This is a genomic window from Bacillus sp. SKDU12 (genome assembly GCF_010093085.1).
Lineage (GTDB): Bacteria > Bacillota > Bacilli > Bacillales > Bacillaceae > Bacillus > Bacillus mexicanus.
Map to the genome: position 1 here is coordinate 115,344 of NZ_MSRC01000001.1, position 96,331 is coordinate 211,674.

At 44.0% G+C, this 96,331-nt stretch carries 97 protein-coding genes, 21 tRNA genes, 1 pseudogene, 1 riboswitch and 2 other annotated features (1 of these 122 running past the window's edge); of the genes and pseudogenes, 30 read left to right on the plus strand and 89 right to left on the minus strand.

Annotated features, from left to right (window positions below; genetic code table 11):
* On the minus strand, positions 1-1,253 hold the 5' portion of the coding sequence (locus BTW01_RS00550; protein WP_162101122.1) for a diguanylate cyclase domain-containing protein. The gene continues 481 nt to the left of window position 1, outside the view; only the first 1,253 of its 1,734 coding nucleotides appear in the window; the start codon lies at positions 1,251-1,253; the stop codon falls past the left edge of the window.
* Between the two features lie 294 nt (positions 1,254-1,547).
* Here BTW01_RS00550 and rpsD point away from each other — a divergent pair, with 294 nt between their 5' ends.
* Positions 1,548-2,150, plus strand: a complete 603-nt coding sequence (rpsD, locus tag BTW01_RS00560) for a 30S ribosomal protein S4 (protein ID WP_162101124.1) — start codon at positions 1,548-1,550, stop codon at positions 2,148-2,150.
* Between the two features lie 19 nt (positions 2,151-2,169).
* Here rpsD and sr7p read toward each other — a convergent pair whose 3' ends face one another.
* From sr7p to acsA, 3 genes are all read right to left on the minus strand, one after another.
* On the minus strand, positions 2,170-2,298 hold the full coding sequence (gene sr7p / locus BTW01_RS18600) for a small protein SR7P (RefSeq protein WP_258894762.1): 129 nt from the start codon (positions 2,296-2,298) through the stop codon (positions 2,170-2,172).
* A 124-nt stretch (positions 2,299-2,422) separates the two neighbouring features.
* On the minus strand, positions 2,423-3,691 hold the full coding sequence (tyrS, locus tag BTW01_RS00565; protein ID WP_162101125.1) for a tyrosine--tRNA ligase: 1,269 nt from the start codon (positions 3,689-3,691) through the stop codon (positions 2,423-2,425).
* Positions 3,692-3,741: 50 nt separating this feature from the next.
* Positions 3,742-3,979, minus strand: a binding site (T-box leader).
* A 55-nt stretch (positions 3,980-4,034) separates the two neighbouring features.
* Positions 4,035-5,753, minus strand: coding sequence for an acetate--CoA ligase (gene acsA / locus BTW01_RS00570; protein ID WP_162101126.1), 1,719 nt, complete (start codon positions 5,751-5,753; stop codon positions 4,035-4,037).
* Positions 5,754-5,912: 159 nt separating this feature from the next.
* On the opposite strand from acsA, the gene acuA reads away from it, so the two are divergent.
* The 3 genes from acuA to BTW01_RS00585 are packed head-to-tail and all read left to right on the plus strand — an operon-like array spanning position 5,913 to position 8,370.
* The gene (gene acuA, locus BTW01_RS00575) at positions 5,913-6,545 is read left to right on the plus strand and encodes an acetoin utilization protein acetyltransferase AcuA (RefSeq protein ID WP_162101127.1); all 633 of its coding nucleotides are present in this window, start codon (positions 5,913-5,915) and stop codon (positions 6,543-6,545) included.
* Positions 6,546-6,565: 20 nt separating this feature from the next.
* Positions 6,566-7,210, plus strand: coding sequence for an acetoin utilization AcuB family protein (locus BTW01_RS00580; protein ID WP_162101128.1), 645 nt, complete (start codon positions 6,566-6,568; stop codon positions 7,208-7,210).
* Positions 7,207-8,370 carry an acetoin utilization protein AcuC gene (locus BTW01_RS00585; protein WP_162101129.1) on the plus strand — a complete coding sequence of 388 codons (1,164 nt, stop codon included), beginning with the start codon at positions 7,207-7,209 and terminating at the stop codon, positions 8,368-8,370. Before BTW01_RS00580 ends, BTW01_RS00585 begins: the two co-directional genes overlap by 4 nt.
* Positions 8,371-8,379: 9 nt before the next feature.
* On the opposite strand, the gene motS is transcribed toward BTW01_RS00585, so the two are convergent.
* From motS to BTW01_RS00650, 13 genes are all read right to left on the minus strand, one after another.
* Positions 8,380-9,099, minus strand: coding sequence for a flagellar motor protein MotS (gene motS / locus BTW01_RS00590; protein WP_162101130.1), 720 nt, complete (start codon positions 9,097-9,099; stop codon positions 8,380-8,382).
* Positions 9,089-9,907, minus strand: a complete 819-nt coding sequence (gene motP, locus BTW01_RS00595; protein WP_162101131.1) for a flagellar motor protein MotP — start codon at positions 9,905-9,907, stop codon at positions 9,089-9,091. Before motP ends, motS begins: the two co-directional genes overlap by 11 nt.
* Before the next feature lie 64 nt (positions 9,908-9,971).
* Positions 9,972-10,976: a catabolite control protein A gene (gene ccpA, locus BTW01_RS00600; RefSeq protein ID WP_162101132.1), complete on the minus strand. Its 1,005-nt coding sequence runs from the start codon at positions 10,974-10,976 to the stop codon at positions 9,972-9,974.
* 273 nt (positions 10,977-11,249) lie between these two features.
* Positions 11,250-12,326, minus strand: a complete 1,077-nt coding sequence (locus BTW01_RS00605) for a bifunctional 3-deoxy-7-phosphoheptulonate synthase/chorismate mutase (RefSeq protein ID WP_162101133.1) — start codon at positions 12,324-12,326, stop codon at positions 11,250-11,252.
* A gap of 236 nt (positions 12,327-12,562) precedes the next feature.
* On the minus strand, positions 12,563-12,889 hold the full coding sequence (gene ytxJ / locus BTW01_RS00610; protein WP_162101134.1) for a bacillithiol system redox-active protein YtxJ: 327 nt from the start codon (positions 12,887-12,889) through the stop codon (positions 12,563-12,565).
* A 22-nt stretch (positions 12,890-12,911) separates the two neighbouring features.
* Entirely contained in the window at positions 12,912-13,367 is a 456-nt protein-coding gene (locus BTW01_RS00615; protein WP_162101135.1) for a YtxH domain-containing protein, read from the minus strand.
* 28 nt (positions 13,368-13,395) lie between these two features.
* The gene (locus BTW01_RS00620) at positions 13,396-13,818 is read right to left on the minus strand and encodes a DUF948 domain-containing protein (RefSeq protein WP_162101136.1); all 423 of its coding nucleotides are present in this window, start codon (positions 13,816-13,818) and stop codon (positions 13,396-13,398) included.
* Between the two features lie 160 nt (positions 13,819-13,978).
* A complete protein-coding gene (murC, locus tag BTW01_RS00625) occupies positions 13,979-15,277 on the minus strand; it encodes a UDP-N-acetylmuramate--L-alanine ligase (RefSeq protein ID WP_162101137.1) in 1,299 nt (432 codons plus the stop codon).
* Between the two features lie 256 nt (positions 15,278-15,533).
* Complete coding sequence (locus BTW01_RS00630) at positions 15,534-18,287, minus strand: DNA translocase FtsK (protein WP_162101138.1); 2,754 nt, start codon at positions 18,285-18,287, stop codon at positions 15,534-15,536.
* Between the two features lie 158 nt (positions 18,288-18,445).
* Positions 18,446-19,051: a YtpR family tRNA-binding protein gene (gene ytpR / locus BTW01_RS00635; protein ID WP_162101139.1), complete on the minus strand. Its 606-nt coding sequence runs from the start codon at positions 19,049-19,051 to the stop codon at positions 18,446-18,448.
* 15 nt (positions 19,052-19,066) lie between these two features.
* Complete coding sequence (locus tag BTW01_RS00640) at positions 19,067-19,876, minus strand: DUF1444 domain-containing protein (RefSeq protein ID WP_162101140.1); 810 nt, start codon at positions 19,874-19,876, stop codon at positions 19,067-19,069.
* A 15-nt stretch (positions 19,877-19,891) separates the two neighbouring features.
* On the minus strand, positions 19,892-20,215 hold the full coding sequence (locus tag BTW01_RS00645; protein WP_162101141.1) for a thioredoxin family protein: 324 nt from the start codon (positions 20,213-20,215) through the stop codon (positions 19,892-19,894).
* A gap of 71 nt (positions 20,216-20,286) precedes the next feature.
* Positions 20,287-20,370, minus strand: a complete 84-nt coding sequence (locus BTW01_RS00650) for a hypothetical protein (RefSeq protein WP_162101211.1) — start codon at positions 20,368-20,370, stop codon at positions 20,287-20,289.
* Between the two features lie 79 nt (positions 20,371-20,449).
* Between BTW01_RS00650 and BTW01_RS00655 the strand changes: the two genes are divergently transcribed.
* Positions 20,450-20,896, plus strand: a complete 447-nt coding sequence (locus BTW01_RS00655; protein WP_162101142.1) for a YtoQ family protein — start codon at positions 20,450-20,452, stop codon at positions 20,894-20,896.
* 56 nt (positions 20,897-20,952) lie between these two features.
* On the opposite strand, the gene BTW01_RS00660 is transcribed toward BTW01_RS00655, so the two are convergent.
* A complete protein-coding gene (locus tag BTW01_RS00660; protein WP_162101143.1) occupies positions 20,953-22,026 on the minus strand; it encodes a M42 family metallopeptidase in 1,074 nt (357 codons plus the stop codon).
* 157 nt (positions 22,027-22,183) lie between these two features.
* On the opposite strand from BTW01_RS00660, the gene BTW01_RS00665 reads away from it, so the two are divergent.
* Complete coding sequence (locus BTW01_RS00665) at positions 22,184-22,501, plus strand: PepSY domain-containing protein (protein WP_162101144.1); 318 nt, start codon at positions 22,184-22,186, stop codon at positions 22,499-22,501.
* A 50-nt stretch (positions 22,502-22,551) separates the two neighbouring features.
* Here the strand turns inward: BTW01_RS00665 and BTW01_RS00670 are convergent, their stop codons facing one another.
* The 3 genes from BTW01_RS00670 to trmB all read right to left on the minus strand — a co-directional run bounded on the left by BTW01_RS00670 (position 22,552) and on the right by trmB (position 25,891).
* Positions 22,552-24,252: an NAD-dependent malic enzyme gene (locus BTW01_RS00670; protein ID WP_162101145.1), complete on the minus strand. Its 1,701-nt coding sequence runs from the start codon at positions 24,250-24,252 to the stop codon at positions 22,552-22,554.
* An 85-nt stretch (positions 24,253-24,337) separates the two neighbouring features.
* Complete coding sequence (locus BTW01_RS00675) at positions 24,338-25,180, minus strand: YtnP family quorum-quenching lactonase (RefSeq protein WP_202923580.1); 843 nt, start codon at positions 25,178-25,180, stop codon at positions 24,338-24,340.
* A gap of 69 nt (positions 25,181-25,249) precedes the next feature.
* A complete protein-coding gene (gene trmB / locus BTW01_RS00680; RefSeq protein WP_162101146.1) occupies positions 25,250-25,891 on the minus strand; it encodes a tRNA (guanosine(46)-N7)-methyltransferase TrmB in 642 nt (213 codons plus the stop codon).
* 204 nt (positions 25,892-26,095) lie between these two features.
* On the opposite strand from trmB, the gene BTW01_RS00685 reads away from it, so the two are divergent.
* Positions 26,096-26,374 carry a YtzH-like family protein gene (locus BTW01_RS00685; protein ID WP_162101147.1) on the plus strand — a complete coding sequence of 93 codons (279 nt, stop codon included), beginning with the start codon at positions 26,096-26,098 and terminating at the stop codon, positions 26,372-26,374.
* Here the strand turns inward: BTW01_RS00685 and BTW01_RS00690 are convergent, their stop codons facing one another.
* From BTW01_RS00690 to thpR, 4 genes are all read right to left on the minus strand, one after another.
* Positions 26,375-27,172, minus strand: a complete 798-nt coding sequence (locus tag BTW01_RS00690) for a phosphotransferase family protein (protein WP_162101148.1) — start codon at positions 27,170-27,172, stop codon at positions 26,375-26,377.
* Between the two features lie 647 nt (positions 27,173-27,819).
* A complete protein-coding gene (locus BTW01_RS00695; RefSeq protein ID WP_162101149.1) occupies positions 27,820-28,749 on the minus strand; it encodes a YegS/Rv2252/BmrU family lipid kinase in 930 nt (309 codons plus the stop codon).
* A 48-nt stretch (positions 28,750-28,797) separates the two neighbouring features.
* Positions 28,798-29,712, minus strand: a complete 915-nt coding sequence (locus BTW01_RS00700; protein WP_162101150.1) for a hypothetical protein — start codon at positions 29,710-29,712, stop codon at positions 28,798-28,800.
* Positions 29,713-29,737: 25 nt separating this feature from the next.
* Positions 29,738-30,289 carry an RNA 2',3'-cyclic phosphodiesterase gene (thpR, locus tag BTW01_RS00705; RefSeq protein WP_162101151.1) on the minus strand — a complete coding sequence of 184 codons (552 nt, stop codon included), beginning with the start codon at positions 30,287-30,289 and terminating at the stop codon, positions 29,738-29,740.
* Positions 30,290-30,437: 148 nt separating this feature from the next.
* Between thpR and cysK the strand changes: the two genes are divergently transcribed.
* Positions 30,438-31,373 (plus strand): cysteine synthase A, encoded by a 936-nt coding sequence (gene cysK, locus BTW01_RS00710; protein WP_162101152.1) that lies wholly within the window; start codon positions 30,438-30,440, stop codon positions 31,371-31,373.
* Positions 31,374-31,405: 32 nt separating this feature from the next.
* Here cysK and pepV read toward each other — a convergent pair whose 3' ends face one another.
* A complete protein-coding gene (gene pepV / locus BTW01_RS00715) occupies positions 31,406-32,797 on the minus strand; it encodes a dipeptidase PepV (RefSeq protein WP_162101153.1) in 1,392 nt (463 codons plus the stop codon).
* A 96-nt stretch (positions 32,798-32,893) separates the two neighbouring features.
* Here pepV and pbuO point away from each other — a divergent pair, with 96 nt between their 5' ends.
* The gene (pbuO, locus tag BTW01_RS00720; protein ID WP_162101154.1) at positions 32,894-34,192 is read left to right on the plus strand and encodes a hypoxanthine/guanine permease PbuO; all 1,299 of its coding nucleotides are present in this window, start codon (positions 32,894-32,896) and stop codon (positions 34,190-34,192) included.
* 37 nt (positions 34,193-34,229) lie between these two features.
* Here the strand turns inward: pbuO and BTW01_RS00725 are convergent, their stop codons facing one another.
* Positions 34,230-35,387 carry an ABC transporter permease gene (locus BTW01_RS00725; RefSeq protein WP_162101155.1) on the minus strand — a complete coding sequence of 386 codons (1,158 nt, stop codon included), beginning with the start codon at positions 35,385-35,387 and terminating at the stop codon, positions 34,230-34,232.
* Positions 35,384-36,091 carry an ABC transporter ATP-binding protein gene (locus BTW01_RS00730; protein WP_162101156.1) on the minus strand — a complete coding sequence of 236 codons (708 nt, stop codon included), beginning with the start codon at positions 36,089-36,091 and terminating at the stop codon, positions 35,384-35,386. The genes BTW01_RS00725 and BTW01_RS00730 overlap by 4 nt, the downstream gene beginning before the upstream one ends.
* 289 nt (positions 36,092-36,380) lie before the next feature.
* Between BTW01_RS00730 and BTW01_RS00735 the strand changes: the two genes are divergently transcribed.
* Positions 36,381-36,602, plus strand: a complete 222-nt coding sequence (locus BTW01_RS00735; protein ID WP_003152337.1) for a DeoR family transcriptional regulator — start codon at positions 36,381-36,383, stop codon at positions 36,600-36,602.
* Positions 36,603-36,940: 338 nt separating this feature from the next.
* Here BTW01_RS00735 and BTW01_RS00740 read toward each other — a convergent pair whose 3' ends face one another.
* Both BTW01_RS00740 and murJ read right to left on the minus strand, forming a co-directional pair.
* A complete protein-coding gene (locus tag BTW01_RS00740; RefSeq protein ID WP_162101157.1) occupies positions 36,941-37,660 on the minus strand; it encodes a pseudouridine synthase in 720 nt (239 codons plus the stop codon).
* A 64-nt stretch (positions 37,661-37,724) separates the two neighbouring features.
* Positions 37,725-39,362, minus strand: a complete 1,638-nt coding sequence (gene murJ / locus BTW01_RS00745; RefSeq protein WP_162101158.1) for a lipid II flippase MurJ — start codon at positions 39,360-39,362, stop codon at positions 37,725-37,727.
* Positions 39,363-39,567: 205 nt separating this feature from the next.
* On the opposite strand from murJ, the gene BTW01_RS00750 reads away from it, so the two are divergent.
* Both BTW01_RS00750 and opuD read left to right on the plus strand, forming a co-directional pair.
* A complete protein-coding gene (locus BTW01_RS00750; protein ID WP_162101213.1) occupies positions 39,568-40,830 on the plus strand; it encodes an NAD(P)/FAD-dependent oxidoreductase in 1,263 nt (420 codons plus the stop codon).
* Between the two features lie 188 nt (positions 40,831-41,018).
* Positions 41,019-42,554, plus strand: a complete 1,536-nt coding sequence (gene opuD, locus BTW01_RS00755) for a glycine betaine transporter OpuD (protein WP_162101159.1) — start codon at positions 41,019-41,021, stop codon at positions 42,552-42,554.
* A 38-nt stretch (positions 42,555-42,592) separates the two neighbouring features.
* Here the strand turns inward: opuD and BTW01_RS00760 are convergent, their stop codons facing one another.
* The 3 genes and pseudogenes from BTW01_RS00760 to BTW01_RS00770 all read right to left on the minus strand — a co-directional run.
* Positions 42,593-42,775 (minus strand): sporulation protein Cse60, encoded by a 183-nt coding sequence (locus BTW01_RS00760; RefSeq protein WP_162101160.1) that lies wholly within the window; start codon positions 42,773-42,775, stop codon positions 42,593-42,595.
* Between the two features lie 198 nt (positions 42,776-42,973).
* Positions 42,974-43,972, minus strand: a complete 999-nt coding sequence (gene bioB / locus BTW01_RS00765; RefSeq protein ID WP_162101161.1) for a biotin synthase BioB — start codon at positions 43,970-43,972, stop codon at positions 42,974-42,976.
* Between the two features lie 88 nt (positions 43,973-44,060).
* Positions 44,061-44,160 (minus strand): annotated as a pseudogene (locus tag BTW01_RS00770) (6-carboxyhexanoate--CoA ligase); the annotation flags it as partial.
* Positions 44,161-44,340: 180 nt separating this feature from the next.
* Here BTW01_RS00770 and BTW01_RS00775 point away from each other — a divergent pair.
* On the plus strand, positions 44,341-44,511 hold the full coding sequence (locus tag BTW01_RS00775; protein WP_202923581.1) for a hypothetical protein: 171 nt from the start codon (positions 44,341-44,343) through the stop codon (positions 44,509-44,511).
* 149 nt (positions 44,512-44,660) lie between these two features.
* Positions 44,661-45,959, plus strand: a complete 1,299-nt coding sequence (gene melA, locus BTW01_RS00780) for an alpha-galactosidase MelA (protein ID WP_162101162.1) — start codon at positions 44,661-44,663, stop codon at positions 45,957-45,959.
* Positions 45,960-45,980: 21 nt separating this feature from the next.
* Here the strand turns inward: melA and BTW01_RS00785 are convergent, their stop codons facing one another.
* The 3 genes from BTW01_RS00785 to BTW01_RS00795 all read right to left on the minus strand — a co-directional run bounded on the left by BTW01_RS00785 (position 45,981) and on the right by BTW01_RS00795 (position 49,585).
* Positions 45,981-46,292: a rhodanese-like domain-containing protein gene (locus BTW01_RS00785; protein WP_162101163.1), complete on the minus strand. Its 312-nt coding sequence runs from the start codon at positions 46,290-46,292 to the stop codon at positions 45,981-45,983.
* A gap of 116 nt (positions 46,293-46,408) precedes the next feature.
* Entirely contained in the window at positions 46,409-48,823 is a 2,415-nt protein-coding gene (gene leuS / locus BTW01_RS00790; protein ID WP_162101164.1) for a leucine--tRNA ligase, read from the minus strand.
* 109 nt (positions 48,824-48,932) lie between these two features.
* Positions 48,933-49,147, minus strand: a binding site (T-box leader).
* 102 nt (positions 49,148-49,249) lie between these two features.
* Entirely contained in the window at positions 49,250-49,585 is a 336-nt protein-coding gene (locus BTW01_RS00795) for a DUF4257 domain-containing protein (protein WP_162101214.1), read from the minus strand.
* Positions 49,586-49,997: 412 nt separating this feature from the next.
* On the opposite strand from BTW01_RS00795, the gene BTW01_RS00800 reads away from it, so the two are divergent.
* Positions 49,998-50,783: a blue-light photoreceptor gene (locus BTW01_RS00800; RefSeq protein ID WP_162101165.1), complete on the plus strand. Its 786-nt coding sequence runs from the start codon at positions 49,998-50,000 to the stop codon at positions 50,781-50,783.
* Between the two features lie 30 nt (positions 50,784-50,813).
* Here the strand turns inward: BTW01_RS00800 and BTW01_RS00805 are convergent, their stop codons facing one another.
* Complete coding sequence (locus tag BTW01_RS00805; protein ID WP_162101166.1) at positions 50,814-52,007, minus strand: MDR family MFS transporter; 1,194 nt, start codon at positions 52,005-52,007, stop codon at positions 50,814-50,816.
* A 188-nt stretch (positions 52,008-52,195) separates the two neighbouring features.
* On the opposite strand from BTW01_RS00805, the gene BTW01_RS00810 reads away from it, so the two are divergent.
* Entirely contained in the window at positions 52,196-52,900 is a 705-nt protein-coding gene (locus BTW01_RS00810) for a hypothetical protein (protein WP_162101167.1), read from the plus strand.
* Positions 52,901-52,933: 33 nt separating this feature from the next.
* Here BTW01_RS00810 and BTW01_RS00815 read toward each other — a convergent pair whose 3' ends face one another.
* The 12 genes from BTW01_RS00815 to BTW01_RS00870 form a co-directional block, all read right to left on the minus strand.
* Entirely contained in the window at positions 52,934-54,874 is a 1,941-nt protein-coding gene (locus tag BTW01_RS00815) for an ABC transporter permease (protein WP_162101168.1), read from the minus strand.
* Positions 54,864-55,625: a bacitracin ABC transporter ATP-binding protein BceA gene (gene bceA / locus BTW01_RS00820; RefSeq protein WP_162101169.1), complete on the minus strand. Its 762-nt coding sequence runs from the start codon at positions 55,623-55,625 to the stop codon at positions 54,864-54,866. The genes BTW01_RS00815 and bceA overlap by 11 nt, the downstream gene beginning before the upstream one ends.
* 101 nt (positions 55,626-55,726) lie before the next feature.
* A complete protein-coding gene (locus tag BTW01_RS00825) occupies positions 55,727-56,731 on the minus strand; it encodes a HAMP domain-containing histidine kinase (protein WP_162101170.1) in 1,005 nt (334 codons plus the stop codon).
* Positions 56,724-57,419, minus strand: a complete 696-nt coding sequence (bceR, locus tag BTW01_RS00830) for a two-component response regulator BceR (protein ID WP_162101215.1) — start codon at positions 57,417-57,419, stop codon at positions 56,724-56,726. The genes BTW01_RS00825 and bceR overlap by 8 nt, the downstream gene beginning before the upstream one ends.
* 98 nt (positions 57,420-57,517) lie before the next feature.
* Positions 57,518-58,834, minus strand: a complete 1,317-nt coding sequence (locus tag BTW01_RS00835; protein ID WP_162101171.1) for an ABC transporter permease — start codon at positions 58,832-58,834, stop codon at positions 57,518-57,520.
* On the minus strand, positions 58,824-59,519 hold the full coding sequence (ytrE, locus tag BTW01_RS00840; protein ID WP_162101172.1) for an ABC transporter ATP-binding protein YtrE: 696 nt from the start codon (positions 59,517-59,519) through the stop codon (positions 58,824-58,826). Before ytrE ends, BTW01_RS00835 begins: the two co-directional genes overlap by 11 nt.
* A gap of 15 nt (positions 59,520-59,534) precedes the next feature.
* The gene (locus tag BTW01_RS00845) at positions 59,535-60,512 is read right to left on the minus strand and encodes an ABC-2 transporter permease (RefSeq protein ID WP_162101173.1); all 978 of its coding nucleotides are present in this window, start codon (positions 60,510-60,512) and stop codon (positions 59,535-59,537) included.
* 31 nt (positions 60,513-60,543) lie between these two features.
* Positions 60,544-61,530: an ABC transporter permease gene (locus BTW01_RS00850; RefSeq protein ID WP_162101174.1), complete on the minus strand. Its 987-nt coding sequence runs from the start codon at positions 61,528-61,530 to the stop codon at positions 60,544-60,546.
* Positions 61,524-62,402, minus strand: a complete 879-nt coding sequence (ytrB, locus tag BTW01_RS00855) for an ABC transporter ATP-binding protein YtrB (protein ID WP_162101175.1) — start codon at positions 62,400-62,402, stop codon at positions 61,524-61,526. Before ytrB ends, BTW01_RS00850 begins: the two co-directional genes overlap by 7 nt.
* Positions 62,395-62,787 (minus strand): GntR family transcriptional regulator YtrA, encoded by a 393-nt coding sequence (ytrA, locus tag BTW01_RS00860; RefSeq protein ID WP_162101176.1) that lies wholly within the window; start codon positions 62,785-62,787, stop codon positions 62,395-62,397. The genes ytrB and ytrA overlap by 8 nt, the downstream gene beginning before the upstream one ends.
* A gap of 34 nt (positions 62,788-62,821) precedes the next feature.
* The gene (locus BTW01_RS00865) at positions 62,822-62,959 is read right to left on the minus strand and encodes a hypothetical protein (RefSeq protein WP_162101177.1); all 138 of its coding nucleotides are present in this window, start codon (positions 62,957-62,959) and stop codon (positions 62,822-62,824) included.
* 155 nt (positions 62,960-63,114) lie between these two features.
* Positions 63,115-63,387 (minus strand): YtzC family protein, encoded by a 273-nt coding sequence (locus tag BTW01_RS00870; RefSeq protein ID WP_162101178.1) that lies wholly within the window; start codon positions 63,385-63,387, stop codon positions 63,115-63,117.
* A 161-nt stretch (positions 63,388-63,548) separates the two neighbouring features.
* On the opposite strand from BTW01_RS00870, the gene BTW01_RS00875 reads away from it, so the two are divergent.
* Both BTW01_RS00875 and BTW01_RS00880 read left to right on the plus strand, forming a co-directional pair.
* The gene (locus tag BTW01_RS00875) at positions 63,549-64,517 is read left to right on the plus strand and encodes a TIGR01212 family radical SAM protein (RefSeq protein ID WP_162101179.1); all 969 of its coding nucleotides are present in this window, start codon (positions 63,549-63,551) and stop codon (positions 64,515-64,517) included.
* Positions 64,514-65,098, plus strand: coding sequence for a class I SAM-dependent methyltransferase (locus BTW01_RS00880; protein ID WP_162101180.1), 585 nt, complete (start codon positions 64,514-64,516; stop codon positions 65,096-65,098). The genes BTW01_RS00875 and BTW01_RS00880 overlap by 4 nt, the downstream gene beginning before the upstream one ends.
* Here BTW01_RS00880 and tbcS read toward each other — a convergent pair.
* Both tbcS and ytpA read right to left on the minus strand, forming a co-directional pair.
* Complete coding sequence (tbcS, locus tag BTW01_RS00885; RefSeq protein ID WP_162101181.1) at positions 65,088-66,191, minus strand: tetraprenyl-beta-curcumene synthase; 1,104 nt, start codon at positions 66,189-66,191, stop codon at positions 65,088-65,090. The genes BTW01_RS00880 and tbcS overlap by 11 nt on opposite strands.
* A gap of 20 nt (positions 66,192-66,211) precedes the next feature.
* Positions 66,212-66,991, minus strand: a complete 780-nt coding sequence (ytpA, locus tag BTW01_RS00890) for a phospholipase YtpA (protein ID WP_162101182.1) — start codon at positions 66,989-66,991, stop codon at positions 66,212-66,214.
* Between the two features lie 49 nt (positions 66,992-67,040).
* Here ytpA and BTW01_RS00895 point away from each other — a divergent pair, with 49 nt between their 5' ends.
* Complete coding sequence (locus tag BTW01_RS00895) at positions 67,041-67,556, plus strand: gamma carbonic anhydrase family protein (RefSeq protein ID WP_162101183.1); 516 nt, start codon at positions 67,041-67,043, stop codon at positions 67,554-67,556.
* Between the two features lie 630 nt (positions 67,557-68,186).
* Here the strand turns inward: BTW01_RS00895 and asnB are convergent.
* Both asnB and metK read right to left on the minus strand, forming a co-directional pair.
* Positions 68,187-70,085: an asparagine synthase (glutamine-hydrolyzing) gene (asnB, locus tag BTW01_RS00900; RefSeq protein ID WP_162101184.1), complete on the minus strand. Its 1,899-nt coding sequence runs from the start codon at positions 70,083-70,085 to the stop codon at positions 68,187-68,189.
* A gap of 146 nt (positions 70,086-70,231) precedes the next feature.
* Positions 70,232-71,434, minus strand: a complete 1,203-nt coding sequence (gene metK / locus BTW01_RS00905; RefSeq protein WP_162101185.1) for a methionine adenosyltransferase — start codon at positions 71,432-71,434, stop codon at positions 70,232-70,234.
* Positions 71,435-71,601: 167 nt separating this feature from the next.
* Positions 71,602-71,740, minus strand: a riboswitch (SAM riboswitch).
* Positions 71,741-71,939: 199 nt separating this feature from the next.
* On the opposite strand from metK, the gene pckA reads away from it, so the two are divergent.
* On the plus strand, positions 71,940-73,523 hold the full coding sequence (gene pckA, locus BTW01_RS00910; protein WP_162101186.1) for a phosphoenolpyruvate carboxykinase (ATP): 1,584 nt from the start codon (positions 71,940-71,942) through the stop codon (positions 73,521-73,523).
* A 38-nt stretch (positions 73,524-73,561) separates the two neighbouring features.
* Here pckA and BTW01_RS00915 read toward each other — a convergent pair whose 3' ends face one another.
* Together BTW01_RS00915 and BTW01_RS00920 are read right to left on the minus strand one after the other, a co-directional pair.
* Positions 73,562-73,804, minus strand: a complete 243-nt coding sequence (locus tag BTW01_RS00915; RefSeq protein WP_162101187.1) for a DUF2584 domain-containing protein — start codon at positions 73,802-73,804, stop codon at positions 73,562-73,564.
* 51 nt (positions 73,805-73,855) lie between these two features.
* Positions 73,856-74,629 carry an alpha/beta hydrolase family protein gene (locus tag BTW01_RS00920; protein ID WP_162101188.1) on the minus strand — a complete coding sequence of 258 codons (774 nt, stop codon included), beginning with the start codon at positions 74,627-74,629 and terminating at the stop codon, positions 73,856-73,858.
* Positions 74,630-74,779: 150 nt separating this feature from the next.
* Here BTW01_RS00920 and BTW01_RS00925 point away from each other — a divergent pair, with 150 nt between their 5' ends.
* From BTW01_RS00925 to BTW01_RS00935, 3 genes are read left to right on the plus strand one after another with little or no spacing between them, the layout of a single operon-like run.
* A complete protein-coding gene (locus BTW01_RS00925) occupies positions 74,780-75,784 on the plus strand; it encodes an ABC transporter substrate-binding protein (RefSeq protein ID WP_162101189.1) in 1,005 nt (334 codons plus the stop codon).
* A gap of 12 nt (positions 75,785-75,796) precedes the next feature.
* Positions 75,797-76,579 carry an ABC transporter ATP-binding protein gene (locus tag BTW01_RS00930; protein WP_162101190.1) on the plus strand — a complete coding sequence of 261 codons (783 nt, stop codon included), beginning with the start codon at positions 75,797-75,799 and terminating at the stop codon, positions 76,577-76,579.
* Positions 76,554-77,366: an ABC transporter permease gene (locus BTW01_RS00935; RefSeq protein WP_162101191.1), complete on the plus strand. Its 813-nt coding sequence runs from the start codon at positions 76,554-76,556 to the stop codon at positions 77,364-77,366. Before BTW01_RS00930 ends, BTW01_RS00935 begins: the two co-directional genes overlap by 26 nt.
* A 25-nt stretch (positions 77,367-77,391) precedes the next feature.
* On the opposite strand, the gene ytkD is transcribed toward BTW01_RS00935, so the two are convergent.
* The 3 genes from ytkD to BTW01_RS00950 form a co-directional block, all read right to left on the minus strand.
* The gene (gene ytkD / locus BTW01_RS00940) at positions 77,392-77,868 is read right to left on the minus strand and encodes an RNA deprotection pyrophosphohydrolase (RefSeq protein WP_162101192.1); all 477 of its coding nucleotides are present in this window, start codon (positions 77,866-77,868) and stop codon (positions 77,392-77,394) included.
* Between the two features lie 211 nt (positions 77,869-78,079).
* On the minus strand, positions 78,080-78,484 hold the full coding sequence (locus tag BTW01_RS00945) for a phage holin family protein (protein WP_162101193.1): 405 nt from the start codon (positions 78,482-78,484) through the stop codon (positions 78,080-78,082).
* 168 nt (positions 78,485-78,652) lie between these two features.
* Positions 78,653-79,090 (minus strand): Dps family protein, encoded by a 438-nt coding sequence (locus tag BTW01_RS00950; RefSeq protein WP_162101194.1) that lies wholly within the window; start codon positions 79,088-79,090, stop codon positions 78,653-78,655.
* 131 nt (positions 79,091-79,221) lie between these two features.
* Here BTW01_RS00950 and ytzI point away from each other — a divergent pair, with 131 nt between their 5' ends.
* A complete protein-coding gene (gene ytzI, locus BTW01_RS00955; protein ID WP_202923582.1) occupies positions 79,222-79,362 on the plus strand; it encodes a YtzI protein in 141 nt (46 codons plus the stop codon).
* Here the strand turns inward: ytzI and BTW01_RS00960 are convergent.
* Both BTW01_RS00960 and BTW01_RS00965 read right to left on the minus strand, forming a co-directional pair.
* Positions 79,356-79,793 (minus strand): FixH family protein, encoded by a 438-nt coding sequence (locus tag BTW01_RS00960; protein WP_162101196.1) that lies wholly within the window; start codon positions 79,791-79,793, stop codon positions 79,356-79,358. The two genes, ytzI and BTW01_RS00960, sit on opposite strands and share 7 nt — an antisense overlap.
* 120 nt (positions 79,794-79,913) lie before the next feature.
* Entirely contained in the window at positions 79,914-80,387 is a 474-nt protein-coding gene (locus BTW01_RS00965; RefSeq protein WP_003219361.1) for an S-ribosylhomocysteine lyase, read from the minus strand.
* Positions 80,388-80,514: 127 nt separating this feature from the next.
* On the opposite strand from BTW01_RS00965, the gene yidD reads away from it, so the two are divergent.
* Positions 80,515-80,742, plus strand: coding sequence for a membrane protein insertion efficiency factor YidD (yidD, locus tag BTW01_RS00970; protein ID WP_162101197.1), 228 nt, complete (start codon positions 80,515-80,517; stop codon positions 80,740-80,742).
* Here yidD and BTW01_RS00975 read toward each other — a convergent pair.
* Together BTW01_RS00975 and BTW01_RS00980 are read right to left on the minus strand one after the other, a co-directional pair.
* Positions 80,739-81,302 carry a beta-class carbonic anhydrase gene (locus BTW01_RS00975; protein ID WP_162101198.1) on the minus strand — a complete coding sequence of 188 codons (564 nt, stop codon included), beginning with the start codon at positions 81,300-81,302 and terminating at the stop codon, positions 80,739-80,741. The two genes, yidD and BTW01_RS00975, sit on opposite strands and share 4 nt — an antisense overlap.
* Positions 81,303-81,417: 115 nt before the next feature.
* Positions 81,418-81,666 (minus strand): type B 50S ribosomal protein L31, encoded by a 249-nt coding sequence (locus tag BTW01_RS00980; RefSeq protein ID WP_024714695.1) that lies wholly within the window; start codon positions 81,664-81,666, stop codon positions 81,418-81,420.
* 202 nt (positions 81,667-81,868) lie between these two features.
* Between BTW01_RS00980 and BTW01_RS00985 the strand changes: the two genes are divergently transcribed.
* From BTW01_RS00985 to BTW01_RS00995, 3 genes are read left to right on the plus strand one after another with little or no spacing between them, the layout of a single operon-like run.
* Positions 81,869-83,200 carry a cytochrome ubiquinol oxidase subunit I gene (locus tag BTW01_RS00985; RefSeq protein ID WP_162101199.1) on the plus strand — a complete coding sequence of 444 codons (1,332 nt, stop codon included), beginning with the start codon at positions 81,869-81,871 and terminating at the stop codon, positions 83,198-83,200.
* Positions 83,201-83,241: 41 nt separating this feature from the next.
* Positions 83,242-84,282, plus strand: a complete 1,041-nt coding sequence (locus BTW01_RS00990; protein ID WP_162101200.1) for a cytochrome d ubiquinol oxidase subunit II — start codon at positions 83,242-83,244, stop codon at positions 84,280-84,282.
* Between the two features lie 53 nt (positions 84,283-84,335).
* Complete coding sequence (locus BTW01_RS00995) at positions 84,336-84,494, plus strand: DUF1540 domain-containing protein (protein WP_162101201.1); 159 nt, start codon at positions 84,336-84,338, stop codon at positions 84,492-84,494.
* Positions 84,495-84,825: 331 nt separating this feature from the next.
* On the opposite strand, the gene menC is transcribed toward BTW01_RS00995, so the two are convergent.
* From menC to BTW01_RS01025, 6 genes are all read right to left on the minus strand, one after another.
* Complete coding sequence (menC, locus tag BTW01_RS01000; protein WP_162101202.1) at positions 84,826-85,941, minus strand: o-succinylbenzoate synthase; 1,116 nt, start codon at positions 85,939-85,941, stop codon at positions 84,826-84,828.
* Positions 85,938-87,398, minus strand: coding sequence for an o-succinylbenzoate--CoA ligase (locus BTW01_RS01005; protein ID WP_162101203.1), 1,461 nt, complete (start codon positions 87,396-87,398; stop codon positions 85,938-85,940). Before BTW01_RS01005 ends, menC begins: the two co-directional genes overlap by 4 nt.
* A gap of 90 nt (positions 87,399-87,488) precedes the next feature.
* Positions 87,489-88,307, minus strand: a complete 819-nt coding sequence (gene menB / locus BTW01_RS01010) for a 1,4-dihydroxy-2-naphthoyl-CoA synthase (RefSeq protein WP_003219322.1) — start codon at positions 88,305-88,307, stop codon at positions 87,489-87,491.
* Between the two features lie 34 nt (positions 88,308-88,341).
* On the minus strand, positions 88,342-89,166 hold the full coding sequence (menH, locus tag BTW01_RS01015; RefSeq protein WP_162101204.1) for a 2-succinyl-6-hydroxy-2,4-cyclohexadiene-1-carboxylate synthase: 825 nt from the start codon (positions 89,164-89,166) through the stop codon (positions 88,342-88,344).
* Positions 89,154-90,896 (minus strand): 2-succinyl-5-enolpyruvyl-6-hydroxy-3-cyclohexene-1-carboxylic-acid synthase, encoded by a 1,743-nt coding sequence (menD, locus tag BTW01_RS01020; protein WP_162101205.1) that lies wholly within the window; start codon positions 90,894-90,896, stop codon positions 89,154-89,156. The genes menH and menD overlap by 13 nt, the downstream gene beginning before the upstream one ends.
* Positions 90,893-92,308 carry an isochorismate synthase gene (locus BTW01_RS01025; RefSeq protein ID WP_162101206.1) on the minus strand — a complete coding sequence of 472 codons (1,416 nt, stop codon included), beginning with the start codon at positions 92,306-92,308 and terminating at the stop codon, positions 90,893-90,895. Before BTW01_RS01025 ends, menD begins: the two co-directional genes overlap by 4 nt.
* Positions 92,309-92,599: 291 nt before the next feature.
* On the opposite strand from BTW01_RS01025, the gene BTW01_RS01030 reads away from it, so the two are divergent.
* Complete coding sequence (locus BTW01_RS01030; RefSeq protein ID WP_162101207.1) at positions 92,600-93,319, plus strand: yteA family sporulation protein; 720 nt, start codon at positions 92,600-92,602, stop codon at positions 93,317-93,319.
* Between the two features lie 499 nt (positions 93,320-93,818).
* Positions 93,819-94,286 carry a TspO/MBR family protein gene (locus tag BTW01_RS01035; RefSeq protein ID WP_162101208.1) on the plus strand — a complete coding sequence of 156 codons (468 nt, stop codon included), beginning with the start codon at positions 93,819-93,821 and terminating at the stop codon, positions 94,284-94,286.
* Between the two features lie 102 nt (positions 94,287-94,388).
* Here BTW01_RS01035 and BTW01_RS01040 read toward each other — a convergent pair.
* The 21 genes from BTW01_RS01040 to BTW01_RS01140 form a co-directional block, all read right to left on the minus strand.
* Positions 94,389-94,460, minus strand: a tRNA-Glu gene (locus BTW01_RS01040).
* A 30-nt stretch (positions 94,461-94,490) separates the two neighbouring features.
* Positions 94,491-94,581 (minus strand) — tRNA-Ser (locus tag BTW01_RS01045).
* Between the two features lie 3 nt (positions 94,582-94,584).
* A tRNA-Asn gene (locus BTW01_RS01050) sits at positions 94,585-94,659 on the minus strand.
* 10 nt (positions 94,660-94,669) lie between these two features.
* Positions 94,670-94,746, minus strand: a tRNA-Ile gene (locus BTW01_RS01055).
* A 15-nt stretch (positions 94,747-94,761) separates the two neighbouring features.
* A tRNA-Gly gene (locus BTW01_RS01060) sits at positions 94,762-94,835 on the minus strand.
* Between the two features lie 9 nt (positions 94,836-94,844).
* Positions 94,845-94,920: transfer RNA gene (locus BTW01_RS01065), tRNA-His, on the minus strand.
* A gap of 19 nt (positions 94,921-94,939) precedes the next feature.
* Positions 94,940-95,015 (minus strand) — tRNA-Phe (locus BTW01_RS01070).
* Between the two features lie 12 nt (positions 95,016-95,027).
* A tRNA-Asp gene (locus tag BTW01_RS01075) sits at positions 95,028-95,104 on the minus strand.
* A gap of 8 nt (positions 95,105-95,112) precedes the next feature.
* Positions 95,113-95,189 (minus strand) — tRNA-Met (locus BTW01_RS01080).
* Between the two features lie 17 nt (positions 95,190-95,206).
* Positions 95,207-95,299: transfer RNA gene (locus BTW01_RS01085), tRNA-Ser, on the minus strand.
* Between the two features lie 6 nt (positions 95,300-95,305).
* A tRNA-Ile gene (locus BTW01_RS01090) sits at positions 95,306-95,382 on the minus strand.
* Between the two features lie 2 nt (positions 95,383-95,384).
* Positions 95,385-95,461 (minus strand) — tRNA-Met (locus BTW01_RS01095).
* Between the two features lie 20 nt (positions 95,462-95,481).
* Positions 95,482-95,554: transfer RNA gene (locus BTW01_RS01100), tRNA-Ala, on the minus strand.
* A gap of 5 nt (positions 95,555-95,559) precedes the next feature.
* Positions 95,560-95,636 (minus strand) — tRNA-Pro (locus BTW01_RS01105).
* A gap of 15 nt (positions 95,637-95,651) precedes the next feature.
* Positions 95,652-95,728: transfer RNA gene (locus tag BTW01_RS01110), tRNA-Arg, on the minus strand.
* A 9-nt stretch (positions 95,729-95,737) separates the two neighbouring features.
* Positions 95,738-95,823, minus strand: a tRNA-Leu gene (locus BTW01_RS01115).
* A 14-nt stretch (positions 95,824-95,837) separates the two neighbouring features.
* Positions 95,838-95,912, minus strand: a tRNA-Gly gene (locus tag BTW01_RS01120).
* Between the two features lie 5 nt (positions 95,913-95,917).
* A tRNA-Leu gene (locus BTW01_RS01125) sits at positions 95,918-96,004 on the minus strand.
* A 10-nt stretch (positions 96,005-96,014) separates the two neighbouring features.
* A tRNA-Lys gene (locus tag BTW01_RS01130) sits at positions 96,015-96,090 on the minus strand.
* A 37-nt stretch (positions 96,091-96,127) separates the two neighbouring features.
* Positions 96,128-96,203 (minus strand) — tRNA-Thr (locus BTW01_RS01135).
* A gap of 25 nt (positions 96,204-96,228) precedes the next feature.
* Positions 96,229-96,304, minus strand: a tRNA-Val gene (locus tag BTW01_RS01140).
* Between the last annotated feature and the right edge of the window lie 27 nt (positions 96,305-96,331).

The following is a 96,331-nucleotide window of genomic DNA, read 5'->3' on the forward strand; positions in this document are numbered from 1 at the left end:
TCAAGGCGGTCGCGAAGCATTGAGTTGGTTACAGCCAATGTTGCGTGATGAATCAGCGCTTGAAACAGCTTGTACATTTCAAATGTAAAAGCGTACAATTCCTGTTTCAATAAAACAGCAAAGCCTAAAAGCCTGTCATTCTCAATCATTGGAGCTGCCATCAGCGAGCCGTAGCCGGCCTTTCCAAAAATAGACTGGCCATTCCCGTTGAAAATCCCTTTTTCTTCATACAGCTTCTCTTTCCATTCATCATATAAATCAAATGGCTTTTCTTCAAAAAACGCTGTGCTGCCAGGGAGCAATGCTAACTTTTCAAAATGGTCTATATAAAAAAAACCCACTTCTTCGGCCTGAAACGATTCTGCCATTCTTACAGCTAGATCATTCATCGTATCGGTCAATGTCAGTCCCTGATTCAGGCGGCGTGATGTTTCATTGATCAATTCCAAATTTGTGATGCTTGCTTTGGATTGTTCATAGAGCTGGGCATTTTCAAACGCCTTTCCCGCCGCGTTTGCTATCAGTGACATTTCATTAAGGCAGTCGTCGGTAATAAAACTGCCGTCCGTCCCCTCAGCCATCAGCACCCCATATGTTCCCTGTTGTCCTTTGATCGGAATGTAGGCTGCAGATTCATTTTTTCGCAACATATCCCCGGATAAATACACTTTGAGGGCAAAGGAATCGGATCCTTCTCCTTCCATATACAGCTCTTTTGCAGGAGCGCCTAAACATTGATCTTGATCGTGCGATATATAGAGGGAAAATTCAAAGAGAGAAAACGTGCGGGTCAAGCTTTCTAAAAGCTGCTTCAGCACTTCTGTCTGATCCAGCAGTGAATGGAAGAGCTCTGTCATTTTGTATATCTTTTTTTGATAGATCGTTTGATTATAGAGTTTTTCTTGTTTTATGGACTGGTTTAGAAATGAGGAAATCACGCCAGGAAGCCCTTCAGGCATCTCAATATCCTGCCTGCATTTCAGATGAAAGCGCCTGCCGCCGGTGTCTTCAATCAAATAACACGAGGCATTTACTTTCGAAGCTGAAAATGAAACTAGATCATCCGCCTGTTTTGAAGCAGAGGCGGATGGTGCCGGTGTAAGCGAAACACAAAGGGATGAAAAACAGGTCTGAAGAGCCGAGGTAAGCCATTTGAAAGAGTCGGTGAATGTAACTTTTTCCGATTTCGTTAATAAAAAATCGAGCATATGAGAATGAAAGGCGGATAATTGTTCTTTTGTTTGTTTTACCATATTTTTATCACCTGAAAGTTTACCCCTGATTTTTGTTTATTATATCATAAACGGCGAAGTGATAATGAAGGAATGGTTGACTTCAAAACAAATAAATTATATAATGACCTTTGTGTGAAATATTGCAGCCTTTTTGTTCAGCTTCTATGTTTTCATTTTGTTCCTTATCTATAAGGTGTATCGTGTAACTCTCTGCTGCTGGAGCGAGGATACATGAAAACAAAATGTACATGGTCGAATAGAGCAGACGGTTTTTATTTTCCACAAAAATAAAACCAAAGGAGGAGTCACATTATGGCTCGCTATACAGGTCCATCTTGGAAACTGTCCCGCCGTCTAGGAATCTCTCTTAGCGGTACAGGAAAAGAATTAGAAAAACGCCCTTACGCTCCAGGTCCACACGGCCCAGGACAACGCAAAAAATTATCAGAATACGGTTTGCAATTGCAAGAAAAGCAAAAGCTTCGTCACATGTACGGTGTAAACGAACGCCAATTCCGCACTTTGTTTGACAAAGCTGGCAAACAAGCTGGTAAACACGGTGAAAACTTCATGATTCTTTTAGATGCTCGTCTTGATAATGTTGTGTACAAGCTAGGTTTAGCACGTACTCGCCGTCAAGCTCGCCAATTGGTTAACCACGGTCACATTCTTGTAGACGGAAGCCGCGTTGACATCCCGTCTTACCAAGTAAAACCTGGTCAAACGATCGGTGTTCGTGAAAAATCAAGAAACCTTTCTATCATCAAAGAATCTGTTGAAGTAAACAACTTCGTTCCTGAATACCTTACATTCGATGCTGAAAAGCTTGAAGGTACTTTCACTCGTCTTCCTGAGCGTTCTGAACTTGCTCCGGAAATTAACGAAGCGCTTATCGTTGAGTTCTACTCTCGTTAATCGTTAAAACCCCCTGCCGCTACGCGGTGGGGGTTTTTTTATCGTCTGTTTCGTCTATTGCCTCTTGCTCGCCAACACTATCCCGCGTCTTTTGGTCCCAATAATCCCGCTGAAGCCTCTCTTTTGCAATTGTGCACATGAGATTCATGGTCAGCGCTCCTTTCTAAAAGGTGGTGATGATCATGTTTGCCCTTTCTAATTTACTCTTTTCCTGTTATTCATATGCGCTAAACAAAAAAAATCCTTTGCCTTTAGCGGCAAAGGATTTTTTCTTATTGATACGTCACAAGGAAGTATTTTTTCTTTCCGCGGCGCAGAACAGTAAATTGGTCCTCAATGCGGTCTTCAGCAGATAAAATATAATTCACTTCTGTCTGACGTTCGCCGTTAATGTAAACAGCCCCGTTTTGAATGTCTTCACGCGCTTGTCGTTTAGAAGGAGATAATTTAGATTGCACCAACACATCGACTAGTGAAAGTTCTTGGCTGCTGTCAGCTTCCATTGATGGAACATCTTTAAAGCCGACTTTTACGTCTTGGGCGGAAAGCTCTTTAATATTGCCGCTGAACAACGCTTGGGAAATATTGATAGCTTGCTTCAGCGCCTCATCTCCATGAACGAGCGCTGTCACTTCTTCTGCCAGACGTTTTTGCGCTTCACGCTTTTCAGGCGCCGTTTCTGTTTTCTCAGCATATGCTTCAATATCCTCTTTTGATAGGAATGTGAAGTATTTCAAGTATTTGATAACATCACGGTCATCTGTGTTGATCCAGAATTGATAGAATTCATAAGGCGATGTTTTGTCCTTATCAAGCCAGATCGCGCCGCCTTCCGTTTTTCCGAATTTCGTGCCATCTGCTTTTGTGACAAGCGGAATGGTAAGACCGAACGCTTTCGCTCCCTCTTCTTCTGATTTTCTAATCAATTCAAGCCCCGCTGTGATGTTGCCCCACTGATCGCTTCCGCCGATTTGCAATTTACAGTTTTTATCTCTGTATAAATTTAAGAAATCATAAGATTGAAGAATCATGTAGCTGAATTCCGTGTATGAAATGCCGGATTCAATTCTCGAGCTGACTGTGTCTTTTGCCAGCATGTAATTGATGCCGAAGTTTTTGCCGACATCACGAAGGAAGTCGACTACATTCATTTTGCCGATCCAATCAAAGTTGTTCGCGATGACAGCTGGGTTTTCTGCTGCGTCGAAATCCAGAAATCTGGACAGCTGGTTTTTGATTTTTTGGGACCACTCGGATACGATGTCAGCTGTATTTAATGTACGCTCTGCCTTTTTCCCGCTCGGATCACCGATAAGCCCCGTTGCGCCGCCCACAAGCGCAATTGGATGATGCCCCTCGAGCTGGAAACGGCGAAGTGTTAAAATAGGCAGCAAGTGTCCGATATGCAAGCTGTCTGCTGTCGGATCAAAACCTGAGTACAGGCGGATTTTCTCTTCATTCAGCTGTTTATTTAATCCTTTTTCATCTGTCATTTGCTGAATCAATCCGCGGAAGGATAAGTCTTCAAGTAAGTTTGTCATAAGAAAAAGCTCCTTTTTTGATTAAAATAAAAAACGCCCCTTCGTTTACACGAAGGGACGATTGATTATCGCGGTACCACCCTACTAATAAGAGAACGTAAAACATTCGCCTTATCACTTTGCCTGATAACGGATCAGGTCCGTTCTTTCACTACTGAAAGCCTGGCCGGCTTTGTTTGCAAAAGCGGTTCATGAGTGTATTCGATATATCCGTCTGTACTGATTTTCACCGGCCATCAGCTCTCTGGAACGTAAGGATATCCTACTTGTCTCAATCTTTACCTTTTCATATGAAGCTATATCATTTTTAACATAAATAAAATTCCATGTCAACGCCGCCTTTTTAATCCTCCATCGTCGATAGATCCCCAGCCGGCAGATCGAGCTCCCACGCCTTCAGCACACGTCTCATAATTTTGCCGCTCCGGGTTTTCGGAAGCTTATCTTTAAATTCAATCTCACGCGGAGCCGCATGGGCTGCGAGACCCTGCTTCACAAAGAGGCGGATCTCTTCTTTCAGCTGATCAGACGGCTCAAATCCTTCTCTGAGTGCGATGAAGGCTTTAATGATTTCTCCCCGCACCGGATCGGGCTTTCCGATCACACCTGCTTCTGCAATGGCCGGATGTTCGACAAGCTTGCTTTCCACTTCGAATGGACCAACGCGTTCACCGGAAGTCATGATGACATCATCGACTCTGCCTTGAAACCAGAAATACCCCTCATCATCCATGTAGGCAGAATCGCCAGACACATACCAGCCGCCCGGCATGAAATATGATTCGTACTTTTCAGGGTTATTCCAAATGGTGTGCATCATGGAAGGCCAGCCCTTTTTGATGGCGAGATTGCCCATTTGGTAAGGCGGAAGCTCGTTGCCCTGATTGTCAACAATTGCCGCCTCTACACCGGGAATGGGCTTACCCATTGATCCCGGTTTAATATCCATGCAAGGATAGTTGCAGATGAGCTGGCTGCCCGTTTCTGTCATCCACCATGTATCATGAATTCGTTTGTTAAAGACTTTGTGTCCCCATCTGATGACTTCTGGATTTAACGGCTCCCCAACACTGAGCACATGCCGAAGTGACGTTAAATCATATTTCGCAGCCATCTCATCTCCTGCTCCCATAAGCATTCGAAACGCAGTCGGTGCGCTGTACCAGACGCTGACGCCTAGCTGTTCAATCGTTCCATACCAGCTTTCCGGACTGAAACGGCCGCCGACGATCACATTTGTCGCCCCGTTTAGCCACGGGGCAAAAATGCCGTATACCGTACCTGTCACCCAGCCTGGATCAGCTGTGCACCAGTAAATGTCTTCTTCCTTTAAATCAAGGACCCATTTTCCTGTCTGATATTGCTGTACCATCGCTTCATGGACATGAAGCACACCCTTTGGCGTTCCAGTGGAACCTGATGTATAGTGAAGCAGAAAGCCGTCTTTTTTGTCCATCCATTCGATATCCAGCCTTGTGCTCTCATGTTTTGCCGCTTCGTCATAATGAATGATGTTTGCGCCGCTTTGAGACCCTTCACCGACTACGAATATATGCTGTAAGTGAGGCAGTTTGTCGGCCGGTATTCTCTTCAGCAGTTCAGGCGTTGTGACAACAACCTTCGCTTCGCTGTTTTCAAGCCGGTCCTTTACAGCTCCCTCCATAAATGCTTCAAACAGCGGTCCGGCGATGGCGCCAATTTTGATGGCGCCAAGCATAATAAAATAAAGCTCGGGTGATCTCGGCATAAAAATAAAAACGCGGTCCCCTTTTTCCACATTTCCATACCGTTTCAGCACGTTCCCAGCTTTGTTAGATTCTTCCTTCATTTCTTTAAATGTGTATTTTTCATTCCGGTTTGCGTCTTTATAATAAAGTGCTACTTTGTTTTTTCGAAACGATTCGGCATGGCGGTCAATCGCTTCATAAGCCGCATTCAGTTTTCCTGTCTCATGCCAGGAGAAATGTTTCTCTGCCTCTGCCCAATCAAAATGCCGGTACGTTTCTTCATAATTTTTTAAATGATGATCCCCTTCCACTGCCGGTAACGCTTTCAAAGTCATGCCCAAACATCCCCCTTTGCTGAAGTTGTCACAATTATTATAGTATAAATTCACACTCTTCTCAATTTTTAAAATATAAACCATATTGAAAACGTTTTATATTTTGTTATTCTTAAAGAAGACACATATTTTCACAAGAATTGATGGGACGGTGGATCAGTGGAACATCATAAAACATACCATTCAGCAAACATCAAAACAGCAGCCGGCTCCTTACTGATAGAAGGGCCTGTCTCTCCAAAAGATTTGGCAGGTTACGAGTTTCATCATGATTTAACCGCATTTCGCCCGCCCCGCGAGCAGCATGAAGCGCTAGTCGACATTGCCGGCCTTCCCGAAGGTCGCATTATCATTGCCAGAGACAACCAAACCATTATCGGCTATGTGACGTATTTATATCCCGACCCGCTCGAAAGGTGGTCTGAGGGAAATATGGAGGATTTGCTTGAACTCGGAGCCATTGAAGTGGCGCCGGCTTACCGGGGATGGTCTGTCGGCAAGACGCTTCTGACCGTCAGCATGATGGATGAACAAATGGAAAACTATATCGTCATGACAACAGAATATTATTGGCATTGGGATTTAAAAGGGATGAAAAAAGATGTGTGGGAATACAGGAAGCTGATGGAGAAGATGATGAACGCAGGCGGATTGGTCTGGTTCGCCACAGATGAGCCGGAAATCAGCTCCCACCCTGCAAACTGTCTGATGGCACGCATCGGTAAAAACGTCAGCCAAGAATCAATTGAACAATTTGACAGGCTTCGTTTTTATCATCGTTTTATGTATTAACTGGCAAAGGGGAAAAAACAATGATTGTTGAGCAAATCATGAAAAAGGATGTCATTACATTAACGAAGACCGATACGCTTGAAACAGCCATATGCAAGCTGAAGGAATTTCATATCAGGCATCTGCCTGTTGTTGATAAAGACCGCTGTGTAATCGGAATGGTGACAGACAGAGACATGAAACAGGCCAGTCCCAGCATTTTTGAAGAAAACAAACGAAGCCGATTTCTCACACGAAACGTAGATTCAATTATGAAAACAGATGTCGTCTGTGCCCATCCGCTTGATTTTGTCGAAGAAATATCTGCCCTCTTCTACGAGCATGGCATCGGCTGTCTTCCAGTGGTGCAGCATCAAAAATTAATAGGGATTTTGACGAAAACCGATTTGCTGCGGACATTTGTCAAATTGACAGGTGCTGACCAGCCGGGCTCGCAAATCGAAATAAAAGTAAACGACATCACAAAAAGCCTCTCAGAAATCAGCAGCCTCTGCCAAGATCTCCAAGTGAAGATACTCAGCGTGCTTGTCTATCCCCATGAGGAACCTGAGGTAAAAGTGCTTGTCTTTCGTGTGGAAATGATGAACCCGCTGCCATTTTTGCAGGCATTACAAAGAAAAAGGCATCACGTCTTATGGCCGTCAGAGCAAAGGGACCTGCTATGAGAGACAGTGTGTTTATCTATTCTCCATCTTATCAAACCTATATGTTTCACCAGGAACACCCATTTAACCAACAGCGGGTTCTGTTAACATACGATTTGCTCAAGACGATCAAAGCCTTTGATGATGGAGATATTGTCAGTCCTAGACTAGCAAAAGAAGAGGAGCTTGCCCTTGTCCATACGGAAGATTACATTCAGGCTGTCAAACTTGCGGGCGCAGGAAAACTTCCAGTTGAAGAAGGAGAAAGCTACGGGCTCGGCACAGAGGATACACCTGTCTTTGCCGGCATGCACGAAGCTGCATCACTTTTAGTCGGCGGTACCTTAACGGCCGCAGACTGGGTGATGTCAGGACGAGCCCAGCACGCCGCCAACCTTGGGGGAGGCCTTCATCACGGCTTTCGGGGGAGGGCATCGGGGTTTTGCATATATAACGACAGTGCTGTGGCGATTCAATATATCCAGAAAAAATACAGGGCCAAAGTGCTTTATATTGATACGGACGCCCACCACGGGGACGGTGTGCAATTTACGTTCTACGATAACCCCAATGTATGCACGCTATCCATTCATGAAACAGGAAGGTATTTATTTCCTGGCACCGGTCAGATTCAGGAAAAAGGGAGCGGAAAAGGTTATGGCTATTCCTTTAATATCCCGCTTGATGCTTTTACAGAGGATGATTCCTTTCTTGAGGCTTACGAGACAGCAGCTGCCGAAGTCGCCGCTTATTTTCAGCCCGATGTTATTATCAGCCAAAATGGCGCAGATGCCCATTACTATGACCCGCTGACACATCTATCTGCAACAATCAGCATATACAAAGAAATCCCCCGGCTTGCACACACTTTAGCACATCAATATTGCGGAGGTAAATGGATCGCAGTCGGCGGCGGCGGCTATGATATTTGGCGTGTTGTGCCCCGCGCCTGGGCCAGAATATGGCTTGAAATGAAAGGGATAGATCCGGGAGACGACATCCCAGCGGAATGGACCGCTAAATGGCAAAAACAGTGCCCCGTCACCCTGCCGTCCAGCTGGAGCGATCCTGCCAATTTATATCCTCCGATTCCACGCAAGCCAGAAATCACAGAAAAAAATGCGCAAACCGTTAGCAAAGCATTATATGCGATACGATCTGAGAGGCAAAGAACAACATAAAAACGACCTTCACGAAGAGGTCGTTTTTGATTTCTTGATGACAATTTCCACACGCCGGTTTTCCTTCATATGTTCGTTTGTCTTGTTATCCTTTACAGGTTTTGTATCCGCATAGCCGACAGCGATAAGACGCTTCGAAGGAAGTTTCTCTTTTGACGTGAAATATTGAATAACTCCGCTCGCCCGCGCTGCTGACAGTTCCCAGTTAGACGGATATCGGTATGTTGAAATGTTGCGGCTGTCTGTATGGCCTTCCACTTGGATGTCGTTAGGAAGGGCTTGAAGAAGAACAGCGATTTGGTGAAGAAGTGATTCGGCATTTTTCAGCACTTTTGCCTCGCCTGAATCAAACAGCACAGCCTCCTGGAGCACGAGCACCACCCCGCGTTCATCCCGTTTGGCTGTCATTTGGGCATTCAAATGGTTGTCTTTTATGTATGTATTTACTTTCTTGAATAGCTGATCCTGCTGATCTTCCTTCTTCTTCTCATCAGCTGGCGAGGCATCCTTTTTTACTTTGGAGGTTTGGTCCGGCTGATGCCCGCCGTCTTCCTTTTGGATTGAATGAACTGCCGCTTTAAATTTTTGCAGATCGATTTGGGACATAGAAAAAAGTAAAATAAAGAACACAAGGATCAAGGTGATTAAATCTGAAAAGGTCACAATCCAGCTTGATGAAGATTGGCTGTTTTTCCCGCTTCCATTCCTTCTTTCTCTTCTAAGCTTCATGTATAGATCCCTTTTTTGTTTTTGTTTGATTTGGATTCTTTTTCCATTCTTCCCGAGAGCTGAAAACGACGAGCTGGCTTTCGAGATTGCGCGGGTTTTTTCCGGATTGAATTCCAATAATGCCTTCCACCATTACCTGCTTGATGAAGATTTCACTTTCTGTTTTTTCGTCGAGCTTAGCAGCAATCGGGTTGAATACCATGTTTGCCAGCAATGAACCATACAAGGTTGTCAGAAGCGCAACAGCCATATTCGGTCCAAGCATTTGCGGATCATTTAAATTTTTGAGCATCAGCACCAGTCCGACGAGTGTTCCGATCATTCCCCATGCCGGAGCGAATTCTCCCGCTTTTTCAAACACCCGCCGCCCTTTGCGGTGACGCTCCTCCATTGCTGCGACTTCTGAATCCATAACGAGCCGAATCGTTTCTTCATCCCAGCCGTCAATTGCTAAAAGCAGTCCCTTTTTTAAGAAAGGATCTCTGATTCCCCGAGCCTGATCATCCAATGAGAGAAGCCCGTGCTTACGTGCATGATCAGATAGAGAAACAAAGGTTTTCACAAGGTCTTTCACATCGTCTTCCTTTCGGATAAATGCCTGCTTTAATACAGAGGGCGTTTTTTTCAGCTCTCTCGGCGGAAAGCTGATAAAAATAGCGGCGCATAGTCCTCCTGTTACGATAAAGAAAGAGGTCAGATCAAGAAATGAGCGGAAACCGCTTACTCCCGACCCTGAGATAATCCCGATAACAATCATAATCATTCCTAGTACAAAACCAACAGGTGTAAGATAATCAAATCGTTTCATCATTTCTCCCCATGAAAAAAGCAAGAATTCACCCTTAGAGGTGAAGCTTGCTCTCTTGTTTTTCTTATGACTTGGTTGACTTTCTCAGCTCTATACGGTGCGGCAGTTCGACGATGTGCTCTTCAACAGGCTCTTTATTCATGAGCTTTGTCAGCAATCTCATCGCGACGGCGCCTATATCATACGTCGGCTGAACAACGGTTGTAAGCTGCGGACGAACCATGAGGCTTAATCTCGTATTATCAAAGCCAATAATCTCAAGATCTTCAGGAATAGATAAGCCTTGATCCTGAGCCGCATGGATAATGCCGAGCGCCATTTCATCAGTTGCAGAAAGAATGGCTGTCGGTTTTTTGTCCAGACTCATCAAATGCTGAAGTGCTTCAAGGCCAGAATCATATGTGTAATCCCCTTCAGCGATAAACTGCTCATTAAAAGGAAGGTTTGTTTCTTCAAGCGCACGTTTGTAGCCTTGCAGTTTTTTCGAGCGATTGATCGGTTCTGTCATTGGCCCGGAAACGAATGCGATATCTGTGTGCCCTTTATCAACCAATAGCTTCACAGCATCATAAATCGCCTGTTCGTAATCGATCGCAACCGACGGTGTTTCCCCCTGCTCTTCTACAGAAGCGGCAAGCACAATTGGCACTGGAGAACGCTTGAATTCCGCCACATGCTCGTCCGTAATGTTCCCTCCCATAAACACGATGCCGTCCACTTGCTTGCCGAGCATTGTATTTAAAAGGTGCAGCTCTTTCTCTGTATTTTGGTCAGAGTTGCTCAAAATAATATTGTATTTATACATTGTCGCGATATCTTCAATTCCGCGCGCAAGCTCTGAATAGAAAATGCTTGAGATATCGGGAATGATGACACCTACAGTTGTTGTTTTTTTGCTTGCCAGCCCTCTTGCCACCGCGTTTGGACGGTAGCCGAGACGGTCAATGGCTTCCAAGACTTTTTTCCGCGTTGTCGGTTTTACATTCGGGTTGCCGTTCACGACACGGGAAACAGTTGCCATGCTTACATTCGCTTCTCTCGCTACATCGTAGATCGTAATATTGCTCATCCTAAAACCACTCCTTTTACTGGATACACTTATCCTTATCTATAGCATAAACACTTTATGTAGAGAAATGTCATAACGTCCGAATTTATGTCGTTTATGATTTGTAAGCGTAAGTCAGTAGTTTACATTATTTTTCATTATTCCTCAAATTTAAATACTTCTCATGAAATTATACACGTTTTTATAGATGATGAAAACGTATACGTAGATTTTATAACTAATTAAACAAGAAAGCATAAAAAAAGACCGCAGATGCGGCCTTTTAAAGGTCAATTAAGCATTGACTTTCACCATAGGTTTCAGTTCATCCAACCATTTTTCGAATTCAGGAATCGCCATTTGCTGAGCAGAGTCAGAAAGCGCAACTGATGGATCCGGGTGAACCTCAGCCATTACGCCATCTGCGCCAATCGCTAAAGCAGCTTTAGCTGTCGGAAGCAAGAGGTCGCGGCGGCCAGTTGAATGTGTCACATCAACAAAGACCGGCAAATGTGTTTCTTGTTTCAGAATCGGCACAGCGGAAATATCCAATGTGTTTCTCGTCGCTGTTTCGTATGTTCTGATTCCGCGCTCACAAAGGATAATTTGATCGTTTCCTTGTGACATGATGTATTCAGCAGCATTGACAAATTCAGAGATTGTTGCAGCAAGCCCTCGCTTCAGAAGCACTGGTTTTTTCACTGCGCCGGCTGCTTTCAGCAACTCGAAGTTTTGCATGTTGCGCGCTCCGATTTGAATGACATCAATGTAGTCCAGCGCTTCTTCGATATGAGCCGGCGTTACGATTTCACTGATCACAGCCAAATCAAATTCGTCCGCTACACGTTTTAAGATTTGAAGGCCTTCAACACCAAGCCCTTGGAAATCGTATGGGCTCGTACGAGGCTTAAAGGCTCCTCCGCGCAATATTTTAATTCCTTGTTTTTTCGCAGCTGCCGCCACTTCAGCCACCTGCTCGTAGCTCTCTACCGCACATGGGCCAACAATGAATCTTTGCTGGCCGTCTCCAATTTTTTCACCTTTGATATCTACGATTGTATCTTCCGGTTTTTTCTTACGGGAGACAAGCAGCGCTTTGCTGTGATCTTCTTCCTGAAGCTCTAAACCTGCTTTGAATATTTCTTTAAAAATGTGCTGGATGGTAGAATTTTCGAACGGGCCGTTATTGTTTTCAATGATATTGTTTAACATTGTGCGTTCTCTGACAGGATCAAACCGGTTAACACCCTGCGCTTCCTTCGCTTTACCAATCTCTTTCACAACATTGCCGCGTTCGTTGATTAATTTTAGAATTTGTAGGTTTAATTCGTCTGCTTTCTGCCTTAGTAGGTCTAACTCTGTGTTGCTCATTTTTTTCATCCTCTCCCTGCACATTCAATTTGTATTTTGTGGTTATCATGCATCTTACTATAAGTAATTCCAAATGGAAATACTGAAATACAAAAAATTTTATAAAAACTTCACTTTATTACCCAAACGCTTTTAAGTGATAAAGTAATCTATGAAATTATCCTACATGATGTGAGGGTAATGTTCAAGGTTTTTTTCAAAAAAAAAAGCGCCAGAATATATCTGGACGCTCTTTTCTATGATAAATGCTGCTCAATGGCCGCTTCTGTAATTTGTGAATGTGAGGTATGCCACTTCACTTCACCGTTTTCGATAACAAAAACCTGAGGGCTTTCGTGCTTTACGCCATATGTTTCTGCGATGAAATTTGACAGCGGCCGGGCATTTTGCACTTGCAGATAGTAAGCCCGCACATCCTCATGCTGATTTGCAAAGGCATCGAATTCTTGGAATGCCGCCTGGCTGATCGGACATGTCATACTGTGTTTAAAGAAGACGAAGATGCCTTCCTGTCCTGCAATCCGTTTGAATTCTTCCTCAGATTGAATGAGCTGTTTTGCCATGATTCAAGCTCTTCCTTCCTGCTTAGCGATTGATATGCTCAGCCTGTTTTTTTGCATCTTTCAGTTCGTCTTTTACATCTTCTTTCTTTTGGAGAACTTGGTCTTTTGTTTCGTCGGCAGCCTGCATTGCTTCTTCTCTCATATCTTGCATGGCAGTCGATGAATCCGTTTTTCCTGATTTGGAACGGTCTCTTAAATCCTTGACCTTGTTCATGATCTGCCCTGACTGATCTGCTACAAGCTGTGTGATGTTAGATGTTTTATCTTTTGCAATGCTGACATATTGCGTGCCTTTTTCCTTCGCATCTGCTGTCATTTTGTCAGTTTTGTCACGCAAAGCTACAGCTTGACTGCCAAGATCGTCGCGAAGTTCTTTGCCTGATTTAGGCGCTAGAAAAAGAGCGGTTGCGGCACCGACGATTCCCCCGACTAATGTTCCGATTAAAAAGTCTTTACTATTCATTCCATCTTTACTCATCCTTATTCCTCCTTATCATATTTTTCTCTTACAAAGCTGATTTTTTCTTTTGCTTCCATTTCTCCCAAATTTCCATTGCTGCTTGACTCCATGTGACAACTTGATTGATCTTGTCTTGGTTTTCCCTCACTGATGCTGATACAGACCCTGCCGCCTGTTTCATAGATGTATTGAACTGCTGTACAGAAGTTCCCACCCCTTGAACAGCATGAACGACCGTATTCAGCTTTTCAGATTTTTCTTGGATATCTTCAGCCAAGCGGTTTGTCTTATGTAAAAGCTCAGCTGTTTCAATTGTGATGCCTTTCATTTGTCCCTCCAGCCCTTCGAGAGTGGATGCGACATTTTTCAGAGTCAGCTGCAGTGACTTCAGTGTTTTAGACAAGTAGATCACTAATACTAGAAATGCGACTGCGATAAGTGCAACGCTTAAGTAAAGAATTATAATCATCTCAAACCTCCTTGCTGCAGGATATACTGCTGTTTACCCGTTTGCTTAAATCATAAACATGTGTATTGGGCTGTATACATATTATTCTCCATTATGTAAGAAAATCCTTTATCAAGGTTTTCATCAGATAAATAAAAAGCAGTGAAAACACTGCTTTTTATTATGCCATGACGTTTTCGTAGGCTCTCATATATTTTTGGATATCTCCTGCCCCCATAAAGATGAGAACGGCTTTTTCATGAGCTTTTAAAACAGATGTATCATCTTCTTCAATCAGCTTTGCATGATGGATTTTTCCCTGCAGGTCTCCGATCGTCAGCTTTCCTGCATTTTCCCGTGCTGAACCGAAAATATCGCATAAATACACACAGTCAGCTCCGCTTAGGCTTTCAGCGAATTCGTCAAGGAATTGCTGCGTCCGTGTGAAAGTATGAGGCTGAAATACAGCAACGATTTCACGATCGGGGTATTTCTGTCTTGCCGCCTCAATCGTTACCTTTATTTCTGTCGGGTGATGAGCGTAGTCATCAATTAACACTTGATTTCCGAGCTGTTTCTCATTGAATCTTCGTTGGACGCCGCCAAATGATTTGAGGGCATGTTTAATGATGCTCGAGTCAATCTCTTCATAATGGCATAACGCAATGACCGCCAATGAGTTTAACACATTGTGGCTGCCGTACGCCGGAATATAAAACGTGTCATAGAATGTATTGCGGACAAACACATCGAAAGTTGTCCCTTCCGTGCTTTTTACGATGTTTCTGGCTTGAAAATCATTTTCTTCCCCAGTTCCGTAATACACAACCGGGACGTTCGCATGGATTTTCGGAAGATGCTCATCGTCTCCGCAGGCGATAATGCCTTTGTTGACTTGCAGAGCCATCTCTTGGAAAGCGTCAAACACATCGTCAATGCTTGAGAAGTAATCAGGATGGTCAAAATCAATATTCGTCATGATCGCGTAGTCTGGCTGATAGCTTAAGAAATGGCGGCGGTATTCGCACGCTTCAAACACAAAGTATTCGCTGTTTTCATTTCCTTGGCCTGTTCCGTCCCCGATTAAAAAAGACGTCGGTTTTGCGTTTTGTATCACATGAGCCAGCAAACCCGTAGTCGACGTTTTGCCGTGTGCGCCCGTAACGGCAACACTCGTGAATTTTTTCATGTAGTCGCCTAAAAACTTATGATAACGTATCACCGGAATTCCGTCAGACATAGCTTTTTCAATTTCAGGATGCGTGTCTGGGAATGCGTTTCCAGCGATAACTGTCATGCCAGGTTTGATATTATCTGCGCTAAAAGGAAGGATTGTAATATTTCTTTTTTCAAGCGCTGTTTGCGTAAAAATAAATTTTTCGATATCCGATCCTTGGACAGTATATCCATTATCATGAAGTATTTGGGCAAGCGGACTCATACCGGTCCCTTTTATTCCAACAAAATGATAAACAGTCATAATTGTACCTCCAACAAACGTCTATCTGTTCCCCAGTATATGACGCTCATTTCAATTTGCGACCGCGGCGGCTGAAAAGCACCCCCTAGCGGCGTATTTTTATATGTTTTGTTATGTTCAGTATCCGGTTATTTCTTTCTGATTAAACCTGAATATCAAGATTTGTCTATGCGTATCTGCTGTGAAGCGAAATAGCATAGCAGTTAAATGCTCTAAACACTATCATACCATGTTTAATGTGAAAATGAACCCAATATTATTCGTTTATTAAATCACTTGCTGTGATCAGGACCTCCCGCGGCTTGCTTCCTTTTGCCTCCGAGATCATGCCTTCCGCTTCCATCATATCAATCAGCCTTGCCGCACGATTATACCCGATTCTGAATCTTCTTTGCAGGCTTGAAGTGCTCGCGCTGTTTTGCTCAACAACAAACTCACACGCTTCGTCAAACAGTTCATCCTCTTCTTTCAAGGCTGATCCTTGTCTTACAAGCTCTTCTTGTTCAAATAAATAGGTTGGCGGCATTTGCGCTCTAACATGGGAAACAACCCGGTCGATTTCACGGTCTGACACAAAATTACCTTGCAGACGGACCGGTTTTCCCGAGCCGTTTTCTAAAAAGAGCATGTCTCCTTTTCCGAGAAGCTTTTCCGCACCGGCAATGTCAATAATCGTTCGGGAATCAACCTGACTCGAAACAGAAAATGCAATTCTCGTCGGGATATTCGCCTTAATCAGACCAGTAATGACATCGACTGACGGCCGCTGAGTCGCAACGAGCAGATGGATTCCGCAGGCTCTGGCTTTTTGGGCAATCCTCGCAATGCTCTCTTCGACATCATTCGGAGCCACCATCATCAAATCAGCAAGCTCATCAATTACCACAACTAAATAAGGCAGCTTTTCACCTGTCTGATGATCGGCTGTTAATTGATTAAAGCGGTCAATGTCGCGTACGCCGGAATGGGCAAACAGCTCATAGCGCCGCTCCATTTCCTCAACCGTCCATTTTAAAGCAGCAGTAGCCGCTTTAGCGTCCGTAATAACTGGGCTCACGAGATGAGGAATTTTGTTGTAAGGGGCAAGCTCTACCATTTTCGGATCAATCAGCAGCACCTTTACCTCACTCGGGTCAGCTTTATAAAGCAGGCTGACTAACATTGTATTGATACATACGCTTTTTCCCGAGCCCGTTGCACCGGCAATCAAGCCATGCGGCATTTTCTTTAAGTCGATAACGACAGGGTTTCCCGAGATATCCAGTCCCAGGGCAGCCGTGAGCGGCGACTTGCTTGTCCTGAAAGCTGAACTGCGAATCATCTGACGCAAATCAACCATCTTGCTCGTACGGTTCGGCACTTCTATTCCGATCGTGTTTTTCCCCGGAATCGGCGCTTCAATCCGAATATCTCTTGCAGACAGGCTGAGTTTAATATCATCAGATAAGTTGGTGATTTTATTCACCTTTACGCCTGGTTCAGGATGCACTTCAAATCTCGTGACAGACGGCCCCTGAGTCACATGGACTACTGTGGCGCGGACATTGAAATTTTTCAGCGTCAAGTCAAGAAGCTGACGCTGTTCCTCGATCCACTCTGTATCGTCCTGAACTTGCGCCGGCGGAACATCAAGCAGGGCAACATTTGGAAACACATAGCTGCCGCGGCGATCTTCAGCTTTTTGCTGTTTATGTGTATCTCTTTTCAGCATCATAACATTAAAAGGAACGGATGGCCCTTTTTGAGTTGATGTGCTTCGTTCAGTCCGTTTTTCCTGCATGGCAGGCCTTTTTTGCGGTTCCTTTATCGTCTCATATGTTTCCTGCCGGTTTGCATCGGCTTCAGAAAACTCTTGCTCCAGACTGTCAGGCTGAACAGCTTCTTCCGGACTGTCGTGCTGATTATTTATTATGCTGTCTAATGGCTCGTCTGATTCTATGGCATCCGTTTCTGCTTGAGCCAGGGCTTCAGATGGTGAAAGCTCATCATCAGTAAATAAAGATGGCTCGTCTGTTTGTTCTTCTTGAACAGCTGGAGCCTCAGCTGCTGCGATTTCGTGATGATTGTTTACAGAGCTGTCTGACCGTTCTTCTGACACTTCAGCCCTAGACAACACCTCTGTCAAAGACTCAGGTGCTGGCTGCTCTTCATCATGTTCAGCGCGAAATCCAGATTCTTCCACTTCCTCTGGCTGCAGTTCCTTTTGTTCTTCTGCAACACGGCTTAAAAGGTCTTCTTGCGCCTCAGTCACCTGATCTGTCAGCATCTCAGGTTCTGCCTGCTCTTCAGTTTGTCCTGCCCGGAAGAAAGGTTCCTCTTGTTCCGGCTGCTGAACGTCGTCAGCAGCCGGAACTCTCTTATCTAATGGCTCGTCTGCCGGGTGCTGTGTCAGCATTTCATCATGCTCTGCTGCCGTTCCATTTGAAACGCGAGAAGGCTGCTCTTCGAATTGATTATCCGGGAAGAAACGTTCTTCTTTCATGTCCTGCTTCGGTCTGTCTGAAGCAGTATAGCCGTGTTCACGTTCGATCTCTTCGGACAGCAATGTTACTTTCTCTTTTACAGATTTGTCCTGCACCTTCATTGCTTCAGAAGGCTGTTCCTTTTTGACGGATGGTTTTTGATTGAATCCATATATAGGCGAAGGAATATTTGTCGGTTTAAACGGTTTCTTCGCCGGTTCAGATGTTTGATATGTATGTTGCTCTTTTACATCTTTGGATCGTTCTCTGTATGGTGCAGCGCTGGGACGAGCTGCGGGTTTCGGTTCATCCGATGGTGCGTGGCGCCTTTTTAAATCTTGATTTTTATATCCGTCAGGCACGATTGGAAAACGGAATTTGCCTTTTGGATATTCATAATATATTTTAGGATCTTCCAATCTTTTTACTTGTCCTTCAGAATGATGTGTCTCTTGCTGCTGCGGAATTTGAGCGGTTTTTGTCTCCTGTTCATTATCCTTTTCACTTTCGCCTAAAAACAAATCAAAAAATTTATGAAGCCAACTCATAATTTATCTCTAACTCCCTTATAGTTTTCTGGGACGTTTTTTAGTATACCACTGCTGGTCTGCCCAGAAAAGATTAAGCTTTCAGCAAAACAAAGCCGCTAAACAAAGGCTTAGCGGCTTTTTAGATGATTCGTTTTTTTAAACGGGTTTATGGGAGTCTAAAACTGAAATGCCTCTCCCGCCTTATGGTCTCCTTCTAATACAAGAATTCCTTTTTCAGCTGGGGCATCCGGCAAAGCGAGCTCTTTCGCTGAGCAGATCATTCCGCTTGACGGAACGCCGCGAAGCTCTGCATCCTTAATGACAAGCCCGCTCGGCATCACAGCGCCCACTTTGGCAACGACAACTTTCTGACCTTGGTCAACGTTAGGTGCGCCGCAGACGATCTGGAGCGTTTCTTCTCCTACATTGACTTTACATACACTCAGCTTATCCGCATTCGGATGTTTTTCTTTTGACTCCACATATCCGACAACAAACTTCGGAGATAAATCAACGACTAATGTCTCTTCTGCGCCGTTTCTGCTTAGAATCTCATTCACATCCTGCACAAATGTTTCTGAGAGCTCAACAGGGCCGTTTTCATCAATGGTCAAGTAAGAAGACGCATTGAAAATGTTGAAACCCGTTGTTTCCTTTGTCTCGTTATTAAAAATTTTGACGACGTCGCCGTATGTTTCATAGCCAATTTGTTCGCGTGTCACATCTTGAAGTGAGATCAGGAGCGTGTCTCCCACACCTTCTTTATTATAAAAAGCGTTCATAAGTAAAAATCCTTTCTAATCCTTTTTCGGACGGCTTTTCGCCAGAATAAACACCGGTTCCAGCTTTCCTTCATTGTACAAAAATGAAAGGGCGGTAATCGGAACGGTGCCGCCGGCAAAGAAGCTCATCGACATTTGTCCTAGAATATCATACCCCGATTCATTACGGATGTCAGCAAGAATCAGAACGTCCTGATGCGGAACAGAGATCGCCAGCTCACCTTCTGCACGCTGCTTGTACTCATTTAAAATCGCTTCGTTTAAAATCCGGCTGGCGTCATAACCGTCGTTCGCCCTGAAAAAGTAAAAGTAATTGCCGGCTACTGTATCCTCTTTGACAACCGCCGGCAGAGAGCGGAGATTAAATGCTGCCGTCTCTCTGATCCGCTCTTTTGTCCAGTTTTCTTTCTCAAGCATGCGCTGGTCAATTAAACGGTAGGTTTTCCCGAGATCAAGCGCGTAATAAATTCTTGTCTCTGCGGTATGATCGTCATAAATGAGCGGAATATCTTCGCTGGATTTATCCGGAAAAGAAGTTGAGCGTATGACCGGGTAAATGCGGCTTTCTTTTCCGGTCATTTCCTGAGCCTTCCCTTCCATTGCCGTCATCGCTTCGGAGACATAGTACACAATCTCATCGATGGCTTCATCTTTTTTCAGTTCCCATTTTGCAATGATCGGCGGCAGGTCGAGCGTAATTCCTTTTTTCGTCGTTTGATCCTCAACACGGAGGGTATCTTTTTCTCTGTCAAACAGAAAGGAGCGATTCTCGTGCTGAAGGCGCTGTTTCAGAATATCTGACAGCTTCCTTGAGGTCATTTTCAAACCGGATGTCCTCCTTTACGCTTTAGCGAGAGAGTCAGTTAAAAACTGTTCAATTTCTTCTTTCGTTTTACGGTCTTTGCTCACAAAACGATTCACTTCTTTTCCTTTATTAAAAACGACAAAGCTTGGAATTCCGTAAATTTCCCACTCTGCACACGTATCGATGAATTTGTCGCGATCTACGTAGTAGTAAGTGAATTCAGGGAAGTCCGCTTCCACTTCAGGCAGAAAAGGCTCTACGAAACGGCAATCCGGGCACCAGTCGGCTGAAAACATAAAGACCGCCCAATCATCCTTTACCGCTTTTTCCAGCTCTTGAGTTGATTCGATTTTTTTCATTTCATATCCCTCCAGTTGTTTATGTTCTTACATGTTGTTTATCGATACTTGTCTATTTGGATCATACCAAACTACTTGCGGCAAAACCACTTATATGCAACGTATGAATATGTAAGATTGGCTTTCCCATTATCATTATCATATTTTATTTGCATTATCAAGTTCGTTTCGTTTAACATCGTGTACATAAGGGCAACATTTACAGATGAATATAGATTAGGAGGGATTTTCAGGATGGAGTTTATCGTCTATTTAGCAGGAGAAATTCACAGCAATTGGCGCGAGGAAATCAAAGAGAAAACAAAATCACTAAAGCTGCCGATTACGTTTGTCGGCCCGATGGAAAATCACGATCGCTCAGACAATATCGGTGAAGAAATCATGGGTGTTCAGCCAAGTGCCGTTTTGAAGGATGACAAAGCCTCTGACATGAACAATTTCAGAACAGCCGTCCTGATGAATAAAGCAGACGTTGTGATCGCCCTATTCGGCGAAAAATACAAACAATGGAACACGGCAATGGATGCATCATATGCGATCGCAAAAGGAAAACCTTTAATTATGATCCGGCCGGAATCGCTCCACCATCCTTTAAAAGAGCTTTCCAATAAAGCGAATATAACGGTTGAAACCGTGAACCAAGCCATTAAGGCCCTGTCCTATGTATTTGAAGCAGAATGAGAAAAAAGCTTGTTGATCCGGGCTTACTGCCCTGTTCAACAAGCTTTTATGGCTTCCTACATATTTTCCTTAATCGCATCCACCGTCTGCTTATCGCAGGCTGTCACTAATGTAATGAGCATTTCTTTAGCAGCAGCATAGTCGTCAATATGAATGATAGAAGCATTCGTATGAATATAGCGGGAACAAATCCCGATCACCGCTGAAGGAACACCGCTGTTCGAAATATGAACTCTGCCTGCATCTGTTCCCCCGCCTGATACAAAATATTGATATGGGATATCATGTGTTTCCGCCATATCAAGCACAAATTCTCTCATTCCGCGGTGCATGACTGTCGTTCTGTCAAGAATGCGAAGCAAAAAGCCTTTTCCAAGCTGGCCAAATTCATTTTTGTCACCGCTCATATCGTTTGCCGGACTGGCGTCAAGCGCAAAAAACAAGTCGGGTTTAATCATATGGGAAGCCGTTTGTGCGCCTCTCAGCCCAACTTCCTCTTGAACCGTTGCACCCGCGTAGAGTGTGTTCGGAAGTTCTTTTCCATGCAATTCTTTCAAAAGCTCAATGCTCAATCCGCATCCATACCGATTATCCCACGCTTTTGATAAAATTTTCTTTTCATTTGCCATCGTTGTAAACGGACAGACAGGCACGATTTGCTGTCCTGGTTTTATGCCGATTTTGATGGCGTCTTCCTTATCATCCGCTCCAATATCAATCATCATGTTTTTGATATCCATCGGGCGGTTTCGCTGGGCATCTGTCAGCAGATGCGGCGGTATGCTGGAAATCACTCCCGGAACCGGCCCGTTGTCTGTTTGAATTTCAACTCGCTGTGCAAGCAGCACCTGACTCCACCAGCCTCCGAGCGTCTGGAACCTAAGCAGCCCATTGTCTGTGATAGATGTGACCATGAAGCCGACTTCGTCCATATGCCCGGCTACCATAATTCTCGGTGCGCCCTCGCCGCCTTTTCTGACACCGAAAACACTTCCCAGTCTGTCCTGAACGATGTCATCGGCATACTTGGCAAGCTCTTGCCTCATAAAAGCACGAACCTGATGTTCATTTCCCGGCGCGCCGGGAAGCTGCGTCAGTGTTTGGAAAAGCGTTTTCGTTTCATGATTCATGTTTTCCCCTCATTTCTATGTAGTCCTTTTATTTTATTAGAAAAAATGCAGTTTTCCAAGCGCCAGACTCAATCTGCTCCATCGGCCGCGTATTGCTTAACACGATTTGGTGGTTTCTGTATAATGAAAAGTACAATCAATCAGGAGGTGCTTTATTTTGAAATTGCGTCATCTTCTTTTAGGAGCAGGACTTGGCATTTGTACGGCTATAGTTGTGAAACAATATGTGATGAAACCTTATATTTCGTCAGAAAAAGCGCTTCGAATCGTAAAATCCGCTTTTAAGCAGCGGGGGCCGATTGACGGTTCATGGATTTACACCCAGCCTGAGCCTTACAAGGTGAACGGAGAAACAGTACAGGTCTACAAAACCGGCATTACACGATCAGCTTTCGGGGAATTAGAACAGTATGACGTCATGGTGGATGCAAAAACGGGAGAAATTGTAGATGTCATTGATACAATTGCCTCTTAACATCGGACAAGCGTAAAATAAAGGCCGCTGCCCACGCAGCGGCTCTTTTTTTATATCGCGCGAATCGGTTTGTATACCGGATACCACATCGCGTCCTGCACAGCCTGGATAATGTCTTCAGGTTCTTCCGCCGCGACGCCTTCCTTGATTGCGGTTTTAGCGACTTCAACTGCGACGGTTGCCGATACAGTCCGCAAATCTTCTACTTTCGGGAGCATCGGTGCACCAGGCACCCCGACATTTACCATGCTTGCGATCGCCCGGGCACATGCTTCAAACATGCCGTCAGTTATTAATTTTGATTTGGTGACAATTGTTCCAAGCCCGAGACCCGGAAAGACAAGCGCATTGTTCGCTTGACCGATATGGTATGTGACGCCGTTATATTCTACCGGCGGGAACGGGCTTCCTGTCGTAATTAGCGCACGTCCTTCTGTCCATTCGAGTAAATCCTGCGGTTTGGCTTCAGAGAGTGTTGTCGGGTTTGACATCGGCAAAATTGCCGGACGTTTAACATGTGAAGCCATTTCTTTTACAACTTCTTCAGTAAATGCGCCAGAAACCGTTGATGTCCCAATCAGAATCGTCGGTTTCGCCTGCCGGACCACTTCAAGGAGATCAATGCCTCCGCCGTCTCCGTTCCGCTGATAACCCTTCACTTCATCAGCCGAACGGGCATAAGGCTTCTGGAAATCAAAAAGCTGATCCATATCATCTGTTAGCAGCCCATTTCGGTCTATGCACCAGAAGCGCCGGTATGATTCTTCCTCACTCACTCCTTCGCGCACGAATGCTTCCCGCAGCTGTTCAGCAATTCCAATTCCTGCTGTCCCCGCTCCGAATACGACGACTCTGTGATCTTTCAGCGGTACTTTAGACGCTTTTGCACAGGATAAAACTGCTGCTAATGAAACAGCGCCTGTACCTTGGATATCATCATTAAACGTACACACTTTATCTTTATAGCGATTCAAAATGCTGCGCGCATTTTTCGCTCCGAAATCTTCCCAGTGCAGCAATGCGTTTGGAAATGTTTCTCTCGCAAGCGCCACATAATCATCAATGAATTGGTCATAGCGTTCCCCGCGCACTCTGGAATGCTGGTTGCCGACATAAAGCGGGTCGTTTAAGAGGCTCTCCTGATTTGTCCCCGCATCTAAAACGACAGCCAGCACTCGGCTCGGATCAATGCCGGCAGCCGCCGTATAAACTGCCAGCTTGCCGATAGAAATCGCGATTCCTCCGACGCCCCAGTCACCGATTCCTAAAATTCCTTCCGCATCAGTGGCAACAATTAAATCAATCGTATCGCTTTGATCTTTATACTGTTTAAATGCTTCTTTCATACCGTCCGGGTCATCAATTGAAAGATAGAGACCTCTCGGCTTTCTGTATTCATGGCTGTATCTCTGGATTGCCGTTCCGACTGTCGGTGTGTAGACAATCGGTAGCATTTCCCCTAAATGGTCGTTTAACAGGCGGTAAAACAGCGTTTCATTCCGATCGTGCAACGCTGTTAAATAAACATTTTTACTTAAATCATCAGGCTGTGCGGAATATTGTTCGTACGCTCTTTTCACCTGATCTTCAATTGTTAATACCTTTGGCGGCAGAAAGCCTTTTAAACCGAGTTCTTTTCTTTCTTCTTCAGTAAAAGCAACACCTTTGTTCAAAAAAGGAACAGAGAGTACTTCAAGGCCTCTTAATGTTGTTTGAATATCTCCTTCGTTTGTTACTTTAAATTGTTTCACCCTGCCTCTTCCTTTCTGAGCATAATTAATACTAGGTTTGCATTATTAGCCGGAAAACATGCAGGGTAAACCTAAAAATATGCTATTAGTTGATTCGCTTGATTGACTCTTTGATGCTTCCCTCTTCATCCCATTTAAGCGCGCGATATTGGGCATCATGATAAAAAATAAACCATGCGTCTTTTTCCGCTGCGAATGACTGCCATTTCTGCTTTTGCGGTATAGAGGTCATCGGATAATCATCGTAAGCCAGCACCCATAGCGGGTTGCGGTGGGCGTGTGTCGGCATCAGATCTGCCATATGTACTGCGGTTTCACCCGCATCCTCGCATATAAGAATACTGTGGCCCTCACTATGGCCTCCAGTGTGGTGCAGCGTCATTCCCTCTGTGATTGTTAAGTTGTCTTCAAAGGTTTTGACTTGGCCGGCAACAGCCTCCCAGTTTTCTTTCCAATATGTATTTTTCGATCGGATATTCGGATGGCGCATTTCATCCCATTCAATAGCTGATGCATAAATCACTGCATTTGGAAAGACAGAGACGAGCTGTTCTCCTTCGTATTCCGTTAAACCGCATGCATGATCGAAATGAAGGTGTGTCATCGCAATCACGTCTATATCAGCAGCCGTTAACCCGAGTCCTGCCAAGGATGTTTTTACATTCGACTCTTGTGTCACGCCATAGTTTCGTTTTTGTTTATCAGTCAGCTTGCCGGCCCCAATTCCCGCGTCGACAATTATATTCAGCCCGTCCTTTTGTATGAGGATAGGGTCTGTCCGTAGTTCAATCTGGTTTTTTTCATTGACTGGATATTTTCTGGACCATAATGGCTTCGGAACGACCCCGAACATGGCGCCTCCATCCATATGTGTCACACCTCCGTCAAGCCAGGTCAATGTGATATTTCCAACTTTCATTGTTTCCATTTTCATCCCCCCTGTCATCATAGTAGCAAACGGTCCATAAAAAAAACAGACTCCTGTCGAGAGTCTGTTTTACGTTCTCCATTCAACCTCAGCCCGATAAATCGGCTGGCCGAGTGCTGAGAATTTTTCTTCGTATTCTGTCATAATATTGCCTTCAAGATTGCTGTTATGCAAATCGAGACTGACATATGTCAGCAGCAGGCCGTACTCAGAGAAGCTTTTCAAAGAGTACTCAAACAAGCCGCGGTTGTCTGTTTTAAAATGAATCGCTCCGTCTTTCCCCATTACTTCTTCATATTTTTTAAGGAAGTGGGAATACGTCAGACGGCGTTTTTCATGACGGTTCTTCGGCCAAGGATCAGAAAAGTTTAAGTAAACCCGATTGACTTCACCTGGCTCAAACACATCTGTCAGCGTGTCAGCATCTATATTCAAAAGCTTTACATTCGGCGTTTCACTGTCTTTTACTTTTTGGACGGCTGTCACGATGACGCTTTTAAATAACTCAATACCAATATAATTAATATCCGGATTTTGTTTGGCCATTCCAGAAATGAATTGTCCTTTTCCTGTTCCAACCTCGATATGAATCGGATTGTCGTTGCCAAACACTGTGTTCCATTTTCCTTTATAATCAGCAGGATTGCTGATGGCAATATGTGCGTTCTCAGCCAAAAAGTCATCAGCCCAAGGCTTATGGCGCATTCTCATATGATTGACACCTCTATCTATTATTTCGACTAACAACATACCATGAATTAAAAGGACCCGCAAGATCGTTTTTCCAGTGTGTCTTTTAGGGCCGATGACATAAAAAAGGAGGCTCCCGTCTGCCGGAACACTCCTTTCACATGCATAAAAACACTCTATTTTGAACAAATTAACCCGTATGATACTGAAGGGATGTGTACCGTTATGGGTTTACAATATGAGCATCAAGTTCATTTATTGAAAGATATATTGACTGACCATCAATTGGACTGCTGCGGAACCGTTGCCGAGTACGAGCAGCTTGAGCGTGTGATTAAATCGCTGATGGCAAACACCGAACTAGATTCAAACTTCAAAAACGTGCTGGAAGATGTGTACCGCTACAGCCAATCAGGAATATCGTCCAAATCCATTGACTCACACATACAAGAGCATCAAAACAGTCTGACTCAGTGGGTAGAGAAAATGGATTCGTATTCCTGATTATTCAACGATACGTTTCATAAGCATGTGCAGTTCTTCCATTGCATCATGAAACTCCTTATCATTGCCTTTTGCTTTATGCCACGCAATGAAAGTAATTGTTTCAGCCAACACATACCAAGCCATTCGCAACCGCAGGCTTTCTGTTAATTCAATGCCGTACATGCCCAGCCAGCTCTCCCAAGCTGGCTTTTCGACGTAATGGTATAGCAAGGGCCCGAGATCCATGGCCGGATCAGCAATCATGGCGCCGTCCCAGTCAATTAAATACAGCTGGTTGTCTTCAGACAATAGCCAGTTATTATGATTGACATCACAATGGCAAACGACTTTTTCACCGAAATGCACTTCATGCAGATGTTCTTCTAAGTATTTGATCCCTTCTTGAATCAGCGGCGAAGATTGCTGCACAACAAATACAGCCTGCTTCAGCTGAGAAAGAAGAGCACCCGGGTCCAGCGGTTCTTTTCCAAGTCTCTTCAGCATGTCCAGCAAGGCTTTTGATGTGTGTATTTTACGAAGCAATTCAGCAACGGACCGTCCGCTCATATCTTTAGGCTTCAGCTCTCTGCCGGTCATCCAGTGCTGGGCCGTAATAACATCTCCATTTTCCATCCGTTTTGTCCAAACCAGCTTCGGAACAATGCCTTCGGCGGATAAAACAGCTAAAAAAGGTGAGCTATTACGTTTTAAAAAAAGCTGCTGCCCGTTATGTTTCGCATAATATGCATCTCCTGTAGCTCCTCCGGCGGGGAAGATCTCCCAATCGCTACCTAGTAATTGTCCCAACCAGTTCATATCAATGTTCAACCCATCATTTCTTAAAATATTTTAGAATAAAGGCTAATCGTCTCCAGTATATCCAGCGAGTGCCTTTTTCGTACGAAGCGTATGAAAATAAAAAAGACAGCTATTGAGAGTCTCATATGCTAATCAATAGCCGTCCTTTAAATTTTAGCGCTATAGCCCAAACTTCGTCAAGCAAAACTCTTAAGATCTGATGCTAAATATAGAATACCGTTCCGAGCAATCGCTTTCTTGATTTCTTTCAGGTCAAGCTGAAAACCTGATGGATCTTGGCTGCCGTCCATTCTGAATTGTTGCAGCTGCAAAACATATATTCACACCTGCGAGATCCCCAGTGACCGGCGCCCTTTTATCTGCGCCCGAATTATCCGAATATGAAAGCTTGACAGCAGCTGAGCTGCGGCAAGCTCCCAGCCCTCCATGATAACAAAGTGAAATTATCAAACGTGTGCCACGTTTGGAGATCCATTTTGCCGCCGCTGGATGCTCCGACGGCGTGCCAGTATTTCTCCCCAGCGGAAAAGCGGCCGTTTCTCTCTCAAGCTGAAACGGCGGTTTCAAGATTTCTTTTTGTTCAGCAGGAATCAGTCATCGATATACGCTTTAAATCTGCGGCGGATGCTTTTTCTTCAATCCGTTTATGTTTTGATCTTTAGGGGTGAAGGACTCGATGCCAGACGAAACGGGGTGGTACCCATGATTTCTCCGTCAGCATGGAATGGAATTTTCCCCTTCGTGTAAAGCGTAATATCTTTTGCTTTAAACATCGTAACGCCGTCCATCTTTGTATGTTTTCCAAACGCCATCAGACATAAAAGCCAATACTTTTTCAAAAATGGCTGATTTTCAACGATCACGATATCAAATGCTTTCTCGCGCGGATTTGCAAGCGGAGCCGCCTTCATGCCGCCTCCGTAAAACGGATGGTTGGATACAATTGCAAACCAGACATCATGAAATTCTTGTGTCTCTCCTTCCATTGTACAAGCTAACGAAAACGGCTTAAAGGTCGCCGAGGCATGCAAATGGGATAGCGGATACACAAGAAATCGAAGGCGGAGAAAAAGAAAGAATCGCCGCAGCGGAAATTCCATCGCCTTTTTATTGACATATGCGTCAAACCCGATTCCGATATGATTCATAAAATAAAGAAGCTGTGATTTATCCTGAAGGAAATGAACGCTCCCTAAATGAAAGGTTCTGGTTAACGGACGTTTTAGCTTTTTGATTTCCTGTATCAGATCGATTTTTTTAATCGAAAATCCTCTCGAAAAATCATTGTACGCGCCCGCTGGCACGAAGCTCAATTCAATATCATCAACATCTTTCAGCCCGTTAACAACCTCGTGCATCGTTCCGTCTCCGCCAATGACGATCAGGCGCTTGAGTTTATATTCCTGTATCGTTGAAATCTGCCTGGCGAGCACCTCAGCATGTCCCGGATGTTCAGTTAAAAAGGAGCGGTGCTCGACCTTTCGTTTGATCAATTCCTTTTGAATCGACTTCCAAACACGCAGTCCGTTTCGATGACCTGCTGTCGGATTAATAATAAAAAACCAATGGCTCATCTCTCTCACCTGCTTATGTTATGAGGCAACCGCTCAAATCGTTCTCTTCTACTCCAGCCACTCTTGTCTACGATAGGACTCAGACATGCAGTAAGACAACAGAGCCTTTGCAGCTTTCACCTGATGATGTTTAATCGGTGCAGTATTTTTCTTCTGCCGCTCAATCCATTCCTCCGCGTTTCGCTTATCTGCTATTTCTAAGCCGTACGGCGGTTCCGGGTAATCGATGTATGACGATCTGCTCAGAAGCAATTTGCGAACCGGAATCTCAGCCTGTTTTTCCTTTACGATCTTTGAGACAACAGAGTCGGTTCGAAACAGGCTCAGGCCCGGATTTAACACTGATGCAGTCTGAGAGGCTGTTTTCTTCTCCCAAAAACGATTTTTAGACCCTATGTACACACTGTCTTCCTCCGCTTCTAAAAAAGAAACGCAATAAATCTCGAGAGGGGAAATAATCACAATGCTTAACTCAACCGCCGCCTGCTGAATTTGCAGCACAGGCTTATACATAATGAAATAAGAATCAGGCAGCTGCTGAGTCAGATAACGCAATATGCGGTCCTGTTTCACCTGATTTGAAAGACGAGATATGTCTGAAAGAGTAGAGCTTGCCCATTTAAGCTGAAAGTCATATAAATGTCTTTTATAAAAAGACGCCAGCGCCATCCTGCTCTGCGGCAGCCTTACATGTATATCTTCATCTTCTTCAAACCATTGGTGTTTCTCTTCTTGTATATCGGCTTTTATCTCTTCTTTTCTTCTTTTCAATGAAAATTTTTTTCGTTTTTGTTCTGGTTCAGGCTCTTCGGCACCGGCTTGCCTTTTTTCATGCTGGCGCTCTGCTGCTTCTAACAGTGAATGCCAGCGCTCTTTTTTCAGCCGTACAAACTGGTTGATATAGTGGTAAGGATCTAGCTCATATCTCGATATATAATCATGAATTTTAATGATTTGTGCCATGTTCGTTTCTCCACTCCGCAATGTATTAAGATAAATGAAATTTGAATAGTTCCTCATATTTTGGTGACCGGTTTAAGTGTATTCGAAAGAGCGAAAACCTCTGGGCCATCATTGAAACCTCGCCGCGTTCAAATGGAACATGTGTCGGAAACCCTGCTTCACCTGTCCATTTTCTAGCCAGCGTCATATGGGGATGATACGGTCTTTTTTCCACTTGAAAATCGGCTTGAAGAACAGCCTGTTTTGTCTGTTCCCGCAACATGTCAAGCGTACTGTTTTTCTTTGGCTCCAGATGTAAAACACGTGGTCTTCTGCGGTCGCCGAATACATCTATTTGGCCAAACTCGATCGGAAACGAATCGGTTTCTGAAGCAATCGCAGCTAGTGAGCCTTCAAGCTGCTTGATTTGTGTCTCATCCGCCGCTCCGAGAAAAATTAATGTGATATGGTAGTCAAGCGGGTGTACCCATTTTTGAAACGTCAAAGCCGGCTCGTTTTTCGCAGCTTGGTAAATGGCATTCGCAATTCCCTCAGGAATAGGAACACCGATGAAATAATGAGGCCGTATATCCGGCATCCGTCTGACACTCCCTTCTCTGACAGCTATTATTTTATCAATAAAGAGGCTGTGCGAATAGAGGAACAGTGTATGAAAACACTCTCCTACAAACGTTTATTATGTTAGGATATTATATGACACTTGTTTTATTCAGAAAGGAATGACAATGTTGAAAATCGTTAAAAACACAGCAGAACTGATAGGAGACACACCGCTTGTGAGATTGAATCGGCTTCAGCCGGAAAACGCGGCTCAAGTCTATTTAAAGCTTGAATACTTCAATCCAAGCGGCAGTGTGAAAGACAGAGCTGCTTATCATATGATTATAGAAGCAGAACAAAACGGTTTGCTTAAGCCGGGCTCAGTCATTATAGAGCCGACAAGCGGAAATACCGGAATCGGGCTCGCCATGAATGCAGCTGCACGCGGCTACAAAGCGATTTTAGTCATGCCTGATACGATGACGAAGGAACGGATAAACCTGCTAAAAGCTTACGGTGCAGAGGTTGTATTAACACCCGGAGCGGAAAGAATGCCAGGCAGCATTAAGAAAGCGAAGGAGCTTGCCGAACAAATTCCGAACAGCTATATACCAATGCAGTTTGATAATACCGCCAATCCTGACGCACACCGAAAAACAACGGCTCCTGAAATTGCCCGGGCAATAGAGGAAATCGGAAAACCGCTCGGCGCTTTTGTAGCATCTTCCGGAACGGGAGGAACCATTACAGGAACAGGTGAAGCGCTCAAAGAGCTTTTTCCTGATATTACGGTTCATGTTGTCGAGCCTGAAGGTTCACCTGTATTATCTGGAGGGAAACCCGGCGCCCATAAGCTTGTTGGGACGAGTCCAGGTTTTATACCTCCGATTTTAAATCAAGATGTATATGATGAGATTATCAAAATTTCTGATGAAGACGCCTATACGACGACAAGACGCCTTGCCGCTGAAGAAGGAATCCTTGTCGGACCTTCTTCAGGCGCTGCCTGCTTCGCGGCAATCGAAACAGCGAAACGCCTCTCTCCTGACCAAGTTGTGGTTTGCATGACTGCCGATACAGGGGAACGGTATTTATCAACTGATTTATGGTCATTAGTTTAAAAAAGGACTGGCTTCCGCAGAAGCCGGTCCTTTTATTTCGCCAGTTCATAGATCGCCTGCGCATATAACGCTGTCGATCTGAGCAAATCATCAATTTCGATATATTCATCCTTTTGATGTGCACTGTCAGGGCGTCCTGGGAACAGAGGGCCGAAAGCGACACCGGCTTTTAAAGATCTGGCATAAGTCCCGCCGCCGATTGAGATTAAATCAGCTTTTTTACCGAGCTGGCTTTCATAAACCATTTGCAGAGTTTTGACTAACGGATGGTCTGCTGATACATGATGCGGCTTGCTGTCCTTGAAATCTCCCAGCTCAAATTCAGATGCGCTTTCAAATACATTACGGATCACTTTGCTTTCTGCGGTCACAGGATAGCGGATATTGATCCCTAGCTTGCCTCCTTGCCCTTTCGAATAACGAAGTGTTCCGACATTTAATGTCAGCTCTCCGCTAATGTCATCCTCACAGTCGATATTTAGTTTCTTCCCTCTCGTATCGTCTGAAAACTTGTCTGTTACAACGTGCACAAACTGCTGTCCTGCTTCGTCAAGCTTAGTCTGCTGCAAAAATTCACATAGTAAAAGGCCGGCATTAATTCCATTATTCGGTTCCATCGCATGGCAGGAAACCCCGAACATACGCAAAATGAGCTGGCCGTTCTCTATTGCAGCTTCACCTTTTTGATCTGTCGTGTGAAGCATGTTTTTAAACGAAGCAAGAATTTCTTCTTTTTTCGGTCCTTCAATGACAGCTTCCGCAGCGTCAGGCACCATGTTCAAGCGGAGGCCTGATTGAAATGAGACAAGCACTGCTTCTGAATCGGATTGGATTGAGCGAAGCGGGATGAATAATGAAGCATCAATGATTCCTTTTTCCGCGTTAATAATCGGAAAATCGGCATCCGGCGCAAACCCCATTGCCGGCATTTCTTCATGCTTGAAATAATGCTCCACACATCTCCAATCGCTTTCTTCATCAGTTCCAATAATAATTCTGACACGCTTGGACAGGGGCAGATTCATATCTTTTACAATTTTCAGCGCGTAAAACGCCGCCATCGTCGGACCTTTGTCATCAATAGCGCCTCTTGCATAAATCCGTCCGTTGCGTATATCCGCTGAAAATGGATCACTCGTCCAGCCGTCCCCTGGCGGCACAACATCAACATGGCAAAGTACACCGACAATCTCATCGCCCTCGCCCCATTCAATATGTCCTGCGAAGCCGTCAAGGTTTTTAGTTGTAAAGCCTTCTTTGTCTCCGAGCTCCAATAGTGACGTCAAACTGGCATTTACTCCCTCCCCAAACGGTTTGCCGGGTCCTGCGGTTGTGTCATCCATTACACTGTTGATTCTCAAAAACTTCTGGGTATCACGAATTAAATCTTCTTTTTTCCTGATCACTTCAACTTCCCAGTTCATAACGTTCCCCTTTCCGCAAGAAACCACTTGCAAAAACTAAATAAAACGAATAATATTAATGTGATTTTGTTAAATTGTTCGTAATTGGAGGATACTATGTTTCATCTAAAAGAGCAGCAAACATCCATAAAGCAAGAAATCATAGCAGGGCTGACAACCTTTTTCACAATGGTCTATATCGTCGTGGTTAACCCAGTCATTCTGGCTAACGCCGGGGTTCCTTTCGACCAGGTTTTCACCGCAACGATTATTGCCTCCATTGTCGGGACGCTGTGGATGGCCCTTGCAGCAAATTATCCGATTGCTATTGCGCCGGGCATGGGCTTGAACGCTTATTTAGCCTTTCATGTCGTAAGCGCAAGCGATGGCGGAATCACATACGCTACAGCGTTCAGCGCTGTGTTTACAGCAGGGGTTCTCTTCATTATTTTATCGTTAACGCCTCTAAGAAAACAACTTATAGAAGCGATTCCAAACAATTTAAAATACGGGATCACAACAGGCATCGGGCTGTTTATCGCTTTTATCGGTTTGCGGCAGGCCGGAATTGTGGCAGCTGATGAATCAAATTTGGTTACACTCGGTAATTTACACTCACCAGGTGTAATTTTAACACTGATCGGGCTTTTGCTCAGTGTGGTTCTGATGGTTTTGAATGTCAGCGGAGCCTTATTTATCGGAATGGCGGCGACGGCTTTAATCGCCTTTTTTACCGGCCAGCTGCATTTGCCGAAAGGGCTTATGTCTCTCCCTCATTTGCCGGACGGGCTGATCATCGCAAATCCGTTTTCCGCTTTTGGAGACGTCATACATCATGGCCTGTACGCCGTTGTCTTTTCTTTTCTATTGGTCACAATTTTCGATACGACCGGCACAATGATCGGTGTTGCAGAGCAAGCTGGGCTGATGAAGAACAACAAGCTGCCAAACGTGCGAAAAGCGCTGCTTGCTGATTCAACAGCGACAACAGTAGGCGCTGTTTTCGGCACAAGTCCAACAACGGCATTTATCGAATCTTCCGCTGGTGTCGCAGCCGGAGGAAGAACAGGGCTTACCGCTTTGACTGTTGCGGTGCTGTTTGCAGTTTCAATGTTTTTCAGTCCGCTCGTCAGTGCCTTATCCGGTATCGCCGCTATCACCTCTCCTGCTTTGATTATCGTCGGCAGCCTGATGATGAGTTCTGTTTCTCATATCAAATGGAAAGAAATGGATGATGCGTTTCCTGCGTTTCTCGTTATTTTGGCCATGCCTTTGACATCAAGCATCTCTACAGGAATTGCGCTTGGGTTTATTTCATATCCAATCGTTAAAGCAGCGCGGGGAAAATGGAGAGAGATTCATCCGCTCGTTATTGTTTTCGCTATTCTGTTTTTCATCCAGCTGTTCATTTTATAACCTGTACAAAAACCCCAAACGTCAGCGTTTGGGGTTTTTATGTAAACAATAAAGAAATAGCGGCCGCTATATAACAGCAGGCAGAAAATGCATAGTGCAGCGTGTTAATACAGCTTTTTCGGGCTCGGTAGTACTCATCACTTTCCTTATCGGCGCCGATTAAAAAAGGAGCATCCATGATCTTGTCAAACATAAGCGTTAGAAGAAAACGGCATACACCTGTATACACCAACAGCGCAATCAGCTTCAGCCCAATCGGGAAGACAACTATTAGAACGGTGAACGCTGACAATAACATGTACATGTGCCTCATATACTCGCCATTCCTCAGCATGACTTTGAAAAACAACTCCTTATAGCCTGTACAGATTGTTCTTTTTTTAAATATCCTTCTTGAATTCCGGTATAGGAATGGTTTTCTTCTCATCCTGTCTTTCACCTTCGGGACCCCTGTCTCCTGGCTCATCATCATCACAAGTCCAGCAAGCGCCAACTTGCTTTTTTTCTCTTCAATCACCTCTGCTTCGAAACCCGAGATTGAAGCTGCCTTTTTTAAACCGCGGCCAAATGCGAAAATCAAAAACAAAATGCCAATGAGCGCAAGCAAACGCCAATCACTAAAAGCGATCAGGACAGCAGAACCAGAGAAAAGAACGGCTTTGAGAAGAATACCGCCAATCCATCTCGACATGGTGCGCGGCCACCTGATCCTGTCTTGCTTCAAGGATAAAAAGAATATATGGAGACCAAACAAATAACACAATAGAGCAGCGCTTTCTGCCAGCGTAAGGTGAACAGAATGACCGATAAAGGGAAAAACAACGAAAAAGAGCAGCAGCCATTTAGCCAGCGTGACAAAAAAAGAATACACTAGCGCAAACCGTTTGAGCTGATAGATCATCTCTTTCTTTTGCAGCAAAAATACTTTGTCCGCTTCCATTACAAACGTATGAATTGTGCCTGTACACACGATCAACGCACACACAGCGTACAGCCATCTCCATTCTATTATCTCCGACCACTCATAAAAAAGGCCGCTTCCGTTCAGCAAATCAACATACTGATAGATGACGAAAACAAGCGCCGGCAAAACAATGTAGAGAGCAACCGTCCAGTCTATGACCGCATGCATCACCTTAAACTGATATCTGTAATGGTCAAACAGCCTTCGAACAAACAGCGCTCGCCCATTCATGATCGATCACCTTGAACCGCCTTATAAAAACAATCAAGCAATGACTGCCCCTCTGATCCAGTCTGTTCCTGAATATCTTTTAACGTGCCTTGGAGAAAAACAGATCCTTTCTCAATCATGTAAAAACGATCGCACATTTTTTCTGCGGTATCGAGTACATGCGTGCACATGAGGATGCCGGCTCCCCTCTCTTTTTCAGCTTTAAGCATGTCCACAAAACATTTCGTTGATAATGGATCAAGGCCGATAAATGGCTCATCGATCACATACATATCCGGTTTAGAAAGAAAAGCCTGGATCAGCATCAGTTTTTGCTGCATGCCTTTTGAAAACGTGACAGGCAGTTCATGCCGAACGTGGTCAAGCGAAAACGTCTGCAGCAGGCTTTCGGCACGCGAAAATTCATGCTCTCCAATACCGCGGAGCGTGCTGATCAGATCCAAGTGCTCCCATAGCGTCAGCTCTTCATAAAAGGCCGGATGTTCAGGAATATATGCAAATGAACAGTCGTTCCAGGCAATATTCCCTTTAAAGTCTTCTGAAAGGCCGAGTATCGCTTTGATCGCGGTGCTTTTTCCGGCGCCGTTAGCCCCGATTAACCCGACCATCTCTCCTTTTCCGACTTCCAAAAAAACATCAGCAAGAACTTTTTTTCGGCTAGTATATCCTGCCTGTTCAATTGAGGCCTCAAGCAATTTTGTCAATTTTCATCCACCTCCAAAATTTACTACGAAAAAGAATAAAAAAAGTTCCTGTAACCATAATAATATTGTGTCGAAATACATAGTAATCCAACAAGGATGGCCGCACAGCTTAAATTGGAAAAAATTTAATAGAAGTTATCTCTAGATTCATCACTGCGGTATCGTGTATAATAAGGGCGAATTATCTAAAAACTTCACATGTCTGCCTTAGTTGTAATTTTGTACGCAGTTGATAGTCGTGAGTTGTGGTTAGTCAAGTCCATCCGATCTTATGATAGGGAGTGGTTTTTTGAAACCTTCAACAAACCGTATGCTAACTCGAATCAAATCAGTTTATATGTTTATACAAGAAAAAGGCCTTGTGACAACACAAGAACTGGTTGATGAATTCGGCATTACACCTAGAACGATTCAAAGAGACTTAAATGTGTTGGCATATAATGATCTTGTTCATAGTCCAAGCCGTGGCAAGTGGGAGACAACGAGAAAGAAAGTAAAGATTACATCATAAATTAAAAAATTACATAGGGCCGCCTGCGCGCGGCCTGATAAATACAGGGTGACGAAACTTCTGACCCTTGTTTTTGCGTGTTTATAAATAAAAAAATCCCGCATGGAATGCGGGATTTTGTCATCTTTATTCAGCGTGATTGAAAACTTTTGATGTCTAGGAAGGGCGAGCATAGGAGCAGACTTTCACAGGAGGTGATGACGGCGGTGTTTAGGCAGGACGCCTAAGCATGTAAGCTGCCGTTCCTTTCATCATTCGTGAGCACCGACGCACAGGCCTGACAACGAATGCAAGAGTTTGTCGACACGCTGAAATCCCGCATGGAAATGCGGGATTTTTCATGCCTGCGGTTCATTCAGACACGCAAGCTCTTCTTCTGTAAGCTCACGGTATTCTCCTGGCGCAAGAGCAGGGTCCAAGGAAACCGGCCCCATCGAAAGCCGCTTCAAATATATCACTTCATTGCCGACAGCCTTTGCCATCTGCTTAACCTGATGGTATTTTCCTTCTGTAATCGTCAAATATATCACGGTATTGCCGCTATCGTTTGCTTTGATTTCCGCTTTTGCCGGCTTTGTTTTATAGCCGCCTTCTATGTAGACACCCGCTTCCAAATCGGACATGTCCTCAGATGAAATCTGTGATGTTAAATGGACTTCATACGTTTTTGGAACATGTTTTTTAGGCGATAGAAGCCGATGTGCGAGCTGTCCGTCATTTGTGAGCAGCAAAAAGCCCTCTGTATCCTTATCAAGCCTGCCTGCCGGAAATGGCTCAAATCTCATCTCTTCCGGCGTCAACAGATCAACCACTGTTTGCTGGCGGCTGTCCTCCGTCGCCGACAGCACTCCCTGCGGCTTATTCATCATGAGATAAATGAACTCACGATAATCAACCGGATCTCCGTAAACGGTAACCTCCTGAGCAGCAGGATCAACGTGTGTCTTTACGTCTTTGGCCATTTTGCCATCAATCATGACGGCACCCGCCTTCACAACGGCTTTGACCTCTTTTCTTGAACCATATCCGCTGTTGGCAAGCAGCTTATCAAGCCTCATCCCTAATCTCTCCTTTATAAAAGAAAGCCCGCAGCATGCGAGCTCTCCGTTTCTTATGTTTTGTTCATCGGCCGGCATGTTTGCCTCTCTTTAAGAACCCGGGCAAACGCCGTCCCACTATTTTCTGCAAAAATCCTAATCGGTAGCTGCAATATAAATAAACAGCTCCGCCAACAGCCGCAGCGATCACCACAACTGCTGCAGCCTGCACCTGGCCATCTTGGTAAGAAATGAAGAAACTTAATACCCATTGGACGATTTTCACAGCTATACCCATGATGGCTGACAAGACCAGCATCAGAACAGTCCGTTTGATTAATATGTTATACGAATAGCCTGCATGGCGTTTAATCATGATAAATCCGTATAAAAGCGAAGCGATATATCCAAGCGCTGTCGCTAAAATCGCACCGTCAGCCTGCATCAGCTTGATCAGCGGCACATTCAGCACAAGCTTAATTACGACGCCGATCACAAGGCTGACAACCGCAAATTTTTGTTTATTGATGCCTTGCAGGATAGCTGCATTAACCGTAAATAAAGAGAACAAAATCGCAACTGGTGAATACCAGAGCAAAATGTTTGCCCCCAGCTCAGGATGAAGGCTCTCTGATCCGTAAAAGAACGTATACGTCGGTCCTGCCAATAGGGAGATCCCTACAACAGCTGGAATGATTAAAAACAGGATCGTCTGCATCGTTTGATTGATCTGCTGATTCAGCAGCTTGTAGTTTGCGCTTGTAAACGATTCAGTAATCGTTGGAATTAATGTCAGACCGAAAGCCGTTGCAAGGGAAACCGGAATCATCACGAGCTTCTGCACATACAAGGTAAGAATCGCCAGCATATCTTGGCTGATGGCCTGATGGCCGGCTTCAATCATCGCTTTGTTAAATGTATTTGTATCAATATAATTATACAAAGGGATGGCTAGTCCGACAAAAACGTACGGAGCGGCATAGCTGAACAGTTCGAGAAACATTTTCTTATAGCTTAAGTTTGCTGTCGGCCCCGTATTCGGCATCATCGCCAACAAGCCGCCCTTCCGTTTGTTCCAATACATATACAGCACAATCAGGCCTCCGAAGGCGCCTATCAGCGCTGCGAAGGTTGCATAGCCGACAGCGATCACAAGACCGCCGTTAAAAACCTTCAAAATCAAGAAAGTCGCACTCAATAAAAAGATGATCCGGACAATCTGTTCAACGACTTGGGAAACAGCTGTCGGCCCCATCATTTGGTGCCCTTGGAAGAAACCGCGGACAAGGCTCATAATCGGCACGACCAGAAGTGCTAAGCTGACCATGCGGATGACATAGACAACATGATCAATGGTCAGGCCGTTATTATCCTTTCCTCCCAGCGATATTTCCGCAAAAAACGGAGCGGATAAATACAGGATGAAAAAGGCAACCATTCCTGTGACAAGCATAACCGACATGCCGGCCTTGAGCATTTTTCTGCTTGTTTCATAATCCCCTTTGGAATTATATTTGGAAACAAATTTAGAAACGGCCGCGGGAAATCCCATCGTAGCAATATTCAAAAATAAAGTATATTGGTTGTATCCATATTGAAATAATGCACCGCCTGTCGCCCCGACCATAATGCTGAAGGGAATTAAATAGACCATTCCCAGAATCCGCGATATATATGTACCGAGCGTTAATACAAACGTGCCTCTTAACAGTTTGCTTGACATGTTTCTTCATCACCATTTTCTACGAAGATTCAACTTTTCTATTTTACCACAACTGGGCATTTAGACGGTAATAAATACAAAAGCAATCTTGTGAACGATTCAGGTTCGCGGCAAAAGACGTTTAAGGAGAGGCTTTCTTTCGCTATAATAGTACTGTGAACGGAGTGTTCGCAGACGAAATGGAAATAGAAAGTTGATGATAAAAATGAAACAATATGACGTAATCGTAATCGGCGGAGGCCCTTCAGGCTTAATGGCCGCAATCGCAGCGGGAGAACAGGGCGCAGAGGTTTTGCTGATTGATAAAGGAAATAAATTAGGCAGAAAACTCGCGATTTCAGGCGGAGGCCGCTGTAATGTGACGAACCGGCTTCCTGTTGAGGAAATTATTAAGCACATCCCCGGCAATGGGCGGTTTTTATACAGTGCATTTTCTGAATTCAGTAATGAAGACATTATCAATTTTTTTGAAAATCTTGGCATTCAATTGAAGGAAGAGGATCATGGCCGGATGTTTCCTGTGACTGATAAAGCCCAAAGTGTCGTTGACGCCCTGTTAAATAGGCTGAAACAGCTTCGTGTAACGATCAGAACGAATGAGAAAATAAAATCTGTCGTCTATGAAGATGGGCAAGCAGCAGGAATTGTGACGAATAACGGCGAAATGCTCCACAGTCAGGCAGTCATTATCGCTGTTGGCGGTAAAAGTGTGCCTCACACCGGAAGCACAGGAGACGGCTATGAATGGGCTGAAGCTGCGGGTCATACTATAACAGAACTATTTCCGACAGAGGTTCCCGTCACATCTGAAGAACCGTTCATCAAGCAAAAAACACTTCAGGGCTTATCATTAAGAGATGTCGCTGTCAGTGTGCTCAATAAAAAAGGCAAACCAATCATCACTCATAAAATGGATATGCTATTTACCCATTTCGGCCTCTCAGGACCTGCCATTCTCAGATGCAGCCAATTTGTCGTGAAAGAGCTGAAAAAACAGCCGCAAGTTCCGATCAAAATTGATTTGTATCCGGATATCAATGAAGAAACACTATTTCAAAAAATGTACAAAGAACTGAAGGAAGCACCGAAAAAAGCTATTAAAAACGTACTGAAACCTTGGATGCAGGAGCGCTACCTCCTCTTCTTGCTTGAAAAAAACAGCATCTCTCCGAACGTATCTTTTTCTGAGCTGCCGAAGGACCCTTTCAGACAATTTGTAAAGGACTGCAAGCAGTTTACCGTCCTCGCAAACGGCACATTGTCTCTTGATAAAGCTTTTGTCACGGGAGGCGGGGTATCTGTTAAAGAAATTGACCCGAAAAAGATGGCTTCTAAAAAAATGGATGGGCTTTATTTTTGCGGTGAAATTCTGGATATCCACGGATACACAGGAGGATATAATATTACCTCGGCCCTTGTAACCGGAAGGCTTGCCGGACTCAATGCCGGCCGCTTCGCCCGCTCTTGACCGCCTTTTCAATTTGTTTCCAAACGCTGAATATTTGAAAATTCCCCGCATTCATGGTAGGGTGAGACTTGTTTTGTTTCACCTGATTGCGGGGTAATTTTAAGAGAGGAATGATCTGCCAGCGTACGACCATACTAAGCCTGCGAGCAAATATAGGCGTACATAAAAAATTTAGAGGGTGAGAATAGTTGAAAAATATATCTAGTGTATTTTGGATTGTGATTGTAATCACAGCTGCCGCTGTATTGTGGGGCGTTGTATCTCCTGACAGCCTGCAAAACGTATCCCAATCCGCACAAGCATTTATCACCAATTCGTTTGGCTGGTACTATCTTTTGGTTGTTTCATTATTTGTCGGGTTCTGTCTCTTCTTGATTTTCAGCCCGATCGGAAAAATTAAACTCGGAAAGCCCGATGAAAAACCGGAATTCGGGTTATTATCATGGTTTGCCATGCTGTTCAGCGCAGGCATGGGAATTGGCTTAGTATTCTACGGTGCGGCTGAACCGATCAGCCATTACGCAATTAGCTCTCCATCAGGTGAAACAGAAACCCCCCAAGCCTTTAGAGATGCGCTCCGCTATACGTTTTTCCACTGGGGTCTGCACGCTTGGGCAATTTATGCCGTTGTAGCATTATGTATCGCTTATTTCCAATTTCGAAAAGGCGCTCCAGGATTGATCAGCAGCACGCTATCACCGATTCTCGGTGATAAAGTAAACGGCCCGATCGGCAAATTGATTGACTGTATTGCCGTTTTTGCCACAGTTGTCGGCGTAGCGACAAGTCTTGGTATCGGAGCGACTCAAATCAATGGCGGATTAAATTACTTATTTGGGATACCAAATAACTTTCTCGTTCAATTGATTTTAATAACTGTTGTTACGATCATTTTCTTGGTTTCTTCGTGGAGCGGACTCGGTAAAGGCATGAAGTATTTGAGCAACACCAATATGATAATAGCCGGACTGTTAATGCTGTTTGTTCTGTTCGTCGGGCCTACAATACTGATTATGAACTCATTTACAGACTCAATCGGACAGTATATCCAAAATATCGTGCAAATGAGCTTCAGACTGGTCCCATACGATCCTGGAAAACGTGAATGGATTAACAGCTGGACGATTTTCTATTGGGCATGGTGGATTTCCTGGTCTCCATTTGTCGGCATCTTCATTGCCCGGGTATCCAGGGGACGGACGATCCGAGAATTTTTGATCGGTGTTCTGGTAACACCATGTATTCTCGCGTTCCTATGGTTCTCTATCTTTGGCGTATCGGCTATGGATCTTCAGCAAAGTGGCACATTCAATGTAGCGAATCTGTCAACTGAAACAATGCTGTTCGGAACACTTGACCACTATCCGCTGACGATGTTGACATCTATTTTGTCATTGATCTTGATTGCTGTATTCTTTATTACGTCTGCTGACTCTGCAACATTTGTACTCGGCATGCAGACGACATACGGCTCTTTGAACCCAGCCAATTCAGTAAAATTCAGCTGGGGTATCATTCAATCTGCAATGGCTGCTGTTCTCTTGTATTCCGGCGGACTTGCCGCCTTGCAAAACACAGCGATTCTGGCAGCACTGCCGTTTTCTATCGTTATTCTGCTGATGATTGCCGCTCTCTATAAATCGCTCTCAAAAGAACGAAGAGAGATCAAAAAAGCGGAAAAAATCGATAAACCAAGAAGTCCAAGAGTGAAAAAAGCATACTAACAATAAAAAGAGCTTTCCGCCCTGGCGGAAAGCTCTTTTTATTTGCGATATAATATAAGGGCGGAAAAACAGTAAAGCTGCTCACCGTCTGGGTCGCACGCCGCCGACACCGTATATTTGATATCAATTAGCTGCTCCTCCGATATCCCTTTTAAAAATGAATTGATTTCCGTTTGTAAGTCTTTTTCATGCTCTTCATCAAAAACTGCTACCTTCATCATCTTATCCGCTCTCCTTTCTCTATCAATCTATTCCTGTTGGAACAGCGTTATGATAGAGAAATGATCATCATCTCATATTTGAATAAATCCCCCTTTATAGGGTGAACGGCGCGTGAAGTGTTGAACATGCACTCTCCTTTCTGTTCAAAATAAAAGCAATCGGCATCACGGCGATTGCTTGTTGACTCTCTCGGCTTCTCAATTAAAGCTGGCCTTCATTTCTTCGACTGATTCGACCTCAAAGCCTAAATCATTCAGCATTTTATGGTCCTCCGTCTCCTCTTGTCCGGCAGTTGTTAAGTAATCACCGACAAAAATAGAGTTAGCGGCGTAAAGCCCTAATGGCTGCAATGAGCGGAGATTGACCTCTCTTCCTCCGGAAATGCGAATTTCTTTCGACGGGTTGATAAAACGAAACAGCGCCAGCACTTTTAAACAATATAATGGGTTTAATGCGTTAATGCCTTCTAAAGGTGTGCCGTCAATCGCGTGCAAAAAATTCACCGGAATGGAATCCGCGTCAAGCGCCTTTAAGCTTTTGGCAATATCAATCACGTCCTGTTTCGTCTCCTTCATCCCAATAATGGCGCCTGAACACGGAGACAGTCCCGATTCTTTGGCGATTTCAACCGTATTGACTCTGTCATCGTATGTATGTGAGGTCGTGATGTTTGGGTGGTTTCTCTCTGATGTGTTCACATTATGATTATAGCGATCTACTCCGGCTTCCTTGAGCCGCTTCGCCTGCTCTGGCTTTAATAGTCCAAGACACGCACAAACCTTTAGTCCATATGTCTGTTTAATATCCTGCACCGCGTCTGCGACCTGATCCACTTCTTTATTAGAGGGGCCTCTGCCGCTTGCCACGATGCAATACGTGCCGATATTCAGTTCGTGCGCGCGCTTTGCGCCTTCTAGAAGCGTTTCCTTATTCACCATCTGATAAGCCTGAATCGGCGCTTTTGAAATCACTGACTGTGAACAATAGCCGCAGTTTTCCGGACAGAGTCCAGATTTCGCATTCATAATCATATTGAGCTTTACTTTTTTACCGTAAAAGTGTTTTCTGATTTGAAAAGCTCCGTGCAGCAAAAGAAAAATATCTTCATCTGGACAGTTTAATATAGAAAGCGCTTCTCCGTTGGTCACTTCTGCTCCAGCAAGCACCCGGTCTGCGAGTTCCATCCATTGATTCATTCTCATACCTCCACTTGATTCATAGTAATCATAATGTAGAACCGTTTTGCTTTCATCGATCATACTTGCATGAGATGACCTATGTATAGAGTGTGCGCTTCATCTCATGGCAGGGAATCAGCCGTTCTCCGCCGGACATATGCTTTCCGCCATCATCATCTGACACTGTAAAATGTTTCTTCTTGTATATCGAAAATCACTTCCTGTCATTTTGTTAACTATTTAAAAAAAAGGTTAACAATTAAAATACTATTATTCACACATGATTCTGTCAATATAAGATGTCTTCTTTATGTCCATATTGCTGAGGGCATTCTCATTTATTATCAGCTCCAAAGTCGTACAACAGTATTGGAGGGTTAAGCAGTTTGATATTGTCATGCTCACCGCAGGCGGCTTCGGCACTGCGGCCGTTTATATATGCGTTGTATTTCAAACAGCAGGATGCAGGATATGCCGCAACACAAGGCCTCTCTATGGCATTTATCATTTTGATCATCAGCCTTTGCACGCTTGCGTACGTTAAAGAAATGGGCTGAAAGCCGGCCGCAAAAAACGCATTTAGTTGCGGCAGCTGCACTCAGGCAATCCTTGTTGATGGTCACGCTGTTTTTGACGCTGCAAAAATACTTTATTGTCAGCTTTTTATCCAGAGCGGTAAAGAGATCATATGAAAGGAAGAAGCCATATGAAAAAGATTACATTTATCGGTGCAGGGAGCACGGTTTTCGCTAAAAATGTTTTGGGAGACTGTTTGTTAACAGAAGCTCTTAATGGCTTTGAGTTCGCTCTTTTCGACATTAATCCAAAACGCCTGCAGGAATCCCAGCTCATGCTCGAAAATCTGAGAGACCGCTATAATCCAAGTGTGGCGATTAATAGCTACGATGACAGAAAACTCGCCTTGCAGAATGCAAGCTATGTCATCAATGCAATTCAGGTTGGGGGGTATAAACCGAGCACAGTCATAGACTTTGAAATTCCGAAACGGTACGGGCTTCGTCAGACAATTGCCGACACAGTCGGCATCGGCGGGATCTTCAGATCACTTAGGACCATCCCGGTTTTATTTGATATCGCAAAAGATATGGAGAAAATGTGCCCGAATGCGTGGTTTTTAAACTATACCAATCCTATGGCTTCTCTTACAGGCGCTATGCTTCGCTATACAAATATCAAAACAATCGGGCTCTGCCACAGTGTTCAAGTATGCACAAAAAATTTATTTAAAGCTCTCGGAATGGAGCATAGCGGGATTGAGGAGCGCATCGCGGGCATCAATCATATGGCTTGGCTGTTGGAAGTCAAAAAAGACGGCGCAGATTTATATCCGGAAATCAAAAGGAGAGCAAAAGAAAAACAAAACACAAAGCATCATGATATGGTGCGGTTCGAATTGATGGATAAGTTCGGCTATTATGTCACGGAATCATCCGAACACAACGCAGAATATCATCCATACTTTATTAAACGAAATTATCCCGAGCTAATCAGCGAGCTGCAAATCCCGCTCGATGAATATCCGAGAAGATGCGTCAAACAGATTCAAAATTGGGAGAAAATGCGGGATGATATCGTTAACAATAAAAACCTTGCACATAAACGCTCAAAGGAATACGGCTCAAGAATAATCGAAGCGATGGAAACGAACGAACCGTTCACCTTCGGAGGTAATGTCCTGAATACAGGGCTGATTACCAATCTCCCTTCAAAAGCAGTTGTGGAAGTAACATGCGTCGCCGCCAGAAAAAAAATCACCCCGTGCTTCGCCGGAGTACTGCCTGAGCAGCTTGCAGCCTTAAACCGGACAAATATTAATACACAGCTAATGACAATCGAAGCGGCTGTCACTCGAAAAAAAGAAGCGGTTTATCAAGCCGCAATGCTTGATCCGCATACAAGCGCGGAGCTTTCCTTGAATGACATCATCTCTATGTGTGACGATTTATTTGCAGCGCACGGCAATTGGCTTCCGGAATATAAATAAAAAACTAGGGAAAATCCTTCCCTAGTTTTTTGGCTTTGTTTCGCCTTCCCAAGCCATCATGCCGCCTTCAACATTTATTGTTTTAAAGCCCTGTTCATCCAAGTATCTGCAGACATTCATACTGCGCATTCCTGAGCGGCAGATAAACACGTACTCTTTGTCTTTATCAAGGGTATCCATTTTTTCAGGAATATCGCCCATGCGAATATGAACAGCTTGCGGGATCATGCCTTCCGCCACCTCTTCATCTTCTCTGACATCAATCAAATATAATTCTTCGTCCGCCTCTATTTTTTCTTTCAAAGCGGCTGTGCTGATTTCTTTTATTTCCAAAGAGAACACTCCCATTCACAATAATCATGTTTTAGTATATCAAAGTCAGCCGGGCGATTGCTATTTCGAGCCTGATGAAAAAAATCCCCTTTTGGCAAAGGGGATTTTTTTCAAACTTAGTTTGCCACAATATTGACGAGTTTGCCAGGAACCGCGATGATTTTTCGAATCGTTTTGCCTTCAAGCTGCTCTTTGACCTTTTCATCTGCTTGAGCAAGCTGTTCCAGCTGTTCTTTCGTCGCATCGGCAGGAACCTGTAATTTCGCTTTTACTTTTCCGTTCAGCTGAACAACGATTTCAACCTCATCATCGACAAGCTTCGTTTCATCATATACAGGCCAAGCTTCATATGCAATCGTGCCAGAATGGCCAAGCTTCTCCCAAAGCTCTTCCGCTAAGTGAGGCGCGACCGGAGAAAGAAGCTTCACGAAGCCTTCCATATATTCTTTCGGCAGTTCTGTTGCTTTATACGCTTCATTAATAAAGACCATCAGCTGGGAAATACCCGTATTGAAACGAAGGCCTTCATAATGGTCTGTGACTTTCATGACAGTTTCATGATATACGCGCTCCAATGTTTCACCAGCGCCTTCAACGATTTTGCCATTAAGCTCACCGCCTTCTTCAACAAACAGGCGCCATACACGGTCAAGGAAGCGGCGCGCGCCGTCTAATCCTGATTCAGACCAGGCGATTGAAGCATCAAGCGGCCCCATGAACATTTCGTACAACCTCAGCGTATCAGCACCGTGAGAAGCAACGATTTCGTCAGGGTTGACTACATTCCCTTTCGACTTACTCATTTTTTCGTTGTTTTCGCCGAGAATCATTCCTTGGTTGTACAGCTTTTGGAACGGTTCTTTCGTCGGCACCACACCGATATCATATAGGAACTTATGCCAGAAGCGGGCATACAGAAGGTGAAGCACGGCATGTTCTGCGCCCCCGATATACATATCAACCGGAAGCCATTTTTCCAATTTTTCTGGTGATGCCAGCTGATCCGGATTGTGCGGATCAATATAGCGCAAGAAATACCAGCAGCTTCCCGCCCATTGCGGCATTGTATTCGTTTCTCTTCTTCCTTTTTTACCTGTCTCAGGATCTGTGACTTCCACCCAATCTTTTATGTTCGCAAGCGGTGATTCACCTGTTCCGCTCGGTTTGATTTCATCCGTTTTCGGCAAAATCAGCGGCAGCTCCTCTTCCGGTACAGCCGTTGATGTCCCATCTTCCCAATGGATGATTGGAATCGGCTCGCCCCAATAACGCTGGCGGCTGAAGAGCCAGTCACGCAGACGGTATGTCACTTTCTTCTCGCCGTTTTTCGTTTCTTCCAGCCAAGCGATCACTTTCTCAATCGCTTCCTGCTTGTTAAGACCGTTCAGAAAATCAGAGTTCACATGCTCGCCGTCACCAGTGTAAGCTGCTTCCTCAACGTTTCCGCCTTTCACGACTTCCTTCACCGAAAGGCCGAATGTTTTCGCGAATTCAAAGTCACGCTCATCGTGGCCTGGAACAGCCATGACCGCGCCTGTTCCGTATGATGCAAGCACGTAATCGGCAATCCAGATTGGCAATTTTTCTCCGTTTACAGGATTGACCGCATAAGCACCTGTGAAAACGCCTGTCTTTGTTTTCGCAAGATCTGTACGCTCAAGGTCACTTTTTGATTGAATGTCTTTGATATATGCTTCAACAGCTTCTTTTTGCTCAGCTGTTGTGATGTGTTCCACCAATGCATGTTCTGGAGCAAGTACTGTGTATGTAGCGCCAAAAAGCGTATCTGGTCTTGTCGTAAACACCGTAAAGGATTCAGCATGTCCATCTACAGCAAAATGAACGTGCGCGCCTTCAGAACGGCCGATCCAGTTGCGCTGCATATCTTTAATGCTTTCCGGCCAGTCAAGCTCTTCCAAGTCTTCAAGCAGCCTGTCCGCATATGCTGTAATTTTCAGCATCCACTGCCTCATTGGGCGTCTCTCGACAGGATGGCCGCCGCGTTCGCTCTTGCCGTCAATGACTTCTTCGTTGGCGAGAACTGTTCCGAGCGCAGGGCACCAGTTTACAGGCACTTCGTCAACGTAAGCAAGACCTTTTTCGTAAAGTTTTAAGAAAATCCATTGCGTCCATTTATAGTATTCCGGATCAGTCGTATTAATTTCACGATCCCAGTCATATGAGAAGCCAAGCGCTTGAATTTGGCGGCGGAAATTATCGATATTCTGCTTCGTAAACACAGCGGGATCGTTCCCTGTGTCAAGCGCATATTGCTCAGCCGGCAGGCCGAATGCATCCCACCCCATTGGATGAAGGACATCATAGCCTTGCATGCGTTTCACGCGAGACAGGATATCTGTGGCGGTATATCCTTCAGGATGACCGACGTGCAGCCCCGCTCCAGACGGATAAGGGAACATGTCCAGCGCATAAAATTTTGGTTTTTCATTATGATCAAGAGTGGCAAATGTTTTGTTTTCCAGCCAATATGTTTGCCATTTCTTTTCTATCTGTTTGTGCTGAAAACTCAAAGTAAAAACCTCCTTCTGATTGAATACGGCGTGTATGGTTCAAGTATTGACGGAAAGGAGAGGATTATATTCAGAATATTCCCAAACCAAAAAAAACTCCCTCATCCCTATAAGGGACGAGAGACTTTCGTTTTCCCGCGGTACCACCCTCGTTAGCGCGGCATGCGCCACACTCACTTGATACTTTTAACGCAGTTATGCGTCAGCGGCTTTTTACCGCTGCAACTCTGAGGTGAGTTCAGAAACAAACTTGATTGACTTTCACCAGCCGTCAACTCTCTGTAACAATATCTGCTTCTTACTGCTCCTCTTCATTGTCTTATCGCAACCGTAATCTTACCTGTATTTTATAGAATTCTGTTCATAAGTGCAAGCAGGTTTGTATACAATGGGAATGTACCCTGAACGGGCGAAGAATGAGGACAATTATTCGGGTGGAGTTTTGGTTTGACGTTTGGACTCGGCTGATTCGCCGCCGCTTTTCATTTCTCTCACAAAGTCAAAACTTCTGAGAACAGCTTCACCGCCGTAACCTGAAATAATGGATAAGATGACAAGTTGAATTCCTGAATCGGGGTCAGCGGATAATACAAGTAATATGGAAGCAGTCATTCCGATAAACCAATCTTCCAAAAAGCCAAGGTAGATAAACCGCTTCGTCATTCTGGGTTTCTCCAGCCTGCCTCTCTTTTTCACATGACCGAGAATCCCCATGATTCCTCCAATTACACAAGCAATAAGTACCTGATGCAGCATCTTTATCATCACCTTCCTAAAGCCCTTATTTCGTAAAGCGACTTCAGGCCATCCAGCCCCCTTACACGATTTCCGATGATTTTCGATATCTACATACTGGCAAATCTGAAAAAAGCTTGTTTCTTCCATTATATGTGAACACATGATCGGTAAGCTTGATGCATTGGATTCATTTTTCAGCCGGTGACATTTACCTAGTTACTTATTAAGCTTATACAACATTCTTCCGTTCATATGTTCAATTTATGTTCTTAGCTTTAGTGTATACGAGGACAAGCCTTGATGACAAATGACAAATCACAAACCGCCCTTGCTTGAACAAGAACATACGTTATGCTAGGGTTACTGTAGAATTCATTTAATAAAAGGGGAATACTAGGCTTTCACACAGTTAGCTGACTGCCTAAGGGGGATTTACATGGCTAATTTTCAATCATTCGAAATACAAGGACAGCTAGAAATCATCAAAAAAGCGCTTGATCACGCCCGAGTCGGTGTAGTCATTACAGACCCCGCACTCGAAGATAATCCGATCGTCTACGTTAATCATGGATTTATTCAAATGACCGGCTACGAAGCTGAGGATATTGTAGGAAAAAACTGCCGCTTTTTACAGGGGAAACACACAGACCCCGCTAAAGTAGATACCATCAGAACAGCAATACAAAATAAAGAGCCGGTTACCGTTCAGATCCAAAACTATAAAAAAGATGGAACAATGTTCTGGAATGAATTGAATATTGATCCGCTTGAGACCGAAGGCAAGACCTATTTTGTAGGGATTCAAAAAGACATCACCCAGCAAAAAGAGTATGAAAAACTTCTCGAGGATTCCCTCACAGAAATTACCGCACTTTCAACGCCAATTGTCCCAATTCGCAACGGCATTTCGGCTCTTCCGCTAGTCGGTAACCTGACAGAGGAACGATTTCATTCGATCGTTTGCACATTGACGAATATCTTATCAACGTCCAAAGATGATTATTTGATCATTGATTTATCTGGATTGGCCCAAGTGACCGAACAAACTGCCGACCAGATTTTCAAGCTGAGCCATTTGCTGAAATTGACTGGCACTGAATTAATCATTACCGGCATTAAGCCCGAATTGGCCATGAAAATGAATAGATTAGATGCCAATTTTTCATCATTGAAAACATTTTTAAATGTAAAGGATGCCGTTAATGTGCTTCCGATTATGTAAAAAGCTCCCGCCGTCAGGCGGGAGCTTTTATTATGAAATGATTGACGCCTGCTTATTTCTGTCTTTTGCCGGTTTGATCCGTTTGTCATAAAAAAGCGTTGTGGCAATACTGATCATCAGCAACACCAAAAGAGATAAAACAAGAGCCCGAATGCCGAAATGATCAACAAGCAAACCGCCAAACAACGGACCAATCATTCTGCCGCCTGTAGCCGCGCTGTTGACAAAGCCTTGGTAAAATCCTTCCTTCCCTTTAGGGGCAAGCTGGTTGGCAATCGTCGGCACTGCAGGCCAGACAAGCATTTCTCCGATGGTCAGGATCACCATGGCAGCCAGAAACATCGGAAAGTGTTTTGCTGTCAGCAGCATGCTGAAAGATGCAATGAAAATGATAAATCCGATGACCATTTGCGCTTTCAGTGACTCCGCCCATTTTTTCACCACAAAGCTGACAAGCGGCTGGCCAAGCACAATTAAAATTCCGTTAACCGTCCACAGCACGCTGTATAAGGAAAGAGATATTCCAATACTTTGCGTGTATGAAGCAATCGTGGTAGACCATTGAGAATAAGCAAGCCAGCCTAGTACATAGCCGCTGCTTAATATGATCAGCGCGGCAAATTTCGCTTTGCCGTTCACAGCATCATAATCAAGCACGGATGTTTGAGACGCATCCTTCGTCTGAATATTTCGAAATCCGAAATATACGATAAAGAAAAAGAGCAGATACAATACGGCATTCGCCATAAATACGTACGAAAACGAGAAAGACGCCACGACACCGCCAAGCGCTGAGCCGACGGCCACCCCCGCGTTTTGCGCGACATAGATCGCATTAAATGCCTTCCTTCCCCCTTCAGGCCACACTGCCCCAGCCATGGCGTAGCTGGCTGGAAAAACAACACCGGAACCAAAGCCCACAACCGTCAGCAGTGCAATATAGGCAGGCCAATCATGAAAAAAGACAAGACCCATTAAGCTTGCTAACGTAATCGCAATTCCGAGCATAATCGATTTAAACCCGCCGATTTTATCAAACAAAAAACCGCCGCATAAATTTCCTGCTACACTGGCGCCGGAATTCAGCATCAGGACAAGTCCGGCTACTGTTAATGACTTTCCTAATTGATTATGAATATAAATCGTATTCAACGGCCACAAAAAAGAAGCTCCGGTCACATTGATAAACATTCCAATAACTAATATTTTAAGAGCACGCGGCATACTCATCCCCCTTTCTTACCTAAAAAAGCTCATGAAAAAAACGAAACCTAAAACGGCTCCGTACGAATCGAGTGATCATAGCACATTCATTCTATCTGTCTATCTCACATTTTTCAACTGATGAGCGTAAAAAAATCTAACAAATATTGTTTGTAAAATGTAAAATAAATAGAAAAGGGGGAAATTTTATGGAAATGACATTAGCATTCTTAGGTTTTCTTGCATGTCTCCTTTCGCTTGGCTATGGATTGTACCACCTCGCCGGATATATGCTAAAAAAGGAAAAACGTTTCTCTAAAAGACTTTTTTGGCCGCTTTTGATAGTAGGTCTCGTGCTTCTCTTCACCGGAGCAGGATTATCAGAGCCTGATGCCGCTGCAGCAAATGCTGAGAAAAAATATTCAGAGCTGAACACCGAATATAAAAGTCTCGCAAAAGAGCACGAAGCACTTGAGAAAGAATATCAATCTGTCAGCGCTGAAGCAAAGAAATTGAAAGACAGCACAGAAGACCAAGACAAGCTTAAAAAGCTCGAAAAAGAAAATAGCGAACTAAAAAAGACTCAGACATCATTAAAAGCTGAAACAAAAAAACTTCAAGATAATCAAAAACAGCTCAAAGAAGATAAAACAAACCTTGAAAAGCAATTAAGTGAGGCGAAAAGCCAGCCTGCGCGTTCTCATGAAAGCACTAAAAATTCTTCAAGCCATACAAATAAAGCTGGTGAAGTCAAAACAGCTGACAAAACAGAAGGCTGTAACATTAAAGGAAGCAAAAGCGGCATCTATCACACACCAGGCAGTACATACTATGACCGGACAACTGATCCTGCTGAAATGTTCTGCTCAGTTGAAGAGGCTAAAGCCGCCGGCTACCGGGCACCAAAACGATAAGAAAAGCTCCAGAATTTCTGGAGCTTTTCCATTTTATAATGAAGATTTCATTACCTTCTTATAATATTGGACAGATAGAAAACCAAAAATGGAGTAAAGCGCTGTATATATCACCATGACCATAATCATCGGCGTCCACACCTCTGACCCGAATAAAAACCAGCCGGATTGGACGGCGAAGTAGCTGTGGAAAAGACCGACAACGAGCGGAATCCCGAAGTTGTACATTTGTTTGATGCGTATCCCCTTCATCAGATCCCCCTGCGTAAAACCAAGTTTTCTCAAAATCGTATAATTCGGTTTTTCATCTTCACTTTCACCCATTTGTTTAAAATAAAGAATACAGCCTGATGTAATCAGAAACGTTAACCCTAAGAAACCGACGATGAACATCACGATTCCAAACAGTGATTTTTGTGCTATCCCTGTATCCAGTCTTGATAAGTGCTGACCTGTTTTATTCACATTCTGAAAAAGCTCATTTGCCTTTTCCAGCTGGTCTTCATGTTTCACGTTGATGCCGATAAATTCAGATTGCGCCAGCTGAATATGGGGGTCTTTATCTTTGTTCAACCTTTTATACAAGCGGTCATCTACTACCACTGTAGGCATCCCCCCGCTTGTAAACATGTATGATACAAGAAACTCATCTCTTAATCCTTTATAGTGTAATCGATGTGTTTCATTTTTACTTTTTACTTTTATGCTGCCGGAGTCTTTTAAAATCATAAGTTTTTGCAGTAAATCGGTATACCCTGAGAAAACCGCCTCCCCTGAAGCTACGTCGACTCCTGTTACATCTTTGTCGCTCACAACAGCAAGTTGTAATTTGCTAGGATCACCCTGCATTTCTTTCGGATTTCCATCCATAATTTTTGTGACATCAAAAGCCGCTTGCAGAACAGGAGTTTCTTTTTTCACATACGAAATGTTACTTTCACTCAAACTGTTTTCAAATTGTTTGGCATTTTTCTCATTCATGAATGAAAAATCAGCCGCCACGTTTTGTTCAGCACTTTTTTCTGCCGAGTAATAGGAGATGTAAGCAAGAGACAACAGCCCAATGGCGAGCGCTGAAACGGTTGTAATAATCGTCAGCAGCAACGCGTTCGATTTCATTCTGAACATGATCGATGACAGGGACAGGACGTCGGAAATATGTAGGTAGCCGCCCTTGCTTTTTCGAATGATGTTTGAGATAAATGTGACCGATCCTTTATAAAAGAGAAACGTCCCAATAATAACAGTCCCTAAGATAAAGCTCATCGCGCCAAACAGTTCGTTAATGGTCTTAAATTTTCCGCCAAACAGCTCAGAAGACACATAGTATCCTGTCAAAATCAGCACGATGCCTAAAGCGCCGATCAGCATTTGGAAAAATGAAATTCGCTTCACTTTATCTTCAGTAGAAGACACTACTTTAAATAAAGATAAAATGCTTTGTTTTTTGATAAATTTGTAATTCATGAGCATAATCAAGAGGTAAATGCCGCAAAACACAATAATCGTTTGAATTAAGGCTTGATCAGAAAAATACAGTTTTGCATCAGCTTTGACATCGACAATTTTAAATAAGATCATGAGCACAAGCTTTGAGATTGAAAACCCGGCCACTACTCCGATGGCTAAAGAGCCGAAATACAGCATGATATTTTCTGCGCTTAAGATGCGGAAGATTTTATGCTTTGTCATCCCGATTAATTGAAACAGCCCGATTTCTTTACTCCGTCTTTTAATAAATATCGTATTTGCATATAAAATAAAAATCGTCACCACAGCGACAAGCAAAATCGATGCGGTTTTAATAGCCGCGGCTCCCTTGATTGAAGCCTTTACTTCATTAATCGCGGGATCATACTGGAGCGTGACAAAGGCAAAATAAAGCGCCACGCTAAAGATTAGCGCAAACACATACAAATAGTAATTCCGAAGATTCTTTTTTAAATTTCTTAGGATGAGCTGATTAATGTTCATGCTGCACCCCGCCCAACACGCCTTGCGTTTTCATGATATCCTGGAAAAACGTCTGCCTGTCTTGGCCCCCTTTATTCAGCTGGGTGTACATTTGCCCGTCCTTAATAAAAATGACTCTGCCGCAGTAGCTGGCCGCTACCGGATCATGAGTGACCATAATAATCGTAGCGCTGCGTTTCTGATTGAGCTGGCTCAGTTTGTTTAACAGATCAGAGGCCGATTTCGAATCGAGCGCGCCGGTCGGTTCATCAGCGAAGATAATGCTTGGGTCATGAATAAACGCTCTCGCAGCCGATGTTCTCTGCTTCTGGCCGCCGGATATTTCATTCGGGTACTTATCTCGTAATTCATAAATCCCCAGCTCTTTTGCAACTTCCTCAAACTTGCGATTGGCTTCCTTTTTTGACAGTTTCGTGATCGATAGCGGCAAAAGGATATTCTCTTTCACTGTTAATGTGTCTAACAAGTTGTAGTCTTGAAAGATAAAGCCTAAATGCTGTTTTCGAAACTCAGCCAGCTGCTTTTCCTTCATAGCAGTCATTTCGTTTCCGTTAATGTTGATCGTTCCATGACTGACCTGATCAATCGAAGACAGTACGTTAAGCAAAGTGGTTTTGCCCGATCCGGAAGCACCCATAATACTGACAAATTCGCCTTTTTGGATATGAATATCAATGCCCTTCAGCACTTCCTGTTTATTCAGCTTGTTCCCATAGTTTTTTCGAATTTTATTTGCTTCTAAGATCATCATTTCTAAAATCTCCTTTATTTTGGATAATCTCATTATAAAAAGGAATGCCGGGCTTTTCCTTCGATTGGGCGAACAAAAAAGAAAAGCATGTGACATTTTCGTCACATGCTCATGACACGTTCAAATTGATTCCGTTTTGGAAAGATTAATGTAAAAACTGTCCCTGCACCGAACTCCGAATGCACATCAATATGGATCAATAACGGCGTCGCTGCTTTTTTCACCAAGTACAGCCCCATGCCAGTAGAGGCTTGATTATGGTGATCGACTGTGGATGTAAATCCTTTATCAAAAATGCGCGGCACATCTTTTTGATCAATTCCCCTGCCAAAGTCTTTCACTTCAAGCTGCGTCTGTTCCCCTTTTTGAACGCTTTTGATCTCAATGTCAGAGGCTTCGCTGTATTTCACCGCGTTTGTCAGCAGCTGCCGAATGATAAACGCAAGCCATTTCGCATCGCTCAGCACTTCCTCAACCTCCAGCTGAATATCAAAGCCGATCCCTTTCTGGATGCACCATGACTGTAATTCTTTGATTTCCTTGAAGATCAAAGGCCGGAGCTGTATGCGCTCTACAGACAGGTCGTTTTCAATAAATGATATGCGTTTTTGATGAAGCTGCTGATCAAGAAGCAGGTGAATACGTAGCCATTCATATGACAGCTGGGATTTTAAAGCTTGGTCCTCCATTCTATCTATGAGTAAATGCATTGCTGTTAATGGTGTTTTCACTTCATGAATCCAGGCCATCAGCTCATCTTTTTCATTTTCTAAAGCCAAACGATGCTGGGCTGCGGTTTGTTTCAAGTAGTTCGTTTGTCCGGCAATGCTCCTTTCAACCATCGATTCAAACGGCGTTTCCGGTTCATTTATAGCTGTCGCATCAAGATTGTTCTCCCATGTTTTCAAGCTTTTATAAAACGCCGTTTCTTTCCGATAGCGAACCCAAAGGAATATGATAAAAAACAATACACATAAATATACCAGATAAAGAACATTTTCAAAAGAAATGGCAGAATCAACAAAAGCAATAAATAACATCAAAATCTGCTGAAACAAAAACGCGGCAATCCAGCTTCGCCGTTCAATGAGAAACGCTTTAATCATAGAATTGATCCTCTTCCTTCGCGAGATAGCCTTGGCCTACCTTTGTCTCGATATATGCGCCAAGCTGCAGAGCGTCCAGTTTTTTTCGCAGGCGATTGACATTGACGGTCAGCGTATTATCACTTACAAAACGCTCATCGTTCCACAAGCTTCTGATCAGCTCTTCCCGGCTGACGATCTTGTTTTTTTGTTCTATCAATTGTTTGAGAATGAATATTTCGTTTTTCGTCAGTTCTACGGAACCTTTGTCATTGCTGACGAGGTTCTGCTCCGCGTCTATAGCCGCGCCGCACCACGTTTTGATCGCGCTCGGCTCCGTATTATAATGATACACGCGCCGGAAAATTGCTTGGATTTTCGCTATCAGCACATCAAAATGAAACGGTTTTTGAATAAAATCGTCCGCTCCAAGCTGCATAGACATTACCATATCAGCAGGATGATCACGTGAGGATAAAAAGAGAATCGGAACATTTGACCGGGAGCGGATCAGCCGGCACCAATGAAATCCGTCAAACTTAGGCAGCTGGACATCAATAATGACACAATCAGGCTTAACCGCCGCAAATTCCTCAAGCACTTGACTGAAATCCTGAATGCCATATACATCATAAGACCATCCCGTTAACCGATCCTTAATTTCATGAAACAGCGATTCATCATCTTCAATCAGCAAAAGTTTAAACAATCGACTCACCGCACTTTTCCTTTTTTATCAAGTGTATAGCAAAACGCCACCATCATACACTATAAAGAAAGCCGACTGTCTCAGCCGGCTTATACATCTTATAATTCTCTTCTCAGCGCTGTCAGCACGTTGGTTTTTGTCGCTTTTCTCGCCGGGTTCACACCGGAAATCACCGCAACCCCCCCACAAATCACAACAGCGATAATGACAAGGCTCGCCGGGATGTAGGAGAATGTGTAATTCAGATCGCCCGCATCGCTGCCGCTTGTCGCCGCGAGAATCATCGGAACGGCCAGGTTGACAAGGTAGCTCACACCGTAAGAAATGATAATCCCAATCACACAGCCTAAAATTCCGATATACGCGCTTTCCATTAAGAACATACGGCGAATGATAGACGGACTCGCCCCAATCGCTTTCATAATTCCGATCTCCTGCGTTCTTTCTGTCACTGCCATCGTCATCGTGTTGAAAATGCCGATTGCAGAGATAATAACCGCGATACAGCCCACAAAGATCAAGCCGATTTTGAAGACCATGAAGAAGGTGTTGGCTCCCTTAAGCTGCGTTGTTACGGACATCACATGGTAACCGTCATCCGTCAGATCATTTGTCAGCTGTTCAACATGATCAAATTTGTCTGCATACACTTTAGTGCTTTTTTCAACAGAACTGCTGTCTTTGGATAAATCCAGAAACTTCGAAAAATCGTGCTTAAAGCTGTTGCTCACAAAAATATCATTATCTTCCTGCCAATCTGTATTCGGTTTCTTCGTAATGCCGACAATTTTAAAATCATAAGACTTTTCTTCATCAACATTGCCGGTTTCCTCATTTGTTTTAGAGACATTGAGCTGGATCGTTTTATTCAGCACATCTTTTGTAAACCCTTTTGGCTCTTTAACTTCCTCATCATTCACTTGGGATTTGCTGATTTCTTTTTCGTAATCTTCGGAATCCTTTTTCGTCCATAGATACTTAGCAAAATTATATCCAACTACTATTTCGTTTTCTGACTTTGCAGTGCGTCCTTTTGCCAGCTCCATATTGGATTTTAATTCATCGTCCATGTTTGTGAAAACCAAAGTGGAATTCGTATTGGTTCGATCTCCCAGCTTCGCTTCAACCGGTTCGTATACCGTTGTCCTTTCTACCACCGCTTTGACATTGTCATATTTCTCTAAATCAGCCTTTTTAAGATCTTTCCCATCCGATTTTCCGTACACCTGAATTTCCGTTACAATCTGCTGGCTCATCGTCATATCTGTAATCGTCTTTTGAATTCCGAACCCAACCGACGACAGGACAACTAAAAACGCACACGCCATTGTGGTCGCAAGAATCGTCATAAAGACGCGGAGCCTGTTTTTCTTCATATTTCTTCTAATAAAATGAACCTGATCTTTAAACCTCATCGGTAATTCCCCCTTTTAACACACCGTCATGAAGCTGAAATTTTGAATGTCCGATAGAAGCGACCTCATCATCGTGGGTGATGATCACAAATGTAATGCCCCGCTCGCGATTCAATTGCTGGATCAATTCCAACACTTCCTGCTCCGTTTCTGAATCAAGGCTACCCGTCGGCTCATCCGCTAAAATAATAGATGGATTTAAAATCAACGCTCTCGCAATACTGACACGCTGCTGCTGTCCGCCTGACAGTTCATTCGGATAATGAGCGGCGTGATTTTTCAGACCGACTCGCTTCAGCATATCCTGCACCTTTTGCTTGCGCTCAGACGGTTTGATTCCTTTTAACGCCAGCGGCATTTCAACATTCTCATACGTTGTCAGGCCAGGGATCAGCTGAAAGCTTTGAAAAATAAACCCGAAATGATCAAGACGAAACTTCGCCCATTCCTTTTCATTAAAACCCGTCACATCAGCGCCATCAATGACAATCCGCCCTTTTGTCGGCGAGATGTAGCCGGAAATCAAATTCAAAAGCGTTGACTTTCCTGAGCCGCTTCGCCCGACAATACAGGCGATTTCCCCTTTCGCCACGCTTAATGAAACATCCTTCAATACTGGAACTTCATTCTCACGGCCTTTTTTTCCGATCGTGAAAGAATGGTCGATATGCTGAACATCAATCATATTTTCTCTCTCCCCTTACAATAGTTTCGTTTTTTTATAAATCGTAAAATAACTGATCAAAAACCCAATCACAGCACCTGCGGCCATGCCAATTAGGTAGCCGGAAAAGCTCTCGCTTACTGAGTATCCAAAACAGCCAAAACCTAAAATTCCAATGATAATGACGATGACTTGCACCGGGCGATCCAATACTTTCCACAAAAAGAAATATCCGTTTCGATCATTTGCCAGCTTGATGAAGCTGACGTAGCCGATGATGTAGAACATGATGCTCCAAGCTGCCGGAAAGAAAAGGTATTGAGCTGGAGCCATCATCCATTCGGGATTAACAAATATAATTGGGATAATGTACTGAAGCCAATCAGGTATTTCAGTATTTAAAAACGCGCCATTCTGTCCAGATATAATCTCTAAATTTTCAGCTGGTAAAGCAATTAATAGAAAAGGTAAGATAGCAACAGTAAATGAAACCAGCAGCTGTGAAAAAATATTTCCTGTTAAAGCACCTGCGGCCATGACTAGCGAATAAGCCATTAAGCTGATAAGGATCATCCCTATACTAAGGTGATGAAAATGAAGCACTTTTTCAGGATTCAAAAGCATAATCAGCAAAACAGACAAAACATAACCTATGAGCTGCGGCACCACAATCACCATTCCGCCGGTGAGAAACTTCGCATTAAATATCTGCCCTCGTGTATATGGAAGGCTTAATGTAAAATCAAACAAGCTCTTGCTTCGTTCAATTCCAAGCTGGCTGACCGCCAAAACGACACCCAACATCCAAAAGAATGAGGTGAATGTGCCGTTTAAGTAGTTAATCGTAAATACGCAGGTTTCATTCCACTCGTTCTGATGAGCGATGCAGCCTTGATAGGTAAGATACATATTAAAAATCGATAAGGGATTACCTAGAATTGAAACGAAAATGACGATTACTAACAGAGCTTTGTTTTGCTTCCACTCTTTATAAAGCAGGCCGTAATCCGGCATTTGTATGTCCCTCCAAACGCTAAGCCGTTTCTTAATGTCTTACTTTTTTATAGATGGAAAAATAGCTGATCAAAAATCCTACAGTTCCCCCGATAATCATTCCGATAATGTAACCCACTATGGATTTGCCCACAGAATGTCCTATTAAACCGAAACCTAAAATACCCAACACGATGACTAGGATCTGTATAGGCCGATCCAATGTTCTCCACAAAAAGAAGTGTCCATTTCGTTCATTGTGATGCTTTGTAAAACTGATAGATGCAATGAGATAAAAGAGAATACTCATCACTGCAGGAATAAGCAATAAATATTTGCTTTCCATAACCCATGTACCTGATTCCATATACATAAGAGGGGCGAATTCCATCAGTTTATTTTCAAACTGATACTGCTCAATATTAAAAATCAGTTTCCAAGCTTCAACCCCTGAAATGATCTTTAGATTATAAAACGGCAAATCGATAATTAAAAATGGCAATATCGAGGTTGCAAAAGCTGTCAATAACTGAGCAAAAGCATTCCCAGCTAATGTCCCAGCGGCCATTACTAATGAGTAAAACATAAAGCTTGTGATGATCACACCAATGCTTTCATGTCCAAAATAGTTTACCTGTTCGGGTTTTAAAATTAAAATAAGCAGCCATGCCAACAAAAATCCAATCAATTGGGAAAACACAATAACAACAGCGCCTAACCAAAATTTCGTTTGAAAAATTTGTCTTCTTGTATATGGAAGACTTAACAAAAAATCCATCGAACCTTTCGAACGTTCAAGCCCCATCAAGAAAACTGCCAATATAATTCCTATAACCCAATTTCTTTGAATGTTGCTATTTATATGGTAATTCAAAATAAAAGAACAATAATGCGGATCATAATGCGCCAGACACGCCTGGCTGCTTGTATATCCGTGATAAACCATTAAAGGATTTGCAAACACTAAAAACACAATACTAAGCAAAATCACCACTTGATTCTGCTTCCACTCTCGATAGAGGAGACCTCGGTTTACCATCTCCGCTTCCCTCCAAACTTCGCAATAAACACTTCTTCCAAGTTGACAGGAAGCTCGTTCCACACTTTTGGCTTCAGCTCTTTTAAAAAGCTCTTCTTCTCTTCGTCGCTTTTCGGAATCAGCACCGTGTAAAACACGCCGGCCTGATCAAGCATCGGAATGTTTTGCTCTCTGATCGCCAAATTGACATCTGTGTCAAAAGCCATTTGAATTTTGATATATTCTTCTTTTAACTCATCCATATCCATGACATTGGTCAGCCTGTTGTCTTCAAGAAACCCAATTCGGTTGCACATCCGTTCTATATCCTCAAGCCGGTGAGAAGTGATGAGAATGCTTGTATCACGTTCCGCCACTTCATCGATCATCAGCTGAAGCACGTCATGCCTTGTCACCGCATCAATCCCGTCCGTCGGCTCATCAAGAAGAATCAGCGCCGGTCTCGCCGCAAACGAGAGTACGAGCGACAGCTGTTTTTTCAAGCCTGTCGACAGCTCGCGATATTTTTTCGTTTCCGGAATTTCGTATCTGTTCATCAATTCATTCGCATACGTGACATCAAACTTCGGATACATTCTTCTCAGGATATCGACCAGCTGCTTGTATGTATACTTATCGTAAAAAGGATTCTGAACAGGCATGTAGATGATATTCTGTTTCACCTTCGGATGCTTTTTGATTTCTACGCCGTCAAACAAAACCGTCCCGCTGTCCGCGAAAATGATTTGCTGGATTAAACGAAGCATTGTCGTTTTGCCTGATCCGTTGCGGCCAAGCAATCCGAAGATTTCTCCTTTTTCGATTGTTAATGAAACGTCCTTTAATACTTGATGGCCGTCAATCGTTTTTGACAGCTGCCGTAGTTCAATCATTTCCTTTTCCTCCCTTCACATCAGCGCTGATTTCCTTTATCCATTCTTGCAGTTTCTCCAGCTCAACCCCTGCATAGTGCGCATCGATGATGAGCTGTTTGAGTTGCTCTTTAATCATCGTCATCTTCCCTTCAACCAATGTCGTTTTTGCACGCTCCGATATATACGTTCCTCTGCCGCGCAGCGTTTCGATAATTCCCTCTCGTTCAAGCTCTTTATATGCTTTGCTGACAGTGTTTGGATTTGCGATAATGATCGTCGCCAATTCTCTGACAGAAGGAAGCTTATCACCAGGCCTCATGATCCCTTTCAAACAAAGCTCTTTCATTTGCTGAATAATTTGTTCGTAAATCGGTGTTGAGCTTCTTGGATCGATTTGAATCATTTACTTCCCTACTTTCTATACGATCTGATCCTTTTTATAGATAAAACTGATCAATTATACTTTTTTGCCATTCAAAACCGATCATCACAAGAACAATAAAAAAAGAACAAGCGATTACAGATGCCGCAATCAGCAAGGGCACGTTACGTTTGTTTCGTTTTTTACGTTTCATAACTGCCTCCCTTAATTTCAATATATAAATGATTTTATTTTAGTGTCTATAGTGTATTATGTCAATTAGTACACTTAATACAATAAATACTTAAGCATATAAAGTCAATCCTTTTTTACAAAAAAAACGGACCCTTCCAAAGGGTCCGTCGTTTCTTACACATCAAGAGGATGCTGCAATATCATATTGTTTTGCAACGTTTGAAGCTGGAGCCTCATTCTGTACAGCTGTTCTCTCTGCTGTTCATTTGAAGACAGCCACAGCTTATTCAAGGCATTTACCGCATTTTCAAGCTGCATTTGTGCATCACTGTATTCTTGCTCGTTATAATGCTCTTGTTTTGAAGCGGTTGTCAGCTGCTCTTCAGCATAATCATATGCCTGCATACATTGCTGGAGATGTTCATCTACTGATTGTCTTGTTGCCACAGTAACCCCTCCTCTTGGTAATGGAAACAATCCATCTTTCATATTGTAGCCTCATCTGACTTCATTCAATAAAGTAATTTATGGTCGATATTCATTTGTTCTCTTGTGAAATGCGTGCTACAATTTTAGGATGCAATCGTACGCAAGGAGGCACATGAATTGTGATGCAGAACAATCCTTTTCCTTATTCTAATACGGAAAAACGCTATCATACATTGAATTATCATCTTAGAGAACATTTCGGCCATAAGGTATTTAAAGTGGCGCTGGACGGCGGCTTTGACTGTCCGAACCGTGACGGCACCGTTGCCCATGGCGGCTGTACATTTTGCAGCGCAGCAGGCTCTGGCGATTTCGCCGGAAACCGGGCCGATGATTTAATTACGCAATTCCATGACATTAAAAACCGCATGCACGAAAAATGGAAGGACGGCAAATACATCGCCTATTTTCAGGCTTTCACCAATACGCATGCGCCTGTTGAAGAGCTTCGCGAGAAATTCGAATCTGTCCTCGCGCTTGATGATGTGGTCGGCATTTCGATCGCCACGCGCCCAGACTGTCTGCCCGATGATGTCGTTGAATATTTAGCAGAGCTGAATGAACGCACATATTTGTGGGTTGAGCTTGGGCTTCAAACGGTTCATGAACGGACAGCTCTTCTGATCAATCGCGCACATGATTTTACCTGCTATACAGAAGGTGTCGATAAATTAAGAAAACACGGCATACGTGTCTGCTCGCATATCATCAACGGACTGCCGCTGGAAGATCGGGATATGATGATGGAAACAGCAAAGGCAGTCGCAGATTTGGACGTCCAAGGCATTAAAATCCATCTGCTGCACCTATTGAAAGGCACGCCGATGGTCAAGCAATATGAAAAAGGGAAACTGGAATTTCTTTCTCAAGATGACTATGTGCAGCTCGTCTGTGATCAGCTTGAAATCATTCCCCCGGAAATGATCGTCCACCGTATTACAGGTGACGGACCGATTGAGTTGATGATCGGGCCCATGTGGAGCGTTAACAAATGGGAAGTGCTTGGCGCCATTAATAAAGAGCTTGAAAATCGCGGCAGCTATCAAGGAAAATTGTTTCAGCGGCTTCAGGAGGGACCTGCTTTATGATTTTGAAAAAAATTCTCCCTTATAGTAAAGAACTGCTGAAAATGGCCGCGGGAGAAGGAGATATCGTCGTAGATGCAACGATGGGCAATGGACATGATACGCAATTTTTAGCGGAGCTTGTCGGTGAACACGGCCATGTGTACGCATTCGACATTCAGGAATCAGCTGTGGCAAATACGAAGGAACGGCTTGGTGAGATTTATCAACAGAGAGCAACATTATTTCACAAAAGCCATGACAAAATCGCTGAATCTCTCCCGCCGGAAACACACGGTAAAGTGGCAGCCGCTATGTTTAACCTCGGCTATCTGCCTGGCGGAGACAAATCGATTACGACGAGCGGGAATTCAACCATTCAAGCAATTGAACAGCTGCTCAGCATCATGAAAGAGGAAGGCCTGATTGTTCTGGTCGTTTATCATGGCCATCCGGAAGGCAAAGCAGAAAAAAATGACGTGCTCGACTTTTGCCAAGGTTTGGATCAAGAAGCTGTCCGAGTGTTAACATACGGATTTATCAACCAGCAAAATGATCCGCCATTTATTGTCGCCATCGAAAAAAAAGCTCAAATCAGCAAATGATTTGAGCTTTTTTCTTTGCGTTTTTCATCCAGGCCATTTTTTGAAATTTACGGTAGGCTCTGCCATTAATATAAAAGAAAAAGGAGGTTTTTCCGCTTGCTTTGATCAGCTTTTTCGCGAGCCGGCCCATTTTCTTTTGGCCCGCCACTTTATCATCTGACAAATAAACGCCCAGCAAGCCTCGGTTAATTAACCGATGGAAGTTTTCATGCGGAATGCCTTGCAAATGCTCGTCGGCTTTTTGGATAAAGTGTTCAAGCCGCTTCATCATTTCTTCATGCGATTCGTAATACGAGCAGAAATTCAAGTCCCCTTCCAGCAAGTCCTCCTCTTGGTCAATCAAATAATCAAGCAGAATGTGAAGACCTTGTATGTAAGGAAAATAGCTATTGCGGATTTTTTTAGCGGTGTTTTCTGTGAACTCAGTCTGGAATGAATACGCAACAAGACAGAAAATGCCTAACGTCGAGCCTGCACAAGCTGAAAATTCATACCATTCCATCTTAGGAAGCTCTGATTCATATTGAGCAAACCACTTTTCAAGCCGCGGAACACGTTCATGCTCAATGACATGTTTATGCACCTGCAAATCACAATAATAGCTGCACAGCTCAAGCAGATAAGGTTTAATCAGATGATAATGCTCAATTGAACCAAGAACACGCTGGCACGTTTTAACCAATTCATGCAAATATCCGCTGTCATCTTGCTCTTCTCTGAACTGGTAGTAATTTTGCGGTTCCGCCCCCACTGTCAGTGCGTCCTGCATTGAGGCATGGAGCATTCTGAAATCCTGCGGGTCAAGCGAGGTGCTGCGGTCACACAAATTGTCCAAGTAATCGCTGATTGTTTGATACGCGGTGATAAACTCGACACATTTTTGCTTTTGATTGCCTGACAACAAGGCCAGTATGCCGCCACCTTCACAGTGGAACGTTTTGTCACGAATACTTGCGGTTGCCTGTGCTTTTAATTCACTGTTATGAATTGATTCTGATTTTTGTTTCCATATGTCCAGCTCTTGATGGACGAGCGGAAAAATGTCTCGATATACCTTTGCCATCAGTCCAAAAGGATGTTCCGGTACTGTCAACACATGCACCCCCCATTAGTTCAAATATATTGATCAGTAAACGCTCTTGCTGTTTTAAAAACATCTTCTCTTTCTGGTTCATTAAATATTTCATGATAAAGCCCTTCCCACTCTCTATACGCTTTATTGCGGGAAGCAACACCTGAAAACCACTTGATGACCATCGTTTTATCGACGAGCTTATCGTCACCAGCCTGCATGACAAGAAGCGGCACATTTAAAAACGCATCTGTCGGCACCATTGCTGACTCAATTGTTTTTAACAGTTCTCTGTACCATCTGACAGATACCTTTCTGACGTATAACGAGTCATTTTGGTCGGCCTCGATGATGTCCTCATTGCGCGTCGCCATATCAAGTGATAATCCCGAATCAACCCTAAGCGACGGAGCAATGACATTCAAGCCTCTTGATGCAAAATCAAGCGCTTTATTGACCTTAATTTGCAGTCCGAGACACGGGGATGATAAAATGATTCCCGTAATGCGGGGATTTCTTTGCTGTTTAAACCATTCAATCGCGACCAGGCCGCCCATGCTGTGACCAAGAAGAAAAACCGGCAGCTCAAAGGTTCGCGCTTTATCTATCCAAGTATCTACTTCATCAATGTATTCTTGAAATGAGCGAATATGACCTCTGGCTCTTGTGGTTGTCCCCTGACCCGGCAAGTCGCCCATAACCACGTGATAGCCTGAGGATCTCCACATTTCAATCAGCCATTTATATCGTCCGTGATATTCACTTGCCCCATGAATGATCACAATCACGGCAACAGGTCTGTCTGCTTTCCAGGTCCACATGCTCTTCACCTCATACGAAATTTAAATAGAGAAAGAAGGAGGAATACTTATGATCTGCCCTTATCATGAACACATGCCAGATATCCATCCAACAGCCTTTATAGCTGAGAACGCAACCATTACCGGCGACGTCGTTATCGGAGAACAGTCCAGCATTTGGTTTTCTGTTGTCATAAGAGGAGATGTCGCGCCGACCCGGATCGGAAATAGAGTCAATATCCAAGATTTAAGCTGCCTCCATCAAAGCCCGAACCGGACGCTTCTCATTGAAGATGACGCCACGATAGGCCATCAGGTTACACTTCATAGCGCTGTCATCCGCAAAAACGCCTTAATTGGCATGGGCTCAATCATCTTAGACGGAGCTGAAATTGGCGAAGGCGCCTTTATTGGTGCCGGCAGTCTTGTTCCGTCTGGAAAAATCATTCCGCCTGGCCAACTCGCCTTTGGCTGTCCTGCAAAGGTCATCCGTCCTTTGACGGAAGAAGACCGAAAAGATATGCAAAGAATACGGTCTGAATATGTAGCAAAGGGCCAATACTATCAATCACTCCAACAAACATAAGACCTGTTTCGTCTTACTTTACCATTTTTTAAATTATGTTTGAAAGCAATAACCATCCTTTCCCCGGACGTAATAACAGTTCGGGGTTTGATTTTTCCATAAAACGTTCACATAGTACATGACATGTATAACTTTTATCTTATCATAAAACTGTAACAGCCTCTGCAAAACATATCCCTATTCTTTCCTGTTCTCTGTTTTCTATGAGCACACAAAAAGGGCCTGAGAGCTCTTTTTGTTAGCAAATATTTCGTTCACTGGCAACAGCCTTATTTTTCTTATGAAAACACGGCAAGTTCAAATACCGGTCCAACACACAACTGGTCTTTTATCGGGACTGCAGATGCCAATGATACATATGACGGAAAGAGTGTCTTTAGTGGCTGAGGTGGTACAGAATTGTTCCTCGGCTCCGTAGCAGCTGTTCAATGAGCAGGTTCGGGTCATTTGGCAGCGTATGTCATAAGAGGCTGGTTATATTTTTTATTATCTTCGAGTTCGCGGTACAGCTCTTGTTTTGCAAGCTCCTCTAGAAAAAAATATCAATAAGTCATTTTTCTGAATTTTTAGTTCATATCGGATAAAAGAATAATAACAAGGCTTTCGACGAATCGAAAGCCTTGTTATTTGTTATACAAAAATGACTTCTTTAGGCTGATGGTTCAGCTCTTCAGGCATATACCGTTTTTCGATATTGATGCTGTGCCAAATCATAAAGATCAGGACAGTCCAGATTTTACGGCTGTTATCAGCCTTGTCCGCACAATGGTCTTCAAGAAGCTGAAGAACATAATCTTTATGGATATAAGCATCCGTTTGGCTTTCCTGAATAATATTCCGCACCCATTCGTTCATTTCATTTTTCAGCCAATGACGGATCGGTACAGGGAAACCAAGCTTTTTGCGATTTAATACGTGCTCAGGCACAATTCCTTCAGCGGCTTTGCGAAGGAGGTACTTCGTTGTACCATTCTTCGTTTTCAGCTCATCTGGAATTTTTGAAGCGACGTCAAATACGACTTTATCCAAGAATGGCACACGCAGTTCCAAAGAATTCGCCATTGTCATTTTGTCCGCTTTTAACAAAATATCGCCGCGCATCCAAGTATGGATATCGACATACTGCATTTTATTAATATCGCTGTATGAGCTACTTTCTGTAAAGTAAGTCTTCGTCACGTCACGATATGAAAGGTTCGGATTATAATGCTTGAGCAGCTGCTTTTTGACAGACTCTTCAAAGATCTTCGCGTTACCGATATAACGGTCTTGAAGCGGAGTACAGCCGCGCTCAAGCAGGCTCTTCCCTCTCATTCCTTCAGGCATAACGGCCGCAACATGAAGAAGCATCTTTTTCAGGCCGGACGGAATGCGCTCAAACGGCTTAAGCGAAAGCGGTTCACGGTAAATGTTATATCCGCCGAAGAGCTCGTCTGCACCTTCACCTGATAAAGCAACTGTGACATGTTTTTTCGCTTCTTTTGCCACAAAATACAATGGAATTGCCGCCGGATCAGCAAGCGGATCATCAAAATGCCATACAATCTTCGGAAGCTCATTCATGTATTCCTCAGGCGAAATGACTTTGCTGATATTTTCAATACCAAGCGCAGCCGCAGTTTCTTTCGCTACATCAACTTCACTGAAGCCCTGCTGTTCAAATCCGACAGAAAAGGTTTTTAAGCTTGGATGTAATTCTTTCGCAACGGATACAATAAAAGAAGAATCAATTCCGCCAGACAGGAATGAACCGACAGGAACGTCACTTCTCATATGAACGTTCACAGAGTCATAGATCGCGTCTCTGACCTCTTTCACAAGCTTGTCTTCTTCAGTCTGAACCGGTTTAAAGTTCGCTTTGAAATACGTTTTGAATGTGATATCTCCGTCCGGGCGGATGGTGAACTGTGAACCCGGCTCTACTTTTTTCACATTTGCATCAAGCGTGCTTGGTTCAGGAACGAATTGGAAAGACATGTATTGCTGCAATGCCTCTTTATCTATTTCAATATCATTCTGGGCAACCATTAAACTTTTTCTCTCTGAGGCAAAATACACCTGATCATTGATCGTTGTGTAGTACAATGGTTTAATGCCGAATGGATCTCTTGCTCCATAAAGAACATGATCGTTTTTATTCCAAATCAGAAAAGCAAACATACCGCGCAGTTTGGACGCAGCTTCTTCTTTATAGTGACGGTAAGTCGCAAGAAGAACCTCTGTGTCCGAATCTGTGTTGAATGTATACCCCTTAGCTTCAAGTTCTTCTCTCAGTTCAATATAGTTGTAGATTTCTCCGTTAAAGATAATCCAATATGTTTCATCTTCATATGATAAAGGCTGTCCGCCATTTTCTACGTCAATAATGCTGAGCCGTCTGAATCCAAATCCAACGTGCTCATCATGGAAATATCCATCACTGTCAGGACCGCGGTGAACGATCATTTGGTTCATTTGTTTGATTAGTTCTTCTTGATCAGCGGTTTGAGCTAACGGATGCTTGTTAAAAACCCCGACAAATCCACACATAGTATTGCCTCCATAATTAAAATTGTCATCATTGAACCCCTATTTATAGACGCTGTGAATAATATTTGGTTTCACAGTATGTAAAAAAATAAACATGAATACAACGATAAAAAAGGAAAGCCGCTTACCAGTAAGCGGCTATAAAATTATTCTCCTAACGCTTCTTTACGCAGCTGCTCCGCCTTGTCTGTACGTTCCCACGGAAGATCAACATCGTGGCGTCCAAAGTGGCCGTATGCAGCAGTTTGTTTGTAGATCGGACGGCGCAAATCAAGCATTTTGATAATGCCAGCAGGTCGTAAATCAAAGTTATTGCGAACAACTTCAATCAGTTTTTCCTCAGAAGCTTTTCCGGAACCGAAAGTGTTGATTGAGATTGACACGGGCTGAGCAACACCGATTGCGTAAGCAAGCTGCACTTCGCAAGAATCTGCCAGCTCAGCCGCAACGATGTTTTTTGCAACATATCTTGCTGCATATGCAGCAGAACGGTCTACCTTCGTCGCATCCTTACCTGAGAACGCGCCGCCGCCGTGGCGTGCATAGCCGCCATACGTATCAACGATGATTTTGCGTCCTGTAAGTCCAGCATCCCCTTGAGGCCCTCCGATAACGAAACGTCCTGTAGGGTTGATGAAATATTTTGTTTCTTCATCAATCAGCTCTTCAGGAACAACCGGGTTGATCACATGTTCTTTAATGTTACGCTGGATCTGCTCAAGCGTAATTTCAGGGTGATGCTGAGTTGAAATGACAATCGCGTCAATGCGAACAGGTTTGTTCTGTTCATCGTACTCAACTGTTACCTGTGTTTTGCCGTCAGGGCGAAGGTACGGAAGAATATCTTCTTTACGGACTTCACTGAGGCGGCGGGCCAATTTATGAGCAAGTGAAATTGGAAGAGGCATTAGCTCTTTCGTTTCGTTGCACGCATAACCGAACATTAAACCTTGGTCACCCGCACCGATCGCTTCAATTTCTTCGTCGCTCATTGTGCCTTCACGGGCTTCAAGCGCTTGGTCTACACCCATCGCAATATCAGCAGATTGCTCGTCAATTGATGTTAAAACTGCACAAGTTTCCGCATCAAATCCGTATTTCGCACGTGTGTATCCGATCTCTTTAATGGTTTGGCGAACGGTTTTCGGAATGTCAACATACGTAGATGTTGTGATCTCTCCGCTGACAAGAACTAAGCCAGTTGTCACAGATGTTTCACAAGCCACACGCGCGTTAGGGTCTTTCTTTAAAATTTCATCTAAAATGCTGTCAGAAATCTGGTCACAGATTTTATCCGGATGCCCCTCCGTAACAGATTCTGATGTAAATAAACGACGATTTTTACTCATGATTTGCTTCCTCCTGCACAAGGCCTCCCGAAAGACCTTGTATATATGATACGGAACTCGCTCCCTCTTATACAATGAAACGTTATATTAGAGAATGTAAATTGGCATATTTATGAAATAAAAAAACCTTTTCCATCGAGGAAAGGGTTTGGTCTTTGTGCCTTTCACTCTTATCGCTCAAGGAATCATACAACCTTGCAACAGGTTAGCACCTTGGTTGTCTCACACAATTGAACATAATAAATAACAGAGAAACCGGTTGCTGGGCTTCATAGGGCCTGTCCCTCCGCCAGCTCGGGATAAGAGTATCCGCTCAATGAAATATCTTATCGTAAAAAGGTTTGCAATGTCAATATGATTCAAAAGAAATAGGCGCCTATATCAAGGGAAAAGATTGGAATATGCATACACAAAAAACGATAAATAGTATAGACTATTTAAAAATATATGTTATACTAATTCACAATTAGCAAAACACAAAAAAAACGATAAAGGAAGGTTTCATATGAACTCAGTTGATTTGACCGCTGATTTACAAGCATTATTAACAAGTCCAAATGTGTGTCATAATTTATCAGCAGCACAGCTTACAGAAAAAGTATTATCCCGCAACGAAGGCATTTTAACTTCTACGGGTGCTGTCCGGGCGACAACAGGGGCTTATACGGGACGTTCACCTAAAGACAAATTTATCGTGGAGGAAGAAAGCACGAAACATAAGGTCGATTGGGGTCCGGTGAATCAGCCGATTTCAGAAGAAGCATTTGAGCGGCTGTACGCGAAAGTCGTCAGCTATCTGAAGCAGCGAGATGAGCTGTTCGTTTTCGAAGGATTTGCCGGAGCAGACGAAAAATACAGGCTGCCGATCACCGTCGTGAATGAGTTCGCATGGCACAATTTATTCGCCAGACAGCTGTTTATCCGCCCGGAAGGCAATGATAAGAAAACAGTTGAACAGCCGTTTACGATTCTTTCTGCACCGCATTTCAAAGCGGATCCAAAAACAGACGGCACACATTCCGAAACGTTTATTATTGTCTCTTTCGAAAAGCGCACGATCTTAATCGGCGGAACAGAGTATGCTGGGGAAATGAAAAAATCGATTTTCTCCATTATGAATTTCCTGCTCCCTGAAAGAAATATTCTATCCATGCACTGCTCCGCCAATGTCGGTGAGACAGGTGATGTCGCCCTTTTCTTCGGATTGTCTGGCACAGGTAAAACCACCCTTTCAGCCGATGCTGATCGCAAGCTGATCGGCGACGATGAACACGGCTGGTCTGACACAGGCGTCTTTAATATTGAAGGCGGGTGCTACGCTAAATGTATTCATTTAAGCAAGGAAAAAGAGCCTCAGATTTTTAATGCGATCCGCTTTGGGTCTGTTCTCGAGAATGTTGTTGTGGATGAAGGTACGCGGGAAGCCAATTATGATGATTCCTTCTATACTGAAAACACGCGGGCGGCTTATCCGATTCATATGATTGACAACATTGTAACTCCGAGCATGGCAGGCCACCCGTCAGCGATTGTATTTTTGACGGCTGATGCATTCGGAGTGCTGCCGCCGATCAGCAAGCTGACGAAAGAACAGGCGATGTACCATTTCTTGAGCGGCTATACGAGCAAGCTAGCTGGAACCGAACGCGGTGTGACGTCTCCTGAGACGACGTTCTCCACATGCTTCGGCTCACCGTTTTTACCGCTTCCTGCTCACGTCTACGCTGAAATGCTCGGCCAAAAGATCGATGAACACGGCGCAGACGTTTTCTTGGTCAATACCGGCTGGACCGGCGGCGGCTACGGCACAGGCGAACGCATGAAGCTTTCTTACACGAGAGCGATGGTCAAAGCAGCGATTGAAGGCAAATTAGAGGATGCTGAAATGATGACTGACGATATTTTCGGCCTGCACATTCCGCTTCACGTTCCTGGCGTTCCTGATCATATCCTTCAGCCGGAAAACACGTGGAAGAACAAGGAAGAATACAGAGAAAAGGCAGCTTACCTCGCAGAAGAATTCAAAGAGAATTTTAAAAAGTTCGCACATACAGATGCTATAGCACAGGCAGGCGGCCCTCTCGTTTAACAAACAAAAGCCAAGAGCAATAACGCTCTTGGCTTATTTTAATTGACAGAATGCAGTGAAGTCAGCTTGTACGTTATGAGGGTTCGGCCGTCTTCCCATTGAAGCTTCTGCACTTCAGCTGTGCCTGACTTTTCGCCGAACTTTGTTTTCCGCACATCCATCGGAATCTCCATGGGATACACACGATATCCGTCTTTCTCTAGCGTGAATATATTTTCATCTATGCGCACTTCTTTTCCTTTTGTCACAATCAGTGTATTAAATTCAACAGGCATTCCCAAAGTGAGATCCCCTTTCGTTCTCTTTTCCTTTTATCATACCATATTTCACCCTCAGCGGTTTTTCATCCATTGTGTAAGCTGCCGCACGATACGCCGGTTTTCTTTTGGCGGAAAATAATGTGTGAATGCACTGTAATACCACGTCTCCACCGGCTTATGCAGCTGTTTTAGCTTCTCTTCAAATAAATAGGAATGCTGAATCGAAACGTTTTGGTCTTTTGCTCCATGAATTAACAGCACAGGAGCCTGGATCTTATTTACTTGATCAAACGGTGTTCTCCATTTGTATTCTTCAGGCACCTTTTTCGGCGTTCCGCCAATGACTCTTTTCATCATCCGCCGCAAATCCTGCCGCTCCTCATATGTAAGGACCATATCGCTGACGCCTCCCCAGGAAACAAACGAAGCCGCTTGCCGGCCCATTTCAATCGCAGTGAGCATTCCCATAATTCCGCCGCGGGAAAAGCCGAAGATATGGATTCTGTTCTTCTTGACTTTTGGATGCTGCTGAAGCAGTTGAAATGCAGAAAAAGCATCCTCCCTGTCTTCACCGGCAAAATCCTCATTGCCCTCTCCTCCTTGATTCCCTCTATAAAAAGGAGCAAACACAACAAACCCTTGAGATGCAAACTGGATAATCCGGCCCGGCCGAACCATGCCTACGCTTTTAATCCCGCCGCGCAAATATAAAAATCCATCATATTGCCCCTGTGCCGCCGGTTCAGCCAGAAGCCCCTTCACACGCAAGCCATTTGATAGATAGCAGATCGTATACAGACGTACTTGCTGGCTTGGCGACGGAAATCTTCTTTTCTCAATAATCAAAAAAGCCGCCTCCTTTTTTCTATATGCTTCCCTTACTCTAAAGTGACATCCTGAGAACCCCATTAGGCATTCACACATTTTTATACCCATCATACGATATGTAAAGCAAAATAGGGTATTTACATGATGCTAAATAAGGAGGTTGTCCATGTGAACAAATGGTTAAGGCTGGGCTGCGCTTGTGTCGGCAGTATATTTCTAATGATCGCTCTGACGGCTTGCAAGCAGCAAGACACACTTACCAAAATCAAAGTAGCTGAAGTGACCCATTCGATTTTTTACGCGCCTTTATATGTTGCTGAGTCTAAGGGGTTTTTCGAGGAAGAAGGGCTTGATGTCGATGTAAATACAACATGGGGCGGTGATAAAACAATGACATCGCTTCTTTCAAATGGCTCAGACATCGCACTTGTCGGGTCAGAGACATCAATTTATGTCAAATCGCAAGGGGCTAAAGATCCTGTCGTTAATTTCGCCCAGCTGACACAAACAGATGGTACGTTTCTTGTCGCGAGAGAGGATATTGAACACTTCGACTGGAATCAGCTAAAAGGAAAAACATTTCTCGGCCAAAGAAAAGGCGGCATGCCGCAAATGGTCGGTGAATATGTGCTGAACAAACATAAGATTGAGCCGCATAAGGATATTGATCTCATCCAAAACATAGACTTCGCCAATACCGCCAATGCATTTGCTTCTGGAACCGGTGACTATGTACAGCTCTTTGAACCGCAAGCCTCTCTTTTTGAGAAAAAAGGTATCGGATATATCGTTGCTTCGTTCGGAGAAGCATCAGGCCAGGTTCCTTATACGACTTTTATGGCGAAACAAAGCTATCTGAAAAAACACGAGGACACAGCTGTTAAGTTTACAAAAGCCATTTATAAGGCACAGCAGTGGGTGGAAAATCACTCAGCAAAAGACATTACGGACGCCATTAAAAACGAATTTGCTGATATTGATCCAGCAGTCATTGAAACTTCGATTGAACGCTACAAGAAGCAGCATTCGTATTCACCAGATCCCATGCTCAACGAAATAGAATGGGAGCTGCTTCAAACCATTATGGATCAAGCGGGAGAATTGCCAAAGCATATTCCATACCATGAGCTTGTAAATAAACAAATTGCCGAAAAAGTCACCTCGGAAAAATAGGAGGCGCCATCTATGTCTTTCTTACATGTCGATCATGTAACCCATACTTATTTTTCTATTAAAGAAAAAACAACGGCCGTGCGGGATATTCATTTTGATGCTGAAAAAGGCGATTTCATCTCGTTTCTCGGCCCAAGCGGCTGCGGAAAAACAACATTGCTTTCCATTATTGCCGGCCTGATTGAGCCAGCAGAAGGCAGAGTTCTGATTGAAGGCCGTGAGCCGAATCAAAAAGAACATAACATTGGCTACATGCTTCAGCAGGATTATTTATTTCCCTGGAAATCTATCGAGGAAAATGTGCTTCTTGGTTTAAAAATCGCCGACACGCTGACGGAAGAAAGCAAGGCTGCTGCACTCGGTCTATTGCCGGAATTCGGTCTCATAGACGTGGAAAAGAAATACCCGAAAGAGCTGTCAGGCGGAATGCGCCAGCGAGCTGCGCTTGCAAGAACTCTAGCGCCAAATCCAAGTCTGCTTTTGCTGGATGAGCCATTTTCCGCGCTCGATTTTCAGACAAAGCTGTCATTGGAAAACCTGGTATTCCGCACATTAAAGGAGTATCAAAAAACAGCAGTGCTAGTCACACATGATATAGGAGAAGCGATAGCGATGAGCGATACGATCTATTTATTTTCAAATCAGCCGGGCACCATTCATCAGATTTTCACCATTCCTAAGGAGTTGGCCGCGATGATGCCTTTTGACGCCCGCCAAGAGCCAGCCTTCCAGACGCTGTTTCAAACGATATGGAAGGAGCTGAACTCTCTTGAGAAACAGCAAAGAAACGATTGATCTGCTTCATGAGCAATATCAACTCAAACAAAAAAAGGAAAAATGGAATGTCCATTTCTTTCAGCTCGCCATATTTATTCTCTTTTTCTCGGGATGGGAAATCTCCAGCAGGCTCGGCTGGATTGATCCGCTGATCTTCAGCTCCCCATCAGCTGTATGGCATTTATTGCTGGAGAAACTCGGTGATGGGTCTTTACTGTCACATACCGGTGTCACTTTAGTCGAAACAGTGCTGGGCTTTTTACTTGGAACGTTTACGGGCACGTGTCTCGCTGCTTTGTTATGGTGGTCCAAGCGGCTTGCCAGAATTTTAGATCCGTACCTTGTTATCTTGAATGCAATGCCGAAAGTGGCGCTCGGCCCGATTCTGATTGTCGCGCTCGGCCCCAGTTTGATCAGCATTATTGCAATGGGGGCTATCATTAGTGTCATTATCACGACCATCGTTGTATACACCGCTTTTCAGGAGGTTGACGAAAACTATATAAAAGTCATGAAAACATTTGGCGCAAAAAAACGGGGCATTTTTAAGGAAGTGATTCTGCCCGCATCCTCCCCCGCTATTATTTCGACACTGAAAGTAAATGTTGGTTTATCATGGGTTGGCGTCATTGTAGGAGAATTCCTTGTGTCTAAGGTCGGTTTAGGATACATGATTATTTACGGTTTCCAAGTCTTCAATTTCACACTCGTCTTCTTAAGCCTGCTGATCATCGCCATATTCGCCACTTTGATGTATCAGGGCGTAGAGCTACTGGAAAAGAAATGGACGAAAGGCAGGACATAAAAAACCCGGCACATGGCCGGGTTTTTTATTCGATCCATCCAGCTTCTTTCAGTTTTTTCAAACAGATCGGAAGAACGGAATCTTTCATAATAAAGCTGAATTTTTTATTGCGTGAAAGGTTCTCCGGCAGTTCATGAAATAATACCGGACCTTTCGTTTCAAAGTAATCAGCTTGCTTTTCGAGCTTTTCTATATGTGCAAAATATATATTTTTCACAATCACTTTTTCTTTACCGAGAACTTTATACTGTCCGAGGTACCGCAGGCTTTTCACTCGCGCTCCCGTCTCTTCCTTTACTTCCCGGAGTGCCGCTTCTTCCGCGCCCTCCATCGGCTCTACTTTCCCGCCTGGAAACTCATAGCCTCTGTCCTCATGTTCTGTTAACAGCCATTTGTCTCCAAAACGGCAAATCACCCAGACATGCTTCGGGCTGTCTGAGAAAGGCTGATCGTCAAAGGAAAGCTGAACAGTATTCTGATAATAATCTTTAAACTCGTACATGTTTATCCCTCAAATCCGTTCCTAGCTATCTTCCATACATCATACCATAGTTACGTTTCTTCGGAAGCCTTTTATCAAAAAATAAGGGGAACCCAGCACGCTATGAAGGTCTAAAGCATGCATACCAGCTCGTACAGTTTTTTGCCATGCCTTTTGCCAGAATGTGCGACCAGCGCTCTGGGCTTTATTATGACCCGTAAACAGGGAAAAGTTACGGTTTGCGCTTGATTTTATTTTTTAATGTTTCTAAAAGATCGATAAGCATCTGAGGAACCGGTATACCAAGAGAGCTGGCTGTTACAACAATTTGTACGGATTCATAAAGAATATAAAACATAATAGCCAAGTCACGCATTGACCCCTGTGTATTCAGCAGCTGATCAAAAAAGTGGCATACAGAGATCAGAGCCAGCGTAACTAATTTTTTAGCAAATCGGGCAAATACCATTTTAAACGTCAGTTTGTGAATAATCGATTCCTTCAAAGTCGTACTGATAAATTCAATTGCCATAAGAGAAAGCAAAATAAGAAATGAGTACTGAAAACCGCCGAAAAAAAACCCTGCCGCCGACACGCTGACTGCTAAAAACGAAAAGATGCCAAAGTCTCTGCCCATTTATCCCAACATCCTTTCACAGAAACGGCCTTACGATATATTCTATGGAAAACAAGCCGAACGGATTGGATTTTTCAGAAAAATGGACTGGTTGTCGCCTGATTTTCGGATGCAACATCAAAAGCCGGACATCTTTTATAAGACATCCGGCCTTTCTCCTTTTTGGACCTAACCTAGGTAAGCTTTCAGCATCCAGTTGTGTTTTTCAATATTTTGATGGATCGCAAGAAGCATGTCCCCTGTTGTTTCATCTCCGACTTCATCAGCTAAATCCATGCCTTTTTTCAGCTCTTCCGCAATCACTGTGAAATCATCATATAGGCTCTGAACCATTTGCTCAGCCGTTTCATTTCCTGCCGCTTCTTTTACAGAAGCCGTTTCCAAGGATTCCTTCATTGTTGCAATCGGTTTTCCATCGAGCGCCAAAAGACGTTCTGCTAAGTCATCAATGTAAGTTGCTGTTTCGTTATACAGCTCCTCAAACTTTTCGTGAAGAGTGAAAAAGTGTTTCCCTTTCACATACCAGTGATAATTATGTAGTTTGACATACATGACGGTCCAGTTGGCTACTTGTTTGTTCACTGCTTGAATCAATTGTTCTGACATGATTATCTTCCTCCTTGTTATATGTCTATGTATACCCTTAATATCGTACGTTAAAACCTCTTTTTCACCGCTTATCTGTTACGATTTCTTCCGCTGTGCTACAATTGTTAAAAAACGGGAGGTGGAAAGTCATGATGCTTCTCATTACTGTAAGTATTTTGATTGTGCTGGCTGTTTTGCTCGTTACCATTTGGACGACTGTGAGAGCCTATAATGTAAAGCACACCATTGATCCTCCGCAAGAAACTCGTTCTGATTCAAAAAATCAATGAGAGTGCGATTGCCTGTCTTCAGACTGATCGCTGGCAGCATGGGCGTCACCGACTTGAACTTTTAAGGTCGGCATGCTGTGCTGTTTTTTTGCTGTGACATGGGATTGGACAGTATATACACCATCTTCCTTAAATATTGTGTCCAAGCGATATACGCCTTTTTCCTGCTTTGCTTTAAATATTTGGCTGGCATCTTTTTCCCCTTCTTTCCATACTTCAAACTCCACTTCATCGGCATCTGTCACCGCTTCATCACCATATGAAATAGCTGCTTCATATACAGCATTTTCTCTGGCATTTACTTTTTCAGGGCCGGTCAGCTTGACATTCAATACCTCGGGCGTCTCATCTGTATTCGCTGTGTTTTCGCCAGATTCACAGCCGTTAAAGAAAAATGCAGAAAAAAGCAGCACAACCAGCATCTTTTTCATGCCATCACCCTTTCATCATTTACCTACATAGTAGCAAACGCTTACAACAAAAGGTACACAAAATAAAAAGTCGTCACAAAAAAGACCTTTTTGCATAAACGCAAAAAGGTCTCTTTCTGTTTAGCCAAATACTTTCAGCAATTCTTCTTTATCTTGCGACAGCCAGAAACGCATGAGACGTTTAGCTCCTTCTAGATCATGAAGCTTCGCTTGGCCGCATTGCTTTTCATTGGCAGCCGGAATTTCGGTAATTTCCACCGCTTCCTTCATTGTGTCTTCAAGCAGATCAACGATTTCCGCTGATGTCGGCTCCCCGCTTACAACAAGATAGTAGCCTGTTTGGCAGCCCATTGGAGAAATATCAATGATATCAAAATGATCATATTTCTCTGCATGAGAACGAATCGTAAACGCCAGCAAATGCTCGAGCGTGTGAATAGTGTCAGGCTTCATCGCCTGTTTATTTGGCTGGCAAAAACGAATATCAAATTTATTGACAACGCCGTCTGTTCCCACCTTATGCACACCGCAATGTCTTACATATGGAGCAACAACCGCATTATGATCAAGCTCAAAACTTTCTACTGAAGGCATAATGGCACTCTCCCTTTTTTAAAAATGTAGTTTTATTATAACATACCTTTCCGATAAGAATTATCGAATAACTTTTCAATCTGTGTTTTTTTTCTTATACTTGCATCAGAAAGGTTGCTGAAGATATATGAAAACCCTATTTATCACCCTGATCAGAGGATATCAAAAATTCATCTCGCCCTTGACGCCGCCAGCATGCCGCTTTTATCCGACGTGTTCCCAATACGGGATTGAAGCGATTAAAACGCATGGCGCTTTAAAAGGCGGCTGGCTGACAATCAAACGGATTTTGAAATGCCACCCGTTCCATCCGGGAGGAGTCGATCCCGTCCCTGAAAAGAAACGAAAGCGTTAATCGCGATAACCGTTTACGACAAGATCGAGTTTTCCGGTTTCAGGATCAATGACTAAACCATGGACAGGAACATCTTCCGGAAACAGCGGATGATGCTTAATCACGTCTACGCTGTCTTTTACACTTGCTTCCACTGAATCAAAGCTTTTAAACCATTGATCAAAGTCAACGCCCGAAAATCTTAATGTGTCGATGCGTTCTTCCGGAATTCCTCTTTCTGTCATTCTATTGAGCATGCTTTCACTGCTGATTTTGCTCATGCCGCAATCGTGATGCCCGATTACACATACTTCATCGGCGTTTAGCTCGTACACTGCGACAAGCAAACTTCTCATGATGCTGCCGAATGGGTGTGTCACAAGCGCACCAGCACTTTTAATGATTTTCACATCACCATTTCGCATATTCATTGAATGTGGAAGCAGTTCAACTAAACGTGTGTCCATACAAGAAAGAATCGCCATTTTTTTATCTGGAAATTTTGAAGTCTGATACTTTTCATAATCTTTTTGTTCAGTAAATATCTTGTTAAATTCCAGAATATCATTTATTAAGCTCATAGCTAGTAATATCCTTTCCATCCTTTTTACTCTTTAATATATCACAGCGGCAGTCTATTCGTCATCTTACCGAAATGAACCGCGGCAAGAAAAAAGACAAACCCTCAGGTCTGCCTCATTTCCCCATATTGTAGCGTTTTTTGAACTGCTCAACTCTCCCGCCTTTTTCATTGAATTTCTGGCGGCCTGTATAGAATGGATGCGTGTCAGAGCTTACTTCTACTTTAATGACAGGATATGTGCTGCCGTCTTCCCACTCTGCTGTTTCATTAGATGTTTTAGTAGATGTGCTAAGAAAACGGTAGCCGCTGTTGACATCCTGAAATATGACTTTGTGGTTCTTTGGGTGAATTCCTTCTTTCATGTGTAACTCTCCTTCCTTCAAATCGAAATAATTACGTTTTATTTTATATCTCTGTAATCATTTTGTCAATTATATCCTTCCCTGTATGTTCTCATCATAAACTTCATGGCATTGAAAAATAGGAAGAATAATCTAACCAAGGAAGCAAATAATAAACCCAAAATACATACAGAACGTCTCTTTAGAAAGGTGGTTTATGATGATGGATGATTTAGTATTGGCCAGAAGCCTTTTTGGCACAACAATGGGCTTTCATATCATTTTCGCAACGCTTGGAGTTGGCCTTCCGCTGATGATTTTAGCGGCGGAATTGATCTATCAAAAGACGAAAGATGACCATTATGCGATCATGGCAAAAAGATGGACGAAAGCACAAGCCGTTTTGCTGGGGGTTGCCATACCGACAGGGACGATTGCCGGTACTCAGCTTGCGCTTTTATGGCCGGGATTTATGGAAGTGATCGGCCGGGTCATGTCCCTGCCATTTCAAATTGAAATCTATGCTTTTTTTATAGAAGCTCTTTTTATGTCAATTTATGTATACGCCGCAGACCGCTTGTCACCAGTTATGAGGATTGTTGCCGTTATCTTTGTGTTAGTCGGAGCCGCAGCGTCGGCTGTTCTGATCACCAATGTCCATGCTTTTGAAGGAACACCGGCAGGTTTTAAAATTTTAAACGGAAAAATTACAGATGTTGATCCATGGGCTGCATTCTTCAACCCAAGCTTTTTTATCACTGCCGGCCATGTCGTTTTGTCCGCGTTTATGACGGGTGCTTTCATCGTGGCTTCTGTGGCCGCATATAAAATGATCCGAACAAGAAAAAAAGAATCGGTTTATCGCTTTCACCGGAAAGCCCTTTTGCTCGCACTGACGATCGGCGGTATTTTTTCATTGCTGACTGCTTTGAATGGACACGAATCTGCACAGATGCTGTACGAATACCAGCCCGAAAAATTAGCAGGTGCGGAAGGCCTGTTTGAAACAAGATCACACGCCCCGCTCGCGATCGGCGGTTTTACCGATGCGAATGAAGAAAAGGTAAAATGGGCCATTGAAATTCCTTGGGCGTTAAGCTTTCTGGCAGCGAATCGCTTTGACACTGTTGTCAAAGGATTAAATGCATTTCCCAAAGACGAATGGCCGCCGCTTTTCATTCACACGCTGTTTAATGCGATGGTAGGCGTAGGCATGCTGCTTATCCTTTATTCCATTATCGGAGTGGTTTGGAGAAAGGTGCTCAAGAAAGACCGTTTCCCAACGTGGCTTTTGGTTATTTTCCTGACGGCAGGCCCTTTTAGTCTCATCGGCATTGAATTCGGCTGGATTTTCGCCTGTACGGGGAGACAGCCTTGGGTCATCTATCATCTCCTGAAAACGTCAGATGTCGTGACAACGACTGGATCGATCGGGGTGCTGTTCTTATTTTTCACATTTGTTTATGCAGTGTTAGGCGTAGCTGTCGTCTACGTGCTGCTGTACTATTTCCGCAAGCACCCAGTTGACGAAGATTTAAATACAACGGAGTCGTAATACTCCGAAAACAGGAAATTAAATGGAAGGAAGATCCGCTAATGGACATTTCAACTGATGCTCTGATTGCCATCTCAATTATCTGGGGCTTTGTGTTTATTTACGCCGTCATGGCGACAATGGATTTTGGAGCGGGATTTTGGTCTATGATCTATTTAAATAAGGAGCACATGAAGGCTACTGATATTGCAAACCGCTTTCTGTCTCCGACATGGGAGGTCACAAATGTCTTTATTGTGGCCATCGTCGTGGCGCTTTTCAGCTTTTTCCCTGGCGCGACGTTTGTGCTCGGAACCGTACTATTAATTCCAGGGAGTATGATTTTACTGTTTTTAGCCATCCGAAGCGGATTTCTCGTTTTTTCAAACACAGCAAAAGAACGGAAAGTGCTAAGATATATTTCCGGCATATCCGGCTTTATCATCCCAGCTATTTTAATTTTGGTGCTTCCGGTGACACACGGAGGGTTTATCGAAAAAACAAACGGAATCTATAGCTTAAACATGTCTAAAATCTTTTCAAGCCCTAATGCCTATTCATTTATCGGGTTTGCGATTTTAAGCACTTTGTTTTTGTCTTCACTGCTGCTTGCTGATTTTTCAAATGTGGCGGAAGAACAAGATGCGTACCGCGCTTACAGGAAAAGCGCCTTGATTACCGGCCCGCTTTCACTTCTGTTTGCTGTATGTATTATCCTGACGCTGCGGAATGAAGCAAACTGGCTGTATAGCGGAATGATGAATGATTTCTCTTGGATTATTGTATCTTTCATTACATTTGTTATTGCTGGAATTTCTCTTTTTCTGCCTAACAAGAGCTTTGGCCAAAACATCGGCAAGCCGCGGCTTGCGCTTGTCGCCATTGCGGTCCAGTATTTTTTGGCAAGCTACGCGTACGGACGGGCACATCTCCCGTATATGATTTACCCCGATGTGACTATCATGTCAGGCTTCACAGAACCAGCAACGTTCAGAGCGCTATTCGCGACGTATATCGTAGCATTTATCATTCTATTTCCGGGCTTTTATTTCTTCTGGAAAATGTTTATGCGAGATAAACGCTATATCCGCCAGGAAGAATAGAGGTGAAGCCTGCCGGCTATACTAACCCAGAACCTTTATAAGGAGGGGATGGCATGGAGCAGAAAATTCTATGCGAAGTCAACAACTGTTCTTATTGGGGCAAAGGAAATAAATGCACCGCTGACGCCATTTATGTTGTCAGCCATACTGGTGAAACCGCTGATAACAGCCAGGAAACAGACTGCAAAACGTTTAAGCCGCATGATTTGTAATAAAAACCACCCGATCACGGGTGGTTTTCTCACACCTTGGTATAAAGTAATTCCCCAATAACTTTCCTTGTTTTCTGTCCCCAAAAGCATATACGCTTGTGATCCTTACAATTCAAGGTTGTGTGCTAAAGTTCAATATAAATTCTCTGCATGTTTTAGTTGTTATACCATACTGGAAGATATTTAGAACCTAGTCCTAGTCTAGTGTTTCTTCTTCGCAAAAAAACCGGCTGAGCCAGCAGCCGGCCTAAACGAGAAGGGATGTATTCAACGAACAGTTTTACTATAACAGCACACTGACATTCACTCAAAATAGCAAAATGCTTTTTTCTTACTCATGCTGCGTGAAAACTTCCATTTTGGTCACATATTTTCGCATAATGTTCTGGTTCACTTCAACCCCTAAACCAGGCTGTTTTGACACAGAAATAAAACCATTTTCAATGTGGATATCAGGGGTCACAATATCCTCAGCCCAATAGCGTGACGATGATGAGATATCACCAGGTATTGTGAATTGCGGCAATGAAGCAAGCGCCACGTTTTGCGCTCTTGAAATGCCAGTTTCGAGCATCCCGCCGCACCAAACCTTCATATGATGCTCTCTGCATAAATCATGAATTTTTAACGCTTCTGTTAAGCCGCCGACTCGAGAAGGCTTAATATTAATGATTTTGCAGCTTCCGAGTTCTATTGCCCGCCTTGCATCATCTGCTGAACAAATACTTTCATCAAGGCAAATGGGCGTTTTTAGGTATTTCTGCAAGTGACGGTGATCAACGATGTCATCAGCTTGGAGCGGCTGTTCAATCATCATTAAATGGTACTCATCAAGCTCCTTTAAGCGGCTGATATCCTTCAGCTCATAGGAAGAATTGGCATCTGCCATGAGCGGAATATTAGGGAACCGGCTGCGGATAGCCTTGACCAATTCCACATCCTGTCCAGGCTGAATTTTTATTTTTATTCTTTGATATCCGTCTTTTTGATAGCCCTCAATTTCTTTCAGCATATCGTCAAGGGGCCCCAAGCCGACAACCACCCCGGCAGGGATTTTATCTCTTGTGCCGCCCAATGCTTCGGCGAGAGATATTCCTTTCTTTTTCGCATAAATATCCCAAACAGCCGATTCAAGTCCCGCTTTTGCCATGCGGTTTCCTTTATAGCGTGCCAAACTGTCCGGCACATCGGAGGGGTGATTGAATTCACGACCGACGATATTGGGAATAAAAAAATCCTTTAACATGTGCAAACATGTTCCAATGGTTTCCTCAGTGTACCAAGGCGATGAGAACGCAGAAACTTCTCCCCAGCCAGTAACACCGGAAGTATCGACAGCTTCCACGATCAGAAATGACCGCTCTCGAAGCGTTTCTATACTGTTTTTGAATGGTTTCTTTAAATTCATATTTAAATGGTAAAGTGTAATTTTTTCAATTTCGATCATCGCAGTTCTCCTTTACGCGCATTCTTCAGCTGATTTCGCAAGAGCTTATTAGACGCATTGCGCGGCAGTCGGTCAAGCTCAAAAAATTTCGCCGGAATTTTATACTTCGCCAAGCGGTCTTTGCAATAGGAGGTTAATTCTTCTGCACTCACAGGATTATGAAGGACCAGATAGGCATGCGGAACCTTTCCCCACTTTTTATCCTCTGCTCCTGAAACACCGGCTTCAGCTACAGAAGGATGTGAAAGCAGGACTGACTCCACTTCAGCCGGATAAATATTTTCTCCGCCTGATATAATCAGATCTGAACGTCTGTCTAGTACATATAAAAAGCCTTCGCTGTCCAAATATCCAAGATCACCGGTTTTCAACCAGCCATTTTGAAAGGAGGCTTCGTTTGCGCTTTTTCGATTAAAATAGCTTTTCATCACATTCGGGCCTTTCACCATAATCTCACCGCGCTCAAATGGTTCACATGCCTGTCCATCTCGCTCTATTTTGATTTCACATGAAAACAGCGGCTTCCCCGCAGATCCTAGCTTTTCCATACTGAATTCCGGCGACAGGGTAACAATCTGTGAGCATGTCTCTGTCATCCCGTATGATTGAAAAACAGGAAACCCTTTCTCTCGGCACTCCTCGAGCAATGGCAGCGGTGCAGGACCTCCGCCGAGCAAAATACACCTGATAGATTCAGGACAGCGGCTTGTTTCTTCCAAAAGGCCAGCCAGCATAGTCTGCACGACAGATATCATGGTCACTTGATGCCTGCTGATAGAATCCAGCACATCGCTTACGGAAAAGCGCTGGTGAAGCACGACAGTCATGCCATAGATCACAGATTTAAATAAAGCGGACAATCCGCTGATGTGAAAGAGCGGCAATGCGATAAGCCAGCGGTCTTGTTCTGTTATACCCAAATTAAGCGCAGATGACACTGCACTGAAATAATGGTTACCGAACGTTTGCTGCACCCCCTTGGGCTTGCCTGTCGTACCTGACGTATACATCAGCGTTGCCGTTTGGTCCAATTGCATATAAGCCTGGATCTCAATTTTTTCAGCGTCTTCTTTCATCAGTTCGTCCACATCAATAATGTGTACGGTGTGTTTATAATCTTGCTGTTCAAAGCTTGAATCTGTCAGCAAAAAGCGGGCGCCGGAATCCTCCAGCTGAAACAGCCTTTCATGTGTTGACAGCTTTGTATTCAGAAGCACCGCCTTCACGCCAAGCAAAAAACATGCATGTACGGCGTATACCATTTCTGTGCGGTTGTGGAGCAAAATAGCCGCAGTATCTCCCTTTCTAACCGAATAAGCAGAAAGACGCGCCGCCATTCGCTTAGACGCGGCAAATAATTCTGCAAATGTCACAGTTTCGTCTTCATAGATGAGAGCAATTCTCTCAGGTGTCAGCTGTGCTCGCTGCATGAGCCAGTTAGGCTGTTCTGTCAGCATGTCATCATCTCCGAGGTAAAATGTCTGTATTGAAAAGAAAACAGCTTGGACCGCAAAGTCTCAAGCTGTTTGTTTACTAAGTATTGCTGATCACGGGAAACGAGGGAACTGTCCGAAATCAGGTTTGCGCTTTTCCTTAAAGGAATCTCGGCCTTCTTTCGCTTCATCAGTTGTGTAGTAAAGAAGAGTAGCATCCCCTGCAAACTGTTGAATCCCAGCAAGTCCATCTGTATCCGCATTAAACGCAGCTTTAAGAAAACGAAGTGCAGTCGGGCTTTTTTCAAGCATTTCTTCACACCATTTAATCGTTTCTTCTTCAAGTTGTTCCAAAGGAACGACTGTGTTGACAAGACCCATGTCAAGCGCTTCCTGTGCGTTGTACTGACGGCATAGGTACCAGATTTCACGGGCTTTTTTATGTCCTACGATTCGAGCCAAGTAGCCAGAACCGTAACCAGCGTCAAAACTTCCGACTTTAGGGCCTGTTTGTCCGAAAATCGCATTGTCGGCAGCGATTGTCAAGTCACATACGATGTGAAGCACATGGCCTCCGCCAATCGCATATCCTGACACCATTGCGACAACCGGTTTCGGAATGACACGTATTAAACGCTGAAGATCCAATACGTTTAGACGCGGAATCTGGTCGTCTCCTACATATCCGCCATGACCGCGAACTTTTTGGTCTCCGCCTGAACAAAACGCTTTGTCTCCGGCACCGGCAAGCACGATAACCCCGACGTTTTGGTCGTCTCTCGCGTCAGCAAACGCATCAATCATTTCAGCAACCGTTTTAGGTGTAAACGCGTTATGTACCTCAGGGCGGTTAATTGTTATTTTTGCAATACCATTATACGTTTCATACAATATTTCATCGTATGTCCGTTTGGTTTTCCATTCTGCAGCCATATAATGACCTCCTTTTATTCTCTATATGAATGAGTCAGGTGTTTGTTAAAAACTCACTCACTATTTTACCAAAAACTTGCGGCTGTTCCACATGGACCGTGTGGCCGGCTTTTGGAACAATCTCTATTCTACTAGATGGGAGCTTCTTATGCACCTCTTGATTGATGGCACAAAACTTTTCATCCCACTCCCCGCAGATCAGAAGCACAGGCACGTCTATTTTTTCTATACGATTCCACAGGGAAGGCTGTGAACCAGTGCCCATACCGTTTAAACTGTTTGCAAGCCCAACCTTATTGTTTCGCAAACGGCCCGACCTTATCCTGTGGCGAATATCTTCAGCAAGCCGCTGCTGGGATGAAAACAAAGGGATGTTCTCCCAATATTGTGCAAAAGCTTTAATCCCGTCACGCAAAATAAAATCAGCAAGCTTCCGGTCCCTCATGATCCGGTCCCGCCGTTCCTCAAGCGTTTTAAGCCCAGGCGTTGTGCTTTCAAGCACAAGCGCCGATATTCGTTCAGGATATGCCGCCGCAAAAGAATAAGCAAGCCTTCCTCCCATAGAATACCCAATCAATTTCACTTTGTGAAGTTTTAATTGATCAAAAATCTCGGCAAGGTCAGAAACTTGCCGGCTTATGCTGTATCTATTCCTATTTAGCGGAGCATCAGTTTCACCATGCCCTAAACAATCAATTTTGATCAAACGGGAATCAGGCAGCATCCGATCAAGAAAAGTCCATGATTGTTTGCTGCCGGTAAACCCGTGCAGACAGACGACGGCTTCGAGAGCATTTGACCGCTCGTCGGCGACCGCATATCGGACACCGTCTGAAACAGTTATCCTTACAGTCTCCATTGCTTTTTCACTTCCCGCACAGCTTCATTCAGCATATCGCGATGGAGCTGAACTCTCGATTGGCGATCCGTTTTGATTTCGATCAAATGAAGTCCAGGCTTATCTGCCTGCGGCGCATAAGCTGCTTTGAACTCGTCCCACGAGGCTGGGCAAGAATACGTTCCTCCGTAAAGCGCAGCCGCATGCTTGAAATCGAGCCCAGTCGGTGTGCCGAACAAATCTTCAAAGTGTGTCTTCTCAGAAGCCTGCGGCAAAAATGAGAAAATCCCGCCTCCGTCATTATTCACGAGAATCACAGTAAGAGGAATGCCAAGCTTTTTGGCTGCCAGCAGTCCATTTAAATCGTGATAAAAAGATAAATCTCCAATTACGAGGGTAACAGGCGCTTTTGTTCCTTCACATACTCCCATGGCAGAAGAGACGACACCATCGATACCATTTGCGCCGCGATTTGAATAAATTCGGAAATTTCGTTCCTGCTTTTCAAAAAACGTATCAACATCCCTGATCGGCATGCTGCTGCCGACGAACAGCGAACTGTGTGCTGGCACGAGATGCTGAAGAATTCGGTAGAGATTGCCTTCAAACGACATCTCTTCACTGCTGATTGTTTGTAAATGCGCACGGAACCGGCTATTGACAAACTGCCACTTTTCCAGCCACTCTGCTGACTTAGTCATATCGGCATGTTCTGCCATGACGGCTTCAGCAAAAGCAGATGGATTGCAGTGAATCATATGTGCGCTTGCCTGTGTCGGATCTCTCCACCCGCCATCCTCGTCAATCACAATCTGCCGAATGTCAGGGTCATCCTTAAGCCATAAGAAAACCGGTTTTGAAACAGGCATCGGACCAAAACGGATGACAACATCAGGACGAAGTTTCGACTTCAATTCATCATCTTTTAAAAATGAATCATACGCATCAATAACAGTGCTTTTATCATGATCACCGTTCCGTAGATTAGAGAGTGGGTCTGCTAAAATCGGATACTGAAGCGCTTTTGAGAGCGCAATAATGCTTTCCTTATCAGCATCACTATGGAGCTCTCCGCAAACGATCATGCCTTTTTCAGCCTCTGTGAGCATTTCAGCTACATCAGACAGGGATTCGCGGTCAACAGATTGCATACCCGTTTTCACAGAGACGTGACGGTCTGTTCTCATTCTTCCAAATGGCTCATCCGAAAGATCCGGAATCAGCGGTTCCCGCAGCGGGACATTCACATGCACAGGTCCCATTGGGCGTTTTTGCGCTTCTCCGGCTGCACGCCCGGCCAGCGTTCGGATATATCTCAGCATATGCGGAGACTCTTCAGGAAGAGCAGAGTCTGTGAAAAACTTAACAAATTGGCCGAATAAGAAATGCTGATTAATTGCCTGCGGTGCGCCTACTTCACGCAGCTCGTGAGGCCGATCAGCAGTTAATACAATAATTGGAACTCTTGAATAATGAGCTTCAATTACTGCCGGATAAAAGTTGGCCGCCGCTGTTCCCGATGTACAGATCAAAAGCACGGGATGCTGCTTTGCTTTCGCCAGCCCTAAAGCAAAGAACCCGGCAGACCTTTCATCAATTTGGACATGGACGTTAATATCAGGATGCGCGGCTGCAAGAATAGCCAGCGGTGTAGACCTAGAGCCCGGACAAACGACGGCATCTGTAATCCCGGAAAGGGCGAATTCATCAATAAAACTTCCGATGTAGTGAGTAATTGGGTTAACTGTCAACGCCTCTCACCTCCTAACGCAGAGATCATCGGCTTTAATTTAATCTGAGTTTCTTCATACTCTGACTGAGGATCTGAGTCTTCCACAATGCCGCATCCGGCAAATAGCCTTGCTGTGCTGCCTTCGATTAATCCCGAACGGATCGCTACTGCAAATTCCCCGTTATTCTGGCTGTCAATCCAGCCGATAGGAGCCGCATACCAGCCGCGGGACATCGGTTCGATTTCTCTGATCACTTCAACCGCTTTTTGTTGAGGTGCGCCCCCGAGCGCCGGCGTGGGATGCAGCTTTTCAATTAAGTCAAAAAGCGAAGCAGACTCACGAAGCTGTCCGACTATCGGCGTAAATAAATGCTGAACGCTTTTCGTTTTGTACAATTGAGGTCCGTCGGGCTTTTCAACCTCTGAACAGCTTGATACAAAAGCGTCATGAATCATGCCTACAACAATATCATGCTCCAGCAGATTTTTTTCATCGTTTAATAATTCAAGGCCCATCCAGCGGTCTTCTTCTTCATTCGAACCGCGTTTAATAGAGCCAGCCAAACAAGAAGACATCACAGTATTGCCGTCTCTTTTGATCAGTCTTTCCGGAGATGCGCCGACAAAAGTTTTTCCTTCCTGCTCAATTGCAAACACATAGCTTGTCTGCTGATCGTTCAGAAGTGTTTTAAGCATTGGTTCAATCTGGACCGGTCCATCAAACGTGAGCAGCAGCTCTCGAGCTAGAACTACTTTATCATATTGTTTCTCTTTAATTTGACTTGTAGCCGTTTCAATTGCTTTCAGCCAATTATCCTTATCCAGCTCTTGAGAGGCTTCAATCACAGCTTGATTTTCTTGATTAAAGTCAGGAACCTTACATTCAGCTGCAAAAGATGTTAAGTCATCCAAAACAGCCTCTGCGTCTTCCTCTCCGCTTATCCATCTGTTGACTGTTAAGCACGGGCCTTCGGCAGTCATCGTCAGCATAAGCGCAGGCACGAAGAAATCCCCTTCCGAGAAATGGTTCCATTGTGTACCTCTTTCTTCGTAAGGGTCAAAAGAAAATCCCCCGAACAGAACAGGTCCCACTGCAGAATGATGCAGCTTTTCTTCTTCATAAATATGAAAAGCCGTCTTTTTAAAGCGTTCCCATTGTTCAAACACCTCACGATACCGCTCGCTGTTTTTTTCATTTGTCTGGAAAACCGCTTCTTTGCCAAGACCGACTATTGTCAATTCACTTTCAGGATCTGACCAAAAAAATCGATTGCCTGTATATTTTTTTGCTCCGTAATTGAAAAATGATAGAGGGTCAAGAGACTCGATTTGTCTCGAATAGCTTATTAAGACAGCATGGTTGACTTCTTTGGCTTTATGTAATGCATGTAGAACTTCCTTTCGGAACGTACGCTGCACCGTTGTCACCATGAGACATTCCTCCATAATCCTTAAAATGCTTTTAATACCATACACCTGTGTCTCCTTTGTGTCAAACACACAGATCAGGCAGTCCAAATGGCCTGCCTTACCTATTATAAACCTAATTTCAGAAATGAAAAAGAAACAAACCTCAAATTTCTTTCTCCACTGATAGCAAAGGTTGTATCCGTTTACCATATAAGGTAAACCGCCTATATTTATCCACTCGATATTTATGAAAGTTCTCAGGCGATCTGTTCATACTAAAGGTATGCATCACTGAGAAATGAGGCGATTACATTGCTTACAAAAGACCAGCTTCAACACTTGCAACATGAACTGGAACAAACAAAAAAAGATATTTTAAACCGTTTCAAAGACAATGACCATTTTCAGCTTAACTCTGCCTTTCCTTATGATTCTTGGGGCGAGCTTTCTGCTTACGACAACCACCCCGGTGATCAGGCAACAGAGCTCTACGAACGTGAAAAAGACATCGCTCTCGACTTGCATGAGCGAGAGCATCTTCGGGACATCGAACATTCATTGAAAGCGATAGAAAACGGTACGTACGGCATTTGTGAAGTCAGCGGAAAGGAAATCCCTTACGAACGACTTGAAGCGCTTCCAACTGCCACAACGCTCGCCAAGTATTCGTCACAGGATGTCGTTTCCAAAGACCGTCCGATCGAAGAGGAAACGCCTTTCGGGCAATTTGAATTTGACGATGATGAAGAAATCAGAGCGCCTTATGACAGTGAAGATTCCTATCAGGACGTCGAAAAATACGGAAACTCTTCAACACCTCAGGATATGGAAAACCCTCCGCTCAGCTATGATGATATGACAATGAACGCTGAAGAAAATATCGGCAATACAGAGTCGTACGAAAATTTCATTGCAACAGATATTACAGGAAAAGAAATTACAGTTTATCAAAGCAGAGCCCATGAACGTTATGAGGAAGAACTTGATGAAGAAGGAATCATGACCACATTCGGCGATCTCCACGCTGATTGAACCCCCGTTAATGGGGGTTCTTTTACATTTTCATCATATCGGTCATCACCTTCAAATAACTCTTTTGCTGCCCAATGCCATGTCGCTTGCTCTCCAGCAATTTTTTATAAATACTGGATGTCCCAATTGGGGGCTTTAATCTCATCCGTTATCTAAACTTGTCCTTCTGCATCAGCTGCTAATGTCCTTGACTTATGAGCAAAATAAGACGGCGAAGTTCTGAATGCGATAAAAGCATTTTCAACTGGAATGACGAAACATTCAATGTGATGCTGAATGTATGCCAATCAGCTCTCATTAAGTGACTTTACGATGTCATTCGCGAGTAATACGTCCGTAAATCTGTTTTATTGAAGAAAGATTTACAGTCAGCATTTGAATAAAAACCAATAAAGCAGCTGATTTAAGCCCATCTTTTCCCCCGCATATCGGGAGTTTAATCTTTATAAAATATAGGGTAAGTACTATTGCAAATTAAATACATATGGAGGTTGCAAATATGAAAAAAATTGTCGGTGCCATAGCCGTTTTTGTCATTACCTATGCGCTGTTTTCAGCCGCAGGATACTTGTTTCCCATTGACCAAGAATGGTACAATTCACTGAAAAAACCGAACTGGACGCCAACAGGATCTGCGATCGGCATCGTTTGGGCGATCTTGTTTGCCCTGATCTCCCTTTCAGCTGCCATAGTATTTGCAGCGTGTTCATTTAAAAAAGCGAAAAGCTTTTGGATGATACTTTTGGTTAACTATGTGCTGAATCAGGCATTCAGCTATTTTCAATTCACTCAAAAAAATTTGCTCGCTGCATCGATTGACTGCTTGCTTGTCGCGATCACTGCACTGGTATTAATGCTCATTGCAAAAAAATACAGCAGAGCTGCTAGCTACCTTCTTTTGCCTTATATATTATGGAGTGCGTTTGCAACGTTTTTATCCTTTACAATCTATTCAATGAATCTGTAAATCAAAAAAAGCCGCTCTTACAGCGGCTTTTCAGATTAATTCTAAAGCATATCAGGATTTATAAAAACAAAAAAACCTTGTAGAATATGCAAGGTTTCTGGATGACCCGTACGGGATTCGAACCCGTGTTACCGCCGTGAAAGGGCGGTGTCTTAACCGCTTGACCAACGGGCCGATAGTTGAGAACTTATATTTGTAATCATATGGCGGAGAAGGAGGGATTTGAACCCTCGCGCCGCTTACACGACCTACACCCTTAGCAGGGGCGCCTCTTCAGCCACTTGAGTACTTCTCCAATTGGCTCCACAGGCAGGATTCGAACCTGCGACCGATCGGTTAACAGCCGATAGCTCTACCACTGAGCTACTGTGGAATATAAGTCATGGTGGGCCTGAATGGACTCGAACCATCGACCTCACGCTTATCAGGCGTGCGCTCTAACCAGCTGAGCTACAGGCCCATGACGATATAGAAATGGAGCGGGTGATGGGAATCGAACCCACGACATCAGCTTGGAAGGCTGAGGTTTTACCACTAAACTACACCCGCAAATTTATTTGGGGCGATTGATGGGAATCGAACCCACGAATGCCAGAGCCACAATCTGGTGCGTTAACCACTTCGCCACAACCGCCAAAACATATATTAATAAATGGTGGCTCGGGACGGAATCGAACCGCCGACACACGGATTTTCAGTCCGTTGCTCTACCAACTGAGCTACCGAGCCTTATTATTCAAATGGCGGTCCGGACGGGACTCGAACCCGCGACCTCCTGCGTGACAGGCAGGCATTCTAACCAACTGAACTACCGGACCATTTATTTTGGTTGCGGGGGCAGGATTTGAACCTGCGACCTTCGGGTTATGAGCCCGACGAGCTACCGAACTGCTCCACCCCGCGACGATTAAAAGTATATATGGAGGAGGAAGAGGGATTCGAACCCCCGCGGGCTTTGACACCCCTGTCGGTTTTCAAGACCGATCCCTTCAGCCAGACTTGGGTATTCCTCCGTATAGTGGTGGACCTTGTAGGACTCGAACCTACGACCGGACGGTTATGAGCCGTCTGCTCTAACCAACTGAGCTAAAGGTCCATTGGTAGCGGCGGAGGGGATCGAACCCCCGACCTCACGGGTATGAACCGTACGCTCTAGCCAGCTGAGCTACACCGCCAAATATTTAATGAAATCAAGTGGAGCCTAGCGGGATCGAACCGCTGACCTCCTGCGTGCAAAGCAGGCGCTCTCCCAGCTGAGCTAAGGCCCCAAGAATGGTCGGGAAGACAGGATTCGAACCTGCGACCCCATGGTCCCAAACCATGTGCTCTACCAAGCTGAGCTACTTCCCGATTTCATGTAGATGATGGCGCGCCCGAGAGGAGTCGAACCCCTAACCTTTTGATCCGTAGTCAAACGCTCTATCCAATTGAGCTACGGGCGCAAAAATGAATGCCGAGGGCCGGACTTGAACCGGCACGGTAGTCACCTACCGCAGGATTTTAAGTCCTGTGTGTCTGCCAATTCCACCACCCCGGCGTGGATGGTATAGTTGGAGCGGAAGACGGGATTCGAACCCGCGACCCCCACCTTGGCAAGGTGGTGTTCTACCACTGAACTACTTCCGCAAAAATGGTGCGGATGAAGGGACTTGAACCCCCACGTCTGTAAAGACACTAGAGCCTGATTCTAGCGCGTCTGCCAATTCCGCCACATCCGCAATATGGAAATGGTGAGCCATGAAGGACTCGAACCTTCGACCCTCTGATTAAAAGTCAGATGCTCTACCAACTGAGCTAATGGCTCTTCGTACAAGAGACTTGAATATTATAGCATGTAAAAGTGGTGCCGGCAAGAGGACTTGAACCCCCAACCTACTGATTACAAGTCAGTTGCTCTACCAATTGAGCTACACCGGCCTATATATAAAACCGATATGTATAATGGTGGAGGATGACGGGCTCGAACCGCCGACCCTCTGCTTGTAAGGCAGATGCTCTCCCAGCTGAGCTAATCCTCCATAATTGCACTAACGTGCAATTGCTTG

What these genes read in the sequence shown, in the direction of transcription:
- ccpA (WP_162101132.1), bottom strand. Translation starts at nt 10,976, where the DNA reads ATGAGCAATATTACGATCTACGATGTAGCGAGAGAAGCGAATGTAAGC.
- thpR (WP_162101151.1), bottom strand. Translation starts at nt 30,289, where the DNA reads ATGCCGGATATACGGCCTCATTATTTCATCGGTGTTCCTATTCCTGAG.
- ytxJ (WP_162101134.1), bottom strand. Translation starts at nt 12,889, where the DNA reads ATGGCAAAACAGCTCATTCAATCTGAGGAAGAATTCAAACGGATTGCA.
- ytrE (WP_162101172.1), bottom strand. Translation starts at nt 59,519, where the DNA reads ATGATTGATGTTCAGCATATCGACCATTCTTTCACGATCGGAAAAAAA.
- asnB (WP_162101184.1), bottom strand. Translation starts at nt 70,085, where the DNA reads ATGTGTGGATTTGTCGGGGTTTTTAACAAGCATCCGTTAGCTCAAACC.
- BTW01_RS00850 (WP_162101174.1), bottom strand. Translation starts at nt 61,530, where the DNA reads ATGGTAAACCGAGGTCTCCTCTATCGAGAGTGGAAGCAGAATCAAGTG.
- BTW01_RS00960 (WP_162101196.1), bottom strand. Translation starts at nt 79,793, where the DNA reads ATGAAAAAGATGCTGGTTGTGCTGCTTTTTTCTGCATTTTTCTTTAAC.
- pbuO (WP_162101154.1), top strand. Translation starts at nt 32,894, where the DNA reads ATGTTTCATCTAAAAGAGCAGCAAACATCCATAAAGCAAGAAATCATA.
- BTW01_RS00835 (WP_162101171.1), bottom strand. Translation starts at nt 58,834, where the DNA reads ATGAGGTTTAAAGATCAGGTTCATTTTATTAGAAGAAATATGAAGAAA.
- BTW01_RS00880 (WP_162101180.1), top strand. Translation starts at nt 64,514, where the DNA reads ATGATTTTGAAAAAAATTCTCCCTTATAGTAAAGAACTGCTGAAAATG.
- BTW01_RS01035 (WP_162101208.1), top strand. Translation starts at nt 93,819, where the DNA reads ATGAAAAAAATTGTCGGTGCCATAGCCGTTTTTGTCATTACCTATGCG.
- acsA (WP_162101126.1), bottom strand. Translation starts at nt 5,753, where the DNA reads ATGACTTTGAAAGCGTTACCGGCAGTGGAAGGGGATCATCATTTAAAA.
- BTW01_RS00605 (WP_162101133.1), bottom strand. Translation starts at nt 12,326, where the DNA reads ATGAGCAACACAGAGTTAGACCTACTAAGGCAGAAAGCAGACGAATTA.
- murC (WP_162101137.1), bottom strand. Translation starts at nt 15,277, where the DNA reads ATGACTGTTTATCATTTTGTTGGAATAAAAGGGACCGGTATGAGTCCG.
- sr7p (WP_258894762.1), bottom strand. Translation starts at nt 2,298, where the DNA reads ATGAATCTCATGTGCACAATTGCAAAAGAGAGGCTTCAGCGGGATTAT.
- motS (WP_162101130.1), bottom strand. Translation starts at nt 9,099, where the DNA reads ATGAAGCTTAGAAGAGAAAGAAGGAATGGAAGCGGGAAAAACAGCCAA.
- BTW01_RS00750 (WP_162101213.1), top strand. Translation starts at nt 39,568, where the DNA reads ATGAAACAATATGACGTAATCGTAATCGGCGGAGGCCCTTCAGGCTTA.
- menB (WP_003219322.1), bottom strand. Translation starts at nt 88,307, where the DNA reads ATGGCTGCAGAATGGAAAACCAAACGGACATACGATGAAATATTGTAT.
- ytzI (WP_202923582.1), top strand. Translation starts at nt 79,222, where the DNA reads ATGATGCTTCTCATTACTGTAAGTATTTTGATTGTGCTGGCTGTTTTG.
- BTW01_RS00650 (WP_162101211.1), bottom strand. Translation starts at nt 20,370, where the DNA reads ATGCAAATAAAATATGATAATGATAATGGGAAAGCCAATCTTACATAT.
- BTW01_RS00865 (WP_162101177.1), bottom strand. Translation starts at nt 62,959, where the DNA reads ATGAAACGTAAAAAACGAAACAAACGTAACGTGCCCTTGCTGATTGCG.
- BTW01_RS00950 (WP_162101194.1), bottom strand. Translation starts at nt 79,090, where the DNA reads ATGTCAGAACAATTGATTCAAGCAGTGAACAAACAAGTAGCCAACTGG.
- BTW01_RS00930 (WP_162101190.1), top strand. Translation starts at nt 75,797, where the DNA reads ATGTCTTTCTTACATGTCGATCATGTAACCCATACTTATTTTTCTATT.
- trmB (WP_162101146.1), bottom strand. Translation starts at nt 25,891, where the DNA reads ATGAGAATGCGCCATAAGCCTTGGGCTGATGACTTTTTGGCTGAGAAC.
- yidD (WP_162101197.1), top strand. Translation starts at nt 80,515, where the DNA reads ATGAAAACCCTATTTATCACCCTGATCAGAGGATATCAAAAATTCATC.
- bioB (WP_162101161.1), bottom strand. Translation starts at nt 43,972, where the DNA reads ATGAATCAATGGATGGAACTCGCAGACCGGGTGCTTGCTGGAGCAGAA.
- BTW01_RS00980 (WP_024714695.1), bottom strand. Translation starts at nt 81,666, where the DNA reads ATGAAAGAAGGAATTCACCCAAAGAACCACAAAGTCATATTTCAGGAT.
- BTW01_RS00975 (WP_162101198.1), bottom strand. Translation starts at nt 81,302, where the DNA reads ATGAGCTTAATAAATGATATTCTGGAATTTAACAAGATATTTACTGAA.
- tyrS (WP_162101125.1), bottom strand. Translation starts at nt 3,691, where the DNA reads ATGACAAACTTACTTGAAGACTTATCCTTCCGCGGATTGATTCAGCAA.
- BTW01_RS00965 (WP_003219361.1), bottom strand. Translation starts at nt 80,387, where the DNA reads ATGCCTTCAGTAGAAAGTTTTGAGCTTGATCATAATGCGGTTGTTGCT.
- BTW01_RS00690 (WP_162101148.1), bottom strand. Translation starts at nt 27,172, where the DNA reads ATGAACTGGTTGGGACAATTACTAGGTAGCGATTGGGAGATCTTCCCC.
- BTW01_RS00995 (WP_162101201.1), top strand. Translation starts at nt 84,336, where the DNA reads ATGGAGCAGAAAATTCTATGCGAAGTCAACAACTGTTCTTATTGGGGC.
- BTW01_RS00815 (WP_162101168.1), bottom strand. Translation starts at nt 54,874, where the DNA reads ATGAACATTAATCAGCTCATCCTAAGAAATTTAAAAAAGAATCTTCGG.
- ytpA (WP_162101182.1), bottom strand. Translation starts at nt 66,991, where the DNA reads ATGTGGACCTGGAAAGCAGACAGACCTGTTGCCGTGATTGTGATCATT.
- BTW01_RS00660 (WP_162101143.1), bottom strand. Translation starts at nt 22,026, where the DNA reads ATGAATCATGAAACGAAAACGCTTTTCCAAACACTGACGCAGCTTCCC.
- BTW01_RS00645 (WP_162101141.1), bottom strand. Translation starts at nt 20,215, where the DNA reads ATGAAAAAAATCGAATCAACTCAAGAGCTGGAAAAAGCGGTAAAGGAT.
- ytrA (WP_162101176.1), bottom strand. Translation starts at nt 62,787, where the DNA reads ATGATTCAAATCGATCCAAGAAGCTCAACACCGATTTACGAACAAATT.
- BTW01_RS00945 (WP_162101193.1), bottom strand. Translation starts at nt 78,484, where the DNA reads ATGGGCAGAGACTTTGGCATCTTTTCGTTTTTAGCAGTCAGCGTGTCG.
- BTW01_RS00760 (WP_162101160.1), bottom strand. Translation starts at nt 42,775, where the DNA reads ATGATGAAGGTAGCAGTTTTTGATGAAGAGCATGAAAAAGACTTACAA.
- BTW01_RS01025 (WP_162101206.1), bottom strand. Translation starts at nt 92,308, where the DNA reads ATGGTGACAACGGTGCAGCGTACGTTCCGAAAGGAAGTTCTACATGCA.
- pepV (WP_162101153.1), bottom strand. Translation starts at nt 32,797, where the DNA reads ATGAACTGGGAAGTTGAAGTGATCAGGAAAAAAGAAGATTTAATTCGT.
- motP (WP_162101131.1), bottom strand. Translation starts at nt 9,907, where the DNA reads ATGAAACGATTTGATTATCTTACACCTGTTGGTTTTGTACTAGGAATG.
- BTW01_RS00985 (WP_162101199.1), top strand. Translation starts at nt 81,869, where the DNA reads ATGGATGATTTAGTATTGGCCAGAAGCCTTTTTGGCACAACAATGGGC.
- ytpR (WP_162101139.1), bottom strand. Translation starts at nt 19,051, where the DNA reads ATGAACGCTTTTTATAATAAAGAAGGTGTGGGAGACACGCTCCTGATC.
- pckA (WP_162101186.1), top strand. Translation starts at nt 71,940, where the DNA reads ATGAACTCAGTTGATTTGACCGCTGATTTACAAGCATTATTAACAAGT.
- BTW01_RS00810 (WP_162101167.1), top strand. Translation starts at nt 52,196, where the DNA reads ATGGAAATGACATTAGCATTCTTAGGTTTTCTTGCATGTCTCCTTTCG.
- BTW01_RS00685 (WP_162101147.1), top strand. Translation starts at nt 26,096, where the DNA reads ATGGGTTTACAATATGAGCATCAAGTTCATTTATTGAAAGATATATTG.
- BTW01_RS00630 (WP_162101138.1), bottom strand. Translation starts at nt 18,287, where the DNA reads ATGAGTTGGCTTCATAAATTTTTTGATTTGTTTTTAGGCGAAAGTGAA.
- BTW01_RS00825 (WP_162101170.1), bottom strand. Translation starts at nt 56,731, where the DNA reads ATGATTAAAGCGTTTCTCATTGAACGGCGAAGCTGGATTGCCGCGTTT.
- BTW01_RS00585 (WP_162101129.1), top strand. Translation starts at nt 7,207, where the DNA reads ATGAGAGACAGTGTGTTTATCTATTCTCCATCTTATCAAACCTATATG.
- BTW01_RS00805 (WP_162101166.1), bottom strand. Translation starts at nt 52,007, where the DNA reads ATGCCGCGTGCTCTTAAAATATTAGTTATTGGAATGTTTATCAATGTG.
- BTW01_RS00800 (WP_162101165.1), top strand. Translation starts at nt 49,998, where the DNA reads ATGGCTAATTTTCAATCATTCGAAATACAAGGACAGCTAGAAATCATC.
- menH (WP_162101204.1), bottom strand. Translation starts at nt 89,166, where the DNA reads ATGGAGACTGTAAGGATAACTGTTTCAGACGGTGTCCGATATGCGGTC.
- BTW01_RS01005 (WP_162101203.1), bottom strand. Translation starts at nt 87,398, where the DNA reads ATGCTGACAGAACAGCCTAACTGGCTCATGCAGCGAGCACAGCTGACA.
- cysK (WP_162101152.1), top strand. Translation starts at nt 30,438, where the DNA reads ATGTTGAAAATCGTTAAAAACACAGCAGAACTGATAGGAGACACACCG.
- rpsD (WP_162101124.1), top strand. Translation starts at nt 1,548, where the DNA reads ATGGCTCGCTATACAGGTCCATCTTGGAAACTGTCCCGCCGTCTAGGA.
- BTW01_RS00700 (WP_162101150.1), bottom strand. Translation starts at nt 29,712, where the DNA reads ATGGCACAAATCATTAAAATTCATGATTATATATCGAGATATGAGCTA.
- BTW01_RS00845 (WP_162101173.1), bottom strand. Translation starts at nt 60,512, where the DNA reads ATGCCGGATTACGGCCTGCTTTATAAAGAGTGGAAGCAAAACAAAGCT.
- BTW01_RS00580 (WP_162101128.1), top strand. Translation starts at nt 6,566, where the DNA reads ATGATTGTTGAGCAAATCATGAAAAAGGATGTCATTACATTAACGAAG.
- ytkD (WP_162101192.1), bottom strand. Translation starts at nt 77,868, where the DNA reads ATGTACGAGTTTAAAGATTATTATCAGAATACTGTTCAGCTTTCCTTT.
- BTW01_RS00655 (WP_162101142.1), top strand. Translation starts at nt 20,450, where the DNA reads ATGGAGTTTATCGTCTATTTAGCAGGAGAAATTCACAGCAATTGGCGC.
- BTW01_RS00725 (WP_162101155.1), bottom strand. Translation starts at nt 35,387, where the DNA reads ATGAATGGGCGAGCGCTGTTTGTTCGAAGGCTGTTTGACCATTACAGA.
- BTW01_RS00740 (WP_162101157.1), bottom strand. Translation starts at nt 37,660, where the DNA reads ATGAGGCTTGATAAGCTGCTTGCCAACAGCGGATATGGTTCAAGAAAA.
- melA (WP_162101162.1), top strand. Translation starts at nt 44,661, where the DNA reads ATGAAAAAGATTACATTTATCGGTGCAGGGAGCACGGTTTTCGCTAAA.
- BTW01_RS00620 (WP_162101136.1), bottom strand. Translation starts at nt 13,818, where the DNA reads ATGATTATAATTCTTTACTTAAGCGTTGCACTTATCGCAGTCGCATTT.
- bceA (WP_162101169.1), bottom strand. Translation starts at nt 55,625, where the DNA reads ATGATGATCTTAGAAGCAAATAAAATTCGAAAAAACTATGGGAACAAG.
- BTW01_RS00615 (WP_162101135.1), bottom strand. Translation starts at nt 13,367, where the DNA reads ATGAGTAAAGATGGAATGAATAGTAAAGACTTTTTAATCGGAACATTA.
- menC (WP_162101202.1), bottom strand. Translation starts at nt 85,941, where the DNA reads ATGATCGAAATTGAAAAAATTACACTTTACCATTTAAATATGAATTTA.
- BTW01_RS00675 (WP_202923580.1), bottom strand. Translation starts at nt 25,180, where the DNA reads ATGGAAACAATGAAAGTTGGAAATATCACATTGACCTGGCTTGACGGA.
- ytrB (WP_162101175.1), bottom strand. Translation starts at nt 62,402, where the DNA reads ATGATTGAACTACGGCAGCTGTCAAAAACGATTGACGGCCATCAAGTA.
- murJ (WP_162101158.1), bottom strand. Translation starts at nt 39,362, where the DNA reads ATGTCAAGCAAACTGTTAAGAGGCACGTTTGTATTAACGCTCGGTACA.
- BTW01_RS00895 (WP_162101183.1), top strand. Translation starts at nt 67,041, where the DNA reads ATGATCTGCCCTTATCATGAACACATGCCAGATATCCATCCAACAGCC.
- BTW01_RS00695 (WP_162101149.1), bottom strand. Translation starts at nt 28,749, where the DNA reads ATGAGCCATTGGTTTTTTATTATTAATCCGACAGCAGGTCATCGAAAC.
- metK (WP_162101185.1), bottom strand. Translation starts at nt 71,434, where the DNA reads ATGAGTAAAAATCGTCGTTTATTTACATCAGAATCTGTTACGGAGGGG.
- BTW01_RS00990 (WP_162101200.1), top strand. Translation starts at nt 83,242, where the DNA reads ATGGACATTTCAACTGATGCTCTGATTGCCATCTCAATTATCTGGGGC.